At 65.8% G+C, this 110,699-nt stretch carries 109 protein-coding genes, 1 tRNA gene and 5 pseudogenes (2 of these 115 running past the window's edge); 68 read left to right on the forward strand and 47 right to left on the reverse strand.

The window, feature by feature from the left end; translation table 11 throughout:
• Positions 1-812, forward strand: the 3' portion of a protein-coding gene (locus tag ACODTJ_RS00260) for a PLP-dependent cysteine synthase family protein (RefSeq protein ID WP_454658243.1). It extends 307 nt beyond the left edge of the window; 812 of the gene's 1,119 nt are visible here — the last part of the coding sequence; its start codon lies beyond the left edge, outside the window; it ends in the stop codon at positions 810-812.
• A gap of 246 nt (positions 813-1,058) precedes the next feature.
• On the opposite strand, the pseudogene ACODTJ_RS00265 reads toward ACODTJ_RS00260, so the two are convergent.
• Positions 1,059-1,601: pseudogene (locus tag ACODTJ_RS00265) on the reverse strand (IS3 family transposase); the annotation flags it as partial.
• A gap of 145 nt (positions 1,602-1,746) precedes the next feature.
• Here ACODTJ_RS00265 and ACODTJ_RS00270 point away from each other — a divergent pair.
• Positions 1,747-2,028, forward strand: a complete 282-nt coding sequence (locus ACODTJ_RS00270; RefSeq protein WP_454658242.1) for a PepSY domain-containing protein — start codon at positions 1,747-1,749, stop codon at positions 2,026-2,028.
• Positions 2,029-2,486: 458 nt separating this feature from the next.
• On the opposite strand, the gene ACODTJ_RS00275 is transcribed toward ACODTJ_RS00270, so the two are convergent.
• Together ACODTJ_RS00275 and ACODTJ_RS00280 are read right to left on the reverse strand one after the other, a co-directional pair.
• Positions 2,487-3,824: a sensor histidine kinase gene (locus ACODTJ_RS00275; RefSeq protein WP_454658241.1), complete on the reverse strand. Its 1,338-nt coding sequence runs from the start codon at positions 3,822-3,824 to the stop codon at positions 2,487-2,489.
• The gene (locus ACODTJ_RS00280) at positions 3,821-4,483 is read right to left on the reverse strand and encodes a response regulator transcription factor (protein ID WP_454658240.1); all 663 of its coding nucleotides are present in this window, start codon (positions 4,481-4,483) and stop codon (positions 3,821-3,823) included. Before ACODTJ_RS00280 ends, ACODTJ_RS00275 begins: the two co-directional genes overlap by 4 nt.
• A gap of 143 nt (positions 4,484-4,626) precedes the next feature.
• Here ACODTJ_RS00280 and ACODTJ_RS00285 point away from each other — a divergent pair, with 143 nt between their 5' ends.
• The 5 genes from ACODTJ_RS00285 to ACODTJ_RS00305 all read left to right on the forward strand — a co-directional run bounded on the left by ACODTJ_RS00285 (position 4,627) and on the right by ACODTJ_RS00305 (position 9,597).
• A complete protein-coding gene (locus ACODTJ_RS00285; RefSeq protein WP_454658239.1) occupies positions 4,627-5,025 on the forward strand; it encodes a PepSY domain-containing protein in 399 nt (132 codons plus the stop codon).
• A 62-nt stretch (positions 5,026-5,087) separates the two neighbouring features.
• Positions 5,088-5,603, forward strand: a complete 516-nt coding sequence (locus ACODTJ_RS00290; protein WP_454658238.1) for a cytochrome b — start codon at positions 5,088-5,090, stop codon at positions 5,601-5,603.
• A 303-nt stretch (positions 5,604-5,906) separates the two neighbouring features.
• Complete coding sequence (locus ACODTJ_RS00295) at positions 5,907-6,377, forward strand: DUF2271 domain-containing protein (RefSeq protein WP_454658237.1); 471 nt, start codon at positions 5,907-5,909, stop codon at positions 6,375-6,377.
• Between the two features lie 12 nt (positions 6,378-6,389).
• Complete coding sequence (locus ACODTJ_RS00300; RefSeq protein WP_454658236.1) at positions 6,390-8,594, forward strand: PepSY domain-containing protein; 2,205 nt, start codon at positions 6,390-6,392, stop codon at positions 8,592-8,594.
• Positions 8,575-9,597, forward strand: a complete 1,023-nt coding sequence (locus tag ACODTJ_RS00305) for an FAD:protein FMN transferase (protein WP_454658235.1) — start codon at positions 8,575-8,577, stop codon at positions 9,595-9,597. Before ACODTJ_RS00300 ends, ACODTJ_RS00305 begins: the two co-directional genes overlap by 20 nt.
• Before the next feature lie 60 nt (positions 9,598-9,657).
• On the opposite strand, the pseudogene ACODTJ_RS00310 reads toward ACODTJ_RS00305, so the two are convergent.
• Together ACODTJ_RS00310 and ACODTJ_RS00315 are read right to left on the reverse strand one after the other, a co-directional pair.
• Positions 9,658-9,816, reverse strand: a pseudogene (locus ACODTJ_RS00310) (IS5/IS1182 family transposase); the annotation flags it as partial.
• 593 nt (positions 9,817-10,409) lie between these two features.
• Positions 10,410-11,120, reverse strand: coding sequence for a Crp/Fnr family transcriptional regulator (locus ACODTJ_RS00315; RefSeq protein WP_454658234.1), 711 nt, complete (start codon positions 11,118-11,120; stop codon positions 10,410-10,412).
• A 605-nt stretch (positions 11,121-11,725) separates the two neighbouring features.
• On the opposite strand from ACODTJ_RS00315, the gene ACODTJ_RS00320 reads away from it, so the two are divergent.
• The 10 genes from ACODTJ_RS00320 (at position 11,726) to ACODTJ_RS00365 (ending at position 25,123) form a co-directional block, all read left to right on the forward strand.
• Positions 11,726-15,226, forward strand: a complete 3,501-nt coding sequence (locus ACODTJ_RS00320) for an EAL domain-containing protein (protein ID WP_488847270.1) — start codon at positions 11,726-11,728, stop codon at positions 15,224-15,226.
• Between the two features lie 148 nt (positions 15,227-15,374).
• Positions 15,375-15,686, forward strand: a complete 312-nt coding sequence (locus ACODTJ_RS00325) for an STAS domain-containing protein (protein WP_454658232.1) — start codon at positions 15,375-15,377, stop codon at positions 15,684-15,686.
• Positions 15,687-15,691: 5 nt separating this feature from the next.
• Positions 15,692-16,057 carry a response regulator gene (locus tag ACODTJ_RS00330; protein ID WP_454658231.1) on the forward strand — a complete coding sequence of 122 codons (366 nt, stop codon included), beginning with the start codon at positions 15,692-15,694 and terminating at the stop codon, positions 16,055-16,057.
• Entirely contained in the window at positions 16,054-18,090 is a 2,037-nt protein-coding gene (locus ACODTJ_RS00335) for a chemotaxis protein CheA (RefSeq protein WP_454658230.1), read from the forward strand. Before ACODTJ_RS00330 ends, ACODTJ_RS00335 begins: the two co-directional genes overlap by 4 nt.
• On the forward strand, positions 18,087-18,572 hold the full coding sequence (locus ACODTJ_RS00340; protein ID WP_454658229.1) for a chemotaxis protein CheW: 486 nt from the start codon (positions 18,087-18,089) through the stop codon (positions 18,570-18,572). The genes ACODTJ_RS00335 and ACODTJ_RS00340 overlap by 4 nt, the downstream gene beginning before the upstream one ends.
• Positions 18,573-18,625: 53 nt before the next feature.
• Positions 18,626-20,812 carry a HAMP domain-containing methyl-accepting chemotaxis protein gene (locus tag ACODTJ_RS00345; protein WP_454658228.1) on the forward strand — a complete coding sequence of 729 codons (2,187 nt, stop codon included), beginning with the start codon at positions 18,626-18,628 and terminating at the stop codon, positions 20,810-20,812.
• Between the two features lie 84 nt (positions 20,813-20,896).
• A complete protein-coding gene (locus ACODTJ_RS00350) occupies positions 20,897-21,376 on the forward strand; it encodes a chemotaxis protein CheW (protein WP_454658227.1) in 480 nt (159 codons plus the stop codon).
• A gap of 17 nt (positions 21,377-21,393) precedes the next feature.
• Positions 21,394-22,266 (forward strand): CheR family methyltransferase, encoded by an 873-nt coding sequence (locus ACODTJ_RS00355; protein WP_454658226.1) that lies wholly within the window; start codon positions 21,394-21,396, stop codon positions 22,264-22,266.
• Positions 22,263-23,387, forward strand: a complete 1,125-nt coding sequence (locus ACODTJ_RS00360) for a protein-glutamate methylesterase/protein-glutamine glutaminase (RefSeq protein ID WP_488847275.1) — start codon at positions 22,263-22,265, stop codon at positions 23,385-23,387. The genes ACODTJ_RS00355 and ACODTJ_RS00360 overlap by 4 nt, the downstream gene beginning before the upstream one ends.
• Positions 23,384-25,123 (forward strand): hypothetical protein, encoded by a 1,740-nt coding sequence (locus tag ACODTJ_RS00365; RefSeq protein ID WP_488847277.1) that lies wholly within the window; start codon positions 23,384-23,386, stop codon positions 25,121-25,123. The genes ACODTJ_RS00360 and ACODTJ_RS00365 overlap by 4 nt, the downstream gene beginning before the upstream one ends.
• A 464-nt stretch (positions 25,124-25,587) precedes the next feature.
• Here ACODTJ_RS00365 and ACODTJ_RS00370 read toward each other — a convergent pair whose 3' ends face one another.
• Entirely contained in the window at positions 25,588-25,743 is a 156-nt protein-coding gene (locus ACODTJ_RS00370) for a hypothetical protein (RefSeq protein ID WP_488847278.1), read from the reverse strand.
• 195 nt (positions 25,744-25,938) lie between these two features.
• On the opposite strand from ACODTJ_RS00370, the gene ACODTJ_RS00375 reads away from it, so the two are divergent.
• From ACODTJ_RS00375 to ACODTJ_RS00385, 3 genes are read left to right on the forward strand one after another with little or no spacing between them, the layout of a single operon-like run.
• Positions 25,939-27,051, forward strand: coding sequence for an efflux RND transporter periplasmic adaptor subunit (locus ACODTJ_RS00375; RefSeq protein ID WP_488847279.1), 1,113 nt, complete (start codon positions 25,939-25,941; stop codon positions 27,049-27,051).
• The gene (locus tag ACODTJ_RS00380) at positions 27,048-28,181 is read left to right on the forward strand and encodes an ABC transporter permease (RefSeq protein WP_454658222.1); all 1,134 of its coding nucleotides are present in this window, start codon (positions 27,048-27,050) and stop codon (positions 28,179-28,181) included. The genes ACODTJ_RS00375 and ACODTJ_RS00380 overlap by 4 nt, the downstream gene beginning before the upstream one ends.
• A gap of 3 nt (positions 28,182-28,184) precedes the next feature.
• Positions 28,185-28,871, forward strand: a complete 687-nt coding sequence (locus tag ACODTJ_RS00385; RefSeq protein ID WP_454658221.1) for an ABC transporter ATP-binding protein — start codon at positions 28,185-28,187, stop codon at positions 28,869-28,871.
• Between the two features lie 112 nt (positions 28,872-28,983).
• Here ACODTJ_RS00385 and ACODTJ_RS00390 read toward each other — a convergent pair whose 3' ends face one another.
• Positions 28,984-29,280 carry an ArsR/SmtB family transcription factor gene (locus ACODTJ_RS00390; protein ID WP_488847283.1) on the reverse strand — a complete coding sequence of 99 codons (297 nt, stop codon included), beginning with the start codon at positions 29,278-29,280 and terminating at the stop codon, positions 28,984-28,986.
• 89 nt (positions 29,281-29,369) lie between these two features.
• Between ACODTJ_RS00390 and ACODTJ_RS00395 the strand changes: the two genes are divergently transcribed.
• From ACODTJ_RS00395 to ACODTJ_RS00405, 3 genes are all read left to right on the forward strand, one after another.
• Complete coding sequence (locus tag ACODTJ_RS00395; RefSeq protein ID WP_454658219.1) at positions 29,370-29,723, forward strand: carboxymuconolactone decarboxylase family protein; 354 nt, start codon at positions 29,370-29,372, stop codon at positions 29,721-29,723.
• A gap of 151 nt (positions 29,724-29,874) precedes the next feature.
• Positions 29,875-30,081: a YgaP family membrane protein gene (locus ACODTJ_RS00400; protein WP_454658218.1), complete on the forward strand. Its 207-nt coding sequence runs from the start codon at positions 29,875-29,877 to the stop codon at positions 30,079-30,081.
• A gap of 31 nt (positions 30,082-30,112) precedes the next feature.
• On the forward strand, positions 30,113-30,331 hold the full coding sequence (locus ACODTJ_RS00405; RefSeq protein WP_454659047.1) for a DUF2478 domain-containing protein: 219 nt from the start codon (positions 30,113-30,115) through the stop codon (positions 30,329-30,331).
• Positions 30,332-30,351: 20 nt separating this feature from the next.
• On the opposite strand, the gene ACODTJ_RS00410 is transcribed toward ACODTJ_RS00405, so the two are convergent.
• From ACODTJ_RS00410 to ACODTJ_RS00420, 3 genes are all read right to left on the reverse strand, one after another.
• Positions 30,352-30,750, reverse strand: a complete 399-nt coding sequence (locus ACODTJ_RS00410) for a response regulator transcription factor (RefSeq protein WP_488847286.1) — start codon at positions 30,748-30,750, stop codon at positions 30,352-30,354.
• Positions 30,751-30,884: 134 nt separating this feature from the next.
• Positions 30,885-31,502, reverse strand: a complete 618-nt coding sequence (gene fixJ, locus ACODTJ_RS00415) for a response regulator FixJ (protein ID WP_454658216.1) — start codon at positions 31,500-31,502, stop codon at positions 30,885-30,887.
• A complete protein-coding gene (locus ACODTJ_RS00420; RefSeq protein ID WP_454658215.1) occupies positions 31,492-33,006 on the reverse strand; it encodes a PAS domain-containing sensor histidine kinase in 1,515 nt (504 codons plus the stop codon). Before ACODTJ_RS00420 ends, fixJ begins: the two co-directional genes overlap by 11 nt.
• 223 nt (positions 33,007-33,229) lie before the next feature.
• Here ACODTJ_RS00420 and ACODTJ_RS00425 point away from each other — a divergent pair, with 223 nt between their 5' ends.
• Both ACODTJ_RS00425 and ACODTJ_RS00430 read left to right on the forward strand, forming a co-directional pair.
• Positions 33,230-33,523, forward strand: coding sequence for a DUF6455 family protein (locus ACODTJ_RS00425; protein ID WP_454658214.1), 294 nt, complete (start codon positions 33,230-33,232; stop codon positions 33,521-33,523).
• Between the two features lie 241 nt (positions 33,524-33,764).
• Complete coding sequence (locus tag ACODTJ_RS00430; protein WP_454658213.1) at positions 33,765-34,106, forward strand: hypothetical protein; 342 nt, start codon at positions 33,765-33,767, stop codon at positions 34,104-34,106.
• A gap of 216 nt (positions 34,107-34,322) precedes the next feature.
• On the opposite strand, the gene ACODTJ_RS00435 is transcribed toward ACODTJ_RS00430, so the two are convergent.
• Positions 34,323-34,544 (reverse strand): hypothetical protein, encoded by a 222-nt coding sequence (locus ACODTJ_RS00435; protein ID WP_488847292.1) that lies wholly within the window; start codon positions 34,542-34,544, stop codon positions 34,323-34,325.
• 66 nt (positions 34,545-34,610) lie between these two features.
• Here ACODTJ_RS00435 and ACODTJ_RS00440 point away from each other — a divergent pair.
• The 3 genes and pseudogenes from ACODTJ_RS00440 to ACODTJ_RS00450 all read left to right on the forward strand — a co-directional run.
• Positions 34,611-34,754 (forward strand): annotated as a pseudogene (locus ACODTJ_RS00440) (IS5/IS1182 family transposase); the annotation flags it as partial.
• 50 nt (positions 34,755-34,804) lie between these two features.
• On the forward strand, positions 34,805-35,047 hold the full coding sequence (locus tag ACODTJ_RS00445; RefSeq protein WP_454658212.1) for a response regulator: 243 nt from the start codon (positions 34,805-34,807) through the stop codon (positions 35,045-35,047).
• Positions 35,048-35,303: 256 nt separating this feature from the next.
• Entirely contained in the window at positions 35,304-36,566 is a 1,263-nt protein-coding gene (locus ACODTJ_RS00450; RefSeq protein WP_454658211.1) for a molybdopterin molybdotransferase MoeA, read from the forward strand.
• Between the two features lie 106 nt (positions 36,567-36,672).
• Here the strand turns inward: ACODTJ_RS00450 and ACODTJ_RS00455 are convergent, their stop codons facing one another.
• The 15 genes and pseudogenes from ACODTJ_RS00455 to ACODTJ_RS00525 form a co-directional block, all read right to left on the reverse strand.
• Positions 36,673-37,212 (reverse strand): DUF2478 domain-containing protein, encoded by a 540-nt coding sequence (locus ACODTJ_RS00455; RefSeq protein ID WP_488847296.1) that lies wholly within the window; start codon positions 37,210-37,212, stop codon positions 36,673-36,675.
• On the reverse strand, positions 37,212-38,234 hold the full coding sequence (gene moaA / locus ACODTJ_RS00460; protein ID WP_454658209.1) for a GTP 3',8-cyclase MoaA: 1,023 nt from the start codon (positions 38,232-38,234) through the stop codon (positions 37,212-37,214). The genes ACODTJ_RS00455 and moaA overlap by 1 nt, the downstream gene beginning before the upstream one ends.
• A 179-nt stretch (positions 38,235-38,413) precedes the next feature.
• Positions 38,414-38,998: pseudogene (locus ACODTJ_RS00465) on the reverse strand (carbonic anhydrase); the annotation flags it as partial.
• Complete coding sequence (locus tag ACODTJ_RS00470; protein WP_454658208.1) at positions 38,991-39,560, reverse strand: hemerythrin domain-containing protein; 570 nt, start codon at positions 39,558-39,560, stop codon at positions 38,991-38,993. The pseudogene ACODTJ_RS00465 and the gene ACODTJ_RS00470, both read right to left, overlap by 8 nt.
• The gene (locus ACODTJ_RS00475; RefSeq protein WP_454658207.1) at positions 39,538-39,849 is read right to left on the reverse strand and encodes a hypothetical protein; all 312 of its coding nucleotides are present in this window, start codon (positions 39,847-39,849) and stop codon (positions 39,538-39,540) included. The genes ACODTJ_RS00470 and ACODTJ_RS00475 overlap by 23 nt, the downstream gene beginning before the upstream one ends.
• Before the next feature lie 12 nt (positions 39,850-39,861).
• On the reverse strand, positions 39,862-40,695 hold the full coding sequence (locus ACODTJ_RS00480) for a peptidylprolyl isomerase (RefSeq protein WP_454658206.1): 834 nt from the start codon (positions 40,693-40,695) through the stop codon (positions 39,862-39,864).
• 45 nt (positions 40,696-40,740) lie between these two features.
• The gene (narI, locus tag ACODTJ_RS00485; RefSeq protein WP_454658205.1) at positions 40,741-41,481 is read right to left on the reverse strand and encodes a respiratory nitrate reductase subunit gamma; all 741 of its coding nucleotides are present in this window, start codon (positions 41,479-41,481) and stop codon (positions 40,741-40,743) included.
• A 12-nt stretch (positions 41,482-41,493) separates the two neighbouring features.
• Entirely contained in the window at positions 41,494-42,231 is a 738-nt protein-coding gene (narJ, locus tag ACODTJ_RS00490; protein ID WP_454658204.1) for a nitrate reductase molybdenum cofactor assembly chaperone, read from the reverse strand.
• A gap of 145 nt (positions 42,232-42,376) precedes the next feature.
• Positions 42,377-43,900 carry a nitrate reductase subunit beta gene (gene narH, locus ACODTJ_RS00495; RefSeq protein ID WP_454658203.1) on the reverse strand — a complete coding sequence of 508 codons (1,524 nt, stop codon included), beginning with the start codon at positions 43,898-43,900 and terminating at the stop codon, positions 42,377-42,379.
• A gap of 12 nt (positions 43,901-43,912) precedes the next feature.
• Positions 43,913-47,668, reverse strand: coding sequence for a nitrate reductase subunit alpha (locus ACODTJ_RS00500; RefSeq protein ID WP_454659045.1), 3,756 nt, complete (start codon positions 47,666-47,668; stop codon positions 43,913-43,915).
• A gap of 156 nt (positions 47,669-47,824) precedes the next feature.
• Positions 47,825-50,563: a nitrate/nitrite transporter gene (locus tag ACODTJ_RS00505; RefSeq protein WP_454658202.1), complete on the reverse strand. Its 2,739-nt coding sequence runs from the start codon at positions 50,561-50,563 to the stop codon at positions 47,825-47,827.
• A 583-nt stretch (positions 50,564-51,146) separates the two neighbouring features.
• Positions 51,147-51,776, reverse strand: a complete 630-nt coding sequence (locus ACODTJ_RS00510) for a LysE family translocator (protein WP_454658201.1) — start codon at positions 51,774-51,776, stop codon at positions 51,147-51,149.
• Positions 51,777-51,900: 124 nt separating this feature from the next.
• Positions 51,901-52,086, reverse strand: a pseudogene (locus tag ACODTJ_RS00515) (IS256 family transposase); the annotation flags it as partial.
• Between the two features lie 754 nt (positions 52,087-52,840).
• The gene (locus ACODTJ_RS00520) at positions 52,841-53,146 is read right to left on the reverse strand and encodes a DUF6538 domain-containing protein (RefSeq protein ID WP_454658200.1); all 306 of its coding nucleotides are present in this window, start codon (positions 53,144-53,146) and stop codon (positions 52,841-52,843) included.
• 97 nt (positions 53,147-53,243) lie between these two features.
• Positions 53,244-53,330 (reverse strand) — tRNA-Leu (locus ACODTJ_RS00525).
• A 288-nt stretch (positions 53,331-53,618) separates the two neighbouring features.
• Between ACODTJ_RS00525 and ACODTJ_RS00530 the strand changes: the two genes are divergently transcribed.
• Both ACODTJ_RS00530 and ACODTJ_RS00535 read left to right on the forward strand, forming a co-directional pair.
• On the forward strand, positions 53,619-54,623 hold the full coding sequence (locus ACODTJ_RS00530) for a complex I NDUFA9 subunit family protein (RefSeq protein ID WP_454658199.1): 1,005 nt from the start codon (positions 53,619-53,621) through the stop codon (positions 54,621-54,623).
• 20 nt (positions 54,624-54,643) lie between these two features.
• Positions 54,644-55,324, forward strand: a complete 681-nt coding sequence (locus ACODTJ_RS00535) for an HAD family hydrolase (protein WP_454658198.1) — start codon at positions 54,644-54,646, stop codon at positions 55,322-55,324.
• A 111-nt stretch (positions 55,325-55,435) separates the two neighbouring features.
• Here ACODTJ_RS00535 and ACODTJ_RS00540 read toward each other — a convergent pair whose 3' ends face one another.
• Positions 55,436-56,431 (reverse strand): 2-hydroxyacid dehydrogenase, encoded by a 996-nt coding sequence (locus ACODTJ_RS00540; RefSeq protein WP_454658197.1) that lies wholly within the window; start codon positions 56,429-56,431, stop codon positions 55,436-55,438.
• A 177-nt stretch (positions 56,432-56,608) separates the two neighbouring features.
• On the opposite strand from ACODTJ_RS00540, the gene ACODTJ_RS00545 reads away from it, so the two are divergent.
• Positions 56,609-57,139 carry an SH3 domain-containing protein gene (locus ACODTJ_RS00545; RefSeq protein ID WP_454658196.1) on the forward strand — a complete coding sequence of 177 codons (531 nt, stop codon included), beginning with the start codon at positions 56,609-56,611 and terminating at the stop codon, positions 57,137-57,139.
• A gap of 7 nt (positions 57,140-57,146) precedes the next feature.
• On the opposite strand, the gene ACODTJ_RS00550 is transcribed toward ACODTJ_RS00545, so the two are convergent.
• Both ACODTJ_RS00550 and irr read right to left on the reverse strand, forming a co-directional pair.
• Positions 57,147-57,917 carry a YbaY family lipoprotein gene (locus ACODTJ_RS00550; RefSeq protein WP_454658195.1) on the reverse strand — a complete coding sequence of 257 codons (771 nt, stop codon included), beginning with the start codon at positions 57,915-57,917 and terminating at the stop codon, positions 57,147-57,149.
• 32 nt (positions 57,918-57,949) lie between these two features.
• The gene (irr, locus tag ACODTJ_RS00555; RefSeq protein WP_454658194.1) at positions 57,950-58,414 is read right to left on the reverse strand and encodes a Fur family transcriptional regulator Irr; all 465 of its coding nucleotides are present in this window, start codon (positions 58,412-58,414) and stop codon (positions 57,950-57,952) included.
• A 287-nt stretch (positions 58,415-58,701) separates the two neighbouring features.
• Here irr and fabA point away from each other — a divergent pair, with 287 nt between their 5' ends.
• From fabA to ACODTJ_RS00580, 5 genes are all read left to right on the forward strand, one after another.
• Positions 58,702-59,214 (forward strand): 3-hydroxyacyl-[acyl-carrier-protein] dehydratase FabA, encoded by a 513-nt coding sequence (gene fabA, locus ACODTJ_RS00560; protein WP_061968412.1) that lies wholly within the window; start codon positions 58,702-58,704, stop codon positions 59,212-59,214.
• Between the two features lie 113 nt (positions 59,215-59,327).
• Positions 59,328-60,554: a beta-ketoacyl-ACP synthase I gene (gene fabB, locus ACODTJ_RS00565; RefSeq protein ID WP_454658193.1), complete on the forward strand. Its 1,227-nt coding sequence runs from the start codon at positions 59,328-59,330 to the stop codon at positions 60,552-60,554.
• 7 nt (positions 60,555-60,561) lie between these two features.
• Positions 60,562-60,834, forward strand: a complete 273-nt coding sequence (locus tag ACODTJ_RS00570) for a DUF3303 domain-containing protein (RefSeq protein ID WP_454658192.1) — start codon at positions 60,562-60,564, stop codon at positions 60,832-60,834.
• A 132-nt stretch (positions 60,835-60,966) separates the two neighbouring features.
• The gene (gene fabI, locus ACODTJ_RS00575) at positions 60,967-61,800 is read left to right on the forward strand and encodes an enoyl-ACP reductase FabI (protein ID WP_454658191.1); all 834 of its coding nucleotides are present in this window, start codon (positions 60,967-60,969) and stop codon (positions 61,798-61,800) included.
• Positions 61,801-61,853: 53 nt separating this feature from the next.
• Entirely contained in the window at positions 61,854-62,099 is a 246-nt protein-coding gene (locus ACODTJ_RS00580; protein WP_454658190.1) for a DUF2188 domain-containing protein, read from the forward strand.
• 65 nt (positions 62,100-62,164) lie between these two features.
• Here ACODTJ_RS00580 and ACODTJ_RS00585 read toward each other — a convergent pair whose 3' ends face one another.
• Positions 62,165-62,521, reverse strand: a complete 357-nt coding sequence (locus ACODTJ_RS00585) for a hypothetical protein (protein WP_454658189.1) — start codon at positions 62,519-62,521, stop codon at positions 62,165-62,167.
• 175 nt (positions 62,522-62,696) lie between these two features.
• Between ACODTJ_RS00585 and ACODTJ_RS00590 the strand changes: the two genes are divergently transcribed.
• A complete protein-coding gene (locus ACODTJ_RS00590) occupies positions 62,697-62,981 on the forward strand; it encodes a GIY-YIG nuclease family protein (RefSeq protein ID WP_454658188.1) in 285 nt (94 codons plus the stop codon).
• 90 nt (positions 62,982-63,071) lie between these two features.
• On the opposite strand, the gene ACODTJ_RS00595 is transcribed toward ACODTJ_RS00590, so the two are convergent.
• Entirely contained in the window at positions 63,072-64,304 is a 1,233-nt protein-coding gene (locus tag ACODTJ_RS00595) for an argininosuccinate synthase (protein ID WP_454658187.1), read from the reverse strand.
• Positions 64,305-64,551: 247 nt separating this feature from the next.
• Here ACODTJ_RS00595 and ACODTJ_RS00600 point away from each other — a divergent pair, with 247 nt between their 5' ends.
• Entirely contained in the window at positions 64,552-65,160 is a 609-nt protein-coding gene (locus ACODTJ_RS00600) for a 2-hydroxychromene-2-carboxylate isomerase (protein WP_488847320.1), read from the forward strand.
• Positions 65,161-65,164: 4 nt separating this feature from the next.
• On the forward strand, positions 65,165-66,070 hold the full coding sequence (locus ACODTJ_RS00605) for an NHL repeat-containing protein (protein WP_454658185.1): 906 nt from the start codon (positions 65,165-65,167) through the stop codon (positions 66,068-66,070).
• A gap of 230 nt (positions 66,071-66,300) precedes the next feature.
• Here the strand turns inward: ACODTJ_RS00605 and ACODTJ_RS00610 are convergent, their stop codons facing one another.
• Together ACODTJ_RS00610 and ACODTJ_RS00615 are read right to left on the reverse strand one after the other, a co-directional pair.
• On the reverse strand, positions 66,301-67,368 hold the full coding sequence (locus ACODTJ_RS00610) for a M48 family metallopeptidase (protein ID WP_454658184.1): 1,068 nt from the start codon (positions 67,366-67,368) through the stop codon (positions 66,301-66,303).
• Positions 67,369-67,465: 97 nt separating this feature from the next.
• Positions 67,466-68,023 carry a LemA family protein gene (locus ACODTJ_RS00615; protein ID WP_454658183.1) on the reverse strand — a complete coding sequence of 186 codons (558 nt, stop codon included), beginning with the start codon at positions 68,021-68,023 and terminating at the stop codon, positions 67,466-67,468.
• Positions 68,024-68,482: 459 nt separating this feature from the next.
• On the opposite strand from ACODTJ_RS00615, the gene rpsA reads away from it, so the two are divergent.
• The 6 genes from rpsA to lhpI all read left to right on the forward strand — a co-directional run bounded on the left by rpsA (position 68,483) and on the right by lhpI (position 74,416).
• Positions 68,483-70,186, forward strand: a complete 1,704-nt coding sequence (gene rpsA / locus ACODTJ_RS00620; RefSeq protein WP_454658182.1) for a 30S ribosomal protein S1 — start codon at positions 68,483-68,485, stop codon at positions 70,184-70,186.
• 155 nt (positions 70,187-70,341) lie between these two features.
• Complete coding sequence (locus ACODTJ_RS00625) at positions 70,342-71,631, forward strand: Hsp70 family protein (RefSeq protein WP_454658181.1); 1,290 nt, start codon at positions 70,342-70,344, stop codon at positions 71,629-71,631.
• A 183-nt stretch (positions 71,632-71,814) separates the two neighbouring features.
• Positions 71,815-72,786, forward strand: a complete 972-nt coding sequence (gene sppA / locus ACODTJ_RS00630; RefSeq protein WP_454658180.1) for a signal peptide peptidase SppA — start codon at positions 71,815-71,817, stop codon at positions 72,784-72,786.
• 28 nt (positions 72,787-72,814) lie between these two features.
• Complete coding sequence (ihfB, locus tag ACODTJ_RS00635) at positions 72,815-73,099, forward strand: integration host factor subunit beta (protein ID WP_047576935.1); 285 nt, start codon at positions 72,815-72,817, stop codon at positions 73,097-73,099.
• Positions 73,100-73,130: 31 nt separating this feature from the next.
• Entirely contained in the window at positions 73,131-73,469 is a 339-nt protein-coding gene (locus ACODTJ_RS00640) for a LapA family protein (protein ID WP_454658179.1), read from the forward strand.
• Entirely contained in the window at positions 73,469-74,416 is a 948-nt protein-coding gene (gene lhpI, locus ACODTJ_RS00645; protein ID WP_454658178.1) for a bifunctional Delta(1)-pyrroline-2-carboxylate/Delta(1)-piperideine-2-carboxylate reductase, read from the forward strand. The genes ACODTJ_RS00640 and lhpI overlap by 1 nt, the downstream gene beginning before the upstream one ends.
• A 193-nt stretch (positions 74,417-74,609) precedes the next feature.
• Here the strand turns inward: lhpI and ACODTJ_RS00650 are convergent, their stop codons facing one another.
• Positions 74,610-75,590 carry a tripartite tricarboxylate transporter substrate binding protein gene (locus tag ACODTJ_RS00650; protein WP_454658177.1) on the reverse strand — a complete coding sequence of 327 codons (981 nt, stop codon included), beginning with the start codon at positions 75,588-75,590 and terminating at the stop codon, positions 74,610-74,612.
• Positions 75,591-75,710: 120 nt separating this feature from the next.
• Between ACODTJ_RS00650 and mepA the strand changes: the two genes are divergently transcribed.
• Complete coding sequence (gene mepA, locus ACODTJ_RS00655; protein ID WP_454658176.1) at positions 75,711-76,649, forward strand: penicillin-insensitive murein endopeptidase; 939 nt, start codon at positions 75,711-75,713, stop codon at positions 76,647-76,649.
• Between the two features lie 39 nt (positions 76,650-76,688).
• Here mepA and ACODTJ_RS00660 read toward each other — a convergent pair whose 3' ends face one another.
• Together ACODTJ_RS00660 and ACODTJ_RS00665 are read right to left on the reverse strand one after the other, a co-directional pair.
• Positions 76,689-77,828: an extensin-like domain-containing protein gene (locus tag ACODTJ_RS00660; RefSeq protein ID WP_488847331.1), complete on the reverse strand. Its 1,140-nt coding sequence runs from the start codon at positions 77,826-77,828 to the stop codon at positions 76,689-76,691.
• A 596-nt stretch (positions 77,829-78,424) separates the two neighbouring features.
• A complete protein-coding gene (locus ACODTJ_RS00665; protein ID WP_488847333.1) occupies positions 78,425-78,688 on the reverse strand; it encodes a hypothetical protein in 264 nt (87 codons plus the stop codon).
• 229 nt (positions 78,689-78,917) lie between these two features.
• Between ACODTJ_RS00665 and ACODTJ_RS00670 the strand changes: the two genes are divergently transcribed.
• The 3 genes from ACODTJ_RS00670 (at position 78,918) to ACODTJ_RS00680 (ending at position 81,505) form a co-directional block, all read left to right on the forward strand.
• The gene (locus tag ACODTJ_RS00670) at positions 78,918-79,910 is read left to right on the forward strand and encodes a Tim44 domain-containing protein (RefSeq protein WP_454658173.1); all 993 of its coding nucleotides are present in this window, start codon (positions 78,918-78,920) and stop codon (positions 79,908-79,910) included.
• 162 nt (positions 79,911-80,072) lie between these two features.
• Positions 80,073-80,879 (forward strand): 4-hydroxy-tetrahydrodipicolinate reductase, encoded by an 807-nt coding sequence (dapB, locus tag ACODTJ_RS00675; protein ID WP_454659044.1) that lies wholly within the window; start codon positions 80,073-80,075, stop codon positions 80,877-80,879.
• 2 nt (positions 80,880-80,881) lie between these two features.
• Positions 80,882-81,505, forward strand: coding sequence for an alpha-ketoglutarate-dependent dioxygenase AlkB family protein (locus ACODTJ_RS00680; protein WP_454658172.1), 624 nt, complete (start codon positions 80,882-80,884; stop codon positions 81,503-81,505).
• On the opposite strand, the gene ACODTJ_RS00685 is transcribed toward ACODTJ_RS00680, so the two are convergent.
• The 3 genes from ACODTJ_RS00685 to ACODTJ_RS00695 all read right to left on the reverse strand — a co-directional run bounded on the left by ACODTJ_RS00685 (position 81,502) and on the right by ACODTJ_RS00695 (position 85,663).
• A complete protein-coding gene (locus ACODTJ_RS00685) occupies positions 81,502-82,122 on the reverse strand; it encodes a trimeric intracellular cation channel family protein (protein ID WP_454658171.1) in 621 nt (206 codons plus the stop codon). The two genes, ACODTJ_RS00680 and ACODTJ_RS00685, sit on opposite strands and share 4 nt — an antisense overlap.
• A gap of 4 nt (positions 82,123-82,126) precedes the next feature.
• The gene (grpE, locus tag ACODTJ_RS00690) at positions 82,127-82,729 is read right to left on the reverse strand and encodes a nucleotide exchange factor GrpE (protein WP_454658170.1); all 603 of its coding nucleotides are present in this window, start codon (positions 82,727-82,729) and stop codon (positions 82,127-82,129) included.
• Between the two features lie 168 nt (positions 82,730-82,897).
• The gene (locus tag ACODTJ_RS00695; RefSeq protein WP_454659043.1) at positions 82,898-85,663 is read right to left on the reverse strand and encodes a [protein-PII] uridylyltransferase; all 2,766 of its coding nucleotides are present in this window, start codon (positions 85,661-85,663) and stop codon (positions 82,898-82,900) included.
• Between the two features lie 310 nt (positions 85,664-85,973).
• Here ACODTJ_RS00695 and ACODTJ_RS00700 point away from each other — a divergent pair, with 310 nt between their 5' ends.
• The 5 genes from ACODTJ_RS00700 to ACODTJ_RS00720 all read left to right on the forward strand — a co-directional run bounded on the left by ACODTJ_RS00700 (position 85,974) and on the right by ACODTJ_RS00720 (position 90,005).
• Positions 85,974-86,936 (forward strand): aliphatic sulfonate ABC transporter substrate-binding protein, encoded by a 963-nt coding sequence (locus ACODTJ_RS00700; RefSeq protein WP_454658169.1) that lies wholly within the window; start codon positions 85,974-85,976, stop codon positions 86,934-86,936.
• 16 nt (positions 86,937-86,952) lie between these two features.
• Positions 86,953-87,783 carry an ABC transporter permease gene (locus ACODTJ_RS00705; RefSeq protein ID WP_454658168.1) on the forward strand — a complete coding sequence of 277 codons (831 nt, stop codon included), beginning with the start codon at positions 86,953-86,955 and terminating at the stop codon, positions 87,781-87,783.
• 11 nt (positions 87,784-87,794) lie between these two features.
• On the forward strand, positions 87,795-88,577 hold the full coding sequence (locus ACODTJ_RS00710) for an ABC transporter ATP-binding protein (protein WP_454658167.1): 783 nt from the start codon (positions 87,795-87,797) through the stop codon (positions 88,575-88,577).
• A gap of 159 nt (positions 88,578-88,736) precedes the next feature.
• Positions 88,737-89,447: an ATP-binding cassette domain-containing protein gene (locus ACODTJ_RS00715; protein ID WP_454658166.1), complete on the forward strand. Its 711-nt coding sequence runs from the start codon at positions 88,737-88,739 to the stop codon at positions 89,445-89,447.
• Positions 89,448-89,489: 42 nt separating this feature from the next.
• On the forward strand, positions 89,490-90,005 hold the full coding sequence (locus tag ACODTJ_RS00720; protein WP_454658165.1) for an OsmC family protein: 516 nt from the start codon (positions 89,490-89,492) through the stop codon (positions 90,003-90,005).
• 46 nt (positions 90,006-90,051) lie between these two features.
• On the opposite strand, the gene ACODTJ_RS00725 is transcribed toward ACODTJ_RS00720, so the two are convergent.
• Entirely contained in the window at positions 90,052-92,121 is a 2,070-nt protein-coding gene (locus ACODTJ_RS00725; protein ID WP_454658164.1) for a HAMP domain-containing methyl-accepting chemotaxis protein, read from the reverse strand.
• Positions 92,122-92,416: 295 nt separating this feature from the next.
• Positions 92,417-93,601: a DNA recombination protein RmuC gene (locus ACODTJ_RS00730; protein ID WP_454658163.1), complete on the reverse strand. Its 1,185-nt coding sequence runs from the start codon at positions 93,599-93,601 to the stop codon at positions 92,417-92,419.
• A 114-nt stretch (positions 93,602-93,715) separates the two neighbouring features.
• On the opposite strand from ACODTJ_RS00730, the gene def reads away from it, so the two are divergent.
• From def to truA, 3 genes are all read left to right on the forward strand, one after another.
• Positions 93,716-94,252, forward strand: coding sequence for a peptide deformylase (gene def / locus ACODTJ_RS00735; protein ID WP_454658162.1), 537 nt, complete (start codon positions 93,716-93,718; stop codon positions 94,250-94,252).
• A gap of 149 nt (positions 94,253-94,401) precedes the next feature.
• A complete protein-coding gene (gene fmt, locus ACODTJ_RS00740) occupies positions 94,402-95,331 on the forward strand; it encodes a methionyl-tRNA formyltransferase (protein WP_454658161.1) in 930 nt (309 codons plus the stop codon).
• A gap of 162 nt (positions 95,332-95,493) precedes the next feature.
• A complete protein-coding gene (truA, locus tag ACODTJ_RS00745) occupies positions 95,494-96,237 on the forward strand; it encodes a tRNA pseudouridine(38-40) synthase TruA (protein ID WP_454658160.1) in 744 nt (247 codons plus the stop codon).
• A gap of 12 nt (positions 96,238-96,249) precedes the next feature.
• On the opposite strand, the gene ACODTJ_RS00750 is transcribed toward truA, so the two are convergent.
• The 3 genes from ACODTJ_RS00750 to ACODTJ_RS00760 form a co-directional block, all read right to left on the reverse strand.
• Positions 96,250-96,834 (reverse strand): hypothetical protein, encoded by a 585-nt coding sequence (locus ACODTJ_RS00750; protein WP_454658159.1) that lies wholly within the window; start codon positions 96,832-96,834, stop codon positions 96,250-96,252.
• Between the two features lie 70 nt (positions 96,835-96,904).
• Positions 96,905-98,116 (reverse strand): succinyl-diaminopimelate desuccinylase, encoded by a 1,212-nt coding sequence (dapE, locus tag ACODTJ_RS00755; protein WP_454658158.1) that lies wholly within the window; start codon positions 98,114-98,116, stop codon positions 96,905-96,907.
• On the reverse strand, positions 98,113-98,541 hold the full coding sequence (locus ACODTJ_RS00760) for a DUF805 domain-containing protein (RefSeq protein ID WP_454658157.1): 429 nt from the start codon (positions 98,539-98,541) through the stop codon (positions 98,113-98,115). Before ACODTJ_RS00760 ends, dapE begins: the two co-directional genes overlap by 4 nt.
• 236 nt (positions 98,542-98,777) lie before the next feature.
• Between ACODTJ_RS00760 and ACODTJ_RS00765 the strand changes: the two genes are divergently transcribed.
• The 10 genes from ACODTJ_RS00765 to ACODTJ_RS00810 all read left to right on the forward strand — a co-directional run bounded on the left by ACODTJ_RS00765 (position 98,778) and on the right by ACODTJ_RS00810 (position 107,862).
• Positions 98,778-99,392 (forward strand): ribonuclease D, encoded by a 615-nt coding sequence (locus tag ACODTJ_RS00765; protein WP_454658156.1) that lies wholly within the window; start codon positions 98,778-98,780, stop codon positions 99,390-99,392.
• 158 nt (positions 99,393-99,550) lie between these two features.
• On the forward strand, positions 99,551-100,327 hold the full coding sequence (gene lptC / locus ACODTJ_RS00770; protein ID WP_454658155.1) for an LPS export ABC transporter periplasmic protein LptC: 777 nt from the start codon (positions 99,551-99,553) through the stop codon (positions 100,325-100,327).
• A gap of 1 nt (position 100,328) precedes the next feature.
• A complete protein-coding gene (locus tag ACODTJ_RS00775; RefSeq protein WP_454658154.1) occupies positions 100,329-101,033 on the forward strand; it encodes an LptA/OstA family protein in 705 nt (234 codons plus the stop codon).
• A 38-nt stretch (positions 101,034-101,071) separates the two neighbouring features.
• Positions 101,072-101,926, forward strand: a complete 855-nt coding sequence (lptB, locus tag ACODTJ_RS00780) for an LPS export ABC transporter ATP-binding protein (protein ID WP_454658153.1) — start codon at positions 101,072-101,074, stop codon at positions 101,924-101,926.
• A 160-nt stretch (positions 101,927-102,086) separates the two neighbouring features.
• The gene (rpoN, locus tag ACODTJ_RS00785; RefSeq protein WP_454658152.1) at positions 102,087-103,616 is read left to right on the forward strand and encodes an RNA polymerase factor sigma-54; all 1,530 of its coding nucleotides are present in this window, start codon (positions 102,087-102,089) and stop codon (positions 103,614-103,616) included.
• Between the two features lie 129 nt (positions 103,617-103,745).
• Positions 103,746-104,330: a ribosome hibernation-promoting factor, HPF/YfiA family gene (gene hpf, locus ACODTJ_RS00790; RefSeq protein ID WP_454658151.1), complete on the forward strand. Its 585-nt coding sequence runs from the start codon at positions 103,746-103,748 to the stop codon at positions 104,328-104,330.
• A gap of 85 nt (positions 104,331-104,415) precedes the next feature.
• Positions 104,416-104,877 carry a PTS IIA-like nitrogen regulatory protein PtsN gene (ptsN, locus tag ACODTJ_RS00795; protein ID WP_488847352.1) on the forward strand — a complete coding sequence of 154 codons (462 nt, stop codon included), beginning with the start codon at positions 104,416-104,418 and terminating at the stop codon, positions 104,875-104,877.
• Positions 104,878-105,228: 351 nt separating this feature from the next.
• The gene (locus ACODTJ_RS00800; RefSeq protein WP_488847354.1) at positions 105,229-106,845 is read left to right on the forward strand and encodes a fumarate hydratase; all 1,617 of its coding nucleotides are present in this window, start codon (positions 105,229-105,231) and stop codon (positions 106,843-106,845) included.
• Positions 106,842-107,165, forward strand: coding sequence for a hypothetical protein (locus tag ACODTJ_RS00805; RefSeq protein ID WP_454658148.1), 324 nt, complete (start codon positions 106,842-106,844; stop codon positions 107,163-107,165). Before ACODTJ_RS00800 ends, ACODTJ_RS00805 begins: the two co-directional genes overlap by 4 nt.
• A 43-nt stretch (positions 107,166-107,208) precedes the next feature.
• A complete protein-coding gene (locus tag ACODTJ_RS00810; RefSeq protein ID WP_454658147.1) occupies positions 107,209-107,862 on the forward strand; it encodes an MBL fold metallo-hydrolase in 654 nt (217 codons plus the stop codon).
• 261 nt (positions 107,863-108,123) lie between these two features.
• On the opposite strand, the gene ACODTJ_RS00815 is transcribed toward ACODTJ_RS00810, so the two are convergent.
• The 3 genes from ACODTJ_RS00815 to efp form a co-directional block, all read right to left on the reverse strand.
• On the reverse strand, positions 108,124-108,603 hold the full coding sequence (locus tag ACODTJ_RS00815) for a GNAT family N-acetyltransferase (RefSeq protein ID WP_454658146.1): 480 nt from the start codon (positions 108,601-108,603) through the stop codon (positions 108,124-108,126).
• 15 nt (positions 108,604-108,618) lie between these two features.
• Positions 108,619-109,137 (reverse strand): DUF1993 domain-containing protein, encoded by a 519-nt coding sequence (locus ACODTJ_RS00820; protein ID WP_454658145.1) that lies wholly within the window; start codon positions 109,135-109,137, stop codon positions 108,619-108,621.
• A gap of 90 nt (positions 109,138-109,227) precedes the next feature.
• Positions 109,228-109,797 (reverse strand): elongation factor P, encoded by a 570-nt coding sequence (efp, locus tag ACODTJ_RS00825; protein ID WP_454658144.1) that lies wholly within the window; start codon positions 109,795-109,797, stop codon positions 109,228-109,230.
• A gap of 117 nt (positions 109,798-109,914) precedes the next feature.
• On the opposite strand from efp, the gene epmA reads away from it, so the two are divergent.
• On the forward strand, positions 109,915-110,699 hold the 5' portion of the coding sequence (gene epmA / locus ACODTJ_RS00830; RefSeq protein ID WP_454658143.1) for an EF-P lysine aminoacylase EpmA. The gene runs 280 nt beyond the window's last position; 785 of the gene's 1,065 nt are visible here — the first part of the coding sequence; the start codon lies at positions 109,915-109,917; the stop codon falls past the right edge of the window.

A 110,699-nucleotide genomic window follows, 5' to 3' on the forward strand; every position in this document is an offset into this window, starting at 1 on the left:
GCATGATCGGCGTCCCGTTCTTCGCCGTCATGCCGCGCTTCACCTCGCCGGAGAAGATCGCCGCGATCGAGCATTACGGCGGCCTGTGCCATTTCATCGACGATGGCGAACGGATCTATGCCGAATCCGCTGAATTGGCGGCGCGCCTGTCCGGCCATTTCATGGATCAGTTCACCCATGCCGAGAGGGCGACCGATTGGCGCGGCAACAACAACATCGCCGAGTCGATATTCCAGCAACTGGCGAGCGAGCGCCACCCGATCCCGTCCTGGGTCGTTATGAGCGCGGGAACAGGCGGCACCACCGCGACGATCGGCCGCTACATCCGCTACAAGCGCCACGGGACGCGGCTTTCCGTGGCCGATGTCGAGCGCTCCGCCTTCTTCGAGGGTTTCTCCACGCGCAATCTCGGCTGCCGCTGCGATCGCCCCTCGCGCATCGAGGGCATCGGAAGGCCGCGTGTGGAGCCCTCCTTTGTGCCGGGTGTGATCGACACCATGCTGCGCGTGCCGGATGCCGTCTCGCTGGCGGCGATGCGGGTGCTCTCGCGTTGGCTCGGGCGGCGCGTCGGCGGTTCGACCGGCACGAACTTCGCCGCGATGTGCTTCCATGCGGCGCGCATGGCGAGTGCGGGCGAGGCGGGGTCGCTGGTGACCCTGATCTGTGACTCCGGCGACCGCTATTCCAACAGTTACTACGACGATGCCTGGCTGGAAGCGAACGGGCTCGATCCCTCGCCGTTCGAGCCCGCCATCGAGGCTTTCCTCCAAGACGGCAGGCTCGACCTCGATCTCGCGGAATGCCAAGGCTGAGCGCGAGGGAGTTACAACGAAATGAGAGCGATATCGCTGGCGACGCGAGAGCCGGATCGGCGACTGCACCGGTGGATCGCGTTACGATGCGCCCTGCGGCGACAGGTCAGGCTGAGGCGTGCCCGCCCGCGACATGACGGTACGGCGTCTGAAGGAACCGTGGGATCCGATCGCAGTCCCGGAGGCTTGTCGTCTGTCGGGCAGAAGAACACGATCTCCTCGCCGTACGGGTAATGGGCTGCTTCTGTAGGCGAAGCCCTCCGGGGTCCTGATGTAGGTGATGTCCGTCACCCAAGCCTTGTCCTGCGCATCAACATCGAACTGTCGGGCCAGGGTGTTGTCGACCACGACCGACGGCTTGCCGCCATGAGATCCCGGCCGGCGCCGATAGCCGATCTGGGCCTTGATTCCGGCCAACCTTGCCAGGCGGGCGACGCGGTTGGCGCAACTGGTCTCGCCCTGATCGAGCAGGTCGTCATGTAGCTTGCAGTAGCCATAGACCCGGCCGCTCTCCTTCCAGGCCTTATCGAGAAGCTCGATCTGGCGCGCATCCTCCTGGGCTCGCCGGCTCAACGGGTTCTTCAGTCAGGCATAGAAACCGCTGGGCTGGATGCGCAGGCAGCGACACATCGCCCGCACCGGGAATTGGCGGCGATGCTCGGCCACAAACGCGTAACTCGCTGCTTCGCGCGGCCCTTCGGGTCACTTTGCATCCTTGGCGAAGTACGCGATGGCTTTTTTTAGGATGTCGCGCTCCTCGGTGACCCGCACCAGTTCCGCCTGCAGGCGGCCAGCCCATTGCGCGCGCCTTATGCAGAACCCAGGTGCTCCGGTTTCTGACGCATTGCTGACGTCAAGCGTTGGAAGGCTTCAGCAACGCGTCAGCTTCGCAGCATAGGCTTTTGCATCGACAACCTGAACCGAGGAGCAGGACATGCAAAAGATGTTGGCTATGATCGCCCTTCTTGTGGCGACACCGACAGCAGCAGCCTTGGCTGACGATGGATGCCGGAATCCGGCAGAGCCAAGACAATCCTTGGTGGCCGTGTCGAAACTCGCAGACGAATTCGGCTGGACCATCTCCAGGGTGAGGATCGGAGACGGATGTTATCGGCTCCAGGTGACGGATGTTAACGGGAACATCCTGCGGGTCAGAATTCACCCGGTGACGCTGGACGTCGTCGGAGGAACGGTCAAGAAGTGGGGGGTGACTTAAACCCCCGCCTCGTTCGCAACGACGCGAGAATACCGTCCGCAGCCATCACGCGGGAGCTTTCTAGAATTCCGCCCAGCCGGCGGCATGGTGCTTGCCGGCATTGGCGGCCTTTCTGGGTGCTGCGGTGAAAGCCTGCTCGGCAAGCTGCTGAAGGAGCCTCGGCCCGCCGGCCGGTATCAGAGCGGCTGAGCGTTGATGGGGCGTGACAACCGGCGCCGGGACCCGGCGAATGGTCGGGTCTGCGTCGCTGCCGGTCCTGAAAGCTACGACGAATTCGTTGAGCTGCCGACGAGTGCGGTGCGAATGTAGAAGGAACGCTGAGTCTGCTTGTCCGAGAAAACGTCCAGCCAACGCCGGCTTCAGTTCACCTGCCGAGGCAATCCATAAACATTCATTAAAGATGCATATTTTGCGATGACGTGGTTTGCGAAGCAAAAGGTCGCAGCCTCCCGGCCGGATCAGGCCAGTCGGCCGATCCGGAGCCGCGCCTCGAAGCCGTCTTCGCGTCCCTCCATCGGGGAGATCAGCTCGAGACTGCTGCCGGTGCCCGTAGCGATCGCCTTCGCGATGGCCAGCCCGAGGCCGGCGCCTTGCGCCCGCGCATGACCGCGCTCGAACGGGTTGAGCAGGCGGGCGAGCAGATCTTGCGGCACGGCCGGCCCCGCATTGGTGACGCGCAGCAGGCCGTCCATCGACAGCGTCACACGGACCGGCTCGGTCTGCGAGCCGTGCTTCAGCGCATTCTCGATCAGGTTCCGCGTCAGGATCGCGAATGCGTCCGGATCGATGCGGGCGAGCACCGGGGCATCGGGCAAGGCCAGCTCGACTCGCCCGGCGCCGCCTACGTTGGCGCCCAGTTCATCCACGATCATCCGGAGGATGGTGCCGGTGTCGACCGGCTCGGCGCCATGGAGGCGGCCTCCTTCTGCCCTTGCCAACTGCATCAGCTTTTCCGAAAGGCCGGAGAGCCGTCGCAAGGCGACTTCAATGTCGCGAGCGCGCTTGCGTACGGCAGCGTCGGTCGTTTCGATGATCAGTCTCTGCGCCTGCGCCAGCGCGGCCGCCACCGGCGTGCGCAATTCATGCGCGGAGTTGGCGGCGAAACTGCGCTCAGCCTCCAGGGCGCGCCTGAGGCGCTCCAGCAACTGGTTCACCGCCTGAGCGACCGGCTGGATTTCCGAGGGCAGGTCGCCGGCGGGGACTGCGGTCAGGTCGCCCGCACCCCGGCGCTCGATCTCGGAGCGGAAGCGCCGCAGGCTCGTCGTCGACAGGCGCACGACGGCCCATACGCCGATCAGGCTGAGCGGAACGATCAGGGCGAGCGGGCGGGCCAGGCCGACGAGCACCTCCCGTGCGACAGCGCGGCGGCGGGTCTGCGGCTCGGCGACGGTGATTGTGATCGTGCCCTGCAGCGCGGCATCCGAATAGAGACGGTGGGTCGGCGTATCGGAGAAGCCCATGCCGCTGAACGGCGGAAAGATCGCCGGGTCGGCTCTGTGCGAGCGCAGCAGCGTCTGTCCTTCGGCGTTCCGCACGACATAGGTGAAGTGCTCGTCATGCTCGCGCATTGTCGCGACGCTCTGGCTGGCTGAGTCGTCGCTGTCGCGCCCGATGATGTCGCGCACCGCCAGTGGCAGCAGACGCTGCCCGGTTTCCGCAAGCTCGCTGTCGAAGACCTCATCCATCTGATGGCGCAGATTCTGGGCCGTCACCGCGGCGGCCACTGCCCAGACCAGCGCGATGCCCAGGCCCAGCGAGAGCGACAGGCGCCATTGCAGGCTCTTCGGCGCGATCATCGTGCGCTTCCCAGCCGATAGCCGATGCCTCGTACCGTGTGGACGACATCGGGGCCAAGCTTCTTGCGCAGGCGGCTGACATGGACCTCGATCGTGTTGCTTTCGACTTCGGCGCCGAAGGCATAGAGCCGGTCTTCCAGCTGGGCCTTGGACATCACCTGGCCGGGGCGCTGGACGAAGGCCTCGAAAAGCGCCCATTCGCGCGCGGTCAGGGCGATGAGCCGCCCGATTTTCATGACCGTCCGCGCCGCTAGGTCGATCTGCAGGCCGCCGATCTCGACGAGCGGATTGGGATTGCCGCTGTAGCGGCGGGCAACCGCGTTGAGCCTTGCGGACAGTTCCGCAAGGTCGAACGGCTTGGTCATGTAATCGTCCGCTCCCGCATTGAGCCCCTCGATGCGGTCGGAGATCTGGTCCAGCGCTGTCAGGATGATGACCGGCGTGACGCAGCCCTTGCGGCGCAGGTCGCGCAGAAACGCGATCCCCCGCCCGTCGGGAAGCATCAGATCCAGCAGGACCAGATCATAGGCTGCGCTGTCGAGATGCTCGGCGGCTCGGTCGAGGCGGCCGACCCAGTCCACCGAATGGTTGTCCCCGAGGATATGGTCGCGCACCGCGGCTCCGAGGATCGTGTCGTCCTCGATCAGAAGAACTCTCATGAAGTCGCAATCCCATCTGTCCGAGACCTGTTGCCTGCGGAACCTGTCAGCTTCCTGAAGGGCCGCGCCCTTCACGCTTCAGCTACGCGTCAGGAAAGACTGCCATCATTTCGGCATGTGAACGCTGATCAGGGACAAATGCCATGGTAAAGCCGTTCGTCGCGGGCCTGCTGCTCCTTGCCATCGCAGGATCAGGAGTTGCGATGGCCGATGACGATTGCGACGTCCCCCTGGGGAGGTGGCAGCCCCGCGAGGCCGTGCAGGCGATGGCGCAGGCACGGGGCTGGCAGGTGGACCGTCTCAGGATCGACGACGGTTGCTACCAGATCAGGGGCACTGACGAAGCCGGGCAACCGTTCAAGGCCAAGATCGATCCCGCGACTCTGGAGATCGTCAAGATCAAGCGCAGGACCCGCAGCGACGGCGGCCACCGTCATGAACGGCGCTCCTCCGCCGCCACCGGCTCGGTCGATCCATCCAGCCCGGCGTCTCCGAAATCCCCGTTTGAACGCGGCGAGCCACCGAAAGCCACGGTGAAATAAGCGGGCTGGGCCTCCCTGTCCCGCGACGCTGCACCCTTCTGCCCAATGCTGGAGAAATAGCCATGTCCGTCGCAACCGCGCGCTATTCGAAAACTCTGGTCGTCATTCACTGGGTAACGGCCCTCGCCGTGCTTGGCGCATGGCTGACGGCAGAAGGCGGCCGGGAGGTGGTCCGCAATCCGCCGCTGCTGCATTTCTGGCTGGGCCTTGCGGTCCTGGTTCTGGTCGTTCCCCGGCTGATCCTGCGGCTGGTGGAGCCTGCGCCCGATGGCGGCCCGCAGCATGGCTGGCTCGCCATCGGCGCCAAGATCGGGCACGGGCTGCTCTATCTGCTGCTGACCGCCTTGCCGATCACCGGCTGGTACGCCGCCTCTCGCATGGGCGTATCCGTCTCCTTCCTCGGCCTGCACCTGCCCTCGATCGCGGCGCCTGTGCAGGGACGTCCCGGCGTGATCGCCGAACTTCACGAGAATGGCGGCACCTTCATCCTCATCCTTGCCGGGCTGCACGCCCTGATGGCGATCTGGCACCAGTTCGTCATGCGCGACGGGACGCTGCGGCGGATGAGCCTGCGCTGAGAAGGCAGGCGGATCGTTCCTTCCGCCTCTCCGGCCCTTCCCGCATCGGTCCAGGCGGGGAGGGCAGGAGAGGCGTGGCATTTTCCATCCCTTCCAATGCGGGAGGGCCGCCGGGCGCAATGCGATCCCGACGTTTCCTGACAGCTGGCTGAAGCTGAAACCGCCACCGCGTCAGGAGGCTGTCAGCAGGTCGTCCCAGGTTGATCGTGCCGGATGGCAGGGCAGTGCCTTTGCCGGTGCGGTTCGATGCTGACCGGCCGGAACATGCCGTTCCCGCTGTCGGGCAAAGGAGGTTCAGCTACCATGAAGAAGATCATGCCGACCATCGCGTTGGCCGCGGCACTCACATTGCCCTGTCTTGCCCAGGCCAGACCGCTCAAGCTCACCACGACGCTGACCAACTATGGCGGCGATGGCGCCTATCTCGCGATCTATCTCACGAATGCCCAGGGGGGCTATGCCGGCAGCCTGTGGATGGCCGGCCGCAAGTCGAAATACTACGCGCATCTGTCGGGCTGGCATCGCGCGACCGGGGGCAACTCCACCGAGATCAACGGCATCACGGGCGCCAGTGTCGGCGCGGGGCGCACACTCGAGATTTCGCTCGATCTCGCGGATGCGCTCTTCGATGCAGGCTATACCCTGCATGTCGATGCTGCCGTGGAGGACATGCGCGACAGTCCGAACGAGGTCGCCGTGCCGCTGACGACCGCCGGCGCGAAAACGCCGGTCGGTGGCCGGCGCTATGTCTCGAGCCTGGCTTATTCGTTCTGAGCGGTGGCCGGCATGATCCGCGTTGTTCATCGCTGGCCGGGTCTTGTGGCCGGCCTTCTGGTGCTGGTGCTCAGTCTGAGCGGTGCGCTCCTCTCGATATTCCCGGTCGTCGAACGCCTCTCCTCGGTCCAGCCGGCCGCGCTTTCGACCGCGGAGCTGGTCGAGCGCATCCAGGCGGTTCATCCCGGGGTCGAGCAGATTAGGCGGAAACCTTCGGGCCGGATTACCGCCTACTGGTCCGAGAACGGCGTGCCGCGGGCGGCGGTCATGGACCCGGCGACAGGGCGGGACATCGCCTCTGCCGATCCGAATCCGTTCGAGCGCTGGTTGACCAGGCTGCATCGCTCGCTCCTTTTCGGTGACGGGGGCCGCATGGCGATGGCGGCCGGTGCCGCCGCCATGCTGGTGCTGGCCGTTTCCGGCGCCATGCTCGTCGCGCGGCGGGCAGGGGGCTGGCGGCGCTGGTTCTCGCCGTTGCGCGGGCCGTTCGCGGCGCGCCTGCATGTCGAACTCGCGCGCATCGCTGTCGCCGGCCTGCTCCTGTCTTCGGCCACGGCCTTGTGGATGACGGCCTCGACCTTCGACCTCCTGCCCGACGGGCCGTCATCGCCCGTGACGGAGGTCGAGGGAAGCGGCCGGACAGGGATGCCCGTCGCAGGCATGGATGTTCTGAAGCGCACATCGGCTTCCGAGCTGCGCAGCCTGTCCTTTCCCGATCCGGCCGATGCGACCGATGTCTTCACGCTCAAGACGGATCGCGGCACCGGCCATCTCGACCAGGGAACTGGTGCGCTGCTGGCCTGGAGCGATCCAAGCGCATGGCAGCGCGTCTCGGAAGCCATCTACATGCTGCACACCGGACGGGGCGCCGCTGCCCTGGGGTTGGTCCTCGGCTTCATGGCGCTCAGCGTACCCGTGATGGTCGGAACGGGCTTCGTGCTGTGGTTCGCAGGCTGGCGTGCTCGTCCGCGCATCCACGGCAATGCTGCCGCCGGGCGCGCCGAGACGATCCTGCTCGTCGGGTCTGAGGGCGGCAGCACATGGGGATTCGCCACGACGCTGCATGCGGCGCTCTCGGCGGCCGGGCAGACCGTTCATGCCGCGCCGATGTCGTCCTTCGAGCCGGCCCGTTACCGGCAGGCGCGGCGCATCCTGATCCTGACCGCGACCTATGGCGACGGCGCTGCGCCTGCCTCGGCGCGCGGATTTCTCGACCGGCTGAAATCCCTGCCTGCGGCCCCGTCGGTCGCGCTGGCGGTTGTCGGCTTCGGCGATCGCAGCTTTCCCGGATATTGCGCTTTTGCGCAGGCCGTCGCCGATATGGCGGAGGCGGGGGGCTGGCGCATGCTGGTTCCGTTCATGACGGTGAACCGCCAGTCGCCGCAGGATTTCGCCGGCTGGGGCCGGTCGCTGGGTGCGGCGATGGGCATTGCGCTGGAACTCGTCCACCACCCGGTCCGGCCGGCGGCCTTCCCGTTGACGCTCGTTTCGCGCCGCGATTATGGCGCCGACGTGCAGGCGCCGACCGCCATCCTGCGCTTTGCGCTGCCGAAGCCGCCGGTCTGGCTGCGGCTCATCGGTCGCGGTTTCGGGCGCTTCGTGGCCGGAGATCTCCTCGGCGTCCTGCCGGAACGCTCTGCCATTCCCCGGTTCTACTCGCTGGCGTCCGGGTACCGTGACGGCTTCATCGAGATCGTCGTCAGAAAGCATCCCGCCGGCCTGTGCTCAGGCCAGCTTTTCGAGCTGCAACCTGGCGATAAGGTCAACGCCTTCATGCGGCAGAACCCCGGCTTCCATGCCAGCCGCGACACCGCGCCCCTCATTCTCATCGGAGCGGGGACGGGCATCGGGCCGCTGGCAGGCTTCATCAGGGCAAATGTCCGCCGCCGCCCCATCTGTCTGTTCTTCGGAATGCGGCATCCCGACAGCGATTTTCTCTATGGCGAGGAGCTGAAGGGTTGGCAGCAGAGCGGGCAGCTCCTGCGGCTCGCGACGGCCTGCTCGCGCTCGCGGCAGCCCAGCTATGTGCAGGATGTGCTGCGCGAAGAGGGAGGCGAGATCGCACGCATGGTTCGCAAGGGCGCTCGGGTCATGGTGTGCGGCGGGCGCGACATGGCAGCCGGCGTCTCCGCGGCTCTCACCGACATTCTCGCCCCCGTCGGGCTGACGCCGGCTCTGCTCCGGGCGGAGGGACGCTATGTCGAAGATGTCTTCTGATCCGGGCCGCCAGGCGCTGAGCGGGCCCACGATGGGCACGCGCTGGTCCGCGCTGTTCTACACGACTGGAGCCTTCGACCCGACACCGGTTCGCAGCGCGCTTCAGGCTGCGGTGGACGAGGTGGACGAGCAGATGTCCAACTGGAAGCCGCACAGCGACCTGATGCGCCTCAACGCTGGCCCGGTGGGGCAATGGATAGGCGTGCCGGAACAGCTGATGAAGGTTCTGGGGCTCGCGCTGGAAATCGGCCGCTCCTCGGCTGGCGCCTTCGACATCGGCATGGGCGACGCCGTGGGCGCCTGGGGTTTCGGCCCGTCCGGCGCAGATCGGGCCCTGATCCGCAAGGCGCTCGAAGCCCCACGACAGGCCGCATACGAGGTGCTGGAGCTGAATGTCGAGGGCGGCGAGGCGCGCAAGAGCGCTCCCATCGTCCTCGACCTCAATGGCATCGCCAAGGGCTATGGCGTCGACCGGCTGGCCGAGACGCTGCGCGGATTCGGCATCACCAGCGGGCTGGTCGGCATCGACGGCGAGATGCGGGCCCTTGGCCTGCGCCCCGACGATGAGCCGTGGACGATCGCCGTCGAGAAACCCGACCCAACCTCCCGTGCGCCGCATTCGATGCTTGTTCTGCAGGACGCCGCGGTAGCCACTTCGGGCGACTATCGACACTGGATGGACGTCGGAGGTCGCCGTCTGTCGCATACGATGGACCCGCGCCGCGGCGCGCCCCTGACGAGGTCGCCGGCCTCGGTCACTGTGGTGGCGCGGACCTGCGCCGAAGCCGACGCCTGGGCGACTGCGCTGATGGTCTTCGGTGCCGGGGAGGGGGCGGAGCTCGCGCGGCGGCTCGGGCTCGACGCGTTGTTCCTGATACGCGAGGGCCAAACCATCCGGCCCCGGGCGGTCGGTGCCCTGTTCGCAACTGGACGGTTCGAAGAACCCCGCCCTTTTGGTGTGCAGGCATTTTTGGCACTGCCTGAGGCCGTAGAGGCGACGTGATCCTGGGTGCGCCCGTCAGCCCGGATGCAGGCGCTGGCCCCGTGATCCCGCTGCGGCGGACTACGCTGCGGCGCCCCGCGTGAGCCAGGCCAGCCGGCGGATGTTGTAGGCGAGAATGGCCATGCCGATTTTCGTCTTCGCCCTGGCGATGCCGACGGTGCGCACGAAGAGGCCCATCCTCGCCTTTTGCTCAGCGAAGACATGCTCGACGCGGGAGCGGATTTTCGCTTTCGCGTTGTTGGCCTTCCGCGTCGCTGCCGGTATCGGCCCGCCCATCGCCCTGTCTCGCTCCGGCTCGGTGCCAGAGAATCACAAAACGCCGAAGGCCGCGAGGTTCTTCGAACTGTCCAGCTGGCCCGCTCAACCGAGCCGCGCGCTGATCTTCACGAAGCGGCGCTGCTGCTTCTCCAGGCCGTTGCCGCAGGCGTCTGAGTTCGGCGCACGCTGCTTGGCCGCGTTGTGCGGGCTGGACACCGCAGCGGGAGTGTTCGAGGCCTGCTAGCACGTGCGCTTAGACCTCATAGCTATACGCTATATGAAATCGTATAATGATTGGCGGTGAGAGGGTGCCGACGATGCTGCCGTGAAGATCGCCGACCGGCTGGCGGTCGCCAGCCGCGCTAGCCAGCCGACGAGCGTTGCGCTGGCGGCGGGCCGTCAAATCCACCGACGAAAGTCATCAAGAACGACCCGGACAAATCCCCGCAGCTGCCGGCTTCAAGTCGAAATCTTTCCCTCATGCCCACCATAAACTGTCTCAAAGACGCCGGCAGCGGACGCTTTTCTGTTTTGCCCATGCCCCGCGAGAACGATCAAAAATTCCGCTGAAAGGCTCTCCGTATGCGGCCATAACATTCGCATGCATGGTTCTCGATAATTCCAGGATCCAGCACGGTCAGGTTTCCACGCGCGTACGCGATGGCCCCTTCTTCCATCAACCGCGAGCAGGCCCCGTTGACCGTCGCCCGGCGAAGTCCGAGCGCCTCGGAAATCGCGCTCTGGGTAAGCTGGAAGGAATCGCCGACAACCCGATCACGCGCATCCAAAAGCCAACGTGAAATCCGCTCTTCCGCATTGTGGAGGCTATTGCAGGCAACCGATTCCAGCAACTGGATGATGAGGCATTTCGCATATCGCAGCATGGCGTTGCGGACGCAGGGAAAGCCGGCAATCGCCTCATCGAGGTCCCCTATGGAAAGCCAGGAGGCATAGCCGGGCACCACGACCGTGGACCTGCTGAGCGCTCCGCCGCCGCCCATCACTAGGGCCATTCCGATGAATCCTTCATAGCCGATCGATGCCTTCTCGACGCTGCGCTTGTCGCGCATCTCGGCCTGCAGAGAAATCACGCCCTCATGTGGAAATACCGCGTGAGTAAAGGATGCCTCGTTATCGTATATGACCTGGCCCGGCGATAGTCGTTTCGTGATCAGGCGAGGCTGTAGATACGCGCATGCTTCAGGGCGCAGGGAGAGCAGTATTCGATTTCGGATCTCGAAATCGCCTTTTAATTTGTCCGCCAAGCAGTTCTCCCGGAAAGGTTGATTTCGGTGCCCTTTGGGCAGCTTATCCCTTTTTTAACTCCGACTATGTACGGTATCGGACAGTGCATGTTCGGTTGCGATCACTCCTCCTCGCGGACCTTGCACGTGACGATGAATGCGACGCCGGAGCCTTTATCTCATGAGTCCGCTTAGGCCGGAAGAGTCCGAAAAGACCCGCAGCCGTGAAGCTGTACGGGGCCCTCCCCTCATCGTTGCGCGTCCCTTTGCACGAGCGCAAGCCGCACCCGACTGCTCCTCCATACTCTCCTGTTCCGGCCCAAAGCCACGCTCGAGGGATATCGCCAAACGGCGCGGCAGCACTGAAATCGCCAGAAAGCGCCACGAATTTCCGGGACGTTGTGCATTTTCAAATCATAAGCCGTCAATCAGGATGATAAATCGAATTCTATTTCAGAAAAAAATATGCACCCACGAATTGAATTCTAAATTCATACAAAATAACAGCGATATATTAAATTCAATTATAGAATTATATAACCGCAAGCGTCATTGACTCAAGAATGCGCCGAAATCGGCACAGACAATACATTTATTCCTCTCCCTAATCGCCAGATAGACTTTCCATGCCGCGTTCAGAGCTCTCAAGGCGCCTAGCGGTTCCCACCGCAGTTGCGCTGCTGATGCTGGGTGTCCCGCTCCTGTGGATCGCGACCGGCCATTACCGCAAATTTACGCAAGGCCAAGCCGTTCAAGAGCATGTCGCGCTCGCCAAGGCGGCCTCAAGCTTCGTTCATGAACTGCAAAAGGAACGCGGCCTTTCTGCCGGCGTTGCGGCATCCCACCGCGACCCGAGCCAGGAGGCGCACCTCAAGGCCCAGTTTCCTATCACGGACGCGGCATTCACCGCCTACCAGAAGGCTGCTCGACTCGCATTTGGCCCGGATCAGGAGAATGCTCTGGCCGGCCAGCTTGGCGCGATCGATGCGGCGTTCCACCGGCTGTCCCCGTTCCGAGATGTGGTCCAGCATCAAGCCGCAAAGCCTCTTGAGATCGTCGGAGCGTATGGCCAAGCCATCACCCCTCTGTTCGAAGCAATGGCCAAGCTGAGTTCTTTCATTGATGACGCCGAGCTTGTGCAGCATCTGCTGGCCTACCGGGCCTTGATGATCGTGAAGGATACGGCCGGCATCGAGCGTGCGACCGGCGGCGCAATGATCGCGGCGGGGCAGTTTGAGCCGGATCTTCACCAGATCCATGTCCATGCGGTCGCGCGCGCAGCCGCCCAGATGTCGGAATTTGAGGCGGCGACGGGCCCCCATCGGGCCCGATATGCTGCCTATGCGGCCCGCGAAGCGGATAGCCGCGCCATCGAAGAGATGCGGCGCGCTTTCCGGGATCTGCCGCTGACGCGTTCGCTGGAAAGTCTTGATGCCGGCGAATGGTGGGCGAAGACGACGGCGCGGATAGATCGGCTGAAGGTGCTGGAGGACCAATTCGCGGACGATGTCAGCCGGCGTGCGGCAGACCGCCTAAGGACCGCGTGGAATGGCTTCGTGGCAACGATCGCCATCGAGTTCAGCGGCTTTGCCATCCTGTCGTTCCTGGCATTCCGCTATGTGCGCCGCACCACCGCGATCATTGCCGCCGGCGAGGGGCGGCTGCAGCGCCAGGCGCGGCAATACGAGAGCATCGTCAATCAACTTCAGCAGATCGTCATGCAGGTCGACGGGGATGGCCGCATCGTCTTCGTCAACGACGCATGGGAACGCATCCTCGGCCACTCCGTAGAGGCGACGATTGGCCAACCAGCCGCGTCGTTCCTGGAGAGCGGAATCGAATTCAGCGGAGAGGAGCCAGCTCCCAATTCGTCCGCCTCCCCCAGAGAGGCGCCTTATCATGAGATGCGGTTTCTGACGGCGGACGGACATCCGCGCTGGCTGGAGATCAACATTGGTCACGACGACGGCGCAAACCAGGGCGATCATGTCCTCGTCACATTGTCGGACGTCACGGAAAAGCATCAGTCCCGGATCAGGGAGTCGGCCGCCAATCACGAATTGTCGCTACGCCAATATGCCCTCGATCAGGCGGTCATTCTCGCCGTCACCAATATCGATGGAACAATAACTTACGTAAACGACAAATTCTGCAGCATCAGCGGCTACCAGAGATCCGAGCTTCTTGGATTTGATCATAGGGTCGTCAATTCCGGTGCACACTCACCGGTGTTTTTCCACGACATGTATCGGACCATCGCTCGCGGGGCCGTCTGGCGTGGCGAGATCTGCAACCGAGCCAAGGACGGGACCCTGTATTGGGTCGACACGACGATCATCCCCAGGCTCGATGATCGCGGAAAGCCTGCAGCCTATATGGCGATCCGGGTGGACATCACCGCCCGAAAGGCGGCGGAAGCGGCGAGGCAGACGAGTGAACGGCACGCCATGCGGAAATCCGCTCAGCTGGAGGCCATTCTCGCCAACATGAATCAGGGGCTGTGCATGTTCGACTCCGATAGAAGGGTTGTCCTGTGCAACGAAAAATACGCTCGAATGTACGGCCTGCCGCCGGACATCATAAAGGAAGGCATGCCTGTCCAGGAGATCGTCAAACTCCGTGTGGACAGAGGCCTATACGCAGGAAGCGATCCCGCAATTTACCTTGAAGATCGTGCGGAACCGATCTTCAAGGCGTCCTACGAAGTCGAGGAACTGAACGATGGGCGAGCGATCGCAATCAGCCGCCACCCCATCCCGGGCGGCGGCTGGGTGACGACGCACACCGATATCACGGAGCGCCATCGTATCGAAAAGCAGGTAGCCTACGCCGCCAGCCACGACACCCTGACCAACCTCGCCAATCGCACCCTGTTCACGCAGGATATGAAGGAGGCACTCGCGCGCCTGAGGCAGAGAGGCAAGGGATTTGCCGTCTACATGCTGGACCTCGACAAGTTCAAGGACATCAACGATTCGCTCGGCCATCCGGCGGGCGACAATCTCCTCAAGCAGGTAGCGCAACGGCTTCGGTCCTGCACGCGTCGCTCCGACACGGTCGCGCGGCTGGGTGGCGACGAGTTCGCCATCATCCAGCGGACGGAGCAGGATCAGCAGAAATGTGTAGCTCGCCTGGCGAACAGGATCATCGACGCGATCGGCGCGCCCTATGACATCGACGGAAACAAGGTGACCATCAGGGCGAGCATCGGGATCGCCTTGGCGCCGACCGACGGGGGCACGGTCGAGGAGCTCGTGAAGAATGCGGACCTGGCGCTCTACAGGGTCAAGGCGGACGGCCGCAACGCATTTCGGCTGTTCGAGACGAGGATGGAAATCGAGGCGCGTTCCCGCCGTGTCCTCGAATCCGAGTTGCGATCTGCGATCTCCCAAGAGCAGTTCGAGCTCCACTATCAGCCCTTCGTTCATGCCGGGACGCGGCAGATCGCTGGGTTTGAAGCCTTGATCCGTTGGCGCCACCCGCAGCGCGGGCTGATTTCGCCCGCCGAGTTCATTCCGATCGCAGAGGATACCGGCGTAATCACGGAGCTTGGCGCATGGGTTTTGCGCCAGGCCTGCACGGATGCGACCCATTGGCCGCGGGAGATCAAGGTCGCGGTCAACCTCTCTCCGGCGCAGTTCAAGAGCGGCAATCTGGTGGAAACGGTCGCGGATGCTCTCCTGCTGTCCAAGCTTCCGCCGGGGAGGCTGGAGCTCGAGATCACAGAATCCGTTCTTCTCCAAGAAACCACCGAAAATCTCGAAATCCTGAAGCGTCTACGGAGCCTTGGGTCGCGTATCGTTCTCGATGATTTCGGGATCGGATTTTCGTCTCTGAGTTATTTGCAGAAATTCTCGTTCGACAAGATCAAGATAGACAAATCATTCGTCGAGGATATTTCAAGCAAACACTGCAGCATGGCGATAATCAAGACGATAACGAGGCTATCGAGAGAGCTAAATATCACGACCACTGCAGAAGGCGTTGAAAGAGAAGAGCAAGCCACGCTTCTGATGTCTGCAGGCTGCAATTACATGCAAGGCTTCCACTTTGCGCGTCCTCGACCCCAATCCGCCTTAAATTTCTCAGGTGGAATAAAGTTCAGCGATAAATTTGAGGCGGCTTAGATGGCATTAACTAATTGATTTTATAATATTATACTCAAAGTTATTTTTTAAAATATTATAGAATATTTGCATCTCATCAATGAATTACTATGGTTTTTTAATATATATTTATATATTATATGGAATTTTTGTCGGAGTGATTTGATTGATGGGTGTGGGTATGGAGAAGCCAATAGTGTTTATTCTGCCGTGTGACATGACGATAAAATCGATTGCCGATATATATAGCGGTGTTGCCGTTAGTTTTCGAGATTCGGACAAAATTACTATAGATTGCAGCAAAGTAAGTCATTGCGACATAAGCTCCGTACAATTGCTCGTCGCCGCCCGGAATAGCGCAAGAGCGAAGGGTCTGGATTTCCGCCTCACCGGCGTAGCCGGCGCCTTGAGCGCCGCACTGGTGCGCGCCGGCATCTCGCCCGCGCAGCTTCCCGACAGCATTCTCAACAACGGGGCTTGAACGGCATGGCGTCAATTCTGAGCGTCGATGATTCCCCCAGCATGCGGCAGATGATCAAGCTGGTGCTCGCGCCGTCCGGCCACAACGTCGTCGAGGCGGGCGATGGCTCGGAAGGCCTCGCCAAGGCCAAGGCGGAGCGCTTCGACCTCGTCATCACCGATCTGAACATGCCGGTGATGAACGGGCTGGAGATGATCCGGGGTCTGCGCGCGCTGCCGAGTTTCACCGGCGTTCCCATCGTCTTTCTCACCACCGAATCCGACGACGGCGTCAAGCAGCAGGCCAAGGCCGCCGGTGCGACGGGCTGGATCACCAAACCCTTCAAGCCGGAGCAGTTGCTGGCGGTGGTCTCGAAGCTGGTGCGGACATGATCGAGCTCGATCCGACCGAAACCTTCCGGCAGGAGGCGAGCGACCTGCTCGACAGCCTCGAGGCAGCGCTGCTCGATCTCGGCCAGACCCCGCAGGATGGCGATCTGATCGACGCCGCGTTCCGGGCGCTGCACACCATCAAGGGCTCGGGCGCGATGTTCGGCTTCGACCGTGTCGCCACCTTCACCCATGATTTCGAAACCGCCTTCGACCTGATCCGCAAGGGCAAGATTGCCGCCGAACCCGACATCATCAGCGTCTCGCTGAGCGCGAAGGATTATATCCGCTCGCTGATCGAGGACCCCGACGCGACCGACGCCATCATCGGCGAGGCGATCGTCGAGGAGCTGCAGAGCCTGATCGCCGGCGGGGCCGGCGCAAACCAGGCGCTCGGTGCCCCCTCTGCGACGCACGAGACGGCCCCCGCCCCCACAAGTGCCGAAGGCTGGCTGGTCGAGATCGCCTTCCAGCCGGATGTCCTGCGCAACGGCAGTAATCCCCTGGTCCTGCTTGACGATCTGCGTGCGCTCGGCCCCTGCCAGGTCACCGCCCATCTTGGCGCCGTGCCGGAGCTGGAGGCGCTCGATCCGGAGGCCTGCCTGATCTCCTGGAGCGCTGAGCTCCGTGCGGGCTGTTCGCGAGAGGACATCGAGGATGTCTTCATGTTCGTCCGCGACGAGATGAAGCTCGCCATCATGCCGCTCGCACCAGTAGCCTGTGGGGCTGTTCCGCCCCAGTCCGTGCAGGCCGAGGCGGCGGCGGAGGCCGTCGTCCCGGCGAGGGGCGCGCCCCAGGCTCTGACGGAACGTGGCAGCGTCGAGAAGGCTGAGTATGTCCGCCGCGCCGAGGACAAGACCTCGACGGTCCGCGTCCAGGCCGAGCGTCTCGACGAATTGATGGACCGCGTCGGCGAGCTCGTCATCGCCCAGGCCAGGCTGAGCCAGCTCGCAAATGCGGGCTCTGACCTCGCGATCAAGTCGATCGCCGAGGACATCGAACGGCTGGCATCGGGCCTGCGCGATTCCACCATGGGTGTGCGCATGGTGCCGATGGGCTCCCTCTTCGGCCGCTTCCGCCGCCTCGTTCACGACCTCTCCCGCGATCTCGGCAAGCCAGTCGACTTCGTCACGGCCGGCGAAGACACCGAGCTCGACAAGACCATGATCGAGCGTCTCGCCGATCCGCTCGTGCACCTGATCCGCAACGCCATCGACCACGGCATCGAGGCGCCCGCGACCCGTGCCGGAACCGTCAAGCCGGCGACGGGGCGCATCGAGCTCGCCGCCCGCTATGTCGGCGCGCAGGTACTGGTGACCGTCCGCGACGACGGCGCTGGACTGGATACGGCCCGCATTCGCGCCAAGGCCGAGGAGCAGGGCCTGGTCGCGCCGGGCGCTGCCCTGAGCGACCACGAGATTCACCAGTTCCTGTTCCATCCGGGCTTCTCGACTGCCAGGACGATTTCCGCCTTGTCGGGCCGGGGCGTCGGCATGGATGTGGTCAAGCGCACCATCGAGGCCATGCGGGGCACGATCGATCTCGTCACGGTGCCGGGCTGTGGCAGCACGGTGACGCTGCGGCTGCCGTTGACGCTCGCCATCATCGAGGGGCTGCTGATCCGCGTCGGGGAGGGCCGCTACATCATCCCGCTCTCGGCGGTCGAGGAATGCGTCGAGCTGACCGCGACCGAGGATGCGCGAGCCCGCGGCCGCAGCTTCCTGAACGTCCGCGGCGATCTGGTGCCCTTCCTGAGGCTGCGCGATCTCTTCGACGCGGAGGGCGAGCCCGACCCGCATCAGAAGATCATCATCACCACGACAGGCGACACCCGTGTCGGTCTGGTGGTCGATCAGATCATCGGCAGCCACCAGACCGTGATCAAATCGCTCTCCAAGCTCCACGCCGACGTCGTGATGTTCTCGGGCGCTACCATCCTCGGCGATGGCACGGCGGCCCTGATCCTCGATGTCACCCAGCTCGTCTCGCTCGGCCAGAACCGCTCCGAGACCGACAAGACGCCGGAGGCGGCATGACGCAGCTCCAGATATCGGACAACGCCGCTCAGGACCCCGCGGCCTCGAGCGGGGCCCGCCTGCAGGCCCTGCTGGTCGGTCTCGGCAACGAGATCTTCGCGATCGAGGCCGACATCGTGCGCGAGATCATCGACCCGGTCCCCGCCACCCGGGTCGCCGGCGCGCGCACCTTCCTGCCGGCGCTGATCAATGTGCGCGGCAACGTCATTCCGTTGGCGGATCTGCGCCTGCGCTTCGGCATGCCCCGGCGCACGGACACCACCGACAGCCGGATCGTCGTCGTCGAGATCGAGATCGACGGCGACTCGGTCGCGCTCGGGATCATGGCCGACAAGGTCTACGAGGTCACGGAGATCTCGACTGCCGAGGTGCAGCAGGTGCCGCGCCTGGGGCTGCATTGGCGGCCCGAATTCATCCGCTCCATCATCAAGTGGAACGACGAGTTCGTCATCGTTCCCGATCTCGAAAAAATCCTGAGTTGAGGCGCTGTCGAGACAGCGCAGGAACCCTTCACGTTGCTTACCGGGGAACGAACATGAGAATGACCATCAAGACCAAGCTGGCAGGCGCCTTCGGCGTGGTTGTCGCGCTATCCCTCACGGCCGGCGGCCTCGCCTATCAGAAGCTGACCGAAATGACCAAGGTGCAGGATACTCTCGTCATCTTCAACGAGCGGGTCGGTAAACTTGGAGCGATCGCTATCGCCTTCCAGGATTCCATTCGAGCCGAGAAAAACGCCATCATCTCCGCCTCGGAAAAGGAGGCAAGGGAGTATGCCGCCAGAGCCGCGGAGCGCCGCGCGGTCGCTCTCAAAATCAAGAATGAACTGGTTGCCATTGCGGTGGACGGCGGCAAGCGCAGGTGGGATGCGATGGCACCCACGATCGATCGCTTCGGCGCGGTGCAGGACCAGGTTCTCCAGTATGCCCAGTTGAACTCGAGCCATCGGGCCATCGACATCTGGAATGGCGAGGGCCAGGCTGCCCTCAAGGAGTTCAACCAGACAATCGACCAGGTATTGGCTGCGTTGGGCGCCGCCCAGACGGCAGAGGCAGCCCGGGCATCCCAGGCGATTCAGAACGGAAGGGCCGCGCTCGCCGGCTCGCTCGGCCAGCTCACCCAGAGCTTCTCTGCGCAGTCGGTCGACCAGATCGAAGAGCGCCGGAAAGCCATCGTCGCGGGCTTGGAGATCGTGCGCACGGAGATGGCGAAAGCGGCGTCGACAGCCCCGTCATCCAACGTAGCCACTCCCACGGAAGCGCTGCTTGGCCTGATAAACCGCGTCTCGGGCGTCGTCGGAGAGGCCGGCACCATCAAGGCCATCACCTTGAGCATGGGCGAAGGGCGAACGGTCAGCAACGCTCTCGTGGCAGCGCTGGACGAGTACAAGATCTTCATCGATCAGACCGCGGCGCAGGCCGCCAAGGAAGCCGGTGAGCAGGCTGCCTTTGCCAAGACGCTGCTGATCGCGATCATCCTTGCTTCGCTGCTTGTCGCCATTGGCGCCGCGAGCTGGATCGCGCTGAGCATCAGCCGCGGCCTGTCGCGCGCAGCCGGCCTCGCCAACGCCGTCGCCATCGGCGATCTCAGCCAGACCATCGCCGTCAGGAGCCAGGACGAGATCGGCGATCTCGTGACCTCGCTGAACACGATGACCACCAATCTCAGCGCCACGGCCCGGGTGGCGGACGCCATCTCCAACGGCGACCTCACCGTCGAGGCCAAGCGCCTGTCGGACAAGGACACGCTCGGCATCGCGCTCGAGAACATGGTCGACAAGCTGCGCGATGTAGTCGGGCAGGTGACGAGCGCCGCCGAGAACATGTCCTCGGGCAGCCAAGAGCTGTCGGCCAGTGCTGAGCAGCTCTCTCAGGGCTCGACCGAGCAGGCTGCGTCGACGGAGGAAGCCTCCTCGTCCATGGAAGAGATGGCGGCGAACGTGAAGCAGAACGCGGAGAACGCCAGCCAGACTGAGAAGATGGCCTCCCAGTCCGCCAAGGACGCCGAGACGAGCGGCATCGCCGTCGGCAAGGCGGTCGATGCGATGCAGACCATCGCCGCCAAGATCAACATCGTGCAGGAGATTGCTCGCCAGACCGATCTGTTGGCGCTGAACGCGGCGGTCGAGGCCGCCCGCGCCGGAGAGCACGGCAAGGGCTTCGCGGTGGTGGCCTCGGAAGTGCGCAAGCTCGCCGAGCGCAGCCAGGCGGCAGCGGCCGAGATCGGCACCTTGTCGGCAGACACGGTCAAGGTCGCGCAGGAAGCCGGCTCGATGCTGGCCAGGCTGGTGCCCGACATCAAGAAGACCGCCGAGCTCGTCGAGGAGATCACCTCCGCCAGCCGCGAGCAGGATGTCGGCGCGGCCCAGATCAACCAGGCGATCCAGCAGCTCGACAAGGTCACGCAGCAGAACGCGGCAGCCTCCGAGCAGGTCTCCGCGACCTCCGAGGAGCTCTCGGCCCAGGCAGAGACGCTGCAGGCCACGATCGCCTTCTTCCGCCTCGACGAAGGCGGCCTGCGCCGCAGCGGCCAGCCGGCGACCAGCACCGACAAAGCGGTCGCCCAGCTGCGCGGCAAGGCTGCGGCCATGGCCTCGGCGCTCCAGCCGAAAAAGGCGCCTGCCCCTGCGGCGCGCCCGGCGAAGAAGGTCGCCAATGGCGGCTTCTCCTTCGACATGGAGGACGGCGGAGACCAGCACGACGCCGCCTTCCATCGCAGTTGAGCCAATGCCGGCCTCGCCTTCGGGCGGGGCCGGCCCTGTCGCCCGCACTTAGCCACGCCCTACCGCCGCATCGGGAATCCCCCCATGGCCGAGACCGCCCAATACCTGACCCTAGGCATCGACCAGGAGCTCTTCGGCATCGATATCCGCAATGTCCGCGAGATCCTCGACATGCGCCCGATCTCGAAGCTGCCGCATGCGCCGGCCTTCCTGCTCGGCATGATCGACGTCCGCGGCGCCGGCTATCCGATCGTCGATCTGCGGACCAAGCTCGGACTGCCGCGCGCCGAGCCCACCGAGGCGACCCGCATCATCATCCTGGACGTGCCGGTCAAGGGCCGCACCCGGGGCGTCGGTTTCGTCGCCGATCGCGTCTTCGAGGTCACCGGCCTCGATGCCGACCAGACCGAGGCCGCTCCCGATGTCGGCGGTCGCTGGCAATCGAACTACATCGCCGGGATCGGCCGCAAGGGCGAAGCCTTCATCGTCGTCTTCGATCTCGAGCGTCTCATGAAGGCCGACGACCTGGCCGCGGCCGACCTCGCCATCGACAGGGTCGCGTGAGAGCGGTGACGCCAATGATGTCGGACGCCGCGGACCATCTGGCCGACAGGCATTTCTCGGCCATCGCCGCGATCATCGAGAGCCGCGTCGGCATCAAGCTGCCGGCGGCCAAGCGCACCATGGTCGAGGGGCGGCTGCGCAAGCGCGCCCGTGCCCTCGGATTGTCGAACGTGTCGCACTATGGCGCTCATCTGTTCGAACAGGGCGGACTCGATGACGAGCTCGTCCACCTGATCGACTGCGTCACTACCAACAAGACCGATTTCTTTCGGGAGCCGAGCCATTTCGAATTCCTGCGCAATGTCGCGGTACCGCAGCTGCAGCAGCGCAAGGACACGCGCCCCGCGAGCCTGAAGATCTGGAGCGCGGCCAGCTCGACGGGCGCCGAGGCCTACACGGCCGCAATGGTGCTGCAAGACCTCGCCAATGCCGGGGCGCCGATGCGCTTCTCGATCCTGGGGACCGACATCTCGACGGAGGTACTGCGCGAAGCCGACATGGCGATCTATCCGAGCGCCTTCGTCGCCCCGGTGCCGACGGCGATGCAGCAACGTTACCTCATGAGATCGAAGGATCCGCGGCAGGACCTCGTCAGGGTCGCGCCGGAGCTGCGCCGCAAGGTCCGTTTCGAGCGTCTGAACCTGATGGACGAGAGCTATCCGTTCGACCGGGACATCGACGTCATCTTCTGCCGCAACGTCCTGATCTATTTCGACGGCCCTACCCAGAAAGCGGTGATCCGGCGGCTGGTATCGCATCTGCGTCCCGGCGGATACTTGATGCTCGGCCACTCGGAATCCATGGCCGGCAGCGGCATTCCCGGTATCCAGCAGGTCGTCCCGACCGTGTACCAGGCCTGTCCGGCAGCGCTCAGGAGGTCAGCAGCGTGACCAGCCAGCCGATCCGCGCGCTCATCGTCGACGATTCCGCCTCGGTGCGGCAGGTTCTCAGCGCGATCCTGAACGACGACCCCGGCATCGAGGTGATGGGAACGGCGGCCGACGTCCCGGCAGCGGTGCGCCGCCTGCAGAGCGAACTGCCCGATGTCATGATCCTCGACATCGAGATGCCGGGGATGGACGGGCTGACCTTCCTGCGCAAGATCATGGCCCAACGGCCGATACCCGTAATCATCTGCTCGACCTTGACGGAAGCCGGATCGCGAGCGCTGTTCGACGCCCTGGAGGCCGGTGCGGTCGACGTGCTGCCGAAGCCTCGTATCGACACGCGCAACGCCCTGATCGAGACGGCCGACCGTCTGCGGCACTCGGTCAGGGCGGCGGCCCAGGCGCGGCTGCGGCCCAGGCTGGCGCGCCCGCCGATCGAGAAGAAGCTGACGGCCGATGTGATCATGCCGCCACCCGTGCCCGGCCGCGCTCGCGGCGAGACGGACCGCATCGTCTGCATCGGCATCTCGACCGGGGGCACCGAGACCTTGCGGGAAGTGCTCACCGCGCTCCCGACGACCTGCCCGGGTATCGCCGTGGTGCAGCACATGCCCGAAAAGTTCACTGCGGCCTTCGCGCGCCGGCTGGACGGCATCTGCGCCGTCGAGGTCAAGGAAGCCGAAGACGGCGATGAACTCAGGACCGGCCGCGTGCTGATCGCGCCGGGAAACCGCCACATGCTGCTGCAGCGCTCGGGTAGTCAGTATCGGGTTGCGATCAAGGATGGCCCGCATGTCTCGCGCCACCGTCCCTCGGTCGACGTGCTGTTCCGCTCGGCGGCCCAATATGCCGGCGCCAACGCGCTCGGCCTGATCATGACCGGCATGGGCGATGATGGGGCCCGCGGCCTGCTCGAGATGCGCAAGGCCGGGGCCTGTACCCTGGCGCAGGACGAGGATAGCTGCGTCGTCTTCGGCATGCCGAAGGAAGCGATCGAACTCGGCGCGGCCCAGCGCATCGTCCGCCTTGCGCGGGTTCCGCATGAGATCATGGCCTGGCCGCAGGCGGTCGGCAATTCCGCGGCGGAGCCGCGCCTGGTGCGTGAGGGGGTGGATCCGCGATGAGTTGCAGCGATCACCCAACATCAGTGCTGACCGACACTCTCGAGACCGGTGCGCGACAGATCGACAGCACCTTTGCCGAGGCGGGCGAGCGGCTCGGCGCGGGCCTGCCCCTGTTCGACAGCCTGAAGGAGCGCTTCTCGACGCTATCGCGCGAGCTGACCGGCGAGGACTTCGGGCGCGCACGGGCGACGCTCGGCGGATTGGCTTCGGACCTTCGCCGGCTCGGCCAGAACCTCTCGGGGGAAATCGGCAAGTTGCAGGACCTGGCGACGCACGACGCCGTCGTCTCGCAGGCGCTGGAACGCCTGATCAGGCAAATGCGGCTGATCATGATCCTGACCCGCGGTGCGCGCATCGAAGCGGTCTCCATCGCATCGACCGGGAGTGACTTCGGCGCGTTCACCGGCGAGATCCTGACTTTGACGACCGAGGCGCAACGCACCGTCGAGGCTTGCGCCCGCGATCATGACAGGCTGAGCGCGCTGCTGCGCTCCGCTCTCGGGATGCAGCGCGATTTCGAGCGGCGCTACGGATGCGCTCTGTCGGTCCTGGCAGAAAAGCTCGAACTGACCCTCGCCGCGGTAGCGGTTCGCCAGCAGAAGAGTGCGGCACTGACGAGCGATGCCGCGGCCCATTCCGGCAGGATCGCGATGGCGACCGGAGGTGCGATCGTCGCACTGCAGTCGGGGGACAGCATACGGCAACGGCTGGAGCACGCGATCGCGGGGTTGCGGCTCGTGGACGCGATCGCCGAGGGGACGGGTCCGGGCGCCGGGCTCGGCGATGAGGCGAAGCGAGCCTGCCGCTTCGTCCTGCACCGGCTCCAATCCGGCCAGCTTCGCGACATTGCGGCCACCCTCACCGGGGATGCCGATACGATCGAGACCGCGCTGGCGTTGCTCGCCGGGGATACGACGAAGCTGATCGATCTCATGTGCGCATTCTATGGCGGGCAGGGCACAGAACCCGTCTCCTTCCTCGGAAATCTCGAGGCCGAATTGGCGGAGGCTTCCGAATTGCTCGGCAAATGCGATACCGCGCGAGCCGGCGTCGATCAGGTCACCGATGCGCTGTCGGGCGTGCTCGACACGTGCCAGCGAACCGTCCCGATCCTATCGAAAGCCGTGTCCGACATCGTCCTGATCGGCATGAACGCGGGACTGCGCGCCGCGCGCATCGGCGGGGGCGGCCGCAGCCTGGTCGTCATCGCCCAGGAGCTGAAGCAGGCTGCCGATGCGATCGCGGCAGACACGCGCCGCCTGACGCCGATCTTCGATCGGATGCAGGCCGTTTCAGGTGAATTCAAGCGCTGCGACAGGCTCGATGCGGCCCGCTTCGCGGCGCTCGAGCGGGCGATGCGTAGCTCACTCGCCTCTATACGCGGGACCGGAGAGCGGCTCGGCGCCACGCTCGACTGGCTGGCCCAGGAAAGCGACGGCTTCTGCGCGGTGATTGCGCAGGCGCGGCTCTCATTCTCGAATGTCGGCGCTACGGGCGACCTGATCGCGTCGGCGGCCGATCAACTCGCCCGTTCCGCTGCGCAGGAGCCTGGGCCGGACGCGGATGCGTTCGGGTGCGTGCGGGACATCCTGCAGGAGCATGTCTGGTCGAGCTACACCATGGCGGCGGAGCGCACGATTCACCGGACGATCATGGCAGAATGCGGCATCTATCAGGAGGCGGCGCAACCTCAGCCGCATCAGCCGGACGCGGCGCTGGACGAATTCATCTTCTGAGATCAACTGCCCTATGAGTTTTTTTGCTGACGCCGCAAGCGTTGCAAGCCGTTGCGCCAACATCCGCATCTCGGATGTTACCCAGGATTGCGACGGTATCAACGCCAAGCTCGCCATGCGTGAGAAGGCCGCCGCCTATCATACACGATGGACCCGCGCCGCGCGGCACCCAGACGACGTCGCCGGTCTCGCCACCGTGGTGGCGCGAAGCCGCGCGGACATAGACGTCGGGGCAACTGCGCTGATGGTTCTCCGCCCCGGGAACCGGGCCGAGCTTGCAGGACCGCACCACCTCCGCGCGCTGTTTCTGTGCGCGAGGGCGAAACCATCCGGCGCTGGACGGTAGGTGTCTTGCTCGCAGATGGCCTACTTACTGGTGCCGGCCATGTTACGCGCTGACAACGAGAGTGCAGTTCCGCCGTGCGTTTCGGATCGCGATCCACGACGGGGATCGTTGCGCTCCGTCAATGTACAACATCCTGAATCAAATATTCATTGATGTCGGGGGGATACGCAATGACCGTCGTGAGTAGCGATAACTGGTTGTTGGCCGCAAGGAGGCCAACCCGGGAGATGTGCGCTAGCCCGGCAGCAGGCGTCGCCGCCGCCGCCTCGGCCACGACGTCATCGTGCCCTGGCTCACCTGAACGGCCGCCATGCGGCGCGCATGATCGCTACGGAGCCTGAACGACATGGATGCGCCATCCAGCCAGCCGGGTATCGTCGGCGGTCTGAACGCGACGAAGCCGAAGCGGACAGGCATCTTCGGCCGCCGAGCCGTCCGGCGTGCCCTTGCGGGCGTCGCGGTCGTCAGTGTGCTTTTGGGCGCCGGCGTCGTCTACAGCAATCGTCCGGTCGAAGTTGAAGCACTCATGCCCGAGCGTGATGTTCCGGTCCGTGTATTCGGACTGGGCACGGTCGAGGCCCGCGTGATGTCCAAAGTCGGCTTCGAGGCTGGAGCTGCGCTAGTGGAACTCCATGCGGATCACGGCGACCATGTCCGCAAGGGGCAGGTCTTGGCCCGGCTCAGCCTCGGCGAGCAGGAGGCCAAGGCGGCAAAGGCACGCGCCGCGCTCCAGATCGCCGAAGTCAACATCGAGCGGGCGGAGGCGAATCTGGAGAAGGCGCGCGCCGTTCTCGCGCAAAGGCAGGTTGCCAACCGGCGTAGGCAGGAGCTCGCCGGACGTAGCGTCGTATCGGAGCAGTCGGCCGAAGAGTCCGCCCGGGACGAGGCCGTTGCCAAGGCGGATGTTACCGTTACCGAAAGCGAGGTCGCGAGCAGCAGGGCGCAACTGGCGGATGCCCGGGCGCAAGTCCAGTTCGAAGAAACACTGCTGGGCCACCGGACATTGACGGCTCCCTACGACGCGATCGTCATTGAACGGCACAAAGAACTGGGCACGGTCGTCAAGGCCGGCGATCCGATCTTCACGCTGATCGCAAACGACAGCTACTGGGGTCTCGCCTATGTCGACGAGGCGCGTGCCGGCTTCATAGCGGAAGGCCAGCGGGTCCAGGCCCGCTTGCGTTCCCGCCCGCAGGACGTCTTCACCGGCAAGGTGCTCCGCATCGGGCTTGAAAGCGATCGCAGCACGGAGGAGCGACGCATCTTCATCAGGGGCGACAACCCGCCCGCCCGCGTTTTCCTGGGAGAGCAGGTCGAGTTCCTGATCACCGCTGCCACCCTCGCCGAGGCGCTTCTGATTCCAGAGGCAGCCGTCCATGGCTACAACGGCCACGAAGGCACGGTCTGGACGCTCGAGGATGGCCGGCTGAACCGCCGGCTCGTCAGGTTCCGGCATCGCACGGAAGATTCCCGCCTCGAGATCGTCGGCGGGGTGCCCGAGCGCGCGCGCGTGATAATGCGGGTCACGCCGGACTTGCGGGTCGGGCGCCGTGCGCAGGTCAGCGAGGGCAAGGGGCCGTGAACCTCGCCTATCGCGACATAAGGCACGGCTTCGGGCGCTTCATCCTGACCTGCATCGGGCTCGGACTTCTGCTCGGTGTCGTGCTGGCCATGATCGGCATCTATCGCGGACTTGTCGTCGATGCGCTGACCATCGCCCGGGCTCCCGCCGTCGATCTGTGGATCGTCGAGGCCAGCACGCGTGGCCCCTTCGCCGAAGCCTCGCGCATTCCCGGCGACGTCCGCGAGGCCGTCGCGCGCATCGCCGGCGTGGAGTCGGCTGGCGGCATCACCTATCAGACCGTCGAAACTGAGCATATGGGCGCCAAGCTCAGGCTCTATGTCATCGGCTACGAGCCGACGCGGCCGGGAGGGCCGCCGGAGATTCTTGCCGGACGGGGGATCGCCCGCAGCCATTATGAGATGGTGGCCGATCAAAGCACCGGCCTCGCGCTCGGCGATCGCCTCCGCGTCGGCCGGAACACGTTTTCTGTCGTGGGATTGACGCGCCACCAGGTCAGCTCCGGCGGCGATCCGGCCGTGTACATCACCCTGGCGGATGCGCAGAAGCTGCAGTTCGACCTTGCCCCGCCGGCAGTACGCATCCAGCAGGCACGCGGTGTCGTCGGAGGAAGCCGCGACACTGTGAACGCGGTCGTCGCGCGGCTGCAGCCCCATGCTTCTCCCGAAGCGGTAGCAGAAGCCGTCCGCCGCTGGAAACACCAGACTGCGATCACGCAGGAGGCTCAGGAGCAGATCCTGATCCGCTCTCTGGTCGACCGCGCCAGGCGTCAGATCGGGCTCTTCACGTCGCTCTTGCTCGTCGTATCCGCTGTGATCATCGCCCTGATCATCTACACGATGACCATCGAGAAGACCAAGCAGATCGCCACCCTGAAGCTGATCGGCGCCCCGGATCGAACCATCATTGGCATGATCGTTCAGCAGGCGCTGGCGCTCGGGCTCATCGGATTTTCCATCGGCGCCATGCTGATCGCGAGCATCAGCGGCTCCTTTCCGCGCCGCGTGATCCTCGAAGCCGACAACATGTTCGCGCTCGGCCTCGTCGTGGTGGTCGTGTGCCTGATGGCGAGCGGGCTCGGGGTTCGCGCGGCGCTTCGGGTGGATCCCGCGACGGCATTGGGAAGCTGAGAGATGGCAGATCATCCGCTCGTCCGCTGTGAGCGCATCTCCAAGCATTTCGGCGAAGGCGAGACGCGGGTGGACGCACTTCGCGATGTGAGCCTGGACGTCTATCCGCGTCAGGTCGTCGCGTTGCTCGGCCCCTCCGGCTCCGGGAAGACGACACTCCTCAACATCATCGGCTGCATCCTCGATGCGTCCTCGGGCTCGATGGCGCTCGACGGCGAGACGGTGCTGAGCGAGGGGCGATGGCTGAAACCCAATCTCAGGCAGCTCAGGCTCCACAATATTGGCTTCATCTTCCAGTTCCACAATCTCATCCCGTTTCTCGACGCGACCGATAATGTGGCTCTCGTGCTGCAACTGGCCGGGGAGGAAGCGGGCGCGGCCCGGGCCCGAGCGGTCGAGCTGCTCGATTATCTCGAGGTCGGGCACCGCCGAAACGCGATGCCCGCCCAGCTATCGGGTGGCGAGGCGCAGCGCGTTGCCATTGCGCGCGCCCTGGCCAATCGGCCACGTATCATTCTCGCCGACGAGCCGACGGCCGCACTCGATTCGAAACGCGCGGGAATCGTCATGGACCTGCTCCGAAAGGTTGCCGTCGAGCAGGAGGCCGCGATCATCGTCGTCACCCACGACGAGAAGATATTCGACTGGTTCGACCGGAAATTCACCCTGCGCGACGGTCGTCTTGCGTAGGGCCTACGGGCAGACGATGCATCGTCGGGGCCGATCGGACCTCCGCATGCGCCGTGTTTGCCGAGCCTGATCGGCAACGGAGCAGGACATGCCGGCAGTGCTGGCCGGCTTCTCAGGTCTTGCTGGCGCAAAAATGCCCGTAGAGCACCGTCATAATCTCAGTCACGACCGGGTGGCCGATGAAATAATACAGGGTCCGGTGATCGCGGCGGAATTCGACGATACCCTCGGCCTTCAGTCTGGCGAGGTGCTGGGACATCGAGGTCTGCGGTACGCTGGTCGCTGCGATCAGCTCCGTGACGCTCCTTTCGCCCTGGGACAGCGCGCAGAGAATTAGAAGCCGGCTCGGATTGGCCAACCCCTTGAGGAAGTCGGCTACGGCTTCGGCCTTCTCAGGCATGATCTGCATCAAATCCATTGTGACGCCTACTTCACATTTCATGTCCTTCTTATATTATCAAAACATGAAGTGTTAAGCGAGCCGGCTAGGAGTGGGCTTTGAGCAAGGATTATCGCGCCATCACCAGGGATATCTCGGCCTACACCAGCGAGATCCGGAAGCTGCAACCCGATGCCATGCAGGCTTTTTACGCTCTGTCGAAGGCAGCCGGTGCCGACGGTGCCCTCGACAGGAAGACCAAGGAGCTGGTGGCTCTCGCGATCGGCATTACGCAGCGTTGTGACGGCTGCATCGGATTCCACAGCAAGGCATTGGTTGGCCTTGGTGCGACGAGGCAGGAAGTAGCCGAGATCGCTGCGATGTCGGTCTATATGGGCGGTGGCCCGGCGCTGATGTACGCCGCCGACGCCTTGCGGGCCTTCGATCAGTTCAACGAGCCGGTAGTAGGGTAGGTCAAGCGGCGGGAGGGAGTCTTCGGCTCCACCATCCCCTGCTTATGTCAGATTGGGGGCGAGAGCGTCGTCTCTCGCGTTGTCGGGACGAAACTCTGCCAAAAAAGGGCAATCCAACTCGAAGCGGCCGCAGGCCAGGGGAGAATGCATCATGACCAGGAATGTCGGGGGGATCGATCGCCTGTTGCGAATCGTCGTTGGGCTGGTCCTGCTATCGCTGATCTTTGTCGTCGAAGGTGCAGCGCGCTGGTGGGGATTGTTCGGGCTCGTCCCGCTGTTGACCGGTCTTTTCCAAACTTGCCCGCTTTATTCGGTGTTTGGCCTCAATACCTGTCCGCTCCGGAACATCCGTAAGTGAGTGGAAGCCGACGCGCGGTAATTGACATCGGATCGTCAACCGCTTCGGCAAGCACAAAGGTAAGGGGCGGGGCCTGCGCGAGGAGATCGAGATGGCGGTTGCCGCGGGCATCCCGACCGTCATCGCGGTCAATCGCCAGTATCTGCGGCAATGGCAGGCTTTCGCCGGCGAGGTCTTCGTCACGCTGCCGCTCGATGCCGGAGAGATCGAGGACTGGTGTCGCAAGGCCCTCGCCGAGGTCAAGGCCTGACATTCGAGGGCATCCCCGCCTCAGCCTTGCCTGCAAAATTCCTCGCTGCCGCCGTTCGCCAGCGCGTCCCTGATGCAGTCCGACAGCGAATTGTCCTCCAGCGGCTTTTCCAGCACCGCGCGGCAGCCGCACAGCGTCGCCCGACGATGAATCTCGGCGCTGGCCTTCTCCGTGATCAGGATCGCCGGCAGCGCGATGGCGCTCTGCCGGAGGCGACCGATCAGTGTCAGCCCGTCGAGCGAAGGCATGCAGTGGTCGATGACCATGCAGGCGCGCGCCGGCAGCTCCCCTTCGGCGAGCAGTTCCTCGCCGTTGCGAAAGGCCCTGACCTGGAAGCCTTCGAGCGCGAGGGAAAACGTCAGCGACTGCCGGACGGCATCGTCGTCATCGACGATGATCACGCATCCTTCGGAAGACATGGCATGCCTTGCTCCGGGTGATCCGCGGCTCGGATCGCGCCGGGTTGGTATGCCGGCAGTCTGTGTCGGCCCGCCGCGGCATCCAAGTCAGGAATACACCTTACGCGAGCCGCTCCCGATGGTGCGTTGCGACCTCAGGGGGCGTTGTCGCCGACCAACAGGGCAAAGCGAACGAGCTCGGGCAGGCTTGCAGCCCTCATCTTGGTCATGACATTGGCCCGGTAGATCTCGACCGTGCGGGGGCTGATGCCGAGCTCGTGCGCGATCACCTTGTTGGCCTTGCCTTCGACGAGACGGTCGAGCACCTGCTTCTCGCGCTCGCTCAGCGATTTGAGGCGCACCAGGATGTCGATGCCCTGCGCCTCGCGCTGCGTCTTGCGCTGATGCCGGTCGAGGGCCGAGCGCACCGCGGCGAGCAGCCGCTCGTCGTCGAAGGGCTTCTCGATGAAGTCGACCGCTCCCTCCTTCATCGCCTCGACGGCGATCGACACATCCGCATGGCCGGTCATCACGATCACGGGAAGGCTGAAGCCGCGCACGGCAAGGCCGCGGAGGAATTCGATGCCATCGAGCCCCGGCATGCGTACATCGGTGATGATGCAGCCCGTCGGCGCCTCCCTGACGTTGTCGAGAAACTGGCTGGCGGATTCGTGCAGCCTGACTGGAAACCCGTCGGAAGCCAGCAGGAAAGAGAGCGATTGCCGGACAGCCAGATCATCATCGACAATATGGACGATGGCATCACCCTGCATGAGCCATCTCCTCCGGATCGACGGCGCGCAGTGAAAAGGTGAAGCAGGTTCCGCGTCCCCGCTCCGACACGGCCGAGATCTTTCCGCCATGCGCCTCGACGATGGTGCGGCAGATCGAGAGCCCGACGCCCATGCCATGCTGCTTGGTCGTGACGAAAGGCTGGAAGAGCTGGTCGACGATCTCGGGAGCCAGGCCCGTGCCGGTATCGCGAACCGAGATCTCCAGCATCTCCTCGCTGATGCGCCGGGTCTCGACGACCAGCTCACGCCGCTCCTCGCCATCCATCGCCTCGATCGCGTTGCGGATGAGGTTCAGCAACACCTGCTGGACCTGGATGCCGTCGGCGAGCGTGAAGGCAGCGCGAGGGTCGAGGAGATAGGCGATGTGAACACCCTGTTCCCGAGCGCCGACCATGGCCAGCGCGCTGGCCTCCTCGATCAGCTTGGCGAGAGGCTCGATCCGGCGCTCGCTTTCGCCGCGCTGCACGAATTCGCGCAGGTGCCGGATCACCTGGCCGGCGCGCAGCGCCTGATCGGCCGCTTTCGTGACGCCGTCCTCCAGCAGGCGGGCGGTTTTGCCCTCCATGCGCTGGAGAATCCGGCGGCACCCCTTCAGGTAGTTCGTGATGGCCGTCAGCGGCTGGTTGATCTCATGGGCCAGCGTCGATGCCATCTCGCCCAGCGCCGTGAAGCGCGACATGTGGACGAGCTCGGACTGCAGCTCCTGCAGGCGGGTTTCGGTCTTCTGCCGTTCCGTCAGATCGCGGATGAAGCCGGTGAAGTAGCGCCGGCCGCCAGAGTGCATCTCGCCGACGGCGAGTTCCATCGGGAAGGTCGAGCCATCCTTGCGCTGGCCAACAACGATCCGCCCGATGCCGACGATCCTGCGCTCGCCGGTGGCGAGATAGCGCTTGATGTAGCTGTCGTGATGATGCCGGTAGGGGCTGGGCATCAGTATCTTGACGTCCTCGCCGATCACCTCGCTGCGATCGTAGCCGAACTGCCGGACCGCTGCCGCGCTGAAGGACTGGATCCGGCCGTCCTCGTCGATCACAACGATGGCGTCGGGTATCGTTTCGAGGATGGAGTGCAGATGCGCCTCGCGGACGGTGTGGGCCTCCTCGGCCTGGAGCTGTTCGGAGATGTCGCGCAGGACGAACGCATATCCGCCGGGGCTGCCGGACTGCGCCTTCACGGGCGCGATCGAGAGCTGCGCGGTGAACGAGGCCCCGTCCCGTCGCCGGCAGATGCGCTGCGTCTCGGCCCTGCCGGCCTCCTGCGCCGCGGCGAGCAGGGAGGCTGTCACGCCCGGATCCGCGGCGACGAAGAGGCATGCGAGGTCGCCGCCCAGAAACTCGGCCCTACTCCACCCCGTGATCTGTTCGGCGCCGGCGTTCCAGCTTCCGATCCGGCCCGCCTCGTCGACGAATGCCAGGCCGATTCCCGTCACTGCCTCGATGAGAACCGCAGCCAGTTTCGTTTCAGATTCTATCTCACGGGTCAAAGGCAAGTTCTCCTGCCGGTTCGTTCCAACTGGAGGCGATTTGCCGCCAGATGTTGAAAAGACTGCCGATGACGGACGGATTCCACTCCTGTCATTTTCAGGATCACATTCGAAACTATGACGAAGATTGTCGTGCCGGGGGCCGGTTGTCCTTGTTTTGAGACAAAGAGGTGAGGGAATTTTGCGCTTACTCTTCGCTATTCCTCTTGTCTGGGAGCGCGACATGCATCCAAGGCTACAAGGGCAAAAGGCCAGGCGGCGATGGCCAAGGTTCGAAAGGGTACGGCAGCAGGCGGGCTTGTTTCGCGAGATGATCGAGCGGGCGGATGTCGATCCTGGAGCAGCGGCCAGGGACGGCTTTGGCGGCACTTTCGCCATGGCCGCGCGCCTTTGCTTGTCCTGCCCTCACGCCTGCGCTTGCCGTGGCTGGCTCGATAGCGGCGCGTCCGGGGCGGCCCCGGATTTTTGTCGGAACATTGCCTTCCTGCGCCGGGTCAGCGCGGTAGGTTGTGATTGAAAAATGGACCGAGCGATGGACTTACAAGACAGACGCGATGCAGTGGCGACCGATGCGGCCTAGGGTCGGCCAGGTCTCCCAGACACGCACCTACGCCGCGTTTGGACGGCCTGGGCTCGCCGCTGCGATGGCGGGGGAGAGCCGTTCGACGGTTTCACGGATCGTGATGGTGAGTGCGTGCTTGCTGGGGATCATGTCCATGCAGACCCATCAAGGGCGGCTTGTTGGGTAGATTCGGGATGTGTTCGACCTCGGCATTTACGTCGTTGGGAACGCGATGAGTGAAGACACGGTGCGCGTCGTTGACGAAATCGCCAAGGACAAACTTGATCGCGGCCAACTTCAAGATCTTGTCTTCAAGCACCTCGACGCAGTCAAACAGGAGTGTGACAAGGACGACCGGCAGCGGCGCGAAGCTGAACTCGCTGGGAACGGGCACATCCTGACCGGCATGATGAGGCCGCATCGTACGGTGCCCAACAGTCAGGCGAAGCTGTCCGAGGTGGAAGCCGGAAGGGCCTGTGAGCCGCCGCGAGGTTCATTCCATCGAACCACGGTCGGCTTGTTGATGACAGTAATCTAGGAGGCCACGACGAGGGACAGTGCCCGTTCGCCGCTCGTCAAGACTACGATTTCGGCCGTCGATGCTTAGCTCGAACGGCATCACGGTCGCCCTCATGCCGCCATCGCTGTCATGTCCCCTTCTCGGCGATGTGACGCTGAAGTCGCGTGCCGGCGAGCGGAGATCGAGAAGGCGCGGATGAGGTGAACCTTGGGGCAAAGCTGTGGCCTCTGGCCGTTACGCTCCACCAACCTGCCATTCTCTGAAGGCGACGCTTTCGGGCTCCAGGTTGAGTAGCCCGAGTGCGCGCAAGGCGATCTGGTCGACGATCGCTGCGATGTCGGCCGGCTTCAGATAGAAGGCCGGGACGGGCGGGGCGATGATCGCGCCATATTCGGTGACCTGCGCCATCGCCCGCAGATGGCCCAGATGCAGCGGGCTTTCCCGCGCCACCAGCACGAGCCGGCGCCGCTCCTTGAGCTGGACGTCGGCGGCGCGCGTCAGGAGGTCGCCGAGCTGGCCAGGCCCGCCGACTTCACACGCGTCATCGTCGACGCCACGGTGTAGGAGAAGGCGATCGCCCTCCCGACCGACGCCAAGCTGATGCGCACGGCCCGTGAGCGGCTGGTGCGCCTGGCGAAGAAGGTCGGCGTCGACCTGCGCCAGAGCTTGCCGAGCAGGACCTGCCTTCGAGCGGCTGCCTCATTATCGACTATTCCATGCCCGCTCTCGACGGCGTCGAGCTCATCGAGCGCCTGTTGCGGCGACATGTCGAACTACCGGCGATCCCGATCGCCGCAAAGGCGACCGGCGAAATCTGCCGGCGGCCGCTCCAAGCCGGCTTCAGTCAGGTCCTTGAAAAGCCGCTCGATAACGGCTCGCTCATTGATTGCATCCGCTGCGCCCTGGCTGCCTGTCCAGCCAGGGGCGCGAAGGGTGAGGCACCCGAGGCCGAAGCCTGACGCGGAGGCGTGGTCATGGCTACCGGCCTCAGGAACTCCCCTTATGGAGAGCCTCTGAATGTTGCGCGGTACTGCCGCCGGGTATTGCTGCACGCACGTCACCATTTGATGAGACGTGAGTTCCCATGCAGACCGCGCTCGCCCTGCCACGATCAGGCCTCTGCTCCGAGGGTGCCATCGCGCAGCCGGCGCATCGTCGCTGCATCGTCCGGCGTGACAGCTCGATCCTCGAGCGCCTCGCAGCTCAGAGGCCCGCATGACCATCCCGCTCAACCCGCAGCCCGCCATGCCCGGCCCGGCCTTTCAGGGCCTGCCCCTCGATACGGCCTGCGCTCAGGCCGCGGCCTTTGCGAACGTCATTCGGGAAACCGAGAGCGTCGCCCTGGCCCAGGCTGTCGGTCGCTGCCTTGCGCAGAATGTCGTCGCCCGACGCGCCTGTCCCGACCGCGATCTCTCGGCCATGGATGGCTACGCCGTCGCGACCGCCTGCAATCTCGGTGCCGGCACGCACCTCAAGATCGAGGGCCGGATCGCGGCGGGCGACGTCGCGGAAAGCCTCGCGGATGGCACGGCGGCCCGCATTTTCACCGGAGCTGCGATCCCGGCCGGAGCCGGAGCCGTCGTCATGCAGGAACATGCCAAGCGGGACGGCGCCTTCGTCATCCTGGAGCGTCCGGTCGCGATGGGCGAGAACATCCGTCGCCGTGCCGAGGATGTCGCTCCGGGTGACCTGCTCCTGCGAGAAGGCCAGCGCCTCAACGCGCGCGGCGTCGCGATCGTCGCGGCCCAGGGCATCGACCGGCTCGTGGTGCGCCGGCCCGTCCGTGTCGCGATCCTCTCGACGGGAAATGAGCTTTGCCATGCCCAGGGAGACTGCGTCCCGGCGACCGGCGCCCTCGACTCGAACCGACCCATGCTGCTGGCGCTGGCGGCCGCACAGGGCCTCACCGCGGCCGACGCAGGCTGCGTGCCCGACGATCCCTCAGCCTTGGCCGATCACCTGCGGCGCCTCGCCGAGCGCTGCGACCTCATCGTGACGACCGGGGGGGCCTCGGTCGGCGAGGAGGACCATTCCGCCACGGCCCTTAGGCTCGCAGGCGGCACCGGCGCCACCCTGAAAATGGCGCTCAAGCCGGGCAAGCCCGCGATCGTCGGGCGGATCGGCGCCGCGACCTATCTCGGCCTGCCCGGCAATCCGCTGGCGGCGCTGGTGTCCTGGTCGCTGCTCGGAAATGCGGTCTTCGCCCGGCTGGAGGGGCGCGCGGTCACAAGGCAGCCGGGCTGTCCCATGCCGATCCGGCTCGCGCTCCGGCGCAAACCGGGAAGGACAGAGTTCATTCCGGCCCGCATCCACGGCGGCCCGGGCGGCCTGGAGCTCGAATTGCTGGCAGGAAACTCGGCCCGCCTGCGTCCGCTGCTGGACGCCGATGGCTTCGTCGAACTGCCGGAGACGCTGACCGAAGCCCAGCCGGGACACCGCCTCGCCTTTCATCCCTTCGAGCGGCAGTTTGCCGTCTAGGCTCAGGACCGAAAAGTGGAATCCACTTTTCGGAGAAATCCAATGCCAGGACAACGAGATGGATCGCGATTCCGCGTCCGGAAGGACGCGCGGCGGTCGAGCGGCGTCAGGCGCGGGCCGCCTGGGCACTCCGGGCGCACCAGCCCTCGATCTGTTCCGGATCCGCCGCCAGCATGGTTGTGTCTTCTCCGGCAAAGGCCCGCCAACGTGGTAGCAGAAGCTTGCTGACGGCGATGACGATCGGAATTCCGGCGACCACCGCCGCGCCGATCTCGTCGCGCAGGCCCTGGCCCTCGCATTCCCGCTGGCCGAACCGATTGACGAACAGCACATGCGGTCGCGCCTCGACCGCCTCGCGCAGCCAGCTCGCCGCAACGGCAAGCCCGGACGGATCGAGCCGGCAACCGCGGGTCGCCGCGCCACGGTTCTCGAAGATCTGGATCTCCCGCCCTGTTCCGATATCGTCGAGAAACAGGGTAGCGCAGGTCGAGGCGCAACCGGCCTTTCCGTGCTGCAGGAGCCCGCGCGGGGTGAGTCCGGCGACCTGCAGCCTCTGCACGGCTTGCGCAAGCGCGGTGTCGGGCCTCTGATCGCGCTCATAGGCCACGACGCCAATTCGCCCCTCGTCCGTCCCGGTCTCCATCATCAGCCTCCCGTCATGCTCATGTGCCGCGGCACGACCGGCCGATTGCTGCGGTCGATCACGAAATCATGTCCCTTCGGCTTGTCGGCGATGCCTTCGCCGATGGCGGCATGCGGCTGGTCGTTGCCTTCCGAACCTCGAAGGGCCTGGCCCAGGTTCCGGCCTTCCTCGTGCCCGAGGCAGGTGTAGAACATGCCGGTGCAGGTCACGCGAACGCGGTTGCAGCTCTCGCAGAAGGAATGCGACATCGGGGTGATAAAGCCGAGCCTGCCACCGGTCTCGGCGACGCGAACATAACGCGCCGGCCCGCCCGAACGATAGGGCAGGGGGTGCAGGGTGAAGTGCTGCGCCAGGCGAGCCCTGACGTCGGACATGGGCAGATACTGGTCGCTCCGATAGGCCCCGACATCGCCGAGAGGCATCACCTCGATCAGGGTCAGGTCCATCCCGCGTCCATGCGCGAACCGGACGAGATTCTCGATCTCGTACTCGTTGACGCCCTTCAGCGCCACCGCATTCAGTTTCACCGCGAGTCCGGCCGCCTGCGCCGCGTCGAGGCCGTTCAGCACCTTGCCGAGGTCGCCCCAGCGGGTGATGGCGCGGTAGCGCGCCGGATCGAGCGTATCGAGCGAGATATTGACGCGCCTGACGCCACAATCGGCCAGCGCGACGGCATGGCGGGTGAGCAGGGTGCCGTTGGTGGTCAGCGTCAGCTCGTCGAGCGCGCCGCTGGCAAGATGCCGCGACAGCGTGCGCAGCAGCGAGATCACATCGCGCCGGACCAGAGGCTCGCCGCCGGTGAGGCGGATTTTGCGAACACCGCGCTCGACGAAGGCCGCGCAGAGCCGGTCGAGCTCCTCAAGCGAGAGCAGGTCGCGCCGAGGCAGGAAGGACATCTTCTCGGGCATGCAGTAGACGCAGCGCAGATCACAGCGATCGGTCACCGAGACCCGCAGATAGGTGACGCGCCGCCGATAGGCATCGATCAGCGGGGAGCCGCAGGCGGCAGGACGGGAACAGCTCATTCGGCAGCCTCGTGCGGTTCCCCTTCGCCGGCTTCCGCCGGACAAGCGCAACCTTTGCCGGAATGGCCGCCGAGCAGGCGGATCGCGCTGGCATGGATGTGACCTGACCAGTCATCGACGGGGGTGGGATCGACCATGACCGGTCCGATCTCCGCCTCTTCCGGGCCGCTGCGGGTGACGCCGAGATCGCGCACCAACCCGTCTTTCAGGCCATAGATCCAGCCATGGATCCGCAGCGAGCGGTTTCCGGCCCAGGCGGCCCTGACGATCGGGGTGCGCGCGACCCGGGACACCTGCGCCTCGACATTCAGCTCGCAGAGCAGATTGAGACGCGCCTCCTCGCTGGCGCTGGAATCGAAGCGCTCGCGCTGGCGTTCGTAGACGTCGACGACGGGGGCAAGCCAATGGTCGACCAGCGCACCGGCCTGGCGCTCGAGCGCCCGGCGCACGCCGCCGCAGCCGTAATGGCCGCAGATAATGATATCCTCGACCCTGAGCGCCTCGACTGCGAACTCGATTACCGAAAGCAGGTTGAGGTCGCCGGTATGCATGACGTTCGCGATATTGCGATGGACGAAGAGCTCGCCCGGATCGAGCCCGACGATCTCATTGGCCGGCACGCGCGAATCCGAGCAGCCGATCCACAGGAACCGCGGCTCCTGCAGGGCGGAAAGACGGCGGAAGTAGCCGGGTTCCTGGCGCGTCTTGGCGATGGCCCAGTCGACATTGCGGTCGAACAGCGCCTGGATCGAAACCTCAGCCATGGCCGCGCCCGCTGAGCACGATGCCGCGCCGGGCCGCCATGCGCCGGGCCAGCCCGTCGCGGTCTCCCGCCGTCAGCAGCAGCTCCGCCAGCGGAATCAGCACCGCGTTCTCCACTGTGAGATGGCGGCGCTGGCGGCGCGAGAAGCTGGCGAGGGCTGCGCGGAAACCGGCCTCGTCCCACTCCGCCGTTCCCCGCGCCCGCAGCCCGCCCGCGATGATCCCGGCGAGCCGGTCGTCCTCGGCATGTTCCCGAGAGAGCAGTCCGAGCAGCCGCTCCGCGCCGTCGCGCGGCTTGGCGCGCCGGCGGATCAGCGGAAACAGATCCTCCTCCTCGTCGATGACGTGCAGCGGCAGCTCATGCTCGATGCAGTGCAGGATGGCGTCGGCGGGGATGGTCGCGGAGCCGGGCGCTTCGGCGATGCCGTCGAGCAGCCGGCACAGGTCGCGCAGGCGATGGTGCTCGGCGACGATGAACTCGAGCGGGCGCGCCAGCAGCTCGCTGCGGACCGGTGCCAGTGCGTCGGTCTCGGCGGAAAGCTCAGTGACCGTGGCCGCAGGCATGAACCGCTTCCTTCGGCGGACGAAGGGCAAAGTGCAGGATGTTGCGCAGGCAGGCCTGGCCGGGATCGGTGGTCCGGCCCATGACGCCGATCAGGGAGACCCAATCCTCGTCGGAAGCCTGGTTGGAGAAGAGGTTGACGGCGCGGGCGGCGAAGCCACCGGCCGTGAGCCCTTCGGCCGCGGCAGCCGTCTCGACCTGGGTCAGCAGCACGAGATCGCCCAGCCCCACCAGCGTCTGCATCGCCATGGCTTCGTCGTCGAGGCGGGAGATGATGTCTCCGAGCAGCATGGCAACCGCCTTTCAGTGGACGTTGAGCTCGCCCGGCGACGGCAGCTCGATGCCCTCGACCCGGGCGCGACCGAGCAGTCGCGCGACATATTGCGCCTGCGCCCGTTGCCGCACAGCCTCGCCGAGATAGGCCGCGATCCGTTCCTGCACGAGCTCGAACGGCAGCAGGCGGCCCGCAATGGCCCTGTCGAGCCGGATGATGTGGAAGCCATAGGGCGTCTCCACGGGCTCGCGGCCGATCGTGCCCGGCTCCATCGCCGCCAGGGCCTTCTCGAACAGCAGCGTCGTCTGGCCGCGTCCGATCTGGCCGAGATTGCCGCCGAGCTCGGCCGAAGGGCAGGCGGAATGCAGGCGGGCGAGCTCGGCGAAGCGACCGGGCTCGCTCGCCAGTTCGGCGATGGCGGCACCGGCCTGCCGCCGCGCGCGCTCATAGCCCTCCGCGTCATCCCCGCGTGCCGCAAACAGGATATGCGACGCCTCGTAGAGATCGGAGCTGCAGAAGCGCCCGGCATTGCGCTCGTAATAGCGCCGGCACTCCTCCTCCGTCGGCTCGGGCACGCTGATGTCGCGCTCGACCAGCGCGCGCATCCGCGCCTCGTCCTCGGTCTCGCGCCGGCCTTCCCCATCCGTCATCGGCTCGGCCTCGATACCGAGCCGGACGACCTCCTGACTCAGGGCCTCGCGGATGACCAGCGCCAGGGCCGCGGCCTTCCAGGCGGCGGCAGGCGACGAGGCCGGGTGGTTCTGGACCTCGCGCGAGATCATCGCCCGCGAGATCACGGCTCCGTTGACCTTGATCGGAGCCTTCGGGGCTGCGGTGACCGGCTGGGCCGAGCAGGACGACATGGCGGATATCCCGGGATGGGTTGCGTGCCGATGCGGATGCGCCGTTCAGCGGCGGGTTGCACGGACCGGGGCGGGAACCGCGCCCTGGCCGGCAAGGGGCCGCTTCTTGGTGCGCACGATCTGGTAGCCCGTCCGGCCGAGATACCAGACCGGCGCCGACCAGATGTGGACCAGACGGGTGAACGGAAAGACGAGGAAGATCGTCATGCCGAGCAGGAGATGCGCCTTGAAGATCGGATGCACGTCAGCCACATAGGCCGAGGCGCCCGGCTGCAGGGTGAGCGTCCCCTGGGCCCAGTTCATGAACTTCACCATCTCATGCCCGTCCATATGGCCGAGCGACAGCGGAATGGTGAGAAGGCCGAGAATGAGCTGGGCATAGAGCATCAGCAGCACCGCGATGTCCGAGAAGGACGATGTCTTGCGGATCCGCGGATCGAACAGGCGGCGGTGGAGCAGCAGGCTCAGGCCGAGGAAGCACATCACGCCGGCCAGCCCGCCGACGACGATCGCCAGCCCCTGCTTGAAGCCGTGCGAGATGCCCAGCGCGTCGAAGATGGCGATCGGGGTCAGAAGCCCGCCGGCATGGCCGAGGAAGATCACGAGCACGCCGACATGGAACAGGACGGAGCCGGCGACGAGCTGCCTGCGGCGCAGGAGCTGGCTCGAATCCGCCTTCCAGCTGTATTGCTCACGCTCGAAACGCACCAGCGATCCGAGCAGGAAGACCGTCAGGGCAAAATAGGGATACCAGCCGAACAGGATATGGTTGAGCGTCGCGTTCATGACGGCAGCTCCTCAATCGCGGGGTGACGCATAGGTGAAGCGGGTCTTGGGCCGCCGCACGGTGGCAGCGCCCAGCCCGGGGGCCGGCCGCTTGGCCTGGCGCAGCTTGGCGGCGAGGTTATCGACGCCGCAATCGGCGCCGGCGCCGGGGCCGAAGCGAACTTCCTCGTCTTCCCAGGCCGCATCCAGCGCAGCCAGGTCGTTCGGATCCTGCTCCGTCTCGGGCACGATCGCCTCGAACACCTCCGGCGCGGGCTTCGTCGCCGCGAGCGCGACTAACGCCTCGAACACGACAGCATAGGGCGATTCCCGCTTGCGCAGCCGCTCGCCGAGCACCGTCATGACATGGGCCGGATCGGCCAGCACCGCCCTCGCCTCCTGCTCCGGCAGCAGCGAGCAGTATTCGAGGAAGAGCGGCACGAAATCCGGCAGTTCCGTGCCCTCGATGACGAAGCCGGCAGCCTCGTAGATGCTCTTCAGGTCGACCATGGCCTGGCCGCGGTCGCGGCTTTCGCCATGGACATGCTCGAACAGATGCAGCGACAGGGAGCGCGTCCGGTCGAACAGCATCACATAGCGCTCCTGCGCATCGTAGACGTCCGTCTCCTCCAGCATGCGCAGCAGCGGCTCCAGCGACGCCGGATCGACGACGCCCTCTTCGGCCAGCACGGAACGGATCTCCGGAATCGCAGCCATCAGATCCCGGCCCGGATAGTTCAGCAGGGCGGAGAAGGCCTTGAGGGTTTTCATCTGATGTCTCCGGGCGGCTCGCTCGCCGAGCGCTGCCGGTACGTTACCGGCTTGCGAAAGGCGCGACATTGAGCTGCGGCAAACGGGATTCGGGCGAAATCCGCAGCCCGCCTCGAAGGCGGACTGCGAGGGCGAGCAGATTGCGTCAGCCGACTTCCATCGGCGTCTTGGCCGGCTTGGGTGAACCGAACAGGTTGGCGCCGCTCGTGCCGCCGGCGCAGCCATTGCCGAAGGAGAAGCCGCAGGAGCCACGCAGATCATAGGCGTCCTCGATCCCCATCTCACGATGATTGGTCGGGATGACGAAGCGATCCTCGTAATTCGCGATCGCCATGATCCGGTACATCTCCTCGACCTGCGCGGCGGACAGGCCGACGTCCCGCGCCAGCTTTTCGTCGATGACACCGTCGATGGTCTTGGCCCGCATATAGGCCCGCATCGCGAGCATGCGCTCCAGCCCGGATACGATCGGCTGCTCCTTGCCGGCGGTGAGCAGGTTCGCGAGGTACTTGACCGGAATGCGCAGGCTCTTGACGTCCGGCATCTCGCCGTCGATTCCGATCTTGCCGGCCGACGCCGCCGAGGTGATCGGCGAGAGCGGCGGCACGTACCAGACCATCGGCAGTGTCCGGTATTCGGGATGGAGCGGGAAGGCGATCTTCCACTCGATCGCCATCTTGTAGACCGGCGAGCGCCTGGCGGCTTCCAGCCAGGCTTCGGGCACGCCCTCGCGCCGGGCAGCCTCGATCACCGCCGGGTCGCGCGGGTCGAGAAAGATGCCGAGCTGCTCGTCGTAGAGGTCCTGCTCGTTCTCGGTCGAGGCGGCGGCCTCGATCCGATCGGCGTCGTAGAGGATCACGCCGAGATAGCGGATGCGGCCGACGCAGGTCTCGGAACACACCGTCGGCATGCCGGCCTCCAGGCGCGGATAGCAGAGCGTGCACTTCTCCGACTTACCGGAAGACCAGTTGTAGTAGATCTTCTTGTAGGGACAGGCCGAGACGCACATGCGCCAGCCGCGGCACTTGTCCTGGTCGATCAGGACGACACCGTCCTCCTCGCGCTTGTAGATCGCCCCCGAGGGGCAGGCCGAGACGCAAGCCGGGTTGAGGCAGTGCTCGCACAGCCTCGGCAGATACATCATGAAGGTGCTTTCGAACTGGCCGTAGATTTCCTCCTCGACGCCCTCGAAGTTCTTGTCGAGCTTGCGCTTCGAGAACTCGCCGCCGAGGATCTCCTCCCAGTTCGGCCCCCACTCGATCTTCTCCATCCGCTCGCCGGTGATCTTCGAGCGCGGGCGGGCGGTGGGGAAGGTCTGAAGCTCGGGCGCCTTCTGCAGGTGCCCGTAGTCGAAGTCGAACGGCTCGTAATAGTCGTCGATCTCCGGCAGATCGGGGTTGGCGAAGATCTTCGCCAAGACCCGCCATTTCGAGCCAATCCGCGGCTCGATCCGCCCATCCTTGCGGCGGCGCCAGCCGCCGTTCCACTTGTCCTGGTTCTCCCACTGCTTGGGATAGCCGATGCCTGGCTTGGTCTCGACGTTGTTGAACCACGCGTATTCCATGCCTTCGCGATTGGTCCAGACGTTCTTGCAGGTCACCGAGCAGGTGTGGCAGCCGATGCACTTGTCGAGGTTCAGCACCATCGCGATCTGAGCGCGGACTTTCATGTCGATATCCTCTTACTCGGCGGCGTGGAGCTTTGGGCCGCGCCGGGCGCTGCCTTCGTCGAAGGGGCCTTCCAGCCAGTCGACCGAGCCCATCTTGCGGACGACGACGAACTCGTCGCGGTTCGAGCCGACGGTTCCGTAGTAGTTGAAGCCGTAGGAGAGTTGCACGTAGCCGCCAATCATGTGGGTCGGCTTCAGGACGGCGCGAGTGACCGAGTTATGGATGCCGCCGCGCTGCCCGGTGATGCCGGAGCCGGGCGTGTTCACGATCTTCTCCTGCGCATGGTACATCATGCACATGCCGTCCTTGACACGCTGGGAGACTACCGCCCGCGCCGAGATGGCACCGTTGACGTTGAAGACGTCGATCCAATCGTTGTCGACGATGCCGGCCTTCGCCGCATCCCGCTCCGAGATCCAGACCACCGGCCCGCCGCGATTGAGCGTCAGCATCAGCAGGTTGTCGGAATAGGTGGAGTGGATGCCCCATTTCTGGTGCGGCGTGATGAAGTTCAGCACGATCTCCGGATTGCCGTTGGCGACCTTGCCCTGGACCGGCGTGATCGTCTTGAGATCGACCGGCGGGCGGTAGACGCAGAAGCCCTCGCCGAAAGCCCGCATCCAGAGATGGTCCTGGTAGAGCTGCTGGCGCCCGGTCAACGTCCGCCACGGGATCAGCTCATGGACGTTGGTGTAGCAGGCGTTGTAGCAGACCTTCTCGGATTCCAGCCCCGACCAGATCGGCGAGGAGATGATCTTGCGCGGCTGCGCGACCACGTCGCGGAAGCGGATCTTCTCGTCCTCCTTCGGCAAGGCGAGATGCTCATGGTCGCGTCCGGTCGCCTTGCCGAGGCTTTCCCAGGCCTTGACCGCGACCTCGCCATTGGTCTCGGGCGCCAGCATCAGCAGGACCTCGCAGGCGTCGATCGCGGTGTCGATCCGCGCCAGCCCCTTGGTCGGTCCCTCCTCGGCGACGACGCCGTTGAGCTCCTTGAGCAACTCGACCTCATGCTCGGTGTTCCAGGCCATACCCTTGCCGCCATTGCCGATCTTGGACATTAGCGGGCCGAGAGAGGTGAAGCGCTTGTAGAGATTGGGATAATCGCGCTCGACCACGGTGATGCTCGGCATGGTCTTGCCGGGAACCGGATCGATCTCACCCTTCTTCCAATCCTTGACGTCGAAGGGCTGAGCGATCTCGGCCGGCGTGTCGTGCATGATCGGGCTCAGCACCACATCCTGCTCGACGCCGAGCACCTCGGGCGCCACCTTCGAGAAGCTGGCGGCGATGCCCTTGTAGATCTCCCAGTCCGAGCGCGACTCCCAGACCGGGTCCACCGCCGCCGTCAGCGGATGGATGAAGGGGTGCATATCGGAGGTGTTGAGGTCGTCCTTCTCGTACCAGGTCGCGGTCGGCAGGACGATGTCCGAGTAGACGCAGGTGGTCGACATGCGGAAGTCGAGCGTGACCAGCAGGTCGAGTTTCCCTTCGGGCGCCTCGTCGTGCCAGACGACCTCCTTCGCCTTCTGCCGCCCCTCCTCGCCAAGGTCCTTGCCAAGCACGCCGTGGCTGGTGCCGAGCAGGTGCTTGAGGAAATACTCATGTCCCTTGCCCGAGGAACCGAGCAGGTTCGAGCGCCAGACGAAGAGGTTGCGCGGCCAGTTCTTCGGATTGTCCGGGTCCTCGCAGGACATGCGCAGTTCGCCCGATTTCAGGCTCTTCGCGACATAGTCCTTGGGCTCCAGCCCGGCGACCTTGGCCTTGGCGGCGAGGCCAAGCGGGTTCTGCTCCAGTTGCGGCGCCGAGGGCAGCCAGCCCATCCGCTCCGCCCGGATGTTGTAATCGATGATGGCACCGTCCCACGGGCCGGCCGGTGCGGTGGGCGAGAGGATCTCCTTCACGTCCAGCGTCTCGTAGCGCCACTGGTCGGTATGGGCGTAGAAACAGGAGGTCGAGTTCTGCTGCCGGCTGGGGCGGCCCCAGTCGAGCGCGAAGGCGAGCGGGGCCCAGCCCGATTGCGGCCTGAGCTTCTCCTGGCCCACATAATGCGACCAGCCGCCCCCCGACTGCCCGACGCAGCCACACATGACGAGCATGTTGATGGCGCCGCGGTAGTTCATGTCCATGTGATACCAATGGTTCATCGCCGCGCCGATGATGATCATCGAGCGCCCATTGGTCTTTTCGGCGTTGCGGGCGAATTCGCGTGCGACCGTGATGATCTGGTCGCGCGGCACGCCGGTGATCTTCTCGGCCCAGGCTGGGGTATAGGGCACGTCGTCGTCATAGGACTTGGCGACGTTGTCGCCGCCGAAGCGGTCGACGCCGTAATTGGCCAGGAACAGGTCGTAGACGGTGGCAACCAGCGCCTCGCCTTCGGCGAGCTTCAGCTTCTTCACCGGGATGCGGCGCTCCAGCACGCTCGCATGATCCGTCCCGGTGAAGTGATCGTGCTCGATATTGCCGAAATACGGGAAGGCAACGTTCTCGAAGCCGTCGGCGACATCGTAGAGCGAGAGGCGCAGATCGACGGGGGCGCCGTCCGAGCGCTTGGCCTCGAGGTTCCATTTGCCCTTCTCGCCCCAGCGGAAGCCGACGGAACCGAGCGGCGCCACGAGCTCGCCGCTCGCCGCATCGAAGGACAGCGTCTTCCATTCCGGATTGTTGGCCTCGCCGAGGCCGCCGTCGAGATCGCTCGCACGCAGGAAGCGCTCGGGCACCAGCTTGCCGTCCTGCTCCACCAGCCGGACCAGCATCGGCATGTCAGTGTAGCGCTTGGCGTAGTCGGTGAAGTACGGCACCTGCCGGTCGACATGGAACTCGCGCAGGATGACATGGCCCATCGCCATGCCGAGCGCGGCATCCGTGCCCTGCTTCACCGAGACCCACAGATCGGCAAATTTCGAGGCTTCCGAATAGTCGGGGCAGATCACCACGCTCTTGGCGCCGCGATAGCGCGCCTCGGTGTAGAAATGGGCGTCGGGCGTGCGGGTCTGGGGCACGTTCGAGCCCCACAGGATCAGGAAGCCGGAATTGTACCAGTCGGCCGATTCCGGCACGTCCGTCTGCTCGCCCCAGGTCTGCGGGGAAGCGGGCGGCAGGTCGCAATACCAGTCGTAGAACGACATGCAGACGCCGCCGAGCAGCGAGAGGTAGCGCGCGCCGGCGGCATAGGAGACCATTGACATCGCCGGGATCGGCGAGAAGCCGAAGACGCGGTCGGGACCGTAGGTCTTCGCCGTATAGGCGTTGGCCGCCCCGATGATCTCGTTGACCTCGTCCCAGCTCGCCCGCACGAGGCCGCCATGGCCGCGCCTGGTGGTGTAGGCCGCGCGCTTCTGCGGGTTCTCGACGATCGAGGCCCAGGCTGCGACCGGTGTCATCAGCACGCGCGCCTCGCGCCAGAGCTTGAGCAGCCGCGAGCGGATCAGCGGATATTTCACCCGGTTGGCCGAGTAGAGATACCAGGAATAGGAGGCGCCGCGGGCGCAGCCGCGCGGTTCATGGTTGGGCAGTTCGGGCCGGGTGCGCGGATAGTCGGTCTGCTGCGTCTCCCAGGTGACGATCCCGCCCTTGACGTAGACCTTCCACGAGCAGGAGCCGGTGCAGTTCACGCCATGGGTCGAGCGCACGATCTTGTCGTGCTGCCAGCGTTTCCGGTAGCCGTCCTCCCAGCGCCGGTCCTCGTTGGTAGTGATGCCGTGGCCGTCCGAGAAATCGTCGACGACCCGGTTGAAGAAGGTCAGTCGGTCGAGAAAGTGGCTCATCTCAAGTCCTTTCGGCCTCAGCGCGAAGCCGTCCTCTGGAGCGAGGGAACACTGGCTCTGGTGGTAGCCGGGCAGGGCGCCGGGGCCCATCTAGAGTTTTTCCTAAGTAGTCTTGCGGAGGTCCTGGCCTGGCTGCGACCCGGACCTTCACGGGGTTCAGCTGGCCGGCTGGGCCGCGACCGCACTGGCGGAGCGGACGCGCTCGACATCCCAGAGCAGGCCGCCGCGGCGCGTGTAGACCGCCCAGGTCAAGAGCACGCAGGTGACGTAGAAGCCGAGGAAGCCGTAGAGCGCCGCCTCGATCCCCCCGGTCGCCGCGATCGAGGAGCCATAGGCCTTGGGGATGAAGAAGGCGCCATAGGCTGCTACCGCCGAAGTGAAGCCGATGATCGCCGCCGATTCCTTCTCGGCCTGCTTGACCTGCTCGCCAGGGGCGAGCAGTGGCTCGAGCCGCGGGATCTCCTTGCGCATGATCGACGGGATCATCTGGAAGGTCGAGGCGTTGCCGACGCCGGTCGCGAAGAACAGCACCAGGAAGCTCGAGAAGAACACTGGGAAGCTATGCTGCGCCAAGCCGAAGAGCACGCCGCCGACGCCGGCCATCATCAGGACGAAGACCCACAGCGTTACCCGCCCGCCGCCGAAGCGATCGGCGACCCAGCCGGTGAAGGAGCGCGAGAGCGCGCCGACCAGCGGGCCGAGGAAGGCCAGCTGCAGGGCGTTGACCTCCGGGAACTGCGTCTTCGCGACCAGCGGGAAGGCCGCCGAATAACCGATGAAGGAGCCGAAGGTGCCGGTATAGAGCCAGCACATCACCCAGTTGTGCTGGCGTCTGAAGATCACCGCCTGCTCCGCGAAGGAGGCCTTCATCGAGGCGATGTCATTCATGCCGAACCAGGCGGCAAAGGCCGATGCCGCGATGAAGGGCACCCAGATGAAGCCGGCGTTCTGCAGCCAGAGCTGGCTCGTCCGGCCCGCCTCGGTCGAGAGCTGCGGCTCGCCGCCGAGCGAGCCGAACACACCGGCGGTGATCACGAGCGGGATGACGAACTGAACCACGCTGACGCCGAGATTGCCGAGCCCGGCATTGAGCGCGAGCGCGTTGCCCTTCTCGGACTTGGGGAAGAAGAACGAGATGTTGGCCATGGAGGAGGCGAAGTTGCCGCCGCCCAGGCCGCAAAGTAGTGCGAGTCCAAGGAACACCACGTAGGGCGTGCTAGGATCGCGCACCGCATAGCCGATGCCTACCGCCGGCAGCATCAGCGACCAGGTTGCGACCGTGGTCCACAGCCGCCCGCCGAAGATCGGCGGCATGAAGGCGTAGAACACCCGCAGCGTCGCGCCGGACAGTCCGGGCAGCGCCGCCAGCCAGAAAAGCTGATCCGTGCTGAACTTGAAGCCCACGGTCGGCAGCTTCGCCACGACGACCGACCACACCATCCAGACCGCGAAGGAGAGCAGCAGGCTGGGGATCGAGATGTAGAGATTGCGGCGGGCGATGGCGCGCCCGTTCCGCGCCCAGAACTGCGGGTCTTCCGGGCGCCAGTCCTGCAGCGTCTTGCCCGTCAGCGCGTCGGCGAGTTCGGGCGAATGGATCGGCTGCATCTCCGGCAGCTGCGGCAGCTTGGCCAGCTCCTTGCCGGCGACGCCTTCCTCCATGGTGCGGACGGCCATGTGCATCCAGACAAGGGAGACCGTCACGATCAGGAAGAGCAGCATGAAGCAGCTCGTCCAGATCCCGGTCAGGTCGTTGAGCACGCCGAAGGCGATCGGCAGGATGAAGCCGCCGAGGCCACCGATCATGCCGACGAGGCCACCGACCGCGCCGACATTCTGCGGATAATAGACCGGGATGTGCTTGAACACGGCCGCCTTGCCGAGGCTCATGAAGAAGCCGAGCACGAAGACGAGGCCGATGAAGACCGGCAGGCTGACCTCGGTGTGGAAGGCGATCGGCCCGGCGATGCCCTTCACGACATAATCCGTCGGCGGATAACTCAGGAGGAAGGTGCAGCCGATCGAGACCAGGAAGGTCCAGTACATGACGCGCCTTGCGCCGTACTTGTCCGAGAGATGGCCGCCATAGGCGCGGAAAATCGAGGCCGGAACCGAGTAGAAGGCGGCGATCATGCCGGCAGCCTTGATGTCGAGCCCGTAGACGCCGATCAGATATTGCGGCAGCCACAGCGACAGCGCGACGAAAGCGCCGAAGACGAAGAAGTAGTAGAGCGAAAAGCGCCAGACCTGGGCGTTCTTGAGCGGTTCAAGCTCGAGCCAGGCGCTTTTCGGCCGCTCGCCCGTGCGCCGCCGCTCGACGATAACGGGGTCATCCGCGGTTCCGAACCAGAACAGTACGGCCATCACCACGAGCCCGGCCGCCCAGATCTGCGCCACGCTCTGCCAGCCATAGGCAACGAGCACGAAGGGCGCGACGAACTTGGTCACGGCCGCTCCGACATTGCCCGCCCCGAAGATGCCGAGAGCCGTCCCCTGCTTGCCGGCGGGATACCAGCGCGAGACATAGGCGACGCCGACCGCGAAGGAACCACCGGCGATGCCGACACCGAGTGCGGCGAGCAGCATCTGCGGGTAGGTTTGTGCGTAGGACAGCAGGAAGGTCGCCCCTGCACCAGCGAGCATGACCAGCGAGAAGATCCGCCGCCCGCCATAGTAGTCGGTCCAGATGCCCAGCACGACGCGGATGAGCGAACCCGTCAGGATCGGCGTTCCGACGAGCAGGCCGAACTGGGTCTCGCTCAGCCCAAGCTCCTGTTTGATCCGGACGCCGATGATCGAGAAGATCGTCCAGACCGCGAAGCAAGCGGTGAAGGCGATGGTCGAGAGCCACAAGGCCCGCCCCTGTTCGCCCTTGGACACGGGAATATGGGTTTCCATGATCGCAGCCTCATTCGGCAACATGCGTGATTGCCGCGAGCCAACACTGGAATCTTCTGTGTCGTACTTGATCCAAATCAAGCAAAGTCGGGAATTGGCGGGGGCTCGTGTTCGCGCTTAAGGGAAAGCACGGAGAGAGCTGCGCGAATGTCTATGTCCGCTGCCGGCCGAGTTTCATGCTTCGATGACGTACTTATCAACTAAATCGACGGTCTGGACCTTGACTTCAGCCCATTCGCACGGAGGCATACTTCTTTCCGCCTTGGCGCCACGCAAGGCGAGATAGAGGCGTTTCTCTGCGGCATCGCCGACCGCGAACCGGCCGCAATTTTCACGGCGTGCCGCGATTTTGCGCTCCTGCTCCCGATTGCGTGCGCGGCATGGATGCCTTCGCGCACAGCCTCCGAGTACGCGAGGAACGGGATGGCGCTATCGCAGTTCAGGCTGGCCTACATGCGTTCCAGAACGTATTGCGCTTTGGTCATCGCCTCCAGCTTGCTCAAGGTCCGGGAGAAGCCACCGAAGTCAAATTGCCTCGGAAAGATCGGAGGGAACTGCGCCGGTCCCGCCGCCGTTCCGCGGCTCATCCGGCAATCGTGCGTCCTGCTAAAATCGCGGCGTAGACTCCAAGCGCGAAAGCGGAACCGCGTGGCAACAAGGTCTTTGATCTGTTTCGGAACGCTACGCCCAACACCCCTCCGGCGATGATCCAAACGGATTCAACCAGCGGCGTTATGACGGCCAAGGTCAGCAAGATCGGAAGCGCGACCTGCGTTTCGCTCGCCCATCCCACGGGCAGCAATACGAATGCGATCAGCAGGTTTTTCGGATTGAGAAAAGTCGTGACGGCAACATCTCTTGCGGTGACGACGCGCCTTCCAGGCGGCGTTCGCCGAGGCTCCCACAGGCGCGCTGCCATATAGGCCAGATAGCCACATCCGAAAATCTGGACAGCCGCTCGGATCGCCGGAAACGCATCGACGAGCGGGCGAAACAGGACGCCAAGTAGCAATGTTGCACCTAAATATGCGGCGATCGCTGCCCAGATGAGACGAAGCGCGGAGCGAATTCCCATCGTAGCGCCCGCGAGGGCGAGCAAGGTATTTGTCTGCCCCGGTGTAGCCACGACGAGGACAAGAGCGAAAACATAGCCGCTGAAGGACATGGTTCGCAGGTAAACGGGCTGGATAGCTTGCACTTTGCGCTGAAGCAAACAGTGAAACTCTTTCGCAAACGAGGTATCCGAATAGGGGCGGTGCCGTTCTCGACGAGGTCGTGTTCCAGCTTGTGGTGTAGCTGTCGGTAGGACCGTCGATCGCCGACTTTGGTCGGGCTGGTCAGGCCGCCGCGGCTGGCAGGCTGACGAGGGGATCATCGCTCATGGGCGTGATGTAACGGGCGCGCTGGACGGCCCATTCGTCATTCTGTTCGAGCAGGATCGCGTCGACGAGCCTGGTCTCGTCGGAATCGCCGAGGAACACCACGTAGCCCAGCGTGTCGGCCCTAGCTTGGGCGACCTCACCGACACGAGCCCCGGTGTAGGCACAAAGCCAGGGCACCCACCGCTTGGCGGCGGAGGTCTTCGGCTGTTCATTACCCTGCCGATGAGCGTCGGCGGCCTCCAGCAGCGCCTTGGCCTCCTCGTCGGTGAACCCCTTCGGTCGGGTCACCCTGCGTTTGCCGAGCTTGATCGTGATGCCAGTCGCAGGGTTGTTGGTCAGGCGGTGATTGCTGACGGCCCACCCGAAGAGGGTCTTGAGGGCGGATAAGTCGCTGTCCTTTACCGTCTTCGCGGAGATGGGCTTCTTGGTTCTCGGGTTGATTGAGGACAGCCGGTGATCCTTGAAGCCGACGACGTGTTCGGGGGTGACCTGTGTTGCATCGTCGTACCCGAGGAAAGGCGACAAAGCCGTCCACGGTGTTGCTGTAACTCTCATGGGTGCTCGGTTTGCGACCCGTTGCCTGGGCCTCCTTCCACCAGTCCGCGAGGATGCCGGTTAGGCTGGTCTTGCCGCTGGTCGGCTGGAGGTCCTTGGGCGCGTCCCTCGGCTTCCACTCAGGGAACCGCGAGGCAGCAGGGTCCGGGCTGTAGTCGCCAGCCGCGTTTTTCTTGAGGTGCTCTCCAGCCTGTCGAACGGCGGCGCTGATGGCCTCCAGAAGCTGGGCGCAGGACGGCTGGTCGATATGTAGGCCTCGCTGGCGTAAGAGCCTATCGACCGCCTCTCCGTACCAGTGCTCCAGCTTGCCGGCCTCGCGGGCCTCCTGATCCAGTCGGAGTCAGTGCTGCCAGGCCGTCTCATTGCCGGGCTCGTCGGCCATCTGCTTCGTGAGTTCGGAGTAGAAGATGCCGGCGAGGGCGGTCACCTCACGGTTACTGAGGACCTGGGCCGGGGAGCGCAGCGCCTTCCAGTGGGCTTCCACCTCGGCGGCCACTGAGGCGTGTGCCTCGCGGGCCTTGGCGGGGTCCTTCGTCCGCAGCGTACGGACCTCTTCGCGCTTCCCGAGGGCGGCTCGAAGGTCCTTCGGAACAGCCTTGCGGAACCAGTAAACGCCGGTCTTGGGATGCTTATGCGGACGTGTCATACTCAGGACTGTATGGATCACCCGATTATATCACTCGGGCGTCCATAAGTCGTTGATTTCCGCTAAGTACTTGAGGTTGGTAGTCCTCAAGAAATGTTGGTGCCCAGGAGAGGACTCGAACCTCCACGCCCTTGCGAGCGCCAGCACCTGAAGCTGGTGCGTCTACCAATTCCGCCACCTGGGCAACGGCGGTTCGTTTACGGGGGGCGAGTCGTCCTGTCAACGGCCCTGTCGCGACGAAATGAATTTGTTTTCGCGGCCCTGTGGAAACCGCTTTCGTGGGCCTGGCGGATTTTGGGGCGTCTCGGCTCAAAAAAACGGCTGAACGGCACCGAACGGGCGCAGTGCCTTCTCTCCGATAGGGCGGAACGCCGCAGGGCCGGGATATCGGAGCCACCGGCCGCAAAAGGCATTTCCACTTTGGCGGAACATGATCTAGGAGGGCAGAAGCATTCTAAACGGAGCTTTCGCGATGGCTTCCCAGGCCCCGGCCCAGCAACTCGTCACGGTCTTCGGCGGCTCCGGTTTCGTCGGCCGTCATGTCGTGCGTGCGCTCGTCAAGCGCGGCTATCGGGTGCGCGTCGCCGTGCGCCGGCCGGATCTCGCCAATTTCCTTCAGCCGATCGGTACTGTCGGCCAGATCCACGCCGTACAGGCGAATCTGCGTTATCCCGCCTCGGTCGCTGCCGCGGTGAAGGGTGCTGACGCCGTCGTCAATCTCGTCGGCATCATGCAGGAGCAGGGCCGCCAGAGCTTCCCGGCCGTGCAGGCGAACGGTGCGCGTGCCATCGCCCAGGCTTGCGCAGCTGCCGGCATTGCGCGGCTGGTGCATGTCTCGGCGCTCGGCGCATCCACCGAATCGGCTTCGGCCTATGCCCGCTCCAAGGCCGAGGGCGAGGCAGCCATGTTCGCCTCCGTGCCGGGTGCCGTCGTGCTGCAGCCGTCGGTGATGTTCGGCCCCGAGGATACCTTCTTCAACCGCTTCGCCTCGCTCGCCCGCATGCTGCCCGTCCTGCCGCTGGTCGGCGCCGGCGCGACGAAGTTCCAGCCGGCCTTCGTCGGGGACGTCGCCGAGATCGTCGCCCGCGCCGTCGACGGCACCGTTCAGGGCGGCCGCATCTATGAGCTCGGCGGGCCGGAGGTGCAGAGCCTGCGCGAGATCGTCGAGGAGGTCTGCAAGGTGACTGGCCGCAAGCGCTTGCTCGCGCCGCTGCCTTTCCCGCTGGCGCGGATCATGGGCAGCGTCCTGCAGGTCGTCGATTCCCTGACGCTCGGCCTGATTCCGGACGAGCTGGTGATGACACGCGATCAGGTCACGCTGCTCGAGAGCGACAACGTCGTCTCGGCGGAAGCCAAGGCTGAGGGCCGCGACTTCGCCGGGCTTGGCCTTGCGCCGACCTCGTCGGAGGCGGTCGTTTCCTCCTATCTCTGGCGTTTCCGCAAGACCGGCCAGTTCGACACGCTTCAGGCCCGCTGAGCGGCAGGCGGAGCAGGGACGTGTCGTTCGATCTCGTCATCTACGACTGCGACGGCACGTTGATCGATACCGAGACGCTCTATGGCGAGGTCAGCCTCGCCATGTGCCATGAAGTCGGGCTCGGCCACTGGACGCTCGACCATTATGTCGATCAGCTCGTCGGCATCCCCTGGGCCGACGGCATGAAGATCATCGAGACGGCGCTGGGTAAGCCTCTGCCGGATGATTTCGAGACGCGCATCGAGGATGCGGTCGCTCTCCGCCTGGAGACCGAACTGCGCGCGCTTCCCGGCGTGCGGGAGGCGCTGACGCTGATGGCGGGGCGCCGCTGCGTCGCCTCCTCGACGGTGCTGGAGCCGCTGCGCCGCAATCTCGGACTCGCCGGCCTGATCGACTTGTTTGATCCGCATGTCTTCTCGGCTTCGCAGGTCATGCGTGGCAAGCCGGCGCCGGATGTCTTCCTGTTCGCGGCGTCGCAGATGGGTGCGCGGGCCGGACGCTGCCTCGTGCTGGAGGATTCTGTGCCGGGCGTGCTGGCGGCGAAGGCGGCCGGCATGCAGGTTGCCGGCTTCACGGGCGTTGCCCATGACAAGGGGCGCATGCGCGAGCGCCTGCTGGCCGCGGGTGCGGCTGGTGTCATCGACGATTTCAGGGAATGGCCGGCGGAAGCGGCGCGCCTTGCGGGAATGCGCGCCCCCTGAGCTGCCGGGCTGAGTGCCTGCCGGATAACTCGTGGTCTCAACCACCCTTGTCATTCCGGGCTCTTCGCTGCACGAAGCCCCGGAATGACAGCGGGGTGAGAAACGTGCTCCTCAGAGCATGCTGGGCAGCACGCGGTCCGGCGGCTTGTGGCCGTCCATGAAGGTCTTGATGTTGACGATGACCTTCTCGCCCATGTCGGCGCGGCCCTCATGCGTGGCCGAGCCCATATGCGGGAGAACCACGACCTTGTGCTGGCGCGCGAGCTTGAGCAGGCGCGGGTTGACCGCCGGCTCGCTCTCGAACACGTCGAGACCGGCACCGGCGAGCTCGCCGGCTTCCAGCATGCGGGCGAGCGCGGTCTCGTCGACGACCTCGCCGCGGGCGGTGTTCACCAGGATCGCGTCCGGCTTCATCAGCTTGAGGCGGCGGGCGGAGAGCAGGTGATAGGTCGCCGGCGTATGCGGGCAGTTGACCGAGACGATGTCCATCCGCGCCAGCATCTGGTCGAGCGAATCCCAATAGGTCGCGTCGAGCTGCTCCTCGATGCGCGGATCGACCCGGCGGCGGTTGTGATAGTGGATCGACAGGCCGAAGGCCGCGGCCCGCTTCGCCAGCGCCTGGCCGATCCGGCCCATGCCGACGATGCCGAGGCGTTTGCCGGTGATGCGCCTGCCGAGCATCCAGGTCGGCGACCAGCCGGCCCAGTCGTCATCGGGGATGACGCGCGCGCCCTCGGCGATCCGGCGGGCGACGGCGAGGATCAGCGCGATCGTCATGTCGGCGGTATCGTCGGTCAGCACGCCCGGCGTGTTGGTGACGGTGATGCCGCGCTGCACGGCGCTGGCGACGTCGATATTGTCGACGCCGTTGCCGAAATTGGCGATCAGGCGCAACTGGTCGCCGGCCTGCGCGATGATGGCGGCGTCGATCTTGTCGGTCACGGTCGGGACGAGCACGTCGGCGGTCTTCACGGCCTCGACCAGCGCCGCCTGCGACATCGGCTTGTCGTCGATATTGAGCCGTGCGTCGAACAGTTCGCGCATCCGGGTTTCGACTACGGCGGGCAGCTTGCGCGTCACCACCACCAAGGGCTTCTTCTTCGACATGGCGGTCACCCCTCCGTCATTGGCCGCATCGGCCTGATATCCTCAACCCGCCATTAACCCTGGTGTCCCAGGAATGGGAATTGTTGCGCGGCACCATATGCGTGTCTAGGCGGCGGCGCGGCTGATGACAACTTGCCCCTTCGCCGGGGGGAGCGGGATGCGAAGGAGAATGGCGCGATGATGGTCCCGTCGATGCGATGCCTGGCCCTGACGGCACTGGCCCTCGTCGGCTTGCCAGCGATCGCGCCGGCTCAGGACATGCAGGCCGGCTCGGTCACCGGGTTGCCGGTACCGCGCTATGTCAGCCTCAAGACGGACCGCGTGAACCTGCGCGAAGGCCCCTCGAAGGAGCATCGCACGCGCTGGGTCTATCAGCGCGCCGGCCTGCCGATGGAGGTCACCGCCGAATTCGAGACCTGGCGCCGCGTCCGCGACGCCGACGGCACCGAGGGCTGGGTGCTGCACAGTCTGCTCTCCGGCCGCCGGACGGCGCTCGTCGCGCCCTGGTCGAAGAAGAAGGACGAGAATTTCCCGATGCGCAGCGCAGCGAACGAGGAAGCCGCCGTCATCGCCAGGCTTCAACCCGGCGTCGTCGCCAATGTCGCATCCTGCGCCAATACCTGGTGCCGCGTCAGCATCGGCAACATCAACGGCTTCATCCGGCAGGAGCGGCTCTGGGGCGTCTATCCCAACGAGAAGGTCGACTGACCGACGGTCACTGCCGCGCCAGCGTCATCACCGCCCGGCCGCGGCTGTCGAGCAGCGCGAGCAGGCCGAAGCCGCGATGGATATCCCAGCGGCGGACCTTGGCGAGCCCGTCAAGGAAGCCGCGCTCCTGCGCCATCACGTCCGACACGCAGGCCATCATCGTCGAGACCATGCGCGAGAACCGGATCGTCCGACCTTGAAGCGTCGCATGGCCGCCGAAGCCGTTGCAGCCGCCGCGGCCCGACACCTTGCCGTCCGCCGCGATCTCCAGGGTCGTGTTGATCGAGGCCGGGACATCCTTGCCGCCGAGGCTGGCGAGACGCCAGCTTCCGATCGGGGAAGGGGCTGCGGCGGGCGGCCGATCATCGCCCGCAACGCGCTGGACCCAGATATCGGTATTGTCCGGCCCGCCCGTGAAGACGCTGTGCCGTTCCGTGGTGATGAAGAGCAGTTGCCCGCGATGAGTTATGCGCGCCTGCAGTGCGTAGCTGTGCCGGGGCTCGATCTGCCGGGTGTCGAAGCGCAAGGTCCATGGCGCCGGGATGCGCCGGCCGGAGACGCGGGTCTCGGCGATCGTGCGGCTGGGAGCGTCGGCCAGCGAGACGTCGAGTAACTTCACCTCGACGATGGCGCCGGGCGGCAATGCCATGCGCTCGCGATAGGAGACGGTGCCGCGCAAGCTGCGCGGCGCGGCCAGTGCCGGCGCGGCCGGAAGGGCGGTCGCGAGCAGAAGCGCTGCCAGCGCGCGGCGTGAGACCGGCGAATCGGTGAAATGCATGCCCATCGTCTCCGGAACGGGCAGAGCTTATGTCAGATCTCGACCTTCCGCAGCCGCACCACGACATCGACCCGCGCGATCTCGTAGCCTGCCGGCGGCACAGGGAGGCTCGCGACATCGATCTCGTCAGCGGGGATGTCGATCACCCGGTTCTCGCCGTCGACGACGAAATGGTGATGCTCATGATCGGCCGTGTCGAAATAGGCCTTGGCGCCGTCGAGCGTGAGTTCCCGCAGCAGGCCGGCCTCGGTGAACTGGCGCAGCGTGTTGTAGATCGTCGCGAGCGAGACCGGGATGCGCTCCTTCATCGCCTCTTCGAACAGCATCTCGGCGCTGACATGGCGCTGGCCCTTGGCGAAGAGCACCCAGCCGAGCGAGACGCGCTGGCGGGTGGGGCGCAAGCCCACGCGTCGGAGCTTCTGGCGGATGTCGTGGAAGGGGCAGCCCTGCCGTACCGGCGTCCCGTAGCCCTGGTCCTGGGAGGTCAGGTCGCTCATGCCCAGCTCGTGCACCCTCTTATGAAACGGATGTCCTGAAGGCTCCGTCTGTTGGAAGAATTCCAATTTGAAATGTAGGGCGTCGGCCACCCGGTCGCAAGCGTTGGACCGTCTTATAGGTTCTTGCGAAGCGTAGCTGCATTGATCTGGCGCAGTCTCGCTGTGGTTTTTGACGCTGCGATGCGGATCTTGGGACGTGCTGCCCTTTCGTTTCCCGCTCCCGCCGTGTTAGGCACGGCAAACGAGACACCGGCCGAATCCGGTCGGTGCCAGGGAGCGGTACGGGAATGCAGCGTCAGTCGTCTTTCAGCTACGAGGAGATCCTCGCCTGCGGTCGTGGGGAACTGTTCGGGCCGGGCAATGCGCAACTGCCGCTGCCGCCGATGCTGATGTTCGACCGGATCGTCGAGATTGCCGAAGAGGGTGGCGAGCACGGCAAGGGCATGGTCCGCGCCGAGTTCGACATCAAGCCTGACCTCTGGTTCTTCGATTGCCATTTCAAGGGCGATCCGGTGATGCCGGGCTGCCTCGGCCTCGATGCGCTCTGGCAGCTCACCGGCTTCTTCCTGGGCTGGCTCGGCCTGCCGGGCCGCGGCCGCGCGCTCGGCGTCGGCGAGGTCAAGTTCGCCGACCAGGTTCTGCCTTCGGTCAAGAAGGTCGTCTACGGCGTCGACTTCAAGCGCGTCTTCAAGTCGAAGCTCGTCCTCGGCATTGCCGATGGCTGGCTGGAGGCTGACGGCAAGCGCATCTATACCGTCAGCGACATGCGCGTCGGCTTGTTCAAGCCGGAAGCGGCCTGAGGAAAAACGCAGCGCGACCTTGCGCCTAGCTGCCGCTCGGTCCATTTGCGCGATATGAATCCAGAAGCGGCCGGGCCTGTCCCGCCGCGTGCTGACAGCTGGAGTAAGCGAGCATGAGACGCGTCGTCGTCACAGGGATGGGCATCGTCTCGTCCATCGGCAACAACACGCAGGAGGTCCTGGCCTCGCTGCATGCGGCGAAATCGGGCATCTCCCATGTCGCCGAATTCGCCGAGCACGGCTTCCGCAGCCAGGTCGCGGGCGTGCCGACGCTCGACCCCGCGACGGTGCTCGACCGGCGCGCCATGCGCTTCCATGGCGGCGGTTCGGCCTGGAACCAGGTCGCGATGGAGCAGGCGATCGTCGATGCCGGACTTGAGCCGGCCGAGGTCAGCAATGAGCGCACCGGCATCATCATGGGCTCCGGCGGTCCCTCGACCCGCGCCCTGATCGACGCCTATGACAAGGCCCGCGAGAGCGGCTCCTCGAAGAAGGTCGGCCCCTTCGCCGTGCCCAAGGGCATGTCCTCGACCGCTTCGGCGACGCTGGCGACCTGGTTCAAGATCAAGGGCGTCAATTATTCGATCTCCTCGGCCTGCGCGACTTCGAACCACTGCATCGGCAATGCCTATGAACTGATCCAGTGGGGCAAGCAGGACGTCATCTTCGCCGGTGGCTGCGAGGAATTGGACTGGACGCTCTCCGTGCTCTTCGATGCCATGGGCGCGATGTCCTCGGACTTCAACGGCACGCCGGCCCGCGCCTCGCGCGCCTATGACGTCGCCCGCGACGGCTTCGTCATCGCCGGCGGCGCCGGCGTCGTCGTGCTGGAAGAGCTCGAGCACGCCAAGGCGCGCGGCGCCAAGATCTATGGCGAGATCGTCGGCTATGGCGCGACCTCGGACGGTTACGACATGGTGGCTCCGTCGGGCGAGGGCGCGGTACGCTGCATGCGCATGGCGCTTGAAGGCGTGAAGAGCAAGGTCGACTACATCAACCCGCACGGCACCTCGACCCCGGTCGGCGACGGCAAGGAAATCGAGGCGATCCGCGAGGTCTTCGGCGCCGGCGACAAGGCGCCGCCGATCTCGGCGACGAAGTCGCTGACCGGGCATTCGCTCGGCGCCACCGGCGTGCAGGAGGCGATCTACTCGCTGCTGATGCTCAACAACGATTTCATCTGCGAGAGCGCCCATATCGACGAGCTCGACCCGGCCTTCGCCGACATGCCGATCGTGCGCAAGCGCATCGACAACGCGGGCCTGGGCACCGTGCTCTCGAACTCCTTCGGGTTCGGCGGCACCAACGCCACCATCGTGATGAAGCGCCTGGAGGTCTGAGAGCGCCATGCTCTTCATGGTGATCGAGCATTTCGATCAGACCCGCGTGAAGGATGTCTACGCCCGCTTCCAGCATAGCGGGCGGATGGCTCCGGCAGGCGTACGCTATGTCGAGAGCTGGGTCTCGGCCGATCTCGGCCGCTGCTTCCAGGTCATGGAATGCGATGACGTCGCCCTGCTGCAGGAATGGGTCCTGCAATGGAACGACCTCGTGCGTTTCGAGATCGTGCCGGTCTCGACTTCGAAGGCCGCCGCTGCCGCGATCACCAAGACCGACTAGTCCAAGACCTGCCGGTGCCGGCAACGGCCCGGCGATGATGATACGCCGTTCAAAGTTCGACCGACCTGCCCCGCCGACTTTCCTCCGTTTCCCGTCTTCGGACCAGTTCCTGAAGCCCCTTCCGAGTTTGCCATGCTCCCGCTGATGCACAACAAGCGCGGCCTCATCATGGGCGTCGCCAATCAGAATTCGATTGCCTGGGGCATTGCCCGCACCCTTCACGCCCATGGCGCCGAGATCGCCTTCACCTATCAGGGCGATGCGCTCGGCAAGCGCGTCCGGCCGCTCGCGGAGAGCATCGGCTCGACGCTGGTCGTGCCCTGCGATGTCGAGGACACCGCCTCGGTCGATGCCGCCTTCGCGACGCTGGACGAGGCCTGGGGCGGCGATCCCGAGCGCAATACGCTCGACTTCATCGTCCATGCCATCGGCTTCTCCGACAAGAACGAGCTCAAGGGGCTCTATGCCGACACCAGCCGCGAGAATTTCTCGCGAACCATGGTGATCTCCTGCTTCTCCTTCACCGAGATCGCCAGGCGTGCGGCGGACCGCATGCCGAACGGCGGCAGCATGATCACGCTGACCTATGGCGGCTCGACCCGGATCATGCCGAACTACAACGTGATGGGCGTCGCCAAGGCGGCGCTGGAGGCGAGCGTGCGCTATCTGGCCGGCGATTACGGCCCGCGCGGCATCCGCGTGAACGCGCTTTCGCCCGGGCCGGTGCGGACGCTGGCCGGCGCCGGCATCTCCGATGCGCGCGCCATGCTGTCCTGGCAGCGTGCCAATTCGCCGCTGCGCAAGTCGGTTTCGCTTGAAGAGATCGGCGGCTCGGCGCTCTATTACCTCTCGGATCTCTCCGGCGGTGTCACCGGCGACATCCACCATGTCGACGCCGGCTATCACATCACCTCGATGCCGGTGCTGGATTCGCTGCGCGCGGCCGATAGCGGCAACGGCGACTAGCCGGAACCCCATGGCCGGGGCGCGGTTTCCTTCGAGCGAAAGGAGGACGCGCGATGGTCATGGTCAAATACGAAGTGGTCGAGCACGACGGTGGCTGGGCCTACAGGGCAGGCGGGGCCTTGTCGGAAACCTTTCCGACACATGACGCGGCGCTGAAGGCGGCAACCCGCGCCGCCGCCCGTCAGACAGTGGCGGGGGCCACCGACGGGATCGTCTATCAGGACCAGAACGGCCGCTGGCACGAGGAGCTGGCGGATGGCCACGATCGACCCGCGACCCGGGTCGTCGACAGCGGCTGAGGGCGCTTTCGCTTCGATGATGGGCTATAGGGCCGCCACGCGGCCCTTTCGCTTGCTCACGGGCTTCAGCGCGCGGTGAAGAAGGTCAGCAGCACCTTGTTCTTGTCGCCGAGCAGGCAGAGGAAGCGGCGCGGCTTGTCCGAGCGGTCGGTTCGCAGATAGGCCTCGCTCATGACGATGCGCGTGACCGGGATATCCTCGATCTTCGATTCCGACACCGCGACCGTGGCACCGTCTTCGTCGATATAGATATCCTTGATCTCCGGCTCCCTGGCATGGAGCGTCTGCAGCGCGGCCGCTTTGCAGGTCGCGATCTCGGGCGTCGCCGGCTTCTCGCTTTTCGGTGGGACTTCCTGGGCAAGCGCCGCGACGGGCGCGCAGAGGGCGGCGGAGATCAGGGCGGGGGCGAGGAAGCGAAGCATGCTGGGAGCACTCAGGTTGATCGGTGAGTGCTGAACGCGCGAGCGCGTCGCCGGTTCATGAAGCGGCGCTTTTGAAGTGTGTCATCCCGTGCGCGCTGCGGCGCGAAGTGCCGCTGCGCAGACACGGGACCGTTTGCCGGGTAGGGTGCCGTCTCGCGCTCACCGCGAGGCCTGCATGACCGCCCGCATCTACGCCGTCTACATCCTCGCGACACGCAAAGACGGTCCGCTCTACATCGGCATCACCAACGACCTCGAGCGCCGGATCGCCGAGCACAAAGCCCACGCGATCAAGGGCCATGCGGCCAGGTACAACATCGACCGGCTCGTCTACGTCGAGACCTTCGACGAACCCAATCAGGCGATCGAGAGGGAGAAAGTCCTGAAGAAGTGGCGCCGCGCCTGGAAAATCGCGCTGATCGAAAAGGAAAACCCGGCGTGGACGGACCTCGCCGGGTGAATTGAGCCTTATTCGTCACGCGGTCCCGTGTCTGCGCAGCGGCATTACATGCCGCAGCGCGCACGGGATGACACTCTTCAGTAGAGCTTTTTAGAGCCCCAGCTTCTTCTTCCGCTGGCCGAGCGTACGCAGGCGCAGCGCGTTGAGCTTGATGAAGCCCGCCGCGTCGCGATGGTCGTAGGCAACCGCGCCTTCCTCGAAGGTGACGAGGTCCTGGTCGTAGAGCGAATAGTCGCTCGAGCGGCCGATGACATGGACGCCGCCCTTGTAGAGCTTGAGGCGCACGTCGCCGGTGACGAACTCCTGGCTCTTGTCGATCAGCGCCTGCAGCATCTCGCGCTCCGGCGAGAACCAGAAGCCGTTATAGATCAGCTCCGCATATTGCGGCATGATCTGATCCTTGAGATGCGCCGCGCCGCGGTCGAGCGTGATCGACTCGATGGCGCGATGGGCCGCATGCAGGATCGTGCCGCCGGGCGTCTCGTACATGCCGCGCGACTTCATGCCGACGAAGCGGTTCTCGACGAGGTCGAGCCGGCCGATGCCGTTGTCGCGGCCGAGGTCGTTGAGCTTGGCGAGCAGCGTCGCAGGCGAGAGCTTCTCGCCGTCGATCGCGACCGCGTCGCCCTTCTCGAAGGAGACCGTGACGATGGTCGGCTTGTCCGGCGCGTCTTCCGGCGAGATCGTGCGCGAATAGACGTAGTCGGGAACCTCGACCGCCGGGTCCTCCAGCACGCGGCCTTCCGAGGAGGCATGCAGCAGGTTGGCGTCGACGGAGAAGGGCGCCTCGCCGCGCTTGTTCTTGGCGATCGGGATCTGGTGCTGCTCGGCGAAGGCGATGAGCTGCTCGCGCGAGCGCAGGTCCCATTCGCGCCAGGGCGCGATCACGACGACGTCGGGCTTCAGCGCATAGGCGGTGAGCTCGAAACGGACCTGGTCGTTGCCCTTGCCGGTCGCGCCATGGGAGACGGCGTCGGCGCCGGTCTTCTCGGCGATCTCGATCAGCTTCTTGGCGATCAGCGGGCGCGCGATCGAGGTACCCAGCAGGTAGACGCCCTCATAGGCGGCATTCGCGCGGAACATCGGGAAGACGTAGTCGCGCACGAATTCCTCGCGCAGGTCCTCGATGAAGATGTTCTCCGGCTTGATGCCGAGCAGCAGCGCCTTGTCGCGCGCCGGCCCGAGCTCCTCGCCCTGGCCGAGATCGGCGGTGAAGGTCACGACCTCGCATCGATAGGTGGTCTGCAGCCATTTGAGGATGATCGAGGTGTCGAGACCGCCGGAATAGGCGAGGACGACCTTTTTCACGCTGCTGTCAGCCATCTGTTCAATTTCCTTCTGGCAGCCCCCATGGGCCGCGTTTCGGACGCAATGGCGCACTATCCCAGCGCTCGGGGCGAAGCAATCGGAACCTTCTGATCGATCCCGCGTCGTCCGCTGATGGATGGGCACGGGTGAACGCGTCGTCCCTCCATTCCACAGGCGCCGATCCGCGGCGCTTGCGGTCGCGTTACGAAGAGCGCAGGCTCGATCGGGCGCGACACGACATGACGACCTGTTCGGAGGCTGAATGCCGAATCGTCCCGTTCTGGACTTCTGGTATGAGTTCGCGTCGCCCTATTCCTGCCTGAGTGCCCTCAGAATCGAGAAGCTGGCCGAGGACGCCGGCGTCGCCCTGCGCTGGCGCCCCTTCCTGCTCGGGCCGATCTTCGCGGCTCAGGGCTGGAACACCTCGCCCTTCGCGCTCTATCCCAGCAAGGGCCGCTACATGTGGCGCGACACGGCGCGGCGCGGGCGGCGGCAGGGCGTCGCGATCGTCAAGCCCGACAATTTTCCCCAGAATTCGCTGGCGGCCGCCCGGCTGGCACTGGCTGGCCGCGACGGTGGCTGGACTCCGGCTTTCTCGAAGGCGCTGTTCCGGGCGCATTTCTGCGAGGGCCGCAACATGGCGGAAGAGGCGGTGCTGAGCGCCGCGTTGAAGGAGGCGGGCAGCGATCCCAATGTCGCGCTGCCGCTCTCGCGCAGCGAGGAGGTCAAGGGCCGCCTCAAGGCCGAGATCGAGTACGCCAAGTCGATCGGCATCTTCGGCGCACCGTCCTTCGTGGCGGGCGACGGCGAACTCTTCTGGGGCGACGATCGCCTGGAGGAAGCCCTGGAATGGGCGACGGACGGACGTTGAAGCCATGATCCTGAACCGGCGCCGTATGCTGATGGCGGGAGCCGGCTTGTGTCTGGCCTCGGCCGCGCGGGCGCGCCCCGCCTTGCCCGGCGAGGCGCCGGCCTATGACAGCCGCGAACTGACCGCGGTGCCGAACGCTGCGGCGATCGGCCGCCGCTACTGGTCGCCCGGTCTCAACGAGGGCTATGTCCCGCAGGGCCTCACCGTCTTCGGCGACGAAATCCTCATCGCCGCCTACCGCAGCACCGAGCGCGAGCAGGACAATGGCCCGGCGCGGGTGTTCCGGCTCGCGCGGGCGGGCGGGCGTCTGCTCGGCAGCTTCGCGCTGCCGGCGACCTACGGCCATCCCGGCGGCCTCGCCAATCTCCGCGGCACAGTGTTTGTCGCCAATTCCGGCCGGCTGCTCGCGCTCGATTTCAAGGAATCTTGCCGCGCCGGCGAATGCGTTCCGCTCAAGGAGACACGCGTCGACAAGGCGATGGGTCCGTCCTTCCTGACGGCCTCTGGCGATGCGCTCTGGTTCGGCCCCTATCGCCGTGAAGGCGCGCCGAACCTGCATGCGGTCCCGATCGATCGCATTCTGGCCAGCAGTGAGGCGCCGATCGGGCTCGCCGACAGCCGGGTCACTCTGCCGCTGCCGCTCTTCGCGCAAGGCGCGACCTTCGACAAAGCGGGCAAGATCTGGATTGCGCAGAGCTCCGGCAACCGGCCGGCCTTCCTGTCGCAGCTCGATCCCGCGACTGGCGCCACTCTGGCGCGCTATCCTGCGCCCGGCGGCATCGAGGATCTCGGTCTCGCGCCGGATGGCAAGCTCTGGGCGGTCGGCGAAGCCGGCACGCAGCGCTGGAACCGCTGGAGCACCTTCTTCCCACTGGTCTTCGAGATCGATCCGGCGAAACTCGCCGCCTGAGATCCAGGCACTCTTGAGGCGCAAGCGCTGCCGGGTGATGCGGCAGTTTCGCGCCATCCCTTGTCATTCCGGGGCTTCGCGCAGCGAAGAACCCGGAACCCACGACCGGGCGAGGACTTCACGCATCAAAGCCTGATCGTCTCACCCGGTCGTGGGTTCCGGGCTCGCGCCTATGGCGCGCTCCGGAATGACAAAGGGGGCGGCAGCAAGCGATCCGGCAGTTGCCGAACCTAACCCGGCCCCTGCGGAGGCCGTGCCCAAGGCCCACGCGCCGCGGTCTCCTCGACCATCGTCGGCAGGTCCTGCCGCTCGCCGATCTTCGGCGGGTGGGGCGGCATGGCCGGCATGCGCCCGCCGGCGGTCTCGATCAGCGCCTGCACGCGCTTGGTGACGGACGGATGGGTCGAGAACAGGTCGGCGAAATCGTCCGGATCGTTCTCGAAGCACATGTCCATCACGCCCGACGGCACGCCCTCGATATCGGCCCGGCCGGAGATCTTGAGCAGGGCGGAGATCATCGCATCCGGGTTCTTGGTCAGTTCGACGGCGCCGGCATCGGCGAGATATTCGCGCGAGCGCGACAGCGACAGCCGGATCAGCACCGCCAGGAACCAGGAGATCGCGATCACCGCGATGCCGACGATGATGGCGAGCCCGTTGCCCTTCTTGGCATCATCGGACGAGACTCTGATCCGGCTGCGGCCGAAGCCGCGGAAGACAATCTCGCCGACGAAAGAGACGATGCCGGCGATCACTACCGCGATCACCATCAGGCGGACGTCGCCGTTGCGGATATGGGTCAGTTCATGGGCCAGAACGGCCTCGACCTCGGCATCGTTGAGCTGGGCCAGGAGGCCGGTGGTGACGCTGACCGTGAACTGCTGGTCGTTGACGCCGCTGGCGAAGGCGTTCAGCGCCTCGCTCTCGACGATGGCGAGCTTCGGCATCGGCAAGCCGCGCGAGATGCAGAGGTTTTCCAGCATCCGGTAGAGCTTGGGATTGTCCTCGCGCGCCAGGCCTTTCGACCCCGTGACCGCGTTGATCATCGCGACATTCATGCGGAAGCCGATGAAGACCCAGAGCATCGCCGCCGCCGTGATGAAGGGGAACCACGAGCGGAAGACACGGGCCGCCTCGCCGAAGGCGGTGCGCCCCCGCGGCACGCCGCCATAGCCGAAAGCGACGAGCAGCAGGCCCCAGGCGGTGAGATAGACCAGCAGGAAGAGCCCGGCGATCAGGAGGTTCGACCTGATCCGGTTGTTGCGCTGGTGGGTGTAGAGCCCGAAGGCCTCGGCCATTGCAGCCGCTCCGCCTGCTTGGCATCGGGCCGAAAAGTGGATGCCACTTTTCGGAAGGACCTGATGCAAAAGTAAAAGCTAGAATGCTCTTCTGCCGTCAGAACTTCACGCTGGGTGCGACTTCGATCTGGGCGCGCGTCTGCTCGCCGACATCGAAGAATTCCCGCTGGGAGAAGCCCATCTGCGGTGCGAACAGCACGGCCGGGAAGGCCTGGATCGCGGCGTTGAACTCGCTGACCGCATTGTTGAAGAAGCGCCGCGCGGCTGCGAGCTTGTCCTCGACATTGCCGAGATCGACCTGGAGCTGCTGGAAATTGGCGCTGGCCTTGAGATCGGGATAGGCCTCGCCCAGCGCGAGCAGCCGGCCGACGGCGCCGGAGAGCTGCTGCTCGGCCGCGGCCTTGTCATGGACACCGGTCGCGCCCTGCGCCGCATTGCGGGCGGCGATCACCGCGTCAAGCGTCGATTTCTCGTGCGTCGCATAGCCCTTCACCGTCTCGACGAGATTCGGGATCAGGTCGTGGCGCTGCTTGAGCTGGACGTCGATATCCGCGAAGGCCTGGTTCACGCGCTGCCGCATTGCGACGAGCCCGTTATAGGTCATGATCAGATAGACGACGAGGACGACGATCAGCCCCAGAATGGCCCAGCCCATGGCACCCCTCCCAAAACGTGGACAAAATCCGGCCGCAGCCTTGCACGAAGCGCGAAGTCGGGGAAGCTACGCGATGTCGGCCGGCGTCGGCTCCCTCGAATAGAGGATGCCCGTGGCGTACGACGTCCTCGGGGCAGGGAAAAGAGGCGGTATCGGCGTCCCTGTCAGGGCTTCGGCCTTGCCCTGATGGCCCGTTTGCATTACATCGCCCCTGTCCGAAGGGCCGTGATCGATCATGCACCGGGGGCGGTCTTCAAGGCCCGCTCCCGTTTCGTGTTGGAAGCGCGCCCGCCGGATACGGATCGAGCCGCTGGTCCTGGCGCCTCCGCCGGTCCCGTCTGACGGGGAGGCGGATACCTCCGAGAGGAGGTGCCGACGGCCGCGATCCGGAACGCAGCACCAACCACGGCGCCTAAGCCGGACATCCGCGGGATACGCGGCCGGCTCCCAGGAGATTACATGTCTGCAGTTGAAAGCTACAGCGCGGGTCGCGAGGATTTCGCCGCCCTGCTCGAAGAGTCCTTCACCCGGAACGAGGCCCTCGAAGGCTCCGTCATCAAGGGCAAGGTCGTCGCCATCGAGAAGGATATGGCGATCATCGACGTCGGTCTGAAGACCGAAGGTCGCGTTGCGCTCAAGGAATTCACCGGCCCCGGCCGTGAGCAGGAACTGAATGTCGGCGACGAGGTCGAGGTCTATCTGGACCGGATCGAGAACGCGCTCGGCGAAGCCGTCATCTCGCGCGACAAGGCTCGCCGCGAAGAGAGCTGGGTCAAGCTCGAGAAGGCCTTCGAGGCCCGCGAGAAGGTCACCGGCATGATCTTCAACACCGTCAAGGGCGGCTACACCGTCGATCTCGACGGCGCCGTGGCCTTCCTGCCGCGCTCGCAGGTCGACATCCGCCCGATCCGCGACGTCGGCCCGCTGATGGGCCAGCCGCAGCCCTTCGAGATCCTCAAGATGGATCGCCGCCGCGGCAACATCGTCGTGTCGCGCCGCACCGTCCTCGAAGAGACCCGCGCCGAGGCTCGTTCCGAGCTGGTCGCCTCGCTCGAAGAGGGCCAGGTCATCGACGGCGTCGTCAAGAACATCACCGAATACGGTGCGTTCGTTGACCTCGGCGGCATCGACGGCCTGCTGCACGTCACCGACATGGCGTGGCGCCGCGTGAACCACCCGTCCGAGGTCGTGACCATCGGCCAGACGGTCAAGGTCAAGATCATCAAGATCAACCAGGACACGCACCGCATCTCGCTCGGCATCAAGCAGCTGCTGGCCGATCCGTGGGATGGCATCGCCGAGCGTTACCCGGTCGGCACCCGTCTCAAGGGCCGCGTGACCAACATCACGGATTACGGCGCGTTCGTCGAAGTGGAGCCGGGCATCGAAGGCCTGATCCACGTCTCCGAGATGTCCTGGACCAAGAAGAACGTCCATCCCGGCAAGATCGTCTCGACCTCGCAGGAAGTCGATGTCGCGATCCTCGAGGTCGATCCGGTCAAGCGCCGCATCTCGCTCGGCCTCAAGCAGACCCTGCGCAACCCGTGGGAGCTCTTCGCGGAGCAGCACCCGTCGGGCTCGACGGTCGAGGGCGAGGTCAAGAACAAGACCGAGTTCGGCCTGTTCCTGGGTCTCGAAGGCGATATCGACGGCATGATCCATCTCTCGGATCTCGACTGGAACCGTCCGGGCGAGCAGGTCATCGAGGAATACAAGAAGGGCGACGTCCTGCAGGCCGTCGTTCTCGATGTGGACGTCGAGAAGGAGCGCATCTCGCTCGGCCTGAAGCAGCTCGGCGGCGATCCCTTCGTGGATGCCGGCGAGTTCAAGAAGGGTCAGATCGTCACCTGTGAGGTGGTCGAGGTGAAGGAGTCGGGTCTCGACGTGAAGATCGCCGACACCGACATGATGACCTTCATCAAGCGCGCCGAGCTGGCTCGCGATCGCTCCGAGCAGCGCCCCGAGCGCTTCGCGGCCGGCGAGCGCATCGACGCCCGCGTCGTGCTCTTCGACAAGAAGGCCCGCAAGATCCAGGTCTCGGTCAAGGCTCTCGAGATGGCCGAGGAGAAGGAAGCGATGGCCCAGTACGGCTCCGCCGATTCCGGTGCCTCGCTCGGCGACATCCTGGGCGCTGCGCTCAAGAAGGCCACCGACAAGAAGTGAGATTTCGGCCGCGAAAGCGGCCGGACATCCAAGCCAGCCCGCGCGGAGCGATCCGCGCGGGCTTTTGTTTCGAAACCACGTTGTCATTCCGGGTTCTTCGCTGACGCGAAGCCCCGGAATGACAATTTGGACATGACGCACCAGAGGAGCTCGCCATGACCCCCGCCGCCATCGGCATCGACTTCGGCACCACCAACAGCGTCGTCGCGCTGGCGGGGCCGGACGGATCGGTCATGACGCGCTCCTTCGCCACGAAGCAGGGCGCGGTCGATGCCTATCGCTCGGCGCTGATGTTCTGGCGCGAGGGGCGTCCCCCTGAGACCCGTATCACCCATGTCAGCGGTCCCGATGCGCTCGACATGGCCTTAGGGATGACGACTGAGCATCGCTTTCTGCAATCGCTCAAGACCCATCTTTCCAGCCGCGCCTTCCAGGAGACCCGGCTTTTCGGCAAGCTTTTCCAGCTGGAGGACCTGATCGGCGTCTTCTTGTCCGATCTCACGGCGGACCTGCCCGGCCATGACGCCTTGCCGCTGGTCTCCGGCCGTCCGGTCGTCTTCGCCGGCGAACGCCCTGACGAGGAGCTGGCGGTCGGCCGCCTGAAGGGCTCGTATGGCAAGGCCGGCATGAAGCAGGTCGATTTCGCCTATGAACCGCTCGGCGCCGCCTACTGGTACGCGCGCGACCTGAAGACGCCGCAGACCATGCTGGTCGCCGATTTCGGCGGCGGCACCAGCGACTTCTCGGTGATGCGCTTCGAGCCAGGCAGCAATGGCGGGCTGGAGGCGATCCCGCTCTCCCATGCCGGTGTCGGCGTTGCCGGTGACACCTTCGACTACCGCATCATCGAGCATGCCGTTTCGCCGGCGCTCGGCAAGGGTACGGACTATCGCTCCTTCGGCAAGCTCCTGCCGGTGCCCGCCCATTACCACGCCGCCTTCGCGCAATGGCACAAGCTCTCGCTGATGAAGAGCCGCGAGACCATGGCCGAGCTCAACGCCCTCATCCGCGAGGCCGTCGAGCCGGGCAAGCTCGAAGATCTGCTCACGGTCATCGAATACGATCTCGGCTACGAGCTCTATCGCGCCGTCTCGGCCGCCAAGGTCGCGCTCTCCGGCAAGGAGGAGACGACGCTGAGCTTCAGCCAGATGGGGGTGAACATCGAGAAGCCGATCCGCCGCGCCGATTTCGAGCGCTGGATTGCCGACGATGTCGGCGCCATCGAAGCCGCGCTCGACCGTGCGCTGGCTGAGGCCGGGCTCAGTGGCGAGCGCATCGAGGCGGTCTTCATGACTGGCGGCACGTCTTACGTCCCGGCCGTGCGCAGCCTGTTCGACCGTCGCTTCGGTGCGGGCAAGGTGCATATCGGCGACGCCTTCCGCTCGGTCGCCAGCGGCCTTGCGCTGCTCGCGCTCGACCGGGCGCGCGCCTCGGTCGCGGCCTGATCGAGGTCGCACGCCTTGCCCGCCCGGCGCGGCGGGTCTACATCACGGACTTGGAGCCACGCCGATCGGATTGCATTGCAATCCGATCGGGTCACGCGTTCTCCATCAATATGTTAGAGACGGATTCACCGATCAGGTTGTGCCAACCTGATCGGATCCGGCTCTAGCCGCAGGAGCCTCCCGATGTCGTCCGATGCCGATCTGCTAGCAGACCGCCGCAGCCTGCGCCGCAAGCTGACGCTCTGGCGCGTGCTCGCCGTGCTCGGCGTGATCGTCGCGGCGGTGATCGGCGGCTTCGCCTGGAAGGGCGATGGCTCGGCCACCCTGTCGAGCGCCCATATCGCGCGCATCACCATTTCGGGCTTCATCTCCGGCGATCGCCGCACGCTCGATCTGATCAAGTCGGTCGAGGACAGCAAGGCCGTCTCCGCCGTCGTGCTTCGCGTCGACAGCCCCGGCGGTACCACCTCGGGCTCCGAGGCGCTGCATACCGCGCTGCGCAAGCTCGCCGCGAAGAAGCCGATGGTCGCGGTCGTCGACGGTGTCGCGGCCTCCGGCGGTTATATCGCCGCGATGGGCGCCGACCGCATCGTCGCCCGTCAGACTTCGCTCGTTGGCTCGATCGGCGTGCTCTTCCAGTTCCCGAACGTCTCGAACCTGCTCGACACGGTCGGTGTCAAGGTCGAGTCGATCAAGTCGAGCCCGCTGAAGGCGGCGCCGAGCGGCTTCGAGCCGACCTCGCCCGAGGCGCGCGAGGCGCTCCAGCGCGTCGTCAACGACAACTACACCTGGTTCAAGGACATGGTGCGCGATCGCCGCCATCTCGCCGAGGGCGAGGTCGCCACGGTCTCGGACGGCCGTGTCCATTCCGGCCGCCAGGCCGTCGGCCTGAAGCTCGTTGACCAGATCGGCGGCGAGCCGGAGGCGATCGCCTGGATGGAGCGGGAGAAGAGCGTCGCCAAGGATTTGAAGGTCCGCGACTGGCGCCGGCGCAGCGAATCCTCGTCCTACGGCCTGTGGAGCTTCGCCGAGGCGATGGCGCGCGGCGCCGGCCTCGATGCGCTCGCGGCGACGATCGCGCGCGCTGCGGATCAGCCGGTCGGCTTGCGGCTTGACGCGCCCTTGGCGCTCTGGCAGCCTGCCGCTGAAAAGTGATTTCGATACAAATGGTTATGCCCCAGCGATGATTAAATCCGAACTCGTTCAGCGGATCGCCGACCGCAACACCCATCTCTACCAGCGCGATATCGAGAACATCGTCTCGGCCATTCTGGACGAGGTCGTGAAAGCTCTGGCGCGGGGCGACCGGGTGGAGCTGCGCGGCTTCGGCGCCTTCTCGCGCAAGGGCCGCTCGGCCCGCATCGGCCGCAACCCCCGCACCGGTGATGCGGTGGAGGTCGAGGAGAAGTTCGTCCCCGTCTTCAAGACGGGCAAGGAGCTGCGGCTGCGCCTCAACGGCAAGGATTGAGCGCAGGTCCCGCAGCCGCACGGAGATTGTGATGAAGGCCTTCTTCAAGGCGCTGGTGCTGGTTCCCGTCGCGCTGGTGATCGTATTGTTCTCGGTCGCCAATCGCGGTGCGGTGCGCGTTTCGCTCGACCCGTTCAGCCGCGACTTACCCATGTTCTCCATCGAGTTGCCGCTCTTCGCGGTGGTGCTGGCGGCGATCGCCGTCGGCGTGCTCGTCGGCGGCCTGGCCTCGTGGATCGCGCAGGGCAAGCACCGCAAAGCGGCGCGCCGCAACCGCCGCGAGGTGGAGGCGCTGCGCTCCGAAACCCAGGCGCTGCGCTCGGCCGTGCCGGACTCCGCGTTGCCGGCACTGACCAACGGACGGAATTGATGCGACTTTTCGACGTGGCCGAGATCGATGCGGCCCTGAGCTATCCCGGCCTGATCGACATCCTCGACGACGCCTTCCGCAGCGAAGTGATTGCGCCCAAGCGCGGCCAGTACGCGATCCAGCGTCCGGACGAGACCGACGCCATCCTGCTGACCATGCCGGCCTGGAGTGGGCCGGACGTCGCCAATCCCTATATCGGCACCAAGATCGTCTCGGTCTTCTTCGGCAACGGCAAGCGCAACCTGCCGGGCGTGATGGGCGCCTATCTGCTGATGGACGGCGCGACCGGCAAGCCGCTCGCGGTGATGGACGGCAACCGGCTGACGACCTGGCGCACCGCGGCGGCCTCCGCGCTGGCCTCGCGCTACATGTCGAACCCTGAATCCAGCCGCATGCTGATGGTCGGGGCCGGCGCGCTCGCGCCCTTCATCATCAAGGCGCATCGCTCCGTCCGCCCGCTGACCGAGATCGCGGTCTGGGCGCGGCGGCCTGAAGCCGCGGAGGCGACCGTCGCCGAGCTGGCGAAGGATGGCATCGAGGCCCGTGCCACCACCGATCTCGAAGGCGAGGCCCGCACGGCCGATATCATCTCCTGCGCGACCAACGCGACCGAGCCGCTGATCCACGGTCACTGGCTGAAGCGCGAGGCCCATCTCGACCTGATCGGCGGCTTCACCATGCAGATGCGCGAGGCCGATGCCGACGCGCTGCACCGGGCCCGCGTGATCGTCGATTCCAGCAAGGCGATCGACGAGGGCGGCGATGTCGCCGTCGCCATCGCCGAGGGTAGCTACAGTGCCGACAAGGTGGCGGGCACGCTCGCCGATCTCTGCCATGGCCGGATCGCCGGGCCGGTCGAGGGCGGCGGCATCACGCTGTTCAAATCGGTCGGCGTCGCGCTCGAGGATCTGGCGGCCGCGGTGGCTGTCTGGGACAATCGTTCCTGATTTTCATGCCAATCGGGCCGAAGGAGAATCCGTCGACCTGACCTCGATGCCAGGCGGCCTCATGCAGTCTGACCGACGGTTCATTCGCTAAATCCAGAGCATTTTCACGCGAACCGGTGTCCACTTCGCGCGAAAAATGCTCTAGCGGGAAACGCTGGCCGCGAACCCTCGGTTCCGCAGCGTGAGCGCCGGGTCACTCCACCTTGAGCCCGACCTCCTTGATCAGGTCGCCCCAGCGCTTCATCTCCGCCTGCAGGAAGGCACCGAGCTCTTCGGAGCTGTTGCCCACCGGCTCGGCCGCCAGCGCGTCCATCTTCGCGCGCACGGCCGGATCGGCGATGCCCGCCTTGGTGTCGGCCTGGATCTTGGCGATGACGGCGGGCGGCGTCTTGGCCGGCGCGAACAGCGCGAACCAGGAGGAGACGTCGAAGCCCGGTACGGTATCCGCGATCGGCGCGAATTCCGGCGCCGTCGGCGAGCGTTTTGCGGTGGTGATGCCGAAGCCGCGGATCGAGCCGGCGCGCACATGCGGCAGCGCCTGCGGGATATTGTCGAAGATCAGGTCGATGCGCCCGCCGATCAGGTCCTGCGTCGCCTGCGCCGTGCCGCGATAGGGTACATGCACCATCTTCGTGCCGGTCAGCTTCTGGAACAGTTCGCCGCAGAGATGGACCGATGTGCCGATACCGGAGGAGCCGTAGGTGAGCTTGCCGGGATTGGCCTTCGCATAGGCGATCAGCTCGGCGACGTTGTTCGCCGGCACTGACTTGTTGACCACCAGCAGATTGGGGACCATCGCGACCATGGTGATCGGCGTCAGGTCCTTGGCGGGGTCGTAGGTCAGCTTCTGGTAGAGATACTGGTTGGTCGCCATGCCCACGGAGACGATCAGGAAGGTATCGCCTGTTGGCTCGGCCTTGGCGACCGCGTCGGTGCCGATATTGCCGCCGGCGCCCGGCCGGTTCTCGACCACGATATTGGTGCCCCAGCTCTGGCCGAGCTTGTCGGCGACGAGGCGGGCCAGAACGTCGGTCGCGCCGGCCGGCGGAAACGGCACTACGAGCTTGAGGAGGCGCCCCTGCGGCCAGGGCTGCTGACCGAAGCCAGCCGTTGGCGCTGCGAGAAGGGCGCCTGCGCCGGCCAGAATGCTGCGGCGGTCGATCCGGGTCGTCATCGATCATCTCCCTGAAGGGCGCGTCTCGCGTCGCCATCTCGCGCAAAGCTGCAATTCGCCGCGCGGCTTGTCCAGCCATCGCGCTTGACCACCATGGCGCGGCGCGGCGATTCTCCGGCCATGCGCAAGTTCTCCCGAATCGCGGCCGTCCTGGCGCCGCTCGCCCTTCTGCCGGTTGCCGGTCAGGCCCAGTCGACCGCGGATCAGGAGGCGAAGACCCGCGCCGCCAATATCGCCGCCTGGCCTGATGCCGCCCGCTCGCTCTTCGGCCAGAAGACCGAGCCGGCGAGCATGCAGGCCCGTGCCATCGGCTCCTATGCGCGCGGCTGCCTTGCCGGCGCCGAGGCGCTGCCGGTCGACGGGCCGAGCTGGCAGGTCATGCGGCTGAACCGCAACCGCAACTGGGGCCACCCCGCTCTGGTCGACTATCTCGAGAAGCTCGCCCGCGACGTGCCGCGCATCACGGGCTGGGCGGGTCTTCTCGTCGGCGACATGTCGCAGCCGCGCGGCGGGCCGATGCTGACCGGCCATGCCTCGCACCAGATCGGGCTCGATGCCGATGTCTGGCTGATGCCGATGCCGCGTGGGCGGCTCGACCGCGAGCAGCGCGAGAACATGTCGGCGGTCAACATGGCCCGCTCCGACTGGCGCGACGTCGACCCCCGCAACTGGACCCCGGCCCATACAAGGCTGATCCGCACCGTCGCGGCCGAGCCCGGGGTCGAGCGCATCTTCGTCAACCCGGCGCTCAAGGTCGCGCTCTGCCGCGAGGCCGGCGCCGATAAGGGCTGGCTGGAGAAGGTGCGGCCGATCTGGGGCCACAACTACCATTTCCATATCCGGCTGGCCTGCCCAGCCGGCATGGCGAGCTGCCAGGGGCAGGAGCCCCCGAATTTCGGCGATGGCTGCGGGGCGGAACTCAGCGGCTGGATCGAGCGCCAGCACAACGCGATCTTCAATCCGCCGAAGCCCAAGCCCGGTCCGAAACCCAAGCCGAAGCCGCCGATGTCGCTCGACGCCCTGCCGCCGGAATGCCGGCAGGTGCTGGTCTCGCGCTGAGAGCAAAGCCGCTCGCCGCCCGAGAGCGGCGAACCTTGTTCAGCGCCGCGGCGGGACTCGTCCGGAGCTGTAGGCGAAGGGGTCGCGCTGCGGCGTGATCATCGGCTGAGCCTGATCCTCACCTTCGATGTCGACGACACCGGTTCCACCTTCGTCGCCAAGAACGGCCTCCTCCGTCGGCGGCACGGCGCCCGGCAGGGTCAGCGGCCCGCGATTCTCGCTGGGGAGCGGTTGCGGCTGGAAATGCCCCTGCCGCTGGCGCGCGTCGTACTGCTCGAGGAAGCGCTGTTGCGAATCGAGGCTCCGGGGCTGACCCTGGGCATAGCTCGCGACGGGATAGCCGCCCTGAACCGCGCCGGGAGGCCGCAGCCCATCACCCGGCTGGCGGAGCAAGCCGCCGCCCGCGACCACGGTGCCGGCCGGCGGCGCCGCGCCGCGCGGCTGTGTCTGGGCCATCGAATAGGGCCGGGTCGGGTCCGGCGGCGGCAGGTTGTAGTTCGGCGTGTACTTGATCATCGGCTTGCAGATGCGCCGGCCCTTCGAATGCCGGGCCAGGTCGATATGGAAATGGTCGTAGTGGAAGGGGTCGGCACCCGGGCCGAGCACCGTCGAGAAATGCTCGCAGGCACCGACGAAGACCTCGCGCAGGAAGTTCTGCTCCTCGGGCGAGCCGCGCCAGCCGTCCTTGACGGTGACGACGCGGTTGTCGTTGAGCCGGAAGGAGAAGACGTCGACGGCGTTGCCGAAGGCGTGCTCCGACGTGCGCGACGTGCCCGTGCCGTTGTTCATCGCCCGGCAGGAGTAGGAGCCGGCCCGCAGTTCGATGACCTGGGCGCCGAGCACGTTCATCGCGGCCGGCTGCACCACCTCGGCCAGCCATTTGTCGGTGGTCGCGACGATGGGGCAGGAGAGGGTGGCCGAACTGGTCAGCCCGATGCCGCCGCCCGAGAAGGCGGAGACCTTGAGCGGCTGCTGCATGCCGCAGGTCCCCGGCCCGTCGATCGCCTTGCCGCGCAGGCTGACATAGGACGAGAACTGCACTTCGCGCGAGGCCATGCAGGCGGCTTCCGCCTGGTCGCGCCAGGCGGCGCGCTGGGGCTTCTGGAACTTGCCGCAGCCCGCAAGGCCGGTTGCGCCGACGATGCCGAGTGCGATGAGGGCGAGATGAGCGCGTCGCATGACCATTCAAATGCGAAGCGCCTGGTGAACGGTTTCTCAACCGACTGCGTCCAGGCCGCCACAGGCGGATTAACTTTGGCGCCGTGGTGAATCACGCCTTAATACGCCGTTTCCGGCCTTAACCGAGGCGGATGCAGCGGTTGCGAATGCTGCCCCAGATGTCGGCAAGATCAGTTGGCGGGGGCCCTTGGTCGAACCGTGGCGAAGCTGTGGCACGGCGTCGCACAGGGCTCGCGACCAAATTTCGCAGCCAGAAATATCCCCAAATCTAATCAAGGATTTAACCGATGATTAAGGGTGATCTAGCCTCCGTCCTCGGGTTGCCACGATGCCGCCCTCTTGCGGCCTTCGTCAGTTCTGGTAGCTTCCGCGACAGGTCAATGACACAGGAGGGTGTGATGAGTGTCACGCTACGTCTCGACCGATTGATCATGGGTGCGGCCTTCGTTTTCATGATGGCGATCGTTCTGGGAGCGTTCTGACAGCGGGTCAGTCTCGAAGTCGCTAGGACCACAAGAGCAATGACAACAACGCCGCCGGGAAGAAGTCCCGGCGGCGTTTTCGTTTCCGAAAGGCCGTTTCCCGATCGCGGAGTTTCAGCTTTCCGGGCAGGCTGTTTCCGTCACTTCCCAGGACATCATGTTGACCACCCGCCCGCAGGTCGCGACGCGTCGCCCCTGCGTGGTCCTGATGCAGGACTTGGAACCTTCGGCGATCTTGCGGCCATCGTTCCAGCAGAAGCAGAGCGGCTCCGGCGCCTGGGCGAGGCGCGGCTTGTCCAGCGCGACCGCGGGCTCGCCGGCCGCAGCCGCTTCGCTCAGAAGGAACAGGACCGCGATTGCGAGCATCCAGCTCAGCATGCGGTGTCGGTGAGGCCTCGGTCCGGGTCCGGTCATGGCGCTCTTCCCACGCCTCGCTGGGCGAGGCGATCCGCCAGATTACCATATCGACCCGATCGCAACGAATAATTATGCACCGATTTGAAATAGTCAGGAGTTTCAGTCTGTTAGCCGGAGGGGGCCTTGCGTGGGCAGCGGCCTGTCTCCATATTGGGCGGCAGTGGGCCCATGGAGGGCTCCGGGAGGAACAATGTCTCTGATTTCGCTCGCCCGTCGTGGACGTGCCGTCGCCCTGGTCGCCGGGGCCCTGTTGCTCGTGCCGCTCGTTGCCGAAGCCCGTCCAGGTGGTGGCCGCAGCTCGGGCAGCCGTGGGTCGTTCACCAATAGCGCGCCGCCGTCGACGAATACGACGCCCGGTGGCGCCCAGACTTTCCAGCGCTCCGCTCCGTCCTCGCCGGCTTCGCCGTCGATGGCTGGACCGGCGGCCGCCGGCGCCGCGGCGCAGGCCGCCCGCCCGTCCTTCGCGCGCAACATGATGATGGGTATCGGCGCTGGCCTGCTCGGCGCGGGCCTGTTCGGCATGCTCTCGGGCTCGGGCTTCTTCAGCGGCCTGGCCTCGCTCGCCGGCATGCTCGGCTTCCTGCTGCAGATCGGCCTGATCGTCGGCATCGTCATGCTCGCCATCCGCTTCTTCCGCCGCCGTTCCGAGCCGCAGCTCGCCGGTGCGGGTGCGCCCTATGCCCGTCAGGGTCATGACGCTCCGCAGTCGCAGCCTGCCATGGCTCGCATGGGCGGTTTCGGTGGCGGCGCCGCCGCTGCTGCGGTGCAGCCGCAGCCGCTCGAACTCACGGGCGAGGATTTCAACGCCTTCGAGCGCCTGCTCGGTGAGGTCAACACGGCCTATTCCAACGAGGACGAGGCCGGTTTGCGCCAGCGGACGACGCCCGAGATGTTCGGCTATTTCGACGAGGATCTCAGCGACAATGCCGGCCGCGGCGTGGTCGACCGCGTCTCCGACGTCAAGCTGCTGCAGGGCGACCTGTCTCAGGCTTGGAAGGAAGGGAATACCGATTACGCGACGGTCGCGATGCGCTTCAGCCTGATCAACGCGGTCTACGACCGCAAGTCCGGCAAGGTCGTCGACGGCAGTGCGACGCAGACCCAGGAGGTCAGCGAGTACTGGACCTTCCTGCGTGAGCGTGGCGGCGCCTGGAAGCTCTCGGGCATCCAGCAGGCGGCCTGAGCGCCGATCGCGTGAGGAATACGAGACGGCCGGGGCAACCCGGCCGTTTTGCTATGCGCGGCTTTCGGGTGTTCGGCTGGCGGAGCCCGGTCTATTGGGTTACTGGCGAAGACATCTGCTTTCGCTGCAGAGCCAGCCCGGAGCCCGCCTTCCATGAGTGATATGCGTCTCGTCGTCGTCGGTGCCGCCGGGCGGATGGGCCGGATGCTGATCCGCGCCATCGATCAGGCGCAGGGCTGCACGCTGGTGGCCGCGATCGAGCGCCCGGGCTCCGCCGCGCTCGGCAACGACGCTGGCATCCTCGCCGGCCTGCCGGCCTCCGGCGTCAAGGTGACCAGCGATGCCGCGGCTGCCTTCGCGGCTGCCGATGGCGTCCTCGATTTCACGGCGCCGGACGCGACGGTCGCTTTCGCCAGGCTCGCTGCCGATGCCGGCATTCTGCATGTCGTCGGCACGACCGGGCTTGAGCCCAAGCATCTGGCCGAGCTGGCTGAGGCGGCAAAGCGCACGCCGATCATCCGCTCCGGCAATATGAGCCTCGGCGTCAACCTGCTTGCGGCGTTGGTGCGCAAGGTTGCAGCGACGCTGGGCACCGACTGGGACATCGAGATCGTCGAGATGCATCACCGCATGAAGGTCGATGCGCCCTCCGGCACCGCGGTGCTGCTCGGCGAGGCGGCGGCCGAGGGCAGGGCGGTCGATCTGGCAAAGCAGCGCGTCGCCGACCGCGACGGCATCACCGGGGCGCGCGAGCCCGGCACGATCGGCTTCGCGGCCCTGCGCGGCGGCACGGTCGTGGGCGACCACAAGGTGATTTTCGCAGGGAGTGGCGAACGGCTCGAGCTCGCCCATGTCGCCGAGGATCGCAGCCTCTTCGCGCAAGGCGCGGTCAAGGCCGCGCTCTGGGGCCGAGGCCGCAAGGCGGGTCTCTATTCCATGGCCGACGTGCTCGGCCTCGACGCGCTCTGACCATGACCCGCGTCACCGTCGCGCCGGGCGTCGTCCACTGGCCGGGCCGGCTGGCGCCGGAGGAGCAGGCGGCGCTGGTGGCGGAGCTCAGGGCAGTCGCGCGCAAGGCGCCGTTCTTCCAGCCGCGCATGCCGAAGAGCGGCACGCCCTTCTCGGTCCGCATGACCAATTGTGGCTCGCTCGGCTGGGTGTCGGACGAGCGTGGCTATCGCTACCAGCCTGAGCACCCCGAGACCGGCGAGCCCTGGCCGATCATGCCGGCGCCGCTGCTCGACCTCTGGCGGGAATTGGCCGGCTATCCGCACCCGCCCGAGGCCTGCCTGGTCAATTTCTATGCTGCCGGCGCCAAGATGGGCCTGCATCAGGATCGTGACGAGCAGGATTTCGATGCTCCCGTCCTGTCGGTCTCGCTCGGCGATGCCGCACTCTTCCGCATTGGCGGCACGACGCGCGGCGGCAAGACGACCTCGCTCAAGCTCGCGTCCGGCGATGTGCTGCTCTTCGGCGGCGAGGCGCGGCTCGCCTATCATGGCATCGACCGCATCCTGACGGGCTCGTCGACGCTGCTGCCGGAGGGCGGGCGGATCAATCTGACCTTGCGGCGGGTGACGAAGCCGAAGGCTTAGTCGGGCGTCTTGTGAGGCAGGCTCGGGAATGACCAGCCGAACAGCAACGAGCCCGCCCGCAGTCCGAAGCAGACCACGAAACCTCCCAACATCACCAGCGCGGCGGAGAGACCCAGCCCGGTCAGCGCCGCTGTCGTTGCGGCGCCGGCCGTTGCGGCGGTGACGTAAAAGTCACGGCCCCACAGCAGCATCGGCCGGTCACCGGCTAGAATGTCGCGCAGGATGCCGCCGAAGGTCGCGGTCATCGCGCCGAGCGCGACGGCCGAGAGCACGGGCGCCGCGGCGTCGAGCCCTTTCAACGTGCCGATCACGGCGAAGAGCGAGAAGCCGGCTGCGTCGGCCCAGATCAGCAGCTTGCGCCCGCCCCAGCCTTCCAGAACGCCGGGCTTGAGATAGGCGAGCAGCCAGGCGCCAAGCGCGACGATCAGACAGGCGATGACGTCGCTCGGGTCCCACACCCAGAAGATGCCGTGCCCGAGCAGGACATCGCGCAGAGTGCCGCCGCCGACGCCGGTGACGGTCGCCAGCAGGACGAAGCCGAACGGGTCCATGCCCTTGCGGGCGGCGACGAGGGCGCCGGTCAGCGCGAAGATGGCGACGCCGGCGACCTCGAACACGGGGTCAGTGCTGGGTCGGTTCGCCGGCGGGCGCGTCCGGGGCCTTGGGGGCTCCGGCGGAGACGCCGACCAGCGCCGGGCGCAGGACGCGCTCGCCGATCTTGTAGCCGGTCTGCACGACCTTCGAGACCAGCCCCTTGGCGATTGCTGCGTCGGGGGCCTCGAACATCGCCTGGTGCAGGTTGGGATCGAACTTCTCGCCCTGCGGGTCGATCTGGCGCACGCCGTGACGCTCCAGAGTCTTGAGCAGTTCGCGCTCGGTCAGCTCGACGCCTTCGTGCAACGCCTTCACCGCGGCATCGGCGGTCTTCATGGTGTCGGCGGGCAGGCTTTCCAGCGCCCGGCGCAGATTGTCGGAGGAGCCGAGCATGTCGCGGGCGAAGCTGGTCACGGCATAGGCCTTGGCATCGGCGATCTCGCGCTCGGTGCGGCGGCGCAGGTTCTCCATCTCGGCGAGCGTCCGGAGCAGCTTGTCCTTGAGGTCGTCGCGTTCGGCCTGGAGCTTGGCGAGCTGCGCCGCGAGGCCTGCCTCGGCGGTTGCCGCCTGCTCGGGCGCGTCCGCGCCGGCTTCGAGGTTGGGGTCTTCCGTCGCAGGGTTCTGCGTCATTTTATCGTCACGTCCCTTTCTCAGCATTTTCAAGCGAAGCGGCTACCGGTTCGCGTGAAGAAAATGCGGCAACTAAAGAGCTGGCTGCGCCGCCCCTTGCAGGGCCTGGCCGGTCATCCCGGTGTGCAGCCGCGTTCGTGCCGGATATCGGCCTTATGGTCGTTTAAATCAAGCGCGGGCCGGCACTTTCGCCTTGGCTGCGGCCGGCTTCTCCGCTTCGAACTTGAACACGTCGATGAGGGCTTTGCGGATCGTCAGTTGCCGGCCGGTCGAGACGATTTTCGCATGGGTCAGGTCGGTGACGTAGAACACGTCGACCGCCTTCTCGCCGAAGGTCGCGATATGGGCCGAGGCGATGTTGAGGTTGAGCTTTCCGATCGCGGTGGTGAGATCGTAGAGCAGGCCGGGCCGGTCGAGGCCCGAAACCTCCAGCACCGTGTGGCGCGCCGAGAGCACGTTGTCGATGACGACCTCGGGCTCGACCTGGAAGGTCTGGCCGCGCGGCGGCGGGGCGCGGCGCTGGGCGACGAGGTCGGCGATCTTGATCTCGCCCTTCAGCGCCCGCTCGATCGCGGCGGCGATGCGCTCGGCCCGGCGCAATTCGTCGTCGTCGCGGTCGAAGGCGCGCGAGACCGAGATCGTGTCGAGCACGAGCCCGTCGCTGGTGGTGAAGATCTGCGCATCGACGATATTGCCGCCGGCAGCCGCACAGGCACCGGTGACGATGGCGAGCAGGCGCGGATGGTCGGGCGCGAGCACGGTGAGTTCGGTCACGCCGCGGAACTGGTCGGTTTCGACGATGGTCGCTGTGGTGCGCCCGGCAGCTTCCGCCTCGTGCAGGAAGCGCGCGTGCTTCTCCTGCTGCTCCGGGTCGACCTTGATCCAGTAGGCCGGGTAATGGCGGGCGACATAGGCGTCGCGCTCCCCGGCGCTCCAATCGGAGAGGCGCCGGCGCAATTCGTCCTGCTTCATCGCCACGCGCGCCTTGCGCTCGACCGCCGAATGCCCGCCGGTGAGCACGAGCTCGGTCTCGTAGTAGAGCGTGCGCAGCAGCTGCCCCTTCCAGCCGTTCCAGACGCCGGGTCCGACCGCCTTGATGTCGGCGACGGTGAGGATCAGCAGCAGCTTCAGCCGCTCCAGCGTCTGGACGGTCGCGGCGAAGCTCTCGATCGTCTTGGGGTCGCCGAGGTCGCGGCTTTGCGCCACCGTCGACATGTCGAGATGATGCTCGACCAGCCAGGAGGCGGTCTCCGTCTGTGCACTGGTCAGGCCGAAGCGTGGTCCGAGCTTGCGGGCGATCCGGGCGCCGGCGATCGAATGGTCTTCGGGGCGGCCCTTGGCGATGTCGTGCAGGAAGAGCGCGACATAGAGGGCCCGCCGGTTGGCGATTGTCGGCATGATCTCGTTGGCGAGCGGATGTTCGGCCTCCAGCCCGCCGGCATCGATCTCGGCCAGTACGCCCATGGCGCGGATCAGATGCTCGTCCACCGTGTAGTGGTGGTACATGTTGAACTGCATCATCGCGACGACGCGGCCGAAATCCGGGACAAAGCGGCCGAGCAGGCCGGATTCGTTCATGCGCCTGAGCACCACCTCCGGCGAGCGCCGTCCGGTCAGGATCTCCAGGAAGATGCGGTTGGCCTCCGGCTCGTTGCGCAGGCCCGGCGTGACCAGCCGGAGCGACTGCGTTACGAGGCGGCTGGCATCCGGGTGGATGGCGAGGTCCTCGCGGCTGGCGATGGCGTAGAGCCGGAGCAGGTTGACCGGATCGCGCTCGAAGGCGCTGTCGTCGACCACATCGAGGCGCTGGCTCGTCAGCTTGAAGTCGATGTGTCCGAGTGAACGCTCGCGCTTGCGCTTGGCGAAGGTGCCGAGCAGCTTCGACAGGCTGGCGCGCGGCTTCTGCTGGCGGGCTTCCAGCGCGGCGCAGACGATAGCGGTGAGGTCGCCGACATCCTTGGCGATCAGGAAGTACGCTTTCATGAAGCGCTCGACCGGCGCCTGTCCGCTGCGGCCGGCATAGCCGACCTCCGCCGCGACCTGCCTTTGCAGGTCGAAGGACAGGCGCTCCTCGGCCCGGCCGGTGATGAAATGCAGCCAGCAACGCGTGCGCCAGAGGAATTCCTCGGAGCGCTGGAACATCTGGAGTTCCTGCTTGTCGAACAGTCCGGCTTCGACGAGGTCGCGTACGTCATGGACGCGGTAGGCGTATTTGGCGATCCAGAACAGCGTGTTGAGGTCGCGCAAGCCACCCTTGCCGTCCTTGACGTTGGGCTCGACCAGATAGCGCGAGGCGCCGGCCCGCTGCACCCTGAGTTCGCGCTCGGCGAGCTTGGCCTCGGTGAACGCCTGGGCCGTGCCCTCGACCACCTCGGCATCGAAGCGGCGGACCATCTCGTCGAAGAGCGAGCGGTCGCCCACCAGGAAGCGGGCTTCCAGCAGCGCGGTGCGGATCGTCATGTCGGCGCGGGCCTCGCGCACGCAATCGTCGATCGAACGCACCGAATGGCCGGTCTTCAGCTTCAGGTCCCAGAGCGGATAGAGCATGGATTCGACCACGCTCTCGCCCCAGGCCGTCTGCTTGTGCGGGAACAGGAAGAGCAGGTCGACATCCGAGCCCGGCGCCAGCGTGCCGCGCCCGTAGCCGCCGACGGCGACCACCGCGATGCGTTCCGATTGCGATGGATTGTCGGCTGGATAGAAATAGGTGACTGCGGCGCTGTGCAGCCCGCGCACCACGGCATCCATCACCGCCGAAAGCCGATGCGCGCAGGCAAGCCCGCCGCGCGGGCCCGCGAGGATCGCCCGTGCCGAGGCATGGCCCTCATCCAGCAGCTGCCTCAAGCCCGCGATCAGGGCCTGCCGCATCCGCGTCTTGTCGCGCCGGTTGATCGTCTCGAGCAGCCGCGCGATCCCGGCCTCGGGGCTGTGCAGCATCTCGGCGAGCGGCAGGGCAGGCTTGGCGGGAGGCGCGGTCACGAAAGCTCCGTTCCAGCAGGCGTCGTCTCTCGTAACATGAGGAACGGGCATGTGAGAGGAGAAATTTAAACGCCAAATAATGTGAATTATAGTAAAAAACACTACGCCGCGTGTTGTTTGACAAACAGAACGATTGGACCTAAAAGTCGGATACGCGCCGATTTGAGCCACCAGCTTGCGGGCGCGAAACAAGTGCAGCTAAAGCGTGGGGCAACGGACGCCACCCGTCCCGATCCCTCGCATCATCGCCAGAGGGATAAGCCCCATGACCAGCATCACCCGCCGCCTCGCGCTCGCTTTCGTCGCCGCCGCCGGCCTCGCCGCGCCGGTCTTTGCGCAAGTGCCCAAGGAAATCCGGATCGACTACGCGACCTACAATCCCGTCAGCCTCGTGCTGAAGGAGCGCGGCATCCTCGAGAAGGCGCTCGAGGCCGACGGCATCAAGGTGCGCTGGGTCCTGTCCGCCGGATCGAACAAGGCGCTCGAGTTCCTCAATGCTGGCTCGATCGATTTCGGTTCGACGGCAGGCGCCGCCGCGCTGATCGGCAAGATCAACGGCAACCCGATCAAGTCGATCTATGTGTATTCCCGGCCGGAATGGACGGCGCTGGTCACCGGCGCCAAGAGCGAGATTACCAAGGTCGCCGATCTCAAAGGCAAGCGCGTCGCCGTCACCCGCGGCACCGATCCGCATATCTTTCTCGTCCGGGCACTGGCCGATGCCAAGCTGACCGAGAAGGACGTCAAGCTCGTCCTGCTCCAGCATGCCGATGGCCGCCTTGCACTGGAGCGCGGCGATGTCGATGCCTGGGCCGGGCTCGATCCGTTGATGGCCGCCGCCGAGGTCGAGAGCGGCGCCAAGCTGTTCTACCGCAAGGCCGAGGACAACACCTGGGGCATCCTCAATGTCCGCGAGGCCTTCGCCAACGAGAACCCGGCGCTGGTGAAGAAGGTTCTCGCCGCCTACGAGGAAGCGCGGGCCTATGCGCGTGCCAATCCGGCCGAACTCAAGAAGGTTCTGGTCGAGTACACCAAGCTGTCCGAGCCGGTGATCGAGCGCCAGCTCACCCGCACCGAGCTGACCCATTCGGCGATCGGCCAGGCGCAGGTCGACACGATCACCGCCGCGGGCCTAGCGCTCAAGGAAGCGGGCGTGCTGCCGGCCACGACCGATGTGAAGGCCGCCGTCGACAGCTTGGTCGACCGGCGCTTCGCCGCCACCAACTGACGGCAGGTCCGAGGCGATGAGCGTCCTGGAGATCGCAGCCGCCGTGGATGAGCCGGAGCGGCGCCCCGCCGCTTCACGCCGTTCCTATCGGCTCGCGATCGCCGGCTTCGTCCTGCCGGTCGTGCTGGCCATCCTCTGGGAAGGGCTCGTCGCGGCCGGCATCGCCAATGGCCGCCTGATGCCGCCCCCCAGCGTCGTCGGCCGCACGCTTTGGGGGCTTGCAGCCTCGGGCGAGCTTCTGACCCATGCCGGCGCGACGCTCTGGCGGGTCGCCGCAGGCTTCGGCCTCGGCGCGCTTGCCGGGACCGTGCTCGGCGCGGTGACGGGCGCTCTGCCCGTCGCTCGCAGCCTGCTCGATCCGACCTTGCAGGCCCTGCGCGCGATCCCCTCGATCGCCTGGGTACCGCTCTTCATTCTCTGGCTCGGCATCTTCGAGGCCTCGAAGGTGGCGCTGATCGCGGTCGGCGTCTTCTTTCCGGTCTATCTCGGCGTCGCCGCCGCGATCCAGGGCATCGACCGCAAGATCGTTGAGGTTGGCCGCGTCTTCCGCCTCTCGCGCCTCGCCATGACCAGACGCGTCCTGCTGCCGGCGATCCTGCCGGCCTGGGTCACGGCCCTGCGCTCCGGGCTCGGCCTCGGCTTCATGTTCGTGGTCGCGGCCGAGATCATGGGGGCGAGCGAGGGGCTGGGCTACCTGCTCGTGGACGGCCAGCAGCTCGGCCGCCCCGATACCATCATCGCGGCCATCATCAGCTTTGCCGTGCTCGGCAAGCTGGCGGACGGCCTGCTCGTCGCCATCACGCGTCCGTTCCTGACCTGGCAGGATACGGCGCGCGACAAGCTTTGAGGGGCGTCCCGGTGCTGAGTTTCGACCGGCTCTCCAAGACATATGCCGACGGCACACGCGCCCTCTCGGCGATCACGCTCGATGTCGGGCGTGGCGAGATCGTCGCTCTGCTCGGCGGTTCCGGCTGCGGCAAGACCACCTTGCTGCGCCTCGTTGCGGGTCTCGACCGGCCGAGCGAGGGCGCCATCCGCCTCGACGGCGAGGCGATCGCCGAGCCGCGCGCCGATGTCGGCGTCATCTTCCAGGAGCCGCGGCTCTTCCCCTGGCTTAGTGTCGCCGAGAATGTCGGCTTCGGGCTCTCGCATCTGCCGGCCTCCGAGCGCGGCGGGCTGGTGACCAACGCGCTCGTCCGCGTAGGCCTCGCCGGTCACGAGAAGCGCTGGCCGCGCGAGCTTTCCGGCGGTCAGCAGCAGCGCGTCGCGATCGCGCGTGCCCTCGTCACACGGCCTAAGCTTCTGCTGATGGACGAGCCTTTCTCGGCGCTCGATGCCACGACGCGGACGAGTCTGCATGGCCACCTGCTGGCGCTCTGGCAGGAAAGCCGCCCGACCGTGGTCATGGTCACGCATGACGTCGAGGAAGCCGTGACGCTGGCCGACCGCATCGTCGTGATGCAGCCCAAGCCCGGCCGCATCTTCGACGAACTCGACAACCCGCTCGCCCGCCCGCGTGATCGGCTTTCGCCGGCCTTCGAGGCGACGAAGCGCGAGGCCCTGCGCACGCTCGACCGCTCCTTGCGCGACGAGGCTCCGCATCAGGAGAAGGCGGCCGAGACCGCTGGTATGTGGTGGTGAGGGTCGTTTGACAAAACGGACGTTCGGACCTTAGAAGAGGACACGCGCCGATTTGAGCCTCAGCTTGCGGGCGCGAAACAAATGCAGCTAAAGCGCGGGACGACGGGACGGCTGATGCCGTCGGCGCTCCTTCCGCCTTGTCTATGGATGGAGCCAGCGATGCCGGCCGCTCTTCACGATGTCTCCCGCTCTACCGAACACGTCCTGCCGCGCCCCCGCGCCGGCGAGATCGTCGCCCTGCTCGGTTCGTCCGAGGTGCGGAAGGGGGCGCTGCGCGCTTTCGCCAGCCTGCAAGCCGATGAGGGAGCGGTGCCGACGGCTGAGATCGGCCTGCTCTGCGCCCGGCCACGTTTCTTTGCCTGGCTCGATCTCACGGAGAATCTCGCTTTCGTCCTGCCGAAGGCGACGCCGTTTGAGCGCGAGGGGCTGATCGCCAATGTGCTGGTCCGCCTCGGTCTTGCCGCGCAGGCAAAGCAGCGGCCGGCTGAGCTCTCGCCGGAGGGGCTGCTGCGGCTGGCCATCGCCCGCCTCCTGCTGGTCAGGCCGCACCTGCTGCTGATCGACGAGCCTTTTGCCGCGCTCGATGCCGAGGCGCGTGCTCGGCTCGCTGCCTTCCTGCCGGAACTCTGTACGCAGGCGCGCCCTGCCGTCGTCATCGCCCCCGGCTCCGTCGAGGAGGCTCTGCGTCTGGCCGATCGCATCCTCGTCCTGCCACGGCAGCCGGGCCCGGTTGCCTTCAGCCTCGACAACCTGCTGGCGCGTCCGCGCGAGGAGGGCTCCGTCGGCTTCGTCACCCTGCGCCGCGAGTTGCGCCGGGCGCTCGACAAGGAAAGCCGGCATGCCGTGCCGGAGGTGGAGGCAGCGGCCTGAAATCGCTACAAGCCAGCGGGCCGCTTCAAGAGGATCATGATCATGGACGTCACCGCGCTGCGCGCCTTGCAGGCCCCGCTCAAGGACGAATACCGCACCAATCCCGAGGCGGCGATCATCACGCTGAAGGCTCATGGTGAACTCGACGACCAGCACATCGCCTGCAAGGTCGAGACCGGCCGCGCCATCGCGCTCGCTGGCCTGCATCCCGCCACCGGCGGCTCCGGCGCCGAGCTCTGCTCCGGCGACATGCTGCTGGAGGCGCTGGTCGCCTGCGCCGGCGTGACGCTGAAGGCGGTCGCGACCGCGTTGGAGATCGAACTGAAGAAGGGCGTGGTCCGCGCCGAGGGCGATCTCGATTTCCGCGGCACGCTCGGCGTCGCCAAGGACGCGGCGGTCGGTTTCAAGGCGATCCGCCTGTTCTTCGACGTCGAGACCGATGCGCCGCAGGAAAAGCTCGACACGCTGCTCAAGCTCACCGAGCGCTATTGCGTGGTCTTCCAGACGCTGAATGTGAAGCCGGAGCTGTCGGCGACCCTGCAAAACAACGCCTCCTGACACGGGTCAGGAGGCGCATTGAAACAGTATTGGATGGGAGGAGGGGCTAGAACTCTTCCCAGCCGGTGCTGCCGTTGCGAGCATTGACCGCGCGCTTGACGGGGGCAGGCTCGGCCTTCGCTGCGGCGGGGCGCCGCGATTGGTGGAAGGCTGCTTCGGCGAGCTGGCGCAAACGATCCGGTTCGGATGCAGCCGAGCTGATCGAGGCGGGTACGCGCGACACGGCAGCGCCGCCCTGATTGGTCTTGAAGGTCGCAACCAGCGCGTTGAGCTGTTCGATCCGGCCGGACAGCGAATTGGCGGAAGCGGCGCTCTGCTCGGACAGGGCCGCGTTTTGCTGGGTCATCTCGTCGAGATGCGCCACCGCCTGGCTCATCTCGTCGATGCCGTTGGCCTGCTCGCCCGAGGCTGCCGAGATGTCGGCGATCGTCGCCGCGACCTTCTGCGAGGCCGCGAGAATCTGCGTCAGGGCTTCGCCGGCCCTGCGCACCAGCTTCACGCCCTCGCCGACCTCGGCATTGGACGAGGAGATCAGCTCGGAGATGTCCTTCGCCGCTTCGCTGGAACGCTGCGCCAGTGTCCGGACCTCGGAGGCGACGACGGCGAAGCCCTTGCCGGCGTCACCGGCGCGCGCCGCCTCGACTGCAGCATTGAGCGCGAGCAGGTTGGTCTGGAAGGCGATGTCGTCGATCACCCGGATGATGTCGGAGATCTTCTGCGATGCGGTCTCGATCCGGGCCATGGCATCGACCGCCTGGCCGGCAATCGTGCCGCCGGACCGCGCAGCGCTTGCCGCCTCATCCGCAGCGGTTGCCGCCGAACGGGAAGCCTGGGCCGAGGCCTTGACCGAGGCTGCGAGCTCTTCGGTCGTGGCGGCCGTCTGCTCCAGCGAGGAAGCCTGTTCCTCGGTGCGCTTCGACAGGTCGTCGGCACCTATGCTGATCTCGCGTGCGGCGAGGCCGACATCGGCCGAGGTTGTCTGGATCGTCGCGACCGTCGCCGAGAGGCGGTCCACCGTCTCGTTGATCGCGCCCTTCAGGTCGGCGAAGCGGCCGCGGTAGCCGGTTCCGATCTGGCGCGTCAGGTCGCCGCCGGCGATCGCCTGGAGGATGTCCGCGAACTCGGTCGTGGCGCTGTCGACGACGCGGTTGATCTCGTTGATGCCGGCGACCAGTCGCTGCATCTGTTCGTCGCCGTCGTCGATCTGGAGCCGTGCCGAGAAATCACCGGCCGCCGCCGCTGCAACGACCTCGCTGACATCGGAGACGACCGCTTCCATCGACTGCGCCCGGGCGAGACGCGCGGCCGCAGCGATGCGCTCCTGCTCTTCCAGTGCACGGACGCGGGCGGCATTCTCCTGGAAGATCTGCAGGGCTCCAGCCATGTCGCCGATCTCGTCGCGGCGGCCGATGCTGGGCACCGTGACATCCTGCTCGCCGCCGGCCAGGCGCTTCATCGCGTCGGTCATGCCGGCAAGGGGGCGCACGATGCCGCCGATGACGAAGGCCAGCGCCAGGGCAGCGACCAGCAAGGCGCCACCGGCCATGACCAGCAACAGGATGGTGGCGGAGCCGGCGATGGACTGTGCTTCCATGCCCCGGTCTCGTGCCTGGGAGAGCTGCATCGAGGTCAGCTCCCCGAGCTTGGCGGAGATCGGGTCGATCGCCTTGTAGAGCTCGTCAGTGGCGAACATGCGCAGCGCGCTCTCGTCACGCTCCTTCAGAATGCCGATCAACTTGGCAACGGCGGCATCGCCGGTCTTCATCAGCACCGTCGCCTGTTCGGCAATCTGCTTTTCGTCGGCGGCCGTGATGGTGGGCAGGTAGGCCTTCCAGCCCTTGTCGATATTCCCCACCGCGTCCTGGACGCTCTTCAGCGCGTTCGTCCAGGTGATCTGGTTGCTCTGCGCCTTCCAGATCGTGTCGACGACATTGACCGCGTACATGTCGCTGACGATGCGCAACTGCTCCATCGGGATGACGTTGTTCTGGACAACTTCGTCGACCCGCTGTGTGACGGATCGAAGGGCTAGGAATCCGCAAGCGCCGACGACGAGGACGCAGAGAGTCAGCGCGACGAGCGCGCTCGCCAGCTTGGTCTTAATGCTCAAGGCCATGATGAACTTTCCGGGGAGAGGCCGCGATGATGAGGAGAGTGGTGGGGGTATTCGGGGTGCCTATTTTCTAGGCAATCGTCGGGCTCGTCCGGTTCGAAACATGACAGGCGACTGTATTCAGGTTGCGATTTCCCCTCAAATTTTCAGAGAACTCTTAAAGTTGCTCTAACGATAAGCGGGAGGTTGGCGCGCATTAATTTTGCACCCTCAACTAGTGGTTGTAATTCTAGTTATAGTTGCGTGTTCTTCTTGATGCGCCCCATGGGTGGCGCTCTCGGAAGGGGGCAGGCGGCCGCTATTCGGCCGCGCGCTTCAGCTCCAGCCCCTTGGCGAAGGGCAGCTTCGGCTCGCTCTTCTCGTCGTCGAAATCGAGCGCGCCGATCTTTTCGGCGCGGCTGGTGACCTTGCCGGCCGAGGTCTTGATCTGGCCGACATCGTCCTGTGCCTGCCGGAAATGATTGTCGAGCTTGTCGACGCGCTCGCCGAGCCGGCGCACGTCGTCGAGCAACTTGCCAACCTCGCTCTGGATCACCTGCGCTTCCTCGCGCATCCGGGCATCGCGCACCAGCGACTGCATCAGTTGGATCGCCAGAGCCAGCAGGGAGGGCGAGACGATCATGATGCGGGCCCGGTGCGCCCGCTGCACGACATCGTCGAAATGTTCGTGCAGGTCGGCGTAGATCGATTCCGAGGGCACGAAGAGCAGTGCGACGTCCTGCGTCTCGCCCGGCAGGAAATAGCGCTCGGCGATATCCTTCACATGCACGCCGACATCGCTGCGCACGCGCTGGCCGGCGGCCTTCCTGGCGTCGTCGCCACGGGCCTCGCGCAGCAGCGTGAAGCTCTCCAGCGGGAATTTGGCGTCGATGACGAGGCCGCGTCCGTCGCCGGGCAGGGTGACCAAGCAGTCCGGCCGCTTCCCGTTCGAGAGCTGCGGCTGGAAGGCGAAGAAGGCGGCGGGCAGGCCGTCGCGGATGATCGCTTCCATCCGGCCCTGGCCATAGGCGCCGCGCGCCTGCTTGTTGGCGAGCACGTCTCTGAGCGTCACGACCTCGGATGTCAGGTCCGTCAGGTTCTTCTGGGCGTTGTCGATCACCGCCAGCCGCTCCTGCAGCTTGCCGAGGCTCTCGGTGGTCTGCTGGACGTTCCGTTCCAGCCCTTGCCCGACCTTGTGGCTCAGCCCGTCCATCCGGTCGGCGACGAGCCGTGCGAGATCGCCCTGCCGGGTCGAGAGGATCTCGGCCATGGACTGCATCCGGCCGGCGAGCTCCGCCTGCTGGCGGTTCATCTCCGCGACCTTGTCGTCCATCTCGCGGGCGCGCTCGGTGGCCATCGCGGCTTCGATCGCGCGGGCCTTGCCGCCGCGCCAGCCGGCAATCACCGCCATCAGCAGCAGGACGAGACTCAGCGCCCCGAAGCCGAGCGCAGCTTCGGCCCAGGTCACCGGGCGTTCCAGCAGGGTGAAGGCGATCTCGTTCATGCACGGGAGCCTAGCCGATTCGGCTGGTAATGGCGAACGAAAGCGGAACAGTTTGACCGTCCTCTCACAAATGCTTATGTCCCCGGTTCAACAGCTCTTTTCCCTTGGAATCCCATGTCCGTTCGCCCGCTCGTCATCCTGCCCGACGCCCAGCTTCGCCTCGTCTCGAAGCCGGTCGAGGCTGTCACGCCCGAGATCAGGACGCTGGTCGCGGACATGTTCGAGACGATGTACGACGCGCCCGGCATCGGTCTCGCCGCGATCCAGATCGGCGTGCCGCTGCGCGTGGTGACGATCGACCTGTCGAAGCCGGAGGCGAAGGAGGGCGAGGAGCCCGAGCCGAAGAAGCCGCAGGTCTTCATCAATCCGGAGATCACCTGGTCTTCGGAGGAATTCAGCGTTTACGAGGAAGGCTGCCTCTCGATCCCCGAATATTACGAGGAGGTCGAGCGCCCGGCCGAGGTCAAGGTCCGCTACATGGATCTCGACGGCAAGACGCAGGAGATCGCGGCCGACGGCCTGCTGGCGACCTGCCTGCAGCACGAGATCGACCATCTCAACGGCGTTCTCTTCATCGACCATCTCTCGCGGCTGAAGCGCGAGCGCGTCACCAAGAAATTCGCCAAGTCGGCCAAGCGTTCGGCGGCTTGAGATTTGCGATCGATGCGCTGTCATTCCGGACGGAGCGCAGCGTAGATCCGGAATCCATGCCGGAGTGCATCCGGCAAAGGTTCAGGCAGAATCCCAGGCCCCCTTTCGGTCGCCCGGGATGACATTCGTTTTTAGGTAAGGTCGAGCGTATGAGTTTGCGCGTCATCTTCATGGGCACGCCGGATTTCGCCGTGCCGGTGCTGACCGAGATCGTCGGCCAGGGGCATGAGGTCGTCTCCTGCTACACCCGTGCCCCGGCGCAGGCGGGGCGGGGCCTCGAACTGAAGCCTTCGCCGGTGCATCGCGCCGCCGAACGCTTCGGCATCCCGGTCTTCACCCCCAAGACGCTGAAGACGCCGGAGCAGGCCGAGATCATCGCCTCGCATCAGGCCGATGTCGCGGTCGTCGTCGCCTACGGCATGATCCTGCCCCAGGCGATCCTCGATCTGCCCGAACTCGGCTGCCTCAACCTTCATGCCTCGCTGCTGCCGCGCTGGCGCGGCGCTGCCCCGATCCAGCGCGCGATCATGGCGGGCGATGCCGAGAGCGGCGTCTGCGTGATGAAGATGGAAGCCGGTCTCGACACCGGCCCCGTCGCGATGGTCGAGAAGCTGGCGATCGGCCCTGACATGACGGCCGGCGAATTGCACGACAGATTGAGTCCTCTCGGCGCCGACCTGATGGTGCGCGCGCTCGCGGCGCTCGGGCGCGGCGGCCTGCAGTTCACGCCGCAGCCGGAGGAAGGCGTGACCTATGCCAGCAAGATCGCCAATGCGGAGGCGAAGCTGAACTGGTCGCTGCCGGCCCAGCAGGTCCATGACCTCGTGCGCGGCCTCTCGCCCTTCCCGGGCGCCTTCGCCGAGATTGATCTCGGCAAGGGGCTGGAGCGGCTCAAGATCCTGCGCACCGCCCGTGCCGGCGGCGCGGCCGAGCCCGGTACGCTGCTCGACGATGAGGGCACGGTCGCCTGCGCCGTCGGCGCGGTGAAGCTGCTGCAGGTCCAGCGCGCCGGCAAGGCGCCGATGAGCGGGGCCGAGTTCCTGCGTGGCGCCCGGCTCGGAGCCGGTGCCAAGCTCTGAACCGATGATTTCATCCTCTACGCCGTCATCCCGGGCGCAGCGAAGCGAAGACCCGGGATCCATGCCGGAACCTTCATCGACGATGCTCCGGCATGGATCCCGGATCGGCGCGGCTTCGCCGCTTGTCCGGGATGACGGCGCAGGGATGAGGAAGGTCGCCTGATGCCGCGCTACAAGCTCGTCATCGAGTACGATGGGACGCCGTTCTCGGGTTGGCAGCGCCAGCTCAACGGCCCGTCCGTGCAGCAGAGCGTCGAGGAGGCGGTCGAGGCCTTCTGTGGCCATCCGGTCAGGCTGCATTGCGCCGGCCGGACCGATGCCGGGGTCCACGCCACCCATCAGGTCGCCCATGTCGATATCGACAAGGAATGGCGCACCGATGTCGTCCGCGATGCGACCAATGCCCGGCTGAAGCGAATTCCGGTCGCTGTCCTCAGCGCCGAATTGGTGCCTGATGATTTCGACGCCCGCATCTCGGCGCGGCGCCGCTATTACGTCTATCGCATCCTCGATCGCCGGGCCCAGCCGGCGCTGGAGCGCGATCGGGTCTGGCATGTGCCGGTCAAGCTCGACCACGAGGCGATGGACCGCGCGGCCAAGGCGTTGCTCGGCCATCATGACTTCACCACCTTCCGCGCCGCCGAATGCCAGGCCAACAGCCCGATCCGCACGCTCGATCGCTGCGACGTCCGTCGCGAGGGCTCCGAGATCGTCGTCTATGTCCACGCCCGTTCTTTCCTGCATCATCAGGTCCGCTCGATCGTCGGCTGCCTGAAGATGGTCGGGATGGGGCGTTGGCCGGAGAACAAGGTCGGCAAGGTGCTGGCTGCGCGCGACCGCTCGCAATGCGCTGCACTGGCGCCGTCCTGCGGGCTCTACCTGGCTGGCGTCGATTACGTCGAGTGAGGCGCAGGCTTCTCAGAACAGCCCGAACAGCCGGGTGACGCCGTAGTCGAGCATGATGCTGGCAATGACCAGCATCATGGCGATGCCCCGGCTCTCCGGTCCGAAGACGGCGCGCGCCACGCAATAGCGCAGGCGCAGCACGATCACGGCGAAGAACAGCGATTGCACGATCGCCAGCGCCGGCGGCGCCCAGCCGATTGCGAAGATCGCCGCGGGAACCGCCATCAGGCTGGCCGAGAGGATGCCGGCCCAGTTCCAGGCGATGACGAAGCTGGTGAAGCGCGGGCTCCGCGCGAGTTCCGGGCGCAATGCGATCAGCAGGGCCGGCACCGCCAGGATCGTCAGCGCGAGAGCTGCGGTCACCGACAGGGCCAGCGCCGGCGCGGTGAAGAGGCCGGCGCTGTTCGGCAATCCGGCGGTCAGCCGCACGGCTGCGAGGATGGCGATCGTCGCGGGCAGCATCAGCGCGAAGGCGAGGAAGGAGCGCCAGAACCCGTCCCGCGTCAGGTCGAGCTCCGACAGGGCCTCGGCGCCACGGGTCATCAGGTGCCAGGAGCCGCGCAGCGAACGGGCGACGTCATCGGCTGCCAGCCTCATCACGGTCTCCATTATCTGCGATCTTAGACTTTCGTCTAATGAAGAGATAATGGCCCGTGAATTCGGCGCGTCAAGCCCGGTGCTGCGCAGCGAAATAGCTGGCGAGCAAACGCTGCGTGATCCGCTGGAGCGACAGGAGGTCGGCGACGGCGACGCATTCGTCGACCTGGTGCATCGTCTTGCCGACCACCCCGTATTCGACGACGGGGCAATAGTTCTTGATGAAGCGCGCGTCGGAGGTGCCGCCCGTGGTCGAGAGCGCCGGGCGCTTGCCGGTCTCGGCCTCGACGGCCTCAGTGACGAGCGCGACGAAGGGGCCGGGCTCGGTCAGGAAGGCCACCGCATTGGTCGGCTGGACCTCGAGCGTATAGCGCACCTGGTTGCCGGCCGCCTCCCGCAGGCGGCGTTCCAGCTCGGCGGCGAGCGTCTCCGGCGTCCAGCTATCGTTGAAGCGGATGTTGAAGGCCGCCTTCGCCTGCGCCGGGATGACGTTGGTCGCGGGGTTGCCGACATCAAGCGTCGTGACTTCGAGATTGCTCGGGTCGAAATGCTGCGTGCCGCCGTCGAGCGGAGTGGCGTCGAGGGCGGCGAGCAGGCGGACCATGCCCCGGATCGGGTTGTCGGCGAGATGGGGGTAGCCGACATGGCCCTGCGTGCCCTGCACGATGAGCTTGCCGGTCAGCGAGCCCCGCCGGCCGATCTTGATCATGTCGCTCATCGCGGCCGGATTGGTCGGCTCGCCGAGGATACAATGGTCGAAGCGCTCGCCGCGCTCATGCGCCCAGGCCAGAAGCTTGACCGTGCCGTTGACCGAGGGACCTTCCTCGTCGCCGGTGACCAGGAAGGCGATCGAGCCGGGCGCATCGGGATTGTCGCGTCGGTAGCGGATCGCGGCCGCAACCATGGCGGCGAGCCCGCCCTTCATGTCGCAGGCGCCGCGGCCGTAGAGCGTGCCGTTCTCGATCGTGCCGCCGAAGGGCTCGCGGGTCCAGGAGGCCGCGTCGCCGACGGGAACGACATCGGTATGCCCGGCGATCACGAAGACCGGCGCGGTGCTGCCGATGCGGGCATAGAGATTCTCGACATCCGGCGTGCCCGGCTCCCTGAAGACGGGGCGGTGCACCGCGTAGCCTTCCGCCGACAGCACGGCATCGAGCAGCGCGAGCGCTCCGCCTTCCTCGGGCGTCACCGAAGGACAGCGGACCAAGGCCTGCGTCAGCGCGACGGGATCGGTCGGATCGAAGGAGAGGGTAGGGGCGGGGGAGGTCGGTGCGGTGCTCATTCCGCCGCTTTAGCACCAGCCGGGTCTGCCGCAACCCCGTCCCGCGCCTTTGCCGATGGCAGGAGCCCGAGATCGATGAAGGCGACGACCCAGGCCATGGTCGAGATCGCTTCCAGCGACGGGCGCCAGCCGATCGAGACGAGAGGTCTCAGATGTTCCGGCAGCACGATGGCGCAGATCAGCAGGATGCCGAACAGCGGCGTGCTGCCGCGGTCTGTGGCGCGCTTCGCGGCCAGGGCAGCCCAGGGGAACAGGGCGAGGGCCTTGATGACGGGGATGATCATCGCCTCGTGGCGATGATCCGCCAGAAGCAGAACGGTGCGCTCGGTGGCGAGCAGCGTCAACGCGACTGCGATGCTGCCGAGCCAGAAGGTCCGCAGTCCGATGCGGCCGTGAAAGTCAGTGAACAGGCGGACCAGGGACATGCTGCGGGCTCCGATGGGCAGTTGTCGCATGGTCAGCTTCGCGGTTGAAGCGCATGGTGAATAAAGGGTTAATGAGGCGCCTAAGAGTTTATCTCGGCACAGAAAGGGCTTGAACGGGGAGAGGCAGGCCGTTAGCTGCGAAACCTGCGTCGCCATTGGCGCGCGGCCTGTCGTTTCCCGTTTCCGTGAAGTGCAGTTGAAGGGCGCGTTCGCGCCGCCCGAGTGAGGTTTTGAGCATGACCATCCGTTTCCATCGCGGCGACCTGCCGGACGGCTACGACGCCGGATCCAGCGTCGCGATCGACACCGAGACGCTCGGCCTCAACCCGCATCGCGACCGGCTCTGCGTCGTCCAGTTGTCGCGCGGTGACGGCACCGCCGATGTCGTGCAGATCCCGAAGGGCGGCGAACGGCCGAAGAACCTGATCCGCCTGCTCGAGGATCCGGCCGTGCTGAAGCTCTTCCACTTCGCTCGTTTCGATGTCGCCGTGCTCAAGCATGCCTTCGGCGTGGTCACGGCACCGGTCTACTGCACCAAGATCGCCTCGAAGCTGACCCGCACCTATACCGACCGGCACGGGCTCAAGGATCTCGTGCGCGAGTTGCTCGGCGTCGAATTGTCGAAGCAGCAGCAATCCTCGGACTGGGGTGCGGACACGCTGAGCGAGGCCCAGCTCGCCTACGCAGCCTCCGATGTCCTGCATCTGCATGCGCTGCACGAGAAGCTGGAGACGATGCTGGCGCGCGAAGGCCGCCGGCAGCTCGCCCAGGCCTGTTTCCAGTTCCTGCCCTATCGCGCCGAGCTCGATCTCGCTGGCTGGGGCGAGACCGACATCTTCGCCCACACTTGACAATTTCTAAGGCTTCTTGCGTCAGTCTGCGCGCGGGTTGAGCGCGCGGACGTGCGTTCGAACCCGCATGGACGAGCTGCGCGGGGGCGCGATGTGGCCTGTCCTGTGACACGAAAATGCCGTGAGCGGCTGCCATTGCGCGGGACATGACTTTGGCAATGACCTTCAACGACCCGGCGGCCGGGCTGTCCGCGCAGGCGGCGCGCCGTCGCGCGGCCTTCGGAGCGGCGCGGCGCCATACGCGGCTGGTGCATCTGCTGCGCTGGGTCATTCCCGTCGCCGCCGTGACGCTGGTGCTCGCGCTGGTCGTGATTCCCTTCCTGTCGCCGCTCGGCGGCAAGCTGGCGAATGTCTCGGTCAGCTCCGTCGGCATCACCGGCGGCAAGGTCAGGATGGAGACGCCGAAGCTCTCGGGCTACCGCAAGGATAATCGGCCCTACCAGGTCACGGCCGTGAACGCGTTCCAGGAGATCCGGAACCCGACGCAGATCGAGCTGCAGGCGCTGACGGCGCGCATCCAGATGGAGCGCGAAGGCTGGGTGACGGTGAACGCGAAGACGGGCCTCTTCGACACGCAGAAGGAGAAGCTGCGTCTCGTCGACGACGTCAAGATCCGCACCGAGAACGGCCACGATATGCAGATGAAGACGGCCGATGTCGACTTCAAATCCGGCACCGTGGTCTCGAAGGAACCCGTCAAGGTCAGCCTCGGTGAGACTACCGTCGATGCCGACACACTTGACGTGAAGAACAATGGCGAGTTGATCGCTTTCGAGGGGCGGGTGCGGGTCTTCATCCGGAACGCGCCAGCAGGTACGCTCGCCGGCCCCGAACGCGAGGGCAGCACGCCGATGCCGGAACTGCTGAACGCGAATCGGGTTCCCCCCGCGGATGGGGTACCGGCAGGCGACGCCGGGAATGGGAAGAGACAGTGACATGACCAAGGTTGGCCAGATGCTCCGTTTCGCGCATGCCCGCGACGCCGCGCTGCTCCTTGCGGCCGGATTCGCGCTGCTCGGTGCTCCCCAGGAAGCTTTTGCTCAGGCGGCCCCGGCCAAGCAGCGGGGCGCGTCCTCGGCGCTGGGCGGGCTCGGCGGCGACAGCAAGGAACCGATCAAGATCGATGCCGACAAGCTCGACGTGGTCGACAAGGAGAACAAGGCGGTCTTCTCGGGCAATGTCGTGGCCGTGCAGGGCGAGACGACGGTTCGCTGCACCGTGATGACCGTGCTCTACGAGGGCCGCGGCGGCCCGGGCGGAACCGCCGGTCGTCCGGCGACGCCGGCCCCGGCAGCCGCGACGCCGGCACCCGCAGCGGCGGGAGCGGGCAATGACAGCTCGATCAAGCGCATCCTGTGCAAGGGCCCGGTGACCGTGGTCTCGAAGACGCAGGCTGCGACCTCCGACAATGCCGAGTTCGACCGCTCCCGGAACCTCGTCATCATGACCGGCAACGTCGCGTTGAACGACGGGCCCAATGTGACCCGTGGCCAGAAGCTGACCTATGACACCGTCACCGGCGTCGCCAATGTCGAAGGCGGGCGCGTGCAGGGCCTGTTCGTGCCGAACGACGCCAACAAGACCGATGCCGGCAAGCCCGGCGCCAAGCCGGCTCAGCCGGCGCCCAAGCCTACCAACTGATCGTGCCGCAAGTGACCGTTTCCGAAGCGCCTCGCCCCATGGCCCCGCCGGCGCGCCCGGCTCCGCGCCCGCAACAGCCGGGTGTCTTCGGTCGCTTGCGTGGTCTGTTCGGTAGTCGTGAGCAGGAGGTGGCCCGGCCGGGTGCTTCTAGCGTCGCAGCCATCGGCGGGGCTGGAATCCTCGCGGTTTCCGGTCTGCGCAAGAGCTATGGCGGCCGTGCCGTCGTGTCCGATGCCAGCCTTCATCTGCGTCAGGGCGAGGCGGTCGGCCTGCTCGGTCCCAACGGTGCCGGCAAGACCACGATCTTCTACATGATCACCGGCCTCGTGGCGGCCGATGCCGGCATCATCTCGCTCGAGGGCAACGACATCACCGCTCTGCCGATGTACCAGCGCGCGCGGCTCGGTATCGGCTATCTCCCACAGGAGGCCTCGATCTTCCGCGGCCTGTCGGTCGAGGACAATATCCGCTCAGTGCTGGAGGTGGTCGAGCCCGACCGCAAGGCGCGCGAGCGCCAGCTCGACCAATTGCTCGAAGAATTCACGATTGCCCGTCTGCGCAAGGCGCCCTCGATCGCGCTCTCGGGCGGCGAGCGCCGCCGCTGCGAGATCGCCCGCGCGCTCGCCGGCAAGCCTTCCTTCATCCTGCTCGACGAGCCCTTCGCGGGTATCGATCCGATCGCGGTTGGCGATATCCAGGCGCTGGTGCGGCAGCTCACCGATCGCGGCATCGGCGTGCTCATCACCGATCACAATGTCCGCGAGACGCTCGGTCTCGTCGATCGCGCCTACATCATCCATTCCGGGCGCGTGCTGACCGAAGGCTCTCCGGCCGAGATCATCGCGAACCCGGATGTCAGGCGCGTCTATCTGGGTGAGGATTTCCGTCTCTGAGGCGGTGGAGCCTGCGCGTCGCTGCCGTTTTGCTGCGGTGCACCAGAATTCCGGCCGCAGGCATGGGTGAGCCTTTGACGCGGCGGTGAGCCGGCGCTAGTGTCCCTTCCGCAAGCAAGAAGCGTGCCGATGGTGCGCGAGCGGGAAGGGCCTTTCGCGTATGGCGATGATGCCGCGCATGGAGCTGCGCCAGGGACAGTCCCTGGTGATGACGCCGCAGTTGCTGCAGGCGATCAAGCTCCTGCAGCTTTCGCATCTCGAACTCCAGAATTTTGTCGAGGGCGAGCTGGAACGCAATCCCTTGCTGGAGCGCGATGAAGCCCAAGGGCAGCCGGCGCGCTCCGAGGATGCCGACAACCCTCAGGCCGCCGACGCCGAGAGCTTCGCCAAGGCCGAGAGCCTGCACACGCAGGAGGGCATGGAAGGTAGGCTCGGCACCGGCCTCGACAACGTCTTCCAGAACGAACAGCCGACAACCGCCCGCAGCGAGGCGGGTGGCGCCGACAGCCTGCCGATCGTGGGCGGCGCCTATGGCGCGACGGGCGGGTCCTTCGACGGCGATCCCGAGGGTTTCGAGAGCAGCCTGACGGCGGATGCTTCGCTGCACGACCACCTGGTCGCGCAGCTCGACCTCGCCGTCGTGACGCCGGCTGAGCGCATCATCGGCCGCCACATCATCGATGCGGTCGACGATAGCGGCTATCTCGGGGAGCCGCTCCCGGAGATAGCCGAACGCCTTGGCGTCGCCATCGACAGGGTCGAGGCCGTGTTGCGTGTCGTCCAGGGGTTCGATCCCTCCGGGGTCGCGGCTCGCGACGTCGCCGAATGCCTGGCCATCCAGTTGCGCGACCGCGATCGCTTCGACCCGGCCATGCAGATGCTCGTCGCGAACCTGCCGCTCGTCGCCAAGCGCGATTTCGCCGCCTTGAAGCGCCTCTGCCGCGTCGATGACGAGGATATCGCCGACATGGTCGGGGAGATCCGCCGCCTCGACCCAAAGCCCGGCCGTGCCTTCGGCGGCTCGGCCGCCGAGACCGTGGTGCCGGATGTCTTCATTCGCGCCGCTCCGGACGGCTCCTGGCTGATCGACCTCAACCCCGACACCCTGCCGCGCCTGCTGGTCAACCAGACCTATCACGCGCGCGTCTCGAGGGCGGCTCGCAGCGACGAGGACAGGGCCTTCATCGCCGAATGCCTGCAGACCGCGAACTGGCTGACCCGCTCGCTGGAGCAGCGCGCCCGGACGATCCTGAAGGTTGCGAGCGAGATCGTGCGCCAGCAGGACGGCTTCTTCGCCCATGGCGTCGAGCATCTGCGCCCGCTCAACCTCAAGACCGTGGCAGACGCCATCGCCATGCACGAATCAACCGTATCGCGCGTCACCTCGAACAAATACCTGACCTGCTCGCGCGGGGTCTTCGAAATGAAATACTTTTTCTCGGCTGCGATTGCCGCGACCGGCTATGGCGAGGCGCATTCGGCGGAAGCCGTGCGCTTCCGGATCAAGCAGATGATCGACGACGAGAGTCCCTCGGCGGTTCTCTCTGATGATGCCATTGTGACCCGGTTGAAGGACGGTGGCATCGATATCGCCCGGCGTACTGTGGCGAAATACCGCGAATCCCTGAGAATCCCGTCCTCGATGGAGCGGCGGCGCGAGAAGGTCGCGATGGCGGCGGCAGAACGTTAAGCGAATTTGTTCCAAAGGCCCTGCGCATGCGCGTCATGATTGCGCCGGCTCATTGACAACCCCGACTCCCGGTTCTTAGCTCCTAGAGATGGCCGAACAGGGCCATGGCTAACCAAGGGGAAGCACTCCATGAGCTTGCGAATCTCCGGCAAGAATCTCGATGTCGGCGAGGCGCTCCGCGGCCAGGCCGAGGAGCGGGTCGCTGCGGCGGTCAGCAAATATTACGAGGGTGGCTATCAGGGCCATGTCACGGTCGACAAGGACGGCACTGCCTTCCGCACCGATGGCGTCCTGCACCTCTCCTCCGGGATCACGCTGGAAGCCTCCGCCACCGCGCACGATCCCTATGCCAGCCTCGACAAGATGGCTGAGCGCATCGAGAAGCGGCTGCGACGCTACAAGCGCAGGCTGAAGGACCGTTCGAGTGCCAATGGCCGCGATGTCGGGATCGAAATCCCCAGCTATGTGATCGCGGCCCCCGATGACGATATCGAGGATTTCGACGGGTCTACTGCCGCCGATAACCCGGTGATCGTCGCGGAATCGACCAAATCCCTGCATGTCAGGACGGTTAGCGACGCTGTTGCCGAGCTCGACCTGACGGGTGCGCCGGTTGTCGTCTTCCGCCACGCTGGCAATGGTCGCATGAACATCGTATACCGCCGCCGCGACGGCAATATCGGCTGGATCGATCCGCCGGCATCGCTGTCCTAAGGCCGGCGGGCGATCCGCTCCGGCCGTCGAACCTGACCCGTGCCGACGGCTTTTCGGCCGGCACGGGACATGCATGGACGGGCGAATGACGCTGACCGATCTTCTGAGCCCCGCCGCGGTGATCTCGCCGCTGCGGGCCAACGGCAAGAAGCAGGCTCTGCAGGAGCTTGCCCAGCATGCCGCCACGCTGACGGGCCTTCCGGACCGCGAGTTGTTCGAAGCCTTGCTCCAGCGCGAGCGCCTCGGCTCGACCGGCATCGGCGATGGCATCGCCATCCCGCACGGCCGGATGCCGGGTATCGACCGCCTCGTCGGTCTCTTCGCCCGCACCGAGAAGCCGATCGATTTCGACGCACTCGACGGCCAGCCGGTCGACATCATCTTCGTGCTGATCGCGCCCGAGGGCGACGGCGCCGACCACCTCAAGGCGCTCGCCCGCGTCGCGCGCGTGCTGCGCAACCAGTCCGTTTTGGAACAGGTCCGCAAGATCCGCGACCCCGCGGCGATCTACGCGATCCTCGCCGAATCGGCCGCGCAAGCGGCTTGAACCGTCAATATTCGATCCTGGCGGCATCGAATCACACCCTTTGTCATTCCGGGGCTTCGCACAGCGAAGAACCCGGAACCCACGACCGGGTGAGCCGCCTTAAATAACCAGACAACGGATGTTTCACCCCGTCGTGGGTTCCGGGTTCGCGCCTGCGGCGCGCCCCGGAATGACAAGAGGGTGCGATCAGAAGCAATCCGCCAATTGGCCTTGTCGTACAACTCCGCTCTCAGCCTAGACGGATTAAAGACTGCTTGGACGTTCCCGGCCGACGGGCTATGACCCCGGCTGGATCGGCGCCGCGTCTTCCATGTCCCGAACGCGGCGCACCTTGTTTCGGAGCCGCTGGTCATGGCCTATACGCATGTCGATCTCTTCCCGCTCGGCGAGGATACGACGCCCTATCGCAAGCTCGGCAGCGAGGGCGTCAGCGTCGAGAAGATCGGCGACCGCGAGGTCCTGAGCGTCTCGCGCGAGGCGATCCGCCAGCTTTCCGAACAGGCTTTCATCGATATCAACCACCTGCTGCGCCCCGGCCATCTCGCCCAGCTCGGCAAGATCCTCGACGATCCCGAGGCGACCTCGAACGACAAGTTCGTCGCCTATGATCTCTTGAAGAACGCCAACATCGCCGCAGGCGGCGTGCTGCCGATGTGCCAGGACACCGGTACCGCGATCATCATGGGCAAGAAGGGCCGCAAGGTCTGGACCGATGGCGAGGACGAGGCTGCGCTCGGCGAGGGCGTGGCGGACGCCTATTTCAAGCGCAACCTGCGCTATTCGCAGCTCGCGCCGCTCTCGATGTTCGAGGAGAAGAACACCGCGACCAACCTGCCGGCACAGATCGACATCTACGCCGAGGGCGAGGACGCTTATAAATTCCTCTTCGTCTGCAAGGGCGGCGGCTCGGCCAACAAGACCTTCCTCTATCAGGCGACGCCCTCGCTCCTGACCAAGGACCGCATGATGGCGTTCCTGAAGGAGAAGATCCTGACGCTGGGCACCGCCGCCTGCCCGCCCTATCACCTCGCCATCGTCATCGGCGGCACCTCGGCCGAGCAGAACCTCAAGACGGTGAAGCTCGCCTCGACCAAATATCTCGACGCGCTGCCGACCAAGGGCTCGCCTTCGGGCCACGCCTTCCGCGACCTCGAAATGGAGGAAGAGGTCCACAAGATGACGCAGGCGCTCGGCGTCGGCGCGCAGTTCGGCGGCAAGTATTTCTGCCACGATGTCCGCGTCATCCGCCTGCCGCGCCACGGCGCCTCGCTGCCGATCGGGCTCGGCGTCTCCTGCTCGGCGGATCGCCAGGCCAAGGGCAAGATCACCAAGGACGGCATCTTCCTGGAGGCGCTGGAGACCGATCCCTCCAAGTACCTGCCGGATGTCGACGAAGCGGCGCTCGGCGGCTCCGTGGTCAAGATCGCCCTCAACCAGCCGATGAGCGAGATCCTCGCGACGCTGTCGAAGCATCCGGTCAAGACGCGCCTGTCGCTGACCGGCACGATCGTCGTCGCCCGCGACCTTGCCCATGCCAAGATCCGCGAGCGGCTGGAGCGCGGCGAGGGCATGCCCGACTATTTCAAGAACCACCCGGTCTATTATGCCGGCCCGGCCAAGACGCCGGAGGGTTTTGCCTCGGGCTCCTTCGGTCCGACCACGGCCGGCCGCATGGATTCCTTCGTCGATCAGTTCCAGTCCTTCGGCGGCTCGATGGTGATGCTCGCCAAGGGCAATCGCTCGGCGGCCGTGCGCGAGGCCTGCAAGGTCCATGGCGGCTTCTATCTCGGCTCGATCGGCGGCCCGGCCGCGCGTCTGGCGCAGGACTGCATCCGCAAGGTCGAGGTCCTCGAATATGCCGAACTCGGCATGGAGGCGGTCTGGCGGATCGAGGTCGAGGATTTCCCCGCCTTCATCGTCATCGACGACAAGGGCAACGACTTCTTCAAGGAGCTGAACCTCGGATGAGGGTCGCGCTGACTGTCGCGACGCTCCTTCTGGCCGCTCCCGTGCTGGCGCAGCAGTCGCGCCCGGCGACCTGCTCGCGCGATCTCTTCCAGAACGAGGCTGGTTTCCGCGTCCAGCAGACGCGGCTTGCAGGTGTGGCGAGTGCCGACCAGGCGACGCAATGCCGGACCTGGCGCGAGCATGTCGCCTATCTCCAGAAGGCCCGCTCGGTCTTCGCCACCTGCCAGGGCGAGCCGGAACGTGCGCGCAATGTCGCGGAGATGGATTCCGAGCTGGTGAATTACCGCGCACTGATCGCCAGTCGCTGCGGCGGACGGTAGGTTCGCGCATTCCGCACGCTCACATGGATCCGAAAGCACCCGCATGACCGACCAGCAGCCGCCGCTTCAGATTGCCGTCGTGCCGGTGACGCCGTTCCAGCAGAATTGCTCGATCGTCTGGGAGCCCAAGTCCAACGAGGCGGCGATCGTCGATCCCGGCGGCGACGTGCCGCGCCTGCAGGCGGCCATCAAGGAGCTCGGCGTCACGCCGGTCGCGATCTGGCTGACCCACGGCCATCTCGACCATGCCGGCGGCGCCACCGAATTGGCCGAAGCGCTGTCGATCCCGATCATCGGGCCGCACGAGGGCGACAAGCCTCTGCTCGACGCCCTGCCGGAGCAGGGGCTGCGCTTCGATGTCCATGGCATGAGGGCGGTCGTGCCGACGCGCTGGCTGAAGGATGGCGACACGGTCACGCTCGGCGACCTCACCTTCGCGGTCGCGCATGTGCCGGGCCATTCGCCGGGCCATGTCACCTTCTTCCAGAAGGACCTGCGCTTCCTGCTGGCGGGCGACACCGTCTTCGCCGGCTCTGTCGGTCGCACCGACTTTCCCTATGGCGATCACGAGGCGCTGATCTCGGGGATCAAGACCAAGCTCCTGCCGCTCGGCGACGACGTCCAGTTCCTGCCCGGCCATGGCCCGGCGAGCACGCTGGGCGAGGAGCGGCAGAACAACCCGTTTTTGCAGGGGTGAGAAAAGCCGCGGCGTCATGCTCGCCCTTGTGGCGAGCATCCACGTCTTGGGCGCGGCGTTGCGGGAACGAAGACGTGGATGGTCGGAACAAGCCCGACCATGACGGATGAATACCCCAGAAATGCCAACGGCCATGCAGCGGAACGGTGCGCGTACATCCGGCGTCACACGTTCGGCTCATGGCCGTCTTCAGCGACAATGGAGAGCCGTGGAACGCTCTCGACATCGTCGTGAGCCTGAAATGGGAACCGGTCTTCCCGATTACAAGGGCTCGCCCGAAAAAGATCGGCGCCACTCGTAAAGCGCGTCCGGCTCGCCCTCTTCGTTGCGATCGCCGTCGTTGAGATCGACGAGGCGGAAGCCGTGACGCTCGTAGAAGGCGCGGGCCGCCGTGTTCCGCTGGAAGGTGAACAGGTGGAGCCTTTCCGGACTGCGTTCCCTGGCTTTGGCAAGCAGCAGCGAGCCGATGCCGCGCCTGAGCTGGCCCGGCAGCAGGTAGAGCTGGTCGAGATCCTCGCCGTCAAGGCAGAGGAAGCCGAGGATGCGCCCGGCCTCCCGCGCGACCCAGGCCTCCCCGGTGGCGAGCCTGACATGCGCGATCCAGCTCCGTACCTCGTCGTCGCTATGGACGCGGCGCAGATAGGGCAGGGCCTCCGCGCGCGACGCCAGATAGAGCGCGCTGATCTCCCCGGCATCCCGGGGAGAAGCACGCTCGATCGTGATGGCCGGCGTCGCGCTCATATCGGAAGGCGAGCCTCAGGCGTCGAAGACGCCGAGCAGGAAGTCCTGCTTGCCGATCTGGAAGCCGTTCTGGCGCAGGATGTCATAGGCCGTCGTGGCGTGGAAATAGAAGTTCGGGATGGCGAAGCGGGTGAGATAGCCCTCGCCCGTCATCGTTGCGGTCGCCGAGGGGCCGCGCGGGAAGGTGACCTCGCGGGCAAGCCCGGCATCGAGCGTGGCGCCATCGGCCGCGGCGATGAAGGCGAGCGTCTTGGCGATGCGCTCCTTCAGCTCCGGGAAGCTCTTCTCCTCATCGGGGAAGCGCGGGTTCTCGCCGCCGGAGAGGCGCGCGACCGCGTTCTTGGCGAAGTCGCAGCAGAGCTGGATCTGGCGGGTGAAGGCCAGCATGTCCGGCGCGAGACGAGCCGTCAGCAGCACCTCGGGCTGGATCTTGCGGGTCTCGGCCTGGGTGACGGCCTTGTCGAGAATGGCGTCGAGCGCCTTGAGCGTCTGCACGAAGCCGGAAAGGGCGGCGGCCTTGACTGTGAGCGTCATGATGTCCTCGGAAACGACAACGGGCCCGGAAAGGGCCCGCTGCGTAAAGCTATAGAGGATAACTTTCTCCTGCGCTCTGCACGCGAGAGGTTAGTCCTTCGCGCGCTCGACATAGGAGCCGTCGGCCGTCATCACGACGACGCGGGTGCCGACGCCGACATGCGGCGGAACGGCGCTGCGCACGCCGTTCGAGAGGATCGCCGGCTTGTAGGAGGAGGAAGCCGTCTGGCCCTTGGTCACCGGTTCGGTCTCGATGACCTCGAGCGTCACGCGTTGCGGCAGTTCGATCGCGACGGCCTTGTCCTCGAACACCGAGAGCGAGACCTTCATGTTCTCCTGGAGATAGGGAGCGGCGTCGCCGATCACGTCCTTGTCGACCGGGATCTGGTCGTAGGTCTCCGGGTTCATGAAGACGTATTGCTCGCCGTCCTGGTAGAGATAGGTGAAGTCGCGGTCTTCGACATAGGCGCGCTCGACCTGTTCGGTCGTCTTGTAGCGCTGCGTCATCTTGGTGCCGTCGGAGATGCGGCGCATGTCGATCTGCGTCGTCGGGGTGCCCTTGCCGGGGAAGAAGCTCTCGGCCGAGATGACGGTACAGAGATGTCCGTCGAGCTCGAGGACGTTGCCCTTGCGGACGGAAGAGGCGATGACCTTGACCACGTGAATGTCCTTGCTGGTGCGCGGCGTTTTCGCGCGCTATGCGAATTCCTGTCGCCGCGCAACTACCGCATTCGCGCGCGAAACGGAAGCTTCCCGACAGTTCTGACGCGAGATTCGATGAGTTCGTCCCCGACGCCGTTCTGGCGACCCGATGTCCATGCTGACCGGCGCCCGGCCTTGCAGGCGCGCGGGCGGATCAAGACGGCGCTGCGGCGCTGGTTCGAGGCCCGCGACTTCACCGAGGTCGAGGCGGCGATCCTGCAGCTCTCGCCCGGCAACGAGACGCATCTGCACGGCTTCAGCACGACGCTGATCGACAATGCGGCCGAGGCTCACCCCTATTACCTGCACACCTCGCCGGAATTCGCGGCCAAGAAGCTGCTCGCGGCCGGCGAGACCCGCATCTTCGATTTCGCTCGCGTCTTCCGCAATCGCGAGCGCACGGCCCTGCATCATCCCGAGTTCACGATGCTGGAATGGTATCGGGCCGGCGAGGGTTATGAGGCGCTGATGCAGGACTGCGCGGCTCTGATGGCTGAGGCGGCGCGTGCCACCGGCGCGACGATGCTGCGCTGGCGGGGTATCGAGGCCGACCCCTTCGCCGAGCCTGAACGGCTGACCTTGCAGGAGGCTTTCAGGCGTCATGCCGGGATCGACCTGCTGCGCACGGTGACAGCCGATCAGGAGTTCGATCGCGGCGGGCTCGCCGCCGATGCGATCGAGGCCGGTATCCGGGTCGCCGAAGACGATACATGGTCCGACATCTTCAGCCGTGTCCTGTCCGAGCGCATCGAGCCGCATCTCGGCCGCGGCCGCGCCACGATCCTCTGCGAATACCCGATCAGCGAGGCTGCGCTCGCAAGGCCGAAGCCCGGCGATCCGCGCGTGGCCGAGCGCTTCGA

Source organism: Allobosea sp. FG18 (genome assembly GCF_057809495.1).

Bases quoted from the DNA above. Each gene is read 5' to 3' on its own strand.
- ACODTJ_RS00270 (WP_454658242.1), top strand. From the start codon at position 1,747: ATGCAAAAGATGTTGGCTATGATCGCCCTTCTTGTGGCGACACCGACA.
- ACODTJ_RS00275 (WP_454658241.1), bottom strand. From the start codon at position 3,824: ATGATCGCGCCGAAGAGCCTGCAATGGCGCCTGTCGCTCTCGCTGGGC.
- ACODTJ_RS00280 (WP_454658240.1), bottom strand. From the start codon at position 4,483: ATGAGAGTTCTTCTGATCGAGGACGACACGATCCTCGGAGCCGCGGTG.
- ACODTJ_RS00285 (WP_454658239.1), top strand. From the start codon at position 4,627: ATGGTAAAGCCGTTCGTCGCGGGCCTGCTGCTCCTTGCCATCGCAGGA.
- ACODTJ_RS00290 (WP_454658238.1), top strand. From the start codon at position 5,088: ATGTCCGTCGCAACCGCGCGCTATTCGAAAACTCTGGTCGTCATTCAC.
- ACODTJ_RS00295 (WP_454658237.1), top strand. From the start codon at position 5,907: ATGAAGAAGATCATGCCGACCATCGCGTTGGCCGCGGCACTCACATTG.
- ACODTJ_RS00300 (WP_454658236.1), top strand. From the start codon at position 6,390: ATGATCCGCGTTGTTCATCGCTGGCCGGGTCTTGTGGCCGGCCTTCTG.
- ACODTJ_RS00305 (WP_454658235.1), top strand. From the start codon at position 8,575: ATGTCGAAGATGTCTTCTGATCCGGGCCGCCAGGCGCTGAGCGGGCCC.
- ACODTJ_RS00320 (WP_488847270.1), top strand. From the start codon at position 11,726: ATGCCGCGTTCAGAGCTCTCAAGGCGCCTAGCGGTTCCCACCGCAGTT.
- ACODTJ_RS00325 (WP_454658232.1), top strand. From the start codon at position 15,375: ATGGGTGTGGGTATGGAGAAGCCAATAGTGTTTATTCTGCCGTGTGAC.
- ACODTJ_RS00330 (WP_454658231.1), top strand. From the start codon at position 15,692: ATGGCGTCAATTCTGAGCGTCGATGATTCCCCCAGCATGCGGCAGATG.
- ACODTJ_RS00335 (WP_454658230.1), top strand. From the start codon at position 16,054: ATGATCGAGCTCGATCCGACCGAAACCTTCCGGCAGGAGGCGAGCGAC.
- ACODTJ_RS00340 (WP_454658229.1), top strand. From the start codon at position 18,087: ATGACGCAGCTCCAGATATCGGACAACGCCGCTCAGGACCCCGCGGCC.
- ACODTJ_RS00345 (WP_454658228.1), top strand. From the start codon at position 18,626: ATGAGAATGACCATCAAGACCAAGCTGGCAGGCGCCTTCGGCGTGGTT.
- ACODTJ_RS00350 (WP_454658227.1), top strand. From the start codon at position 20,897: ATGGCCGAGACCGCCCAATACCTGACCCTAGGCATCGACCAGGAGCTC.
- ACODTJ_RS00355 (WP_454658226.1), top strand. From the start codon at position 21,394: ATGTCGGACGCCGCGGACCATCTGGCCGACAGGCATTTCTCGGCCATC.
- ACODTJ_RS00365 (WP_488847277.1), top strand. From the start codon at position 23,384: ATGAGTTGCAGCGATCACCCAACATCAGTGCTGACCGACACTCTCGAG.
- ACODTJ_RS00385 (WP_454658221.1), top strand. From the start codon at position 28,185: ATGGCAGATCATCCGCTCGTCCGCTGTGAGCGCATCTCCAAGCATTTC.
- ACODTJ_RS00390 (WP_488847283.1), bottom strand. From the start codon at position 29,280: ATGCAGATCATGCCTGAGAAGGCCGAAGCCGTAGCCGACTTCCTCAAG.
- ACODTJ_RS00400 (WP_454658218.1), top strand. From the start codon at position 29,875: ATGACCAGGAATGTCGGGGGGATCGATCGCCTGTTGCGAATCGTCGTT.
- ACODTJ_RS00410 (WP_488847286.1), bottom strand. From the start codon at position 30,750: ATGTCTTCCGAAGGATGCGTGATCATCGTCGATGACGACGATGCCGTC.
- fixJ (WP_454658216.1), bottom strand. From the start codon at position 31,502: ATGCAGGGTGATGCCATCGTCCATATTGTCGATGATGATCTGGCTGTC.
- ACODTJ_RS00425 (WP_454658214.1), top strand. From the start codon at position 33,230: ATGCATCCAAGGCTACAAGGGCAAAAGGCCAGGCGGCGATGGCCAAGG.
- ACODTJ_RS00445 (WP_454658212.1), top strand. From the start codon at position 34,805: ATGCCCGCTCTCGACGGCGTCGAGCTCATCGAGCGCCTGTTGCGGCGA.
- ACODTJ_RS00450 (WP_454658211.1), top strand. From the start codon at position 35,304: ATGACCATCCCGCTCAACCCGCAGCCCGCCATGCCCGGCCCGGCCTTT.
- ACODTJ_RS00455 (WP_488847296.1), bottom strand. From the start codon at position 37,212: ATGATGGAGACCGGGACGGACGAGGGGCGAATTGGCGTCGTGGCCTAT.
- moaA (WP_454658209.1), bottom strand. From the start codon at position 38,234: ATGAGCTGTTCCCGTCCTGCCGCCTGCGGCTCCCCGCTGATCGATGCC.
- ACODTJ_RS00470 (WP_454658208.1), bottom strand. From the start codon at position 39,560: ATGCCTGCGGCCACGGTCACTGAGCTTTCCGCCGAGACCGACGCACTG.
- ACODTJ_RS00475 (WP_454658207.1), bottom strand. From the start codon at position 39,849: ATGCTGCTCGGAGACATCATCTCCCGCCTCGACGACGAAGCCATGGCG.
- ACODTJ_RS00480 (WP_454658206.1), bottom strand. From the start codon at position 40,695: ATGTCGTCCTGCTCGGCCCAGCCGGTCACCGCAGCCCCGAAGGCTCCG.
- narI (WP_454658205.1), bottom strand. From the start codon at position 41,481: ATGAACGCGACGCTCAACCATATCCTGTTCGGCTGGTATCCCTATTTT.
- narJ (WP_454658204.1), bottom strand. From the start codon at position 42,231: ATGAAAACCCTCAAGGCCTTCTCCGCCCTGCTGAACTATCCGGGCCGG.
- narH (WP_454658203.1), bottom strand. From the start codon at position 43,900: ATGAAAGTCCGCGCTCAGATCGCGATGGTGCTGAACCTCGACAAGTGC.
- ACODTJ_RS00500 (WP_454659045.1), bottom strand. From the start codon at position 47,668: ATGAGCCACTTTCTCGACCGACTGACCTTCTTCAACCGGGTCGTCGAC.
- ACODTJ_RS00505 (WP_454658202.1), bottom strand. From the start codon at position 50,563: ATGGAAACCCATATTCCCGTGTCCAAGGGCGAACAGGGGCGGGCCTTG.
- ACODTJ_RS00520 (WP_454658200.1), bottom strand. From the start codon at position 53,146: ATGACACGTCCGCATAAGCATCCCAAGACCGGCGTTTACTGGTTCCGC.
- ACODTJ_RS00530 (WP_454658199.1), top strand. From the start codon at position 53,619: ATGGCTTCCCAGGCCCCGGCCCAGCAACTCGTCACGGTCTTCGGCGGC.
- ACODTJ_RS00540 (WP_454658197.1), bottom strand. From the start codon at position 56,431: ATGTCGAAGAAGAAGCCCTTGGTGGTGGTGACGCGCAAGCTGCCCGCC.
- ACODTJ_RS00545 (WP_454658196.1), top strand. From the start codon at position 56,609: ATGATGGTCCCGTCGATGCGATGCCTGGCCCTGACGGCACTGGCCCTC.
- ACODTJ_RS00550 (WP_454658195.1), bottom strand. From the start codon at position 57,917: ATGCATTTCACCGATTCGCCGGTCTCACGCCGCGCGCTGGCAGCGCTT.
- irr (WP_454658194.1), bottom strand. From the start codon at position 58,414: ATGAGCGACCTGACCTCCCAGGACCAGGGCTACGGGACGCCGGTACGG.
- fabA (WP_061968412.1), top strand. From the start codon at position 58,702: ATGCAGCGTCAGTCGTCTTTCAGCTACGAGGAGATCCTCGCCTGCGGT.
- fabB (WP_454658193.1), top strand. From the start codon at position 59,328: ATGAGACGCGTCGTCGTCACAGGGATGGGCATCGTCTCGTCCATCGGC.
- ACODTJ_RS00570 (WP_454658192.1), top strand. From the start codon at position 60,562: ATGCTCTTCATGGTGATCGAGCATTTCGATCAGACCCGCGTGAAGGAT.
- fabI (WP_454658191.1), top strand. From the start codon at position 60,967: ATGCTCCCGCTGATGCACAACAAGCGCGGCCTCATCATGGGCGTCGCC.
- ACODTJ_RS00580 (WP_454658190.1), top strand. From the start codon at position 61,854: ATGGTCATGGTCAAATACGAAGTGGTCGAGCACGACGGTGGCTGGGCC.
- ACODTJ_RS00585 (WP_454658189.1), bottom strand. From the start codon at position 62,521: ATGCTTCGCTTCCTCGCCCCCGCCCTGATCTCCGCCGCCCTCTGCGCG.
- ACODTJ_RS00590 (WP_454658188.1), top strand. From the start codon at position 62,697: ATGACCGCCCGCATCTACGCCGTCTACATCCTCGCGACACGCAAAGAC.
- ACODTJ_RS00595 (WP_454658187.1), bottom strand. From the start codon at position 64,304: ATGGCTGACAGCAGCGTGAAAAAGGTCGTCCTCGCCTATTCCGGCGGT.
- ACODTJ_RS00600 (WP_488847320.1), top strand. From the start codon at position 64,552: ATGCCGAATCGTCCCGTTCTGGACTTCTGGTATGAGTTCGCGTCGCCC.
- ACODTJ_RS00605 (WP_454658185.1), top strand. From the start codon at position 65,165: ATGATCCTGAACCGGCGCCGTATGCTGATGGCGGGAGCCGGCTTGTGT.
- ACODTJ_RS00610 (WP_454658184.1), bottom strand. From the start codon at position 67,368: ATGGCCGAGGCCTTCGGGCTCTACACCCACCAGCGCAACAACCGGATC.
- ACODTJ_RS00615 (WP_454658183.1), bottom strand. From the start codon at position 68,023: ATGGGCTGGGCCATTCTGGGGCTGATCGTCGTCCTCGTCGTCTATCTG.
- rpsA (WP_454658182.1), top strand. From the start codon at position 68,483: ATGTCTGCAGTTGAAAGCTACAGCGCGGGTCGCGAGGATTTCGCCGCC.
- ACODTJ_RS00625 (WP_454658181.1), top strand. From the start codon at position 70,342: ATGACCCCCGCCGCCATCGGCATCGACTTCGGCACCACCAACAGCGTC.
- sppA (WP_454658180.1), top strand. From the start codon at position 71,815: ATGTCGTCCGATGCCGATCTGCTAGCAGACCGCCGCAGCCTGCGCCGC.
- ihfB (WP_047576935.1), top strand. From the start codon at position 72,815: ATGATTAAATCCGAACTCGTTCAGCGGATCGCCGACCGCAACACCCAT.
- ACODTJ_RS00640 (WP_454658179.1), top strand. From the start codon at position 73,131: ATGAAGGCCTTCTTCAAGGCGCTGGTGCTGGTTCCCGTCGCGCTGGTG.
- lhpI (WP_454658178.1), top strand. From the start codon at position 73,469: ATGCGACTTTTCGACGTGGCCGAGATCGATGCGGCCCTGAGCTATCCC.
- ACODTJ_RS00650 (WP_454658177.1), bottom strand. From the start codon at position 75,590: ATGACGACCCGGATCGACCGCCGCAGCATTCTGGCCGGCGCAGGCGCC.
- mepA (WP_454658176.1), top strand. From the start codon at position 75,711: ATGCGCAAGTTCTCCCGAATCGCGGCCGTCCTGGCGCCGCTCGCCCTT.
- ACODTJ_RS00660 (WP_488847331.1), bottom strand. From the start codon at position 77,828: ATGCGACGCGCTCATCTCGCCCTCATCGCACTCGGCATCGTCGGCGCA.
- ACODTJ_RS00665 (WP_488847333.1), bottom strand. From the start codon at position 78,688: ATGCTGAGCTGGATGCTCGCAATCGCGGTCCTGTTCCTTCTGAGCGAA.
- ACODTJ_RS00670 (WP_454658173.1), top strand. From the start codon at position 78,918: ATGTCTCTGATTTCGCTCGCCCGTCGTGGACGTGCCGTCGCCCTGGTC.
- dapB (WP_454659044.1), top strand. From the start codon at position 80,073: ATGCGTCTCGTCGTCGTCGGTGCCGCCGGGCGGATGGGCCGGATGCTG.
- ACODTJ_RS00680 (WP_454658172.1), top strand. From the start codon at position 80,882: ATGACCCGCGTCACCGTCGCGCCGGGCGTCGTCCACTGGCCGGGCCGG.
- grpE (WP_454658170.1), bottom strand. From the start codon at position 82,729: ATGACGCAGAACCCTGCGACGGAAGACCCCAACCTCGAAGCCGGCGCG.
- ACODTJ_RS00700 (WP_454658169.1), top strand. From the start codon at position 85,974: ATGACCAGCATCACCCGCCGCCTCGCGCTCGCTTTCGTCGCCGCCGCC.
- ACODTJ_RS00705 (WP_454658168.1), top strand. From the start codon at position 86,953: ATGAGCGTCCTGGAGATCGCAGCCGCCGTGGATGAGCCGGAGCGGCGC.
- ACODTJ_RS00715 (WP_454658166.1), top strand. From the start codon at position 88,737: ATGCCGGCCGCTCTTCACGATGTCTCCCGCTCTACCGAACACGTCCTG.
- ACODTJ_RS00720 (WP_454658165.1), top strand. From the start codon at position 89,490: ATGGACGTCACCGCGCTGCGCGCCTTGCAGGCCCCGCTCAAGGACGAA.
- ACODTJ_RS00725 (WP_454658164.1), bottom strand. From the start codon at position 92,121: ATGGCCTTGAGCATTAAGACCAAGCTGGCGAGCGCGCTCGTCGCGCTG.
- ACODTJ_RS00730 (WP_454658163.1), bottom strand. From the start codon at position 93,601: ATGAACGAGATCGCCTTCACCCTGCTGGAACGCCCGGTGACCTGGGCC.
- def (WP_454658162.1), top strand. From the start codon at position 93,716: ATGTCCGTTCGCCCGCTCGTCATCCTGCCCGACGCCCAGCTTCGCCTC.
- fmt (WP_454658161.1), top strand. From the start codon at position 94,402: ATGAGTTTGCGCGTCATCTTCATGGGCACGCCGGATTTCGCCGTGCCG.
- truA (WP_454658160.1), top strand. From the start codon at position 95,494: ATGCCGCGCTACAAGCTCGTCATCGAGTACGATGGGACGCCGTTCTCG.
- ACODTJ_RS00750 (WP_454658159.1), bottom strand. From the start codon at position 96,834: ATGAGGCTGGCAGCCGATGACGTCGCCCGTTCGCTGCGCGGCTCCTGG.
- dapE (WP_454658158.1), bottom strand. From the start codon at position 98,116: ATGAGCACCGCACCGACCTCCCCCGCCCCTACCCTCTCCTTCGATCCG.
- ACODTJ_RS00760 (WP_454658157.1), bottom strand. From the start codon at position 98,541: ATGTCCCTGGTCCGCCTGTTCACTGACTTTCACGGCCGCATCGGACTG.
- ACODTJ_RS00765 (WP_454658156.1), top strand. From the start codon at position 98,778: ATGACCATCCGTTTCCATCGCGGCGACCTGCCGGACGGCTACGACGCC.
- lptC (WP_454658155.1), top strand. From the start codon at position 99,551: ATGACCTTCAACGACCCGGCGGCCGGGCTGTCCGCGCAGGCGGCGCGC.
- ACODTJ_RS00775 (WP_454658154.1), top strand. From the start codon at position 100,329: ATGACCAAGGTTGGCCAGATGCTCCGTTTCGCGCATGCCCGCGACGCC.
- lptB (WP_454658153.1), top strand. From the start codon at position 101,072: ATGGCCCCGCCGGCGCGCCCGGCTCCGCGCCCGCAACAGCCGGGTGTC.
- rpoN (WP_454658152.1), top strand. From the start codon at position 102,087: ATGGCGATGATGCCGCGCATGGAGCTGCGCCAGGGACAGTCCCTGGTG.
- hpf (WP_454658151.1), top strand. From the start codon at position 103,746: ATGAGCTTGCGAATCTCCGGCAAGAATCTCGATGTCGGCGAGGCGCTC.
- ptsN (WP_488847352.1), top strand. From the start codon at position 104,416: ATGACGCTGACCGATCTTCTGAGCCCCGCCGCGGTGATCTCGCCGCTG.
- ACODTJ_RS00800 (WP_488847354.1), top strand. From the start codon at position 105,229: ATGGCCTATACGCATGTCGATCTCTTCCCGCTCGGCGAGGATACGACG.
- ACODTJ_RS00805 (WP_454658148.1), top strand. From the start codon at position 106,842: ATGAGGGTCGCGCTGACTGTCGCGACGCTCCTTCTGGCCGCTCCCGTG.
- ACODTJ_RS00810 (WP_454658147.1), top strand. From the start codon at position 107,209: ATGACCGACCAGCAGCCGCCGCTTCAGATTGCCGTCGTGCCGGTGACG.
- ACODTJ_RS00815 (WP_454658146.1), bottom strand. From the start codon at position 108,603: ATGAGCGCGACGCCGGCCATCACGATCGAGCGTGCTTCTCCCCGGGAT.
- ACODTJ_RS00820 (WP_454658145.1), bottom strand. From the start codon at position 109,137: ATGACGCTCACAGTCAAGGCCGCCGCCCTTTCCGGCTTCGTGCAGACG.